Source organism: Acidovorax sp. Leaf160 (assembly GCF_001424265.1).
Taxonomy (GTDB): Bacteria; Pseudomonadota; Gammaproteobacteria; order Burkholderiales; family Burkholderiaceae_C; genus Paracidovorax.
The window spans coordinates 567672-671218 of record NZ_LMOV01000023.1 but is presented as its reverse complement, the minus strand read 5'-3'; the positions used below and the strand labels follow the sequence as shown (position 1 = coordinate 671218).

The window sequence follows — 103547 nt, the reverse complement described above, 5'->3', positions numbered from 1 at the left end:
GCCGCAGGACACGCATGCTTCAAGCTCTGACTTGCCGCAGTTGTCTGAACGGAGCGCTGAAAGCGCGCAGTGAGTTCTGCGGCAGCCCTTCACGCGCGAGCATCGCAGGTTGCCCCGTAGCGCAGCGGAGGGGACGCGCACAGCAGGGTCGCCCTTTCTTTGGTGACTTTCTTTCGGCGAGTCGAAAGAAAGTTACTCGCCCGCCGGGGCGAAGTCCCGGCCCCGGAAAGCAAAGGCCCAGCACTCGCCAGCACCGCCCCGGCAGCGCGCCATCACCGCGCCATCACCGCGCCAAGGCTTCGGCAAGCCCAGCCCGAACGACGGAGGACGAACCCAAAAGCCACGACACCTGGCCCGCCGACCTCATCCCACCACCACCCACCCAGCGCACACCACCGCCAGCACAACCCCCCCCTGCAACACCCGCGTCACCCGCCCAGGCGCATAGCTCAGCACCAGCACCACGCTCAGCGCCGACAAGGTCATCACCCCGAACCAGAACACCCAACCCTGCGCGGTGCCCGCCGCCGCCAGGCAAGCCCAGAGCGACAGCAGCAGGCCGCCCGTGCCCACCAGCCGCAGCGCCCGGCGCAGGCCTGAACTCGGGGCCTTGCCCCGGCCGTAGCTGTCTTCGTAGTGCCGGTCCATCGCCAGGCCCAGCGCGGAAAAGGCGGCGACGCAGGACGACAGCGCCAGCGTGAGATGGACGGCGCTCATGGCGAAGAGCCCTCCGCTGCGGCGGCCGCCAGGGTGTGGCGGACGGGCGACAGGCCCGGCTCGCCGGCGGGATGCGGGTGGGGCGCGGGGGCAGCGGGCTGCGCCGGCCGGGCGGCCTGTGCGGAGCGCGGCGCCGTGCCGGCGCGGGCGGCGGGTTTGCGGCGGCCCAGCCACCAGGCGCTGGCCAGCAGGGCCGCGCCCAGCAGCAGGCAGGTGGCGTCGAAGCCCACCAGGCTCCAGTGCCCGGCCGCGCCGGCGGTGATCAGCCCGGCGCCGCCGGTCAGTGGGTTCAGCACCGGAACCGCAGCGAACAGCAGGCCGCCCAGCGCCAGTTGCACCTGCCACATCCGGCGCGCCGGCCAGGCGATGCCGGCGACGGTCGCCACGCCCCAGACAGTGAAGAACGCGGCGATCTCGGCGGCCGGCCGGTCCGGGGTGGCCACCGGAATCAGGCGGTTGGCCCAGAAGAACGAAGCCATCGCCAGCGGCAGCCCGGCGATGGCTCCCAGGTTGAGCCCGTCCACCAGCCGCAGGCCGAAGCCGATGCGCCCTCCCTTGGCCAGCGCCTTGGCGTATTTCTGCCGCTCCTTCACGGCCCACATCAACAGGCCGGTAGCCACCATCACGCAGCCGGCCAGGCCGGAGAGAAAGAACAGCCAGCGCAGCACCGGCCCGGCGAAGTGCCCCATGTGCAGGCCCACGAAGACGCCGCGCGTTTCCGACGCGGCCGGCACGGCCTCGCCCCGGGTTTCCAGCAGCTGGCCGGTCGTGCCGTTGAACACCACCGACGCATGGTTGGACGACAGGCTCGACTGCCCGTCGCGGTAGACGGTGACGGCGGCGTTCGCGTCGCCGGGGAAGGTCACCACCACGCGGGAGGCGGCCGCGCCCTGCCAGCGGGCCTGCGCCTGCTCGACCAGCGGGCCCAGCGGCACCAGCGCCGCCGGCCGGCCGGCGGCCTTCTGCGGCGCGCTGCCGGCGGCGTTGGGGAATGCCTCGGCGAAGAAGGTCTTCTGGTCGCCTTGGTAGACGGTCTGCGCGCCCCAGGGCATGTACATGAACATCAGCGTGACCAGGCCGGTGTAGGTGATCATCAGGTGATAGGGCAGCGCCAGCACGGCGGTGGCGTTGTGCGCGTCCAGCCACGAACGCTGGCCCTTGCGGGGGCGGAAGGTGAAGAAGTCGCTGAAGATGCGCCGGTGCGTGACGATGCCGCTCACGATCGCCACCAGCATGAACATGGCGCAGAAGCCCACGATCCACCGCGCCCAGAGCGCGGGCATGTAATGCAGATCGAAGTGCATGCGGTAGAAGAAGTCACCCCCCCGGGTGGCGCGGGGCGCGGCGAGCCGCTCGCCGGTGGCCGGGTCCAGCTGCACGGCCAGCGGGCGCTGGCGGGGCGTGCCCGGGGGCTGGGGGCGCGTCCAGGTCACGCGCACGTCGGGCTCGCGGTCGCTCGGCAGGCCGATGTTCCAGCGCGTGCTGCCCGTGGCCTCGCGCTCCAGGAAGCGCACGGCCTGGCCGGCGGCCTGCGCAGGGGTGGCCTGCGACGCGGCGTGCGCGGTGTGCAGCTCGGGCTTCATCCAGTGGCTGATCTCGTCGCGGAAATAGGCCGAGGTGCCGGTGGCGAACACCATGAACAGCACCCAGCCCACCAGCAGCCCCGACCAGGTGTGCAGCCATGCCATCGACTGGCGGAAACCTTCCTTCATGATGCCGCTCCCTGCGCGGCGCCGCGCACGACCAGCCAGAGCGCCGCGCCCAGCACCGCCGCCGGCACCGCGATCCCGGCCCAGGCGCGCCCGGCGCTGCGGGCGGCAAAAACCCACATCACCGCGCCGGCATAGATGGCGAAGGACGCCAGCGTGCCCGTGATCACCGCTTCGGCCCGCGCCAGCGGCAGCCACATCGCCAGCGCCGTGGAGCACAGCGCGGACAGCACGTAGCCCCCCACGATGGCGGCCAGCGCGCGCGAGGCGACGGCCCAGCGGCACCGGGCGGCGTCGCTCCAGAGCAGGGGCAGGCGGATGCGCGAGCGGGTCGCGCCGTCAGCGGGGTGGCTGGGTGATCGAGCGGTCATGGCAGATGGGGAGGGCGACGAACAAGGCCGGCGTCGGCAAGGGCGGCCGGCTCTGGTCTCCACTGCCGCGTTGGCTGGCAGGTTGCGCGGCTTGGCGCATGGCGGGGCGCAGTGCGACCAGAGAGAAGGCCGCATTCTAAATGCAACTGGTTATCAATACGAGGTTTTTTGGCCGATTCCGGCGAATGCTATGCTTTTCATAGCTGAACGCGCAGATGTGTTGGGCGGTGCCGCCCGAAAACGTCCTGAATCGGCGGCTAGAGCACCCGCCCGAACCACCACATCGACAGCGCCGCCGCCAGCACCATCAATGCCGCGCCCGCCAGCGCCAGCAGTGCGGAGATCTCCGTTTCCTTCTTTTCCACCGCCAGGCGCGAACTCAGCGTGGCGTAGACCTTCTTCAGGTCTTCGGCGGTGGCGGCGTGGAAGTACTCGCCCTGGGTGCGCTGGGCGATGGCCTTGAGCGTGGCCTCGTCCAGCCGCACCCGCATCGACCAGCCCTCGAAGCCGATGGTTTCGCCGGCCACCGTGCCCACCCCCACGGTGTAGACGCGCACGCCCCGGTCGGCGGCCCACTGGGCGGCCTCCAGCGGGTCGACGCCCGTGGTGCGCTGGCCGTCGGTCAGCATGATGATGGCAGCCGAGGGGAAGGAGCCCGGTGCCACCGGCTTGAACGGCGGGGCGGCCGCGGCAGGCGCGCGCCCGGCTTCGTCGATGGGCCGGGCCGGGGTGGCCGGCATGGCCTGCCGTCCGCCCAGCGCGGAGATGTCGATGCCTGCGCCCGGGAACAGCGTGGCCAGCGACAGCAGGATGCCGTTGCCCGTGGCGGTGCCGCGCTGCAGCTGGAAGCTGTCGATGGCCTGGGTCAGGTCTGCATGGCTCTGCGTAGGCAGTTGCGCCAGCTGGGCGCTGCCCGCGAAGGCGACGATGCCCACCCGCACGTGGCGCGGCAGGTCGGCGATGAAGGCCTTGGCGGCGCTCTGTGCGGCGGTCAGCCGGTCGGGCTGCACGTCGGTCGCGCGCATGCTGCCCGACACGTCGATGGCCAGCATGACGGTCTGCTGCTGCGACGGCAGGCTGATGACCGCCAGCGGCCGCGCGCCGGCCACCAGCAGCGCCGCCAGACCTGCCAGGAAGAGCGCGGGCGGCACATGCCTGCGCCAGCGGGGGCCGGCGCCCAGGGCCGCCCGCACCAGCCCGAGCGCGGGATAGTGAATGGCGGCCGTGCGGCGCCGACGCAGCACGGCCAGGTAGGCCAGCACCAGCACGGGCAGCACCAGCAGCAGCCAGAGGAAGGTGGGCCAGAGGAAAACCATGGTGGCGGCTCCTGCGGGTGGCGGCGCGTCAGCCGGCCGGCATGGCGGTGGCGGCCGCCAGTGCGCAGGCGGCCTGCCGGGACCCGGCGCGGCGGCCGGGCAGAACGCGCAGCGCGCGGGGACGCTGGCCGCGCAGCTCCAGGAACCGCACCAGCGCATCCACCAGATCGTCGCCCGTCGACAGCTCCAGCGTGTCGGCGCCGGCGCGCGCCAGGGCGCTGCGCAGGCCGGCTTCCTGTTCGGCGGCCAGGCGGGCGAAGCGCTGGCGAAAGCCCCGGTCGCGCGTGTCCACCTGCAGCGCCTCGCCGGTCTCGGGGTCGCGCAGCAGCACCAGGCCGACGTCGGGCAGTTCGCGCTCCAGCGGGTCCAGCAGGCGCACGGCGACCACGTCGTGGCGCTGCGCCAGCTGGCCGAGCGGCTTCTCCCAGCCGGGCAGGCTGAGGAAATCGGAGACGACGAACACCGTGCTGCGCCGGCGCAGCAGGCTCTGGGCGGTGTGCAGCAGCCGGTGCAGCTCGGTGGCGCCCGGCGGCGGGGCGCTGCGCCCGGTGGAAGGCGGCGGCGCGATCAGCTGGTGCAGCAGCTGCAGCACATGCGCCCGGCTGGCGCGCGCCGGCAGTACCGCGTCGGCCGCAGCGGCGCCCCGGCCGTGGTGCAGCACGGCGCCCACGCGGTTGCCGTGCCGCGTCAGCAGCCGGGCCAGCACGGCGACAAAGCCGGCCGCCAGTTCGCGCTTGGTGCCGCCCGGCGGGCCGAAGTCCACCGAAGGGCTCAGGTCGACGAGGAACCATGCCGCCATCTCGCGGTCTTCGGCGAAGACGCGCACATGCGGCTCACCCAGCCGGGCCGTGACGTTCCAGTCGATGTGGCGCACATCGTCGTGCGGCTGGTAGGCGCGCAGGTCGGCCAGGTCGATGCCGGCGCCGCGCAGCAGCGTGCGGTGGTCGCCCTGCAGCAGGCCGTCCAGCCGGCGCAGCACCGTCCATTCCAGGTGCTGCAGCAGCCTATCGGCCGCGCCGGGCCGGGGCAGGGCGGGCGCTGCGGTGTCAGGCATGCTCAGCCTGCCCGGCGTCGGGTGCGGATTGCGCGGCCCACTGGTGCGGTGGCCGGGCCGGCGGGGCGACGCGGGCCAGGATGCGGCCGATGACGGCGTCGGCATCCTGCCCGTCCGACAGCGCCTCGTACGACAGGGCCACGCGGTGGCGCAGCACGTCGGCCGCCAGCTCGGTCATGTCCTGCGGCAGGGCATAGCTCCGGCCGCGCAGCAGGGCCAGCGCCTGCGCCCCCTCGGCAAGGGCGATCGTGGCGCGCGGGCTGGCGCCGGTGGCGATGCGGCCCGCCAGCTCCGGCAGGCCGTGGCGCGCCGGATCGCGCGTGGCCGCCACCAGCCGTACGGCGTACTGCAGCAGGGCCGGGTCCACATAGACGCGCCGGCAGTCCGCCTGCAGCGCGGCCAGCTGCTGCGTGCTGGCCACCGCGGCCACGGCCACGGCGGGCTGCAGCGCGCGCTGGGCGATGACGAATTCCTCTTCCTCGCTCGGGTAGTCCACCAGCACCTTCATCATGAAACGGTCCACCTGCGCCTCCGGGAGCTGGTAGGTGCCCTCGGTTTCGATGGGGTTCTGCGTGGCCATCACCAGGAACGGGGCGGGCAGCGGATGCGTCTCGCCGGCGATGGTGACCTGCCGCTCCTGCATCACCTCCAAGAGCGCGCTCTGCACCTTGGCGGGCGCGCGGTTGATCTCGTCGGCCAGCAGCAGATGGGTGAAGACAGGGCCCAGCACGGTGGCGAATTCGCCGGTGCGCTGGTGGTACATGCGCGTGCCGACCAGGTCCGCCGGCACCAGGTCGGGCGTGAACTGGATGCGCTTGAAGCCGCCCTGCACGGCGCCGGCCAGCGTCTTCGCCGTCAGCGTCTTGGCCAGGCCCGGCACGCCCTCCACCAGCAGGTGGCCGCCGGCCAGCATGGCGACCATCACGCGTTCCAGGAAGCGGTCCTGCCCGACCACGACGCGCTTGACCTCGTACAGGATCTGCTCCATCAGCGTGGCGGTGTCCGCCGCCGGGCGCGGGTGCGTGGGCATGGGCGTGGGCGTGGCGAGGTCGGCGGCGTGGGGCTGGGTCATGGGCGGGCTCCTGGGGGGCGGCGGTCAGAAGGGCGGCATGCCGACAGCGGACGCCGCGTTCTCGATGGGCACCGCGAAGCCGATGCCGATGAAGGTGCGCGCGGAGGTGGGGTTCAGGATGGCGGTGACGATGCCCACCACCTCGCCGTCCATGGTGACCAGCGGCCCGCCCGAATTGCCCGGGTTGGCGGCCGCGTCGAACTGGATCAGATTGCGCATCTCCTGGCCGCTCTCGGGCGAGTCGAACTCCCGCTCCAGCCCCGAGACGACGCCCGCCGACACCGATGGGCCGATGCCGAACGGAAACCCCAGCGCCACCACCTGGTCGCCCGGGCGCAGGTTCTGCAGCGACCGCAGCGGCGCGGCCTGCAGGTCGTCGGGCACCTGCTGGGCCTGCAGCACGGCCAAGTCGTTCTGCGGCTGCATGCCGGTGACGCGCGCGGGCGACTCGGTGCCGTCGGCGAAGGTGACCTGCACCCGGTGCATGCCCTGCACCACATGCAGGTTGGTCAGGATCACGCCGCGGTCGACGATCACCACGCCGCTGCCCACGCCGCGCTCCACCTCCTTGCCCTTCTTGGTGCGCCCATAGCCCACCACGCGCACCACCGACGGCGCCACGGCCGCTGCCGCACGTGCCGCGGGCGAGGGCAGGGTGCGGGTTTCCATCGTGCGCAGCACGGCGGCGTCGATGTCGTCCTGCGTGAGCCGCTGGGGCGCGGGCTGCCGGCCGGCCCAGAGTGCGGCGGCCAGCAGCGCCGCCAGCACGAGCACGGCGGACCAGAGCACGGTTTCGGTGCGGCTGCGGCGGGTGATGGGGGCGGTGCTCGGGGCGGTGGCCGGGGCGGCCCCGGAGGGCGGCGCGGAATCGGGTGGAGCCATCGGGGCGGACGCCGGCAGGCCATCCGGCGGCAGGGCGCCGCCAGCGGCAGGGCGGCGTGACGGGCTGTAGCGGGCGGGCCGGGGCATGCGGGCACCTCTCTGGCAGGCGAAACAGGGCGTGGCAGGGCGTGGCGATTGCGCCCGAACCACGGTAGCACGGAACCGGAGCCCGCGCGTGCCAGGCGGTATCTCCTACGCTGGCCGCGTGGCGCTGCGGCATCATCGGCCGCATGACGCTCTGGATCGACACCCATTGCCACCTGGACGAATTCGAGGCCCATGCCGGCATCGACCACCTGGATGCCGTGCGCGCCCAAGCGGCGCGTGCCGGCGTGGCCCACTGCGTGCTGCCGGCGGTGGAACGCGCCAACCTGGATGCCGTGCGCATGCTGGCCCACCGCCACGGCGACAGCTACGCGCTCGGCATCCACCCGCTCTTCACCGGGCGTGCCGAAGACGGCGACCTGGCGGTGCTGCAAGCGCAGGTCCAGGTCCATCTGGCCGACCCGCGCCTCGTCGCCATCGGCGAGATCGGGCTCGACTACTTCGTGCCCGGCCTGGAACCGGAGCGGCAGGAACGGTTCTTCCGGGCGCAGCTGCGCCTGGCGCGGCAGACCGGGCTGCCGGTGATCCTGCACACGCGCCGTTCGGTGGACAAGGTGCTCAAGGGCCTGCGCGAGGTGCCCGTCACCGGCGGCATCGCCCATGCTTTCAACGGCAGCCTGCAGCAGGCGCAGGCTTTCATTGCCCTGGGCTTCAAGCTCGGGTTCGGCGGTGCGGTGACCTACGACCGGGCGCTGCAGTTGCGGCGGCTGGCCGCACAGCTGCCGCTCGAATCGCTGGTGCTGGAGACCGATGCGCCCGACATTCCGCCGCACTGGCTCTACGTCACCGCCGCCGTCCGCGCCGCCGGCCAGCCTGCCGCGCGCAACACTCCGGGCGAGCTGCCCCGGATCGCCGAGGTGGTCGCCGGGCTGCGCGGCATGCCGGTGCCAGCCCTGGCCGAAGCCGCCCGCGCCAACGCCTGCGCCGCCCTGCCGCGCCTGGCGGCGCTGCTGCCTGCGGCGCCGGCGAGCGAATGACCGGGGCCATATTGCTGAAAATCGGAGTGTTTTTGGCCTTTGGCGCTTGATATATAAGGATCCATAGCTATAAACATGATAGCAATAGAGGCCCGCTTGCCCCCAGCCATGCCCACCGATCAGCCTCCGCCTTCCTTGTCTTCCTTGCCTGCCTTGCCTTCCCTGCCTGCCTCGCCTCTGCTGCGCGGCCTGCCGCCGGTGGTCTGTGCCGGCACCCGGGTGCTCATCCTGGGCAGCTTCCCAGGTGTGGCCTCGCTGCGCGCAGGCCAGTACTACGGCCATCCGCAGAACCAGTTCTGGCGCATCCTGCAGGCGCTGTGGCCGCAGCATGCGCAGCCCGCGTCCCATGACTACGCCGGCCGCTGCGCGTGGCTGCTGGCGCGCGGGCTGGGGCTGTGGGACGTCTATGCGGCCTGCGAGCGCGAAGGCAGCCTGGACGCCGACATCCGCCATGCCCGGGTGAACGACTTCGCCGGCCTGCGCGCTGCGCTGCCGGCGCTGGCCGCCATCGCCCACAATGGCGGGGAAAGCTTTCGCCACGCGCGCGCCGTGCGTGCCAGCCTGGAGCGCGGCCCTGGGGCCGGCGGGCCGATGGATGCAGCGGCTGCGGCAGGCATCGCATCGCTGCGGCTGCCGTCCACCAGCCCGGCCCATGCGGCGTGGAGCTTCGAGCGCAAATGCCAGGCCTGGGCCGATGCCCTGGCCCCCTATCGATAGGTAAGACGATTTTGACGACAACGACGACCCCCACCACCACCCCTGCCGCGGCAGCCGCGCCCACCCCCCGCAAACGCGCGGCCAGGCTGCCCGCTCTGCCCGAGGTGAGCGTCTCCGACGACGGAGAGGTGCGCCACCTGCACCTGGGCACGCCCTGGATCCAGGGCTCCATGCGCGTGGCCGAGCCGTTCGAGATCGAGCTGGAATACGTCCAGCGCATGATGGCCTGGCTGCTGTTCATGGAGCCGGCCAGCGTGGGCAAGCGCCACGCCATGCAGCTCGGCCTGGGTGCTGGCGCCATCACCAAGTTCTGCCACAAGAAGCTGCGCATGTGCAGCACCGCCATCGAGTTGAACCCGCAGGTGGTGGCCGTGTGCCGCAGCTGGTTCAAGCTGCCTGTCGACGGCCCCAAGCTGCGCGTGGTGCTGGCCGATGCAGCCCAGGAGATCCGCAAGACCGAGTGGCTCGGCACGGTCGATGCCCTGGCGGTGGACCTGTACGACCATGACGCCGCCGCGCCGGTGCTCGACAGCGCCGAGTTCTATGCCGACTGCCGCGCGCTGCTGACCGACGACGGCGTGATGACGGTCAACCTGTTCGGCCGCGCCTCCAGCTACGACCGCAGCCTCGCCAAGATGGCCGAGGCTTTCGGCCCCGACGCGCTCTGGGCCTTCAAGCCCACCCGCGAGGGCAACACCATCGTGCTGGCCCAGCGCACGCCGCGCGCGTTCAAGCGGGCCGAGCTGATGGACCGCGCCGAAGCCGTGCAGGCCCGCTGGGAGCTGCCTGCCACCAAGTGGCTGCGCGTGTTCAAGCCGGTCGCATGACCGGGCGCCGCCACCGACACCGCGCACAGGCCCGCTGACCCATGAACCCCACTCCTGCGCCTTCTGGGCTGCCGCCTTCCGGCTCCGCGCCCGCAGCGTCCCCGTCCGCCCCGTCCGCCGGTCCGCTCGACTGGCGCCGCGTCGTGCAATGGCTGCGCGCCGACGGCGTCATCAGCGACGAAGAGGCCGACCGCACCATCGCGCGCTGCGCCCAGGCCGAGAGCCAGCAGCACCCGCTGGTGCGCCTGGCCAACGTGGCGATGGCCCGCCAGTCCGACGGCAAGCCGCTCGACGTGGAGATGCTGACGCAGTACGTGGCGGGCCGCAGCGGCCTGGCCTACCTGCGCATCGACCCGCTGAAGGTGGACGTGGGCCGCGTGGCCGACGCCATGGGCGCGAGCTATGCCGAGCGCCACAAGGTGCTGCCCGTGCAGGTGACGGCGCAGGAGGTGGTGGTGGCCACCGCCGAGCCCTTCATCGACGACTGGGTGGCCGAGGTGGAGCGGCAGTCGCGCCGCGCCGTGCGCCGGGTGGTGGCGAACCCGCTGGACATCCACCGCTACACGGCCGAGTTCTATGCGCTGGCCAAGTCGGTGCGGGCCGCGCAGAAGGCCGGTGGCAGCGCGGGCTCCAGCAGCTTCGAGCAGCTGGTGGAGCTGAACAAGAGCAACAAGCAGCTGGACGCCAACGACCAGGGCGTCGTCAAGGTGGTGGACTGGCTCTGGCAGTACGCGTTCGACCAGCGCGCCAGCGACATCCACCTGGAGCCGCGCCGCGAGCAGGGCGTGATCCGCTTTCGCATCGACGGCGTGCTGCACCCCGTCTACCAGATGCCGATGGGCGTGCTCAACGCCATGGTCGCCCGCGTGAAGCTGCTCGGCCGCATGGACGTGGTGGAGCGCCGCCGCCCGCAGGACGGCCGCATCAAGACCCGCAACCCACGCGGCGACGAGGTCGAGATGCGCCTTTCCACACTGCCCACCGCCTTCGGCGAGAAGATGGTGATGCGCATCTTCGACCCGGACAACGCCGTCAAGGACCTGGACGCGCTGGGCTTTTCGCAGCATGACGCGCAGCGCTGGGAGCAGCTCGTCAAGCGCCCGCACGGCATCATCCTGGTGACGGGGCCGACCGGCTCGGGCAAGACCACCACGCTGTATTCCACGCTCAAGCGGGTGGCAACGGAGGAAGTCAACGTCAGCACGGTGGAAGACCCGATCGAGATGATCGAGCCCAGCTTCAACCAGACGCAGGTGCAGCCGCAGCTGGACTTCAACTTCGCCGAAGGGCTGCGCGCGCTCATGCGGCAGGACCCGGACGTGCTGATGGTGGGCGAGATCCGCGACCTGGCCACCGCCGACATGGCGGTGCAGGCGGCGCTCACCGGCCACCTGGTCTTCAGCACGCTGCACACCAACGACGCGCCCAGCGCCGTCACCCGGCTCATGGAGCTGGGCGTGCCGCCCTATCTCATCAACGCCACGCTGCTGGGCGTGCTGGCGCAGCGCCTGGTGCGCACGCTGTGCAAGCACTGCCGTGCGCCCGACGCCGACGCCCGGCCCGAGGCCCTGGCCGAAGTCATCAAGCCCTGGAAGATCAACGGCAGCTACCAGCCCTTCAAGCCGGTCGGCTGCGTCGAATGCCGGATGACCGGGTTCCGTGGCCGCATGGGCCTGTACGAGCTGCTCACCGTGAGCGAATCGCTGAAGGAGCGCATCCACCAGACGCCTTCCATCGACCAGCTGCGCCGCCAGGCCGTGCAGGACGGCATGCGCCCGCTGCGGCTGGCCGGCGCGCTGCGCGTGGCCGAAGGGCTGACCACGCTGGAGGAAGTCATCGCCTCCACGCCGCCGCTGGAGCACGAGCGGCACTGAGCGGCACTGCGCCGCATTGAGTTGCCTTGACTTGCATTGAGTCGCCTTGAGTCGCATGGAGCGGACCGGCCGGCGTTGCCGCGCCGCCCCCGCTCGCTCTTCCCGAGCGCCTGGGCCCGCGCCTGCCGACCACCGCCGCCATCGCTGCACGCGGCAACGGCGCAGGCCCCGCCGCCCCGCCTGCGGTGGGGCCCTGCGGTTTTCCCTAGGTCCCCGGTAGGTGGTATCCACAACGCACGCGGAAGGGGCCAACTGCACAATCGCCCGTCAAGTTCGCGTAAGGAGGCTTTTTCGTGAAAATCAAGAGTCAGAAAGACTTTTTCTCGGGGCTGATGTTCATGGGCATCGGCGTCGCCTTTGCCGTGGGTGCCAGCAACTACACCGTCGGCAGTGGCGCCCGCATGGGGCCCGGTTACTTCCCGCTCATCCTGGGCATTCTGCTGGCCGTGCTGGGCAGCGCCATCGTGTTCTATTCCACCGTGGTGGAAAGCGCCGGCGGCGACAAGATCGGCAAATGGGCCTGGAAGCAGATCTTCTTCATCCTGGCTTCCAACTTTGCCTTCGGCGTGCTGCTGGCGGGCCTGCCGAGCTTCGGCGTGCCGGCCATGGGCCTGATCGTGGCGATCTACGGGCTGGTGTTCATCGCCAGTCTGGCGGGAGACACCTTCAATGCCAAGGAGGTGTTCATCCTCGCCACGGTGCTGGCGGTGGGCAGCTACGTGGCTTTCGTGTGGGCGCTGAAGCTGCAGTTCCCTGTGTGGCCCAGTTTCATTTCGGGTTAAGCAGGAGCATCGATAACCATGGAATTGTTTGACAACCTGGCGACCGGCTTCGGCGTCGCCTTCACCTTCCAGAACCTGATTTACTGCCTGATCGGCTGTATCTTGGGCACGCTGATCGGCGTGCTGCCGGGCATCGGCCCCGTGGCCACCATCGCCATGCTGCTGCCCGCCACCTACGCGCTGCCTCCCGTGGCCGCGCTGATCATGCTGGCCGGCATCTACTACGGCGCCCAGTACGGGGGCTCCACCACCGCCATTCTGGTGAACCTGCCGGGCGAGTCATCCTCGGTGGTGACCGTGATCGACGGCTACCAGATGGCGCGCAAGGGCCGGGCGGGCCCGGCGCTCGCCGCGGCCGGCCTGGGTTCCTTCTTCGCTGGTTGCGTGGGCACGCTGATCCTGGCCGCCTTCGCACCGCCGCTGACCGAAGTCGCCTTCAAGTTCGGCCCCGCCGAATACTTCTCGCTGATGGTGCTGGGCCTGATCGGTGCCGTGGTGCTGGCTTCCGGCTCGCTGCTCAAGGCAGTGTCGATGATCGTGCTGGGCCTGCTGCTGGGCCTGGTGGGTACCGACGTGAACTCGGGCGTCGCCCGCTACAGCTTCGACATTCCCGAACTGACCGACGGCATCAACTTCGTCGTGATCGCCATGGGCGTGTTCGGCTACGGTGAAATCATCGCCAACCTGTCCAAGCCGGAAGAAGACCGCGAGGTGTTCACCGCCAAGGTGCAGGGCCTGTTCCCCACCAAGGAGGACTTCAAGCGCATGATTCCCGCGGTGCTGCGCGGCACGGCGCTGGGTTCGGCACTGGGCATCCTGCCCGGCGGCGGTGCGCTGCTGGCGGCCTTCGCGGCCTACACCATCGAGAAGAAGACCAAGCTGCAACCGGGCGAAGTGCCCTTCGGCAAGGGCAACATCCGCGGCGTGGCGGCTCCCGAGTCGGCCAACAACGCCGGTGCGCAGACCTCCTTCATCCCGCTGCTGACGCTGGGCATTCCCCCCAACGCCGTGATGGCGCTGATGGTGGGTGCCATGACGATCCACAACATCCAGCCTGGTCCCCAGGTGATGACCAGCAACCCCGAACTGTTCTGGGGCCTGATCGCCTCGATGTGGCTCGGCAACGCGATGCTGATCATCCTGAACCTGCCGCTGATCGGCATGTGGATCAAGCTGCTGACGGTGCCCTACCGCTGGCTGTTCCCCTCCATCGTGCTGTTCTGCGCGGTGGGTGTGTACGGCACCAACAACAACACGTTCGACGTGTGGCTGGTCGGCATCTTCGGCTTCATCGGCTACGTGTTCCACAAGCTGGGCACCGAACCCGCGCCGCTGCTGCTGGGCTTCATCCTGGGGCCGATGATGGAAGAGAACCTGCGCCGGGCCCTGCTGCTGTCGCGCGGCGACTGGAGCGTGTTCGTCACGCGTCCGATCTCCGCCGGCCTGCTGGTCGCCGCCGTGCTGCTGCTCATCATCGTGCTGCTGCCGGCCGTGAAGAACAAGCGGGAAGAGGCCTTCGTCGAAGACTGACGATCCGCGGCCAACCGGCCGCCCGCCGCCGCCGTCCTGAACCGCGACGGCTGGGCTGGCCCATCGAGACGGCACCTTCGGGTGCCGTTTTGCTTTGGGCGGGCAGGCAGGCGCGGACAATGCGGCAGGCCCCGCCCGCCGATGCGCCGCCGCCTAACGGAACCCACCACCTTGCCTGCCTCGCCCCCACCCACGCCGGCTCCGCCGCCGGTTCCGTCGCCACCGTCGCCATCGCCTGTGCCGCCTTCGCAGGCCACCGGGCTGCTGCTCGCCTTCCTGGGCGCCATCGCCTTCAGCGGCAAGGCGATCATCGTCAAGCTGGCCTACCGGCACGGGGTGGATGCGGTCACGCTCATCATGTATCGCATGCTGTTTGCGCTGCCCATCTTCGCGGCCATGGCGTGGTGGGCCAGCCGGGGGCGCGCGCCGCTCACCCGGCGCGACTGGGCGGGCGTGGCCTGGCTGGGCTTCACCGGCTACTACCTCGCCAGCTTCCTGGACTTCGCCGGCCTGGCCTACATCAGCGCCAGCCTGGAGCGGCTGATCCTCTACCTCAATCCCACCCTGGTCGTGCTGCTCGGCTGGCTGCTGTACGGGCGCCGGGTGCGCTGGCCGCAGATGGTGGGCATGGGCATCAGCTACTGCGGCGTGCTGCTGGTGTTCGGCTCCGAAGCCAGCCTGCAGGGCACCCATGTCGCCTGGGGCGTGCTGCTGGTGTTCCTCTCGGCGGTGAGCTATGCCGTCTACCTGGTCTACAGCGGCGAGATGGTGCGCCGCCTGGGCGCTTTGCGGCTGGTGGGGCTGGCGACCACCGTGGCGTGCCTGTGCTGCCTGCTGCAGTTCGCCGTGCTGCGGCCGCTTTCCGCCGCGCTGGTGGCACCCGAAGTGGTGTGGCTGTCGGTGCTGAACGCCATCCTCTGCACGGCGGTGCCGGTGCTGCTGATCATGCTGGCCATCGAACGCATCGGCGCCGACCTCACGGCGCAGACCGGCATGGTCGGGCCGCTCTCCACCATTCTCATGGGCGTGTGGCTGCTGGGCGAACCGTTCACGCCCACCGTCGCAGCCGGCACCGGCCTGGTGCTCGCCGGCATCTACGTCTTCACCCGGCTGGCGCGTCGGCCCGCGGCCTGAGCCTGCGGCCCGGCCCGGCCGCGACTGGCGGAAAGACGCCGCAGCCCGCTTGTCGGGCCTGCGGCGCGCACTATCATCTTTGTTAACCAGAGGCGCCCGGCACGGGACGCCACCTGCCACCACTAATCAACGGAGCACACGGAATATGGATTTTGGTATTGCCGGAAAATGGGCGCTGGTCTGCGGCGCGAGCAAGGGGCTGGGCCTGGGCTGCGCCGAGGCGCTGGTGCGCGAAGGCGTCAACGTCGTCATCAATGCGCGCAATGGGGACGCGCTGAATGAAGCTGCTACTTATTTGATAGCGGCAGGTGCTGACGCCACCAGGGCTGGCGGGCTGAAAGGCCCTCAGCCTGAAGTGCTGGCGGTGGCGGCCGACATCACCACGCCGCAAGGCCGATCGGCCGCGTTCGGCGTGGCAGGCGGCCCGGGCACGGCATTCGACATCGTGGTGACCAACGCCGGCGGGCCGCCCACGGGCGACTTCCGCGACTGGGACCGGGACGCCTGGATCCGGGCCGTGGACGCCAACATGCTGACTCCCATCGAACTCATCAAGGCCACCGTGGACGGCATGGCCGAGCGCGGTTTCGGGCGCATTGTCAACATTACGTCCAGCGCGGTGAAGGCGCCCATCGACATCCTGGGCCTGTCCAACGGGGCGCGCAGCGGGCTGACGGGCTTCGTCGCGGGGGCCTCCCGCAGCGGCATCGCGGCCCGGGGGGTCACCATCAACAACCTGCTGCCGGGCAAGTTCGACACCGACCGCCTGGCCGCCACCGTGCAGGCCGCTTCGTCGAAGTCGGGCAAGAGCGTGGACGACGTGCGCCGCAGCCAGCAGGCCGCCATCCCGGCGGGGCGCTACGGTACCCCGCAGGAATTCGGCGCCATCTGCGCGTTTCTCTGCAGCGTGCATGCCGGCTACATGACGGGTCAGAACGTGCTGGCGGACGGCGGCGCCTATCCCGGCACGTTCTGAACTTGCCGTTTTGTGCCGTTTTTTGCGGCGTTGACGGCGCCGAATCGGACCACAATGGCCGCGGTTGATTCGTTCTTCGACCCAATCCTGAGGATGTGTGATGCGGCTGCCGTTCTTCCTGTCGATTCCCCCCGCAGTGCGCCTGTTCGCACTGTGCGGCTGCCTTGCCCTGTGGCCCTGGGTGGCGTCGGGCCAGGACGGGGTCGGCTCCACCGGCGCGCCGGGGGCGGTGGCGCCGGCGACGGCCGCCAAGCCGGGCGCGCCCCGGCCGCGCGCCCAGCGCAATCCTGACGCGCCCATCCGGCTGCGGGTGGTGGGCGGGCTGGGCCTGGTCACGCAGTACACGCAGTTCGAGGAACCCTTCTGGACCCGCGACCTTTCCCGGCTCAGCGGCGGGCGGCTGGTCGCGGACATCGTCCCCTTCGACCGCGCCGGCGTGCCCGGCGTGGAAATGCTGCGCCTGCTGCAGTTGGGCGTGGTTCCGTTTGGAACCGCGCTGATGAGTTCTTTTTCCGCCCAATATCCGCAATACACCGCCGTGGATCTGCCCGGCCTGAGCGCCGACATCGCCAGCCTGCGGCGGGCGTCCGCGGCTTTCCGCCCCTACCTGGAGGAAGCGCTCCGCGAGGAGCACGGCGTGGAGGTGCTGGCGGTGTACGTCTATCCGGCGCAGGTCGTCTTCTGCAAGAAAACGCTGACCCGGCTGGACGACCTGGCCGGCCGGCGGGTGCGCGTGTCGTCGCCGGCGCAGGCCGACTTCGTCGCCGCGCTGGGCGCCGAACCGGTGGTGACGGCCTTCGCGCAGCAACGCTCCAGCCTGGAGTCCGGCGACGTGGACTGCGCGGTCACCGGCGCCATGTCGGGCAACACGCTGGGGCTGGACACGGTGGCCTCGTTCCTCTACCCGCTGCCGCTCAACTGGGGCATGGCCGTCTTCGGGGCCAACCGCGCGGCGTGGAACGCCTTGCCGGCCGACGCGCGAACGCTGCTGCGCACCGAACTGGGCCGCCTGCAGGAGGCCGTCTGGGCCCAGGCCGAGCGCGAGACGGCGCAAGGCATCGCCTGCAACACGGGCCAGGCCAGCTGCCGGGACGGCCGCAAGGGCGCCATGGTGCTGGTGCCCGTCTCCGAGCGCGACGATCGCCGCCGCCTGGAGGTGTTCCGCACCTCGGTGCTGCCCAAGTGGCGCCGCCGCTGTGCCGTGAACTGCGACGAGATCTGGGAACGCACCATTGGAGCCCACAGCCCGTCCGGCAGCCAGGCCGGCCCCCGGGCTGCCGCCCGATGATGGTGCCCACCGCCTCGCGCACACGCTTCGCGGTCTGGACCGGCGTGGGCCTGCTGCTGGCCGCGCTGGTGCTTTCCGCCACCTCGCTGATCCTGAATGCGCGCAACACCGCGCTCGCCGAAAGCGAAGACCAGGTCAGACGCTTCGCCTCCGGCGCAGAGTCGGCGATGAACCGCGCCCTGCTGTCGTTCGACGTGCTGCTGGCCAGCACCGGCGACCTGCTCGATCTTTCCACCAGCCAGCGGTCCGAGCTGGGCGGGCGGGGCGCGCGGCAGTTGCTGCGCAGCGCCGCCCGGCAGAACCTGATGGTGCGCTACGTGGCGCTGATGGACGAAGGCGGTGCGGTGGTGGCCGCGTCCGACCAGGCCGGGCTGCATGCGGCGCGCGACCTGCCGGCCGGCTTTTTCGACGAAGCGATGGGCCAGGCCGCCCCCGTGCTGGTCGCCAGCGCCCCCACGGTCAGCTTCACCAGCTCCGAGCGGGTGATCTTCTTCGCGCGGCATGTGCAGATGCCGAACGGCCGGCGGCTGCTGGCGTTGGCGCAGGTGCCATCGAGCATGCTGGTGTCGGTGCTCATGCAGGGCACCGACATTCCGGCGCTCGAAGTCACCATGGAACACGGGGCTGGCGACGTGCTGCTGGGCATCTCCAGCCGCGGCGAGATGCGCCGCGCTGCCACGGTGCATCCGCTGGGCGAGCAGCCCCAGCCGCCCGATGGCGTGAGCGGCCCGCAGGTGCAGCGCTGGCACCAGCCGACGCGCCTGTCGGGCACGCCCGGCATGGTGGTGGCGCGGCCGATTCTCTACCCGGACCTCTGGATCTCCGCCAGCCTGCCGCTGCGCGAGGCGCTGGACAACTGGCGCTCTGAGCGCAACACCATCGTCCTGGTGGCGCTGCTGTTCGGCGCCACGCTGCTGGGCATCGCCGGCTTCTCGGTGGCCTATCTCAACCGCATGCACCGCGCCCGGCGCGCGATGGCGCAGTCGCAGGCCACGCTGGAGCAGGCGCTGTCTTCGCTGGTGACGGGCTTTCTGTTGCTCGACGCCGAACAGCGCGTGCGGCAGTGGAACCTGCGCTTCGAGGAAATCTACCCGTGGACGACGCCCTCGCTGCGGGTGGGCATGCCGTTCACGGAACTGCTCAGTCTCTGCGCGCCGTACCAGGTGCCCGAAGGAAGCGATGCCGAGCGGCGCCACTGGGTGGAGCAGCGCCTGATGCTGCAGCGCACGCCCCGCGGCACGCACGAGCAGGAGATGCGCAACGGCCACTGCATCCAGATCACCGAGCGCCCCACGCCCGATGGCGGCATGGTCATCTCGTACCACGACGTCACCGACATGCGGCGCGCATCCGCCGAGATCGAGAACCTGGCGTTCTACGACCCGCTCACCGGTCTGCCGAACCGCCGCCTGCTGCTGGACCGCCTGCACCAGGCCGAGTCGGCTGCAGAGCGGTCGGGCGAGCGCGGCGCGCTGCTGTTCCTCGACCTGGACCAGTTCAAGACGCTCAACGACACGCTGGGCCACGAGGTGGGCGACCAGCTGCTGCAGCAGGTGGCCCGCCGCCTCTCCGACAGCGTCGGCATCACCGACACGGTGGCACGCCTGGGCGGCGATGAGTTCGTGGTCATGCTGCGCGATCTGTCTTCCCACGACGGCGAAGCCGCGGCGGCGGCCCGCCGCACGGGCGAGAAGATCCTGCACCAGCTCAACCGCCCGTACCAGCTGGGCGCCTACAGCCACCAGAGCAGCTGCAGCATCGGCGCGACCCTGTTCGGCCACAAGCCGCAGGCCGCCGCCGAGCTGCTCAAGCAGGCGGACATCGCCATGTACCAGGTGAAGGCGCAGCGCGGCAACGGCCTGTGCTTCTTCGACCCCGGCATGCAGGAGGCGATCAGCGCGCGCGCCCGGCTGGAGCACGACCTGCAGGAGGGCCTGGCCGCCGGGCAGTTCGTGCTGCACTACCAGCCGCAGTTCACCCTGACCGGCGCGCTGGTGGGCGCCGAGGCGCTGCTGCGCTGGCAGCACCCGCAGCGCGGCATGGTGCTGCCCGGGCAGTTCATCGGCGTGGCCGAAGACAGCGAATTCATCATTCCACTGGGCCTGTGGGTGCTGCGCACTGCCTGCGAACAGCTGGCGCTCTGGCAGCAGGAGCCCACGCTGCGCGATCTGCACCTGTCGGTCAACGTGAGCGCGCGGCAGTTCCACCAGCCCGACTTCGTGCCGCGCGTCATCCAGGTCCTGCAGGAAACGGGCATCCGCCCGCACTTGCTCGACCTGGAACTGACCGAGTCGATGGTGCTCGACAACGTGGAGGAAACGGTCGCCAAGATGCACCTGCTGCGCACCAAGGGCGTGCGCTTCTCGGTGGACGATTTCGGCACCGGCAACTCTTCGCTCGCCTACCTCACGCAGCTGCCGCTGCACCAGCTCAAGATCGATCAGTCGTTCGTGCGCAACCTGGGCGTGCGGCACACCGACGACGTGATCGTGCAGACCATCATCGGCATGGCCCGCAACCTGGAGCTGGAGGTGATTGCCGAGGGCGTGGAAACCGCCGAGCAGCGCGACTTCCTGGCACGCCACGGCTGCGACCTGTACCAGGGCTATCTGCTGGGCCGGCCCATGCCGGCGCAGGAGCTGCGGCAGCTGGCGCAAGCGCTGGTGCCTTCGTCGTCAGCGTGAGGGTGCTATTGATTCAATAGCTGCAGGTGCTGGGTTGACGGGCGCTGGCGCGTGATTTTGTCCTGATGGGCTGCGGCCGAGGACTCAGCGGCGCGACGAGGCGACGATCCCGCCCACGATCAGCGCGAACGCCACCGCGTGGTAGAGATGCGGCACCTCGCCCAGGAAGGCGGCCGACAGCACCGCCGCGAAGAGGGGCGTGAGGTTGATGAAGAACCCCGCCACCGCCGGCCCCGCCCGCTGCACGCCCACGCCCCAGCAGCGGTAGGCCAGCACGGCAGGCCCGACGGCGATGAAGAGCAGCGCGGCCGCCAGCGGCCAGCCCCATTCCACGTGGCGCGGCGCCACCGCCCATTCCGCCCCGGCGAAGGCGCCCGACCACGCCAGGCCGAAGACCATCTGCGCCATCAGGAAGGCGGCCCAGTCGCCGCGCACGGTGGCCGGCTCGCTGGTGCGCGACAGCAGCCAGCTGTAGAACGCCCAGCACATGGTGGCCATCACCATGTAGAGGTCGCCCGGCACCAGCCGGAGCGCCATCAGCTGGCCCCATTCGCCGCGGCTCAGCACCACCACCACACCGGCGATGGACAGCACCGCGCCCAGCACGTGCCGCCGCGTGACGGGCGCGCCGAAGAAGAGCGCGCCGATGGCCAGCATCCACACCGGCAGGCCGGCGCCCACCAGGGTGACGTTGAGCGGCGTCGAGGTCTGCAGCGCCATGTACTGCAGCGCGTTGTAGCAGCCGACCCCCAGCAGTCCCAGCAGCGCGAAGCGCCGCCAGTGCGGCCACACGGGGCTGTCCCGGCGCAGCACGCCATGGGCCAGCGGCAGCAGGATGGCGAAGGCCAGCGCCCAGCGGATGAAGTTCAGCGTGAGGGGCGGCACCAGCGTGTGCACCAGCCGCCCGACCACGGCATTGCCGGCCCACAGCAGCGGCGCTGCGGCCAGCATGCCCACGGTGGCAGGCGAGAGTCGTTGCGTCATGGGCTGCAACTGTAGCCGCAGGCATGGGGCAGCACGGCGCCCCGAAACATGGCAGGATGCCCCGCGTGCCCGCATTCCACGCGCGGGCCTGTCCGCTCCATCCACGTTGTTCCCACCGCATCAGGAGACCGATCCCCATGAGCCTCGCCGTCCAGATCCGCCAGCATGGCGGCCCCGAAGAACTGCATGTCACCGACGTCGAGGTGGGCCAGCCCGGCCCGGGCCAGGTGCGCATCCGCCACCATGCGGTCGGGCTGAACTTCATCGACGTCTATCACCGCACCGGCCTCTACCCGCTGCAGATGCCGGCGGGCATCGGAATGGAAGGCGCGGGCGTGATCGAGGCGGTGGGCGAGGGCGTCACCCACCTGCAGCCCGGCGACCGCGCCGCCTATGCCGCCAACCCGCCTGGCAGCTACTGCGAGGTGCGCGTGATGCCCGCGCAGAACGTCTGCCGCCTGCCGGACGGCATCGACTTCGAGACCGGCGCCGCCATGATGCTCAAGGGCCTCACGGCGCAGTACCTGCTCAAGAAGACGCGCCCCGTGGAAGGCCTGGAGCCTGGCGACCACGTGCTGTTCCATGCCGCCGCCGGCGGCGTGGGGCTGATCGCCTGCCAGTGGGCGAAGGCGCTGGGCCTGCAGCTGATCGGCACGGCCGGGTCCGACGCCAAATGCCAGCTGGCGCTGGACAACGGCGCGGCCCACGCCATCAACTACGCCACGGAAGACTTCGCCGCACGGGTCAAGGAGATCACCGGCGGCAAGGGCGTGAAGGTGGTGTACGACTCGGTGGGCAAGGACACTTGGGAGAAATCGCTCGAATGCCTGCGCCCCTTCGGCCTGATGGCCAGCTTCGGCAACGCCTCGGGCCCGGTGCCGCCGTTCGCGCCGGGCAGCCTGGGCGCCAAGGGCTCGCTCTACGTCACGCGCCAGACGCTGTTCACCCACATCTCCAGCCGCGAGGCCACGCAGGCCATGGCGGACGATCTGTTCAAGGTGGTGGAAAGCGGCGAGGTCAAGATCCACATCGACCAGCGCTACCGGCTGGCCGACGTGCAGCAGGCGCACCGCGACCTGGAAGCGCGCAAGACCACCGGCTGCACCATCCTCACGCTGTCGTGACCGCGCCCGTGGTGGCCCGGCCCGGCTGGGTCGATGCGGCCCGCGCCCGCGCACAGCGCCCGGCGGCGCGCCCCCGGCTGCCTTTCGTGGTCGGCGGGCACACCGTCGGCTCCGTCGATGCCCTTGTTTTTGGTGAAATCGCCTCCCAGCGCTTGCTGGATGAGCATTGGGTGCTATCGAAAAAAGAGCATGTCGACGGGTCGATCTGGCACCTGGGCGCGGCGGATGCAGCCCAGGTCGATGCCACCGCCGCCCTGAACGCACTGGCGCGGGTGCTGCGCGCCACCGGCCACTGCGGCCCCTGGCGCGACGAGCAGCTGGCGGTGTGCGACGCCGCTGGCCAGCGCATCGGCACCGTGGAGCGCGGGGCCGTGCGGCCTCTGGGCATCACCACCCGGGCGGTGCACCTGGTGGCCTCGACGCCGGAGGGCGCGCTCTGGGTGCAGCAGCGCGCTTTCGACAAGCCATCCAACCCCGGCATGTGGGATACGACCATGGGCGGCATGGTGTCTGCCGCCGACACGCTGGAGCAGGCCCTGGCCCGTGAAACCTGGGAAGAGGCGGGCCTGGAGACCGCTGCCTTGCAGGGCGTGGCGCACGGCGGCCATGTGGACTTCGCCCGGCCGTGCGAGGCCGGCGGCGATGGTGGCAGGGAAGCGGAAACCGGGTACATGGTCGAGCGCATCGACTGGTTCCGCGCCACCGTGCCGCACGGCATGCAGCCCGTGAATCAGGACGGCGAGGTCGAACGCTTCGAGGCGCTGTCCCTGGCCGAGCTGCAGGCGCGGCTCGCCGCCGGCGCCTTCACGCCCGAGGCGGCGCTGGTGCTGGCGGCGTTCTTCGGCTGGTAGCCCCGGCAACGGGGTGGAACGCGGTGCAGCTGGGTGCAGCTGGGTGCAGCTGGGTGCAGCTGGGTGCAGCTGGGGCTCTGGGGCCACGCGCCCTGCGGCCCGTGCGGGCTAGCCCGCCAGCGCTGCGTACACGGCTTTCTCGTAGTCGTGCAGCAGGTCCATCACCCGCGCATCGGCGAACGGAAAGGTCTGCGTCGCCAGCAGGCCGGCGATGTGGGTGTGCGGGTCGATCCAGAAGAAGCTGTTGGCCAGCCCCGCCCAGGAGAGGCTGCCCGCCGCCCGGCCCGTGGGCGCCACTTCCTCGTTGATCTGGAAGGCCAGGCTCCAGCTCTTGCGCAGGCCGGGGAAGAACTCCGCGTCCGCCGTGAGCGGGATGGCGGCGCACAGGGGGCGCACGCGTGCGTTGCCCAGCTGGTTGAGCATCAGATGGGTGGCGACGGTTTCGGGCTTGAGCACGCGCTCGCCGTCGAGCTGCCCCAGGTTGAGCACCATGCGCATGAAGCGCGCGTAGTCGCCGATGGTGCTGTAGAGCGCGCCGCCGCCCATGTGGAATTCGGGCTCCTGCGTGATCTCGAAGGGCAAGGGCGTGAAGGCGCCGTCCTCGCCGCGCAGGTGCACGCCCGCCAGGCGCCGGCGCATTTCGGGCGTGATGTGAAAACCCGTGTGGTCCATGCCCAGCGGCTGCCACAGGTGCAGGCGCATGTAGGCCTCCAGCGAGAGCCCGCTCACGGCCTCGACCATGTGGCCGGCCCAGTCGATGCCCATGCCGTACTCCCAGCGCTCGCCCGGGTCCGATGCCAGGGGCAGCTCCAGCGCCTTGAGCTGGCAGCCGATGATGCCGGGAATGCCCAGGGCCGCCTGCACCTGCTGCATCTCCGGGTTCCAGATCTCGTAGCTGCAGCCCGAGGTGTGCGAGAGCAGGTGCCGCAGCGTGATGGGCCGCCGGGGCGCCCGGGTCAGCGGGCGGCCGTCCGCGTCGAAGCCGGTCAGCACGCCGAGGCGGCCGATCTCCGGCAGTACCTGGGCCGCGGGCGCGTCCAGGTCCAGCAGGCCGCGCTCCACGCACTGGACCGCCGCCACCGAGGTCAGGGCCTTGGTCATGGAGGCGATCCAGATCACCGTGTCGGTCGTCATGGCGACGCCGCTGCCCATCAGGCGCTCGCCTGCGCTGCCTTCGTACAGAAGGCCGTCGCCGTCGGCGACCAGGGCCATCACGCCGGGGGCGGCGCCGCGCGCGACGCCGTCGGCCAGGATCGCGTCGAGTGTGCTTTGCATGTTCATAGGTGTCTCCTTGGATGGGCTCGAGCCTGTGGACTGTCTGCTGGCGAATGCGCCCGCTTGTGCGTGTGCGTGTGCGTGTGCGTGTGCGGCGGGGGCGGGGGCGGGGGCGTGGGGGGCCGCCATCGCGCGCGAGGACAGTCTAGGAACGCAGATGCCTGCCGGCTGGCCGTATCGGGCCCGCCGGCTGGTCTCTGCGTGCCAGCGCGCAGGAGGCTCAGAACGTGAACACGTTCTTAGCGCAGCGCCTGGGCGCGGAAGGCCGAGGGCGTCATGTGCCGGAGCCGGGAGAACTGGCGGGCGAAGTGTGCGGCATCCGAAAAGCCGCAGCGCCGGCCGATCTCGGCCACCGAGAGGCTCCGCCAGCGCTGCTGCGCCAGCAGGCCGGCAGCGGCTTGCACGCGCAGCGCCATGAGCGTGGCCAGATATCCCGTGCCGCCGGCCGCCATCGCGCGGTGCAGGGTGCGCAGCGAAACGCCGGCATCGGCGGCAACCTCGGACGCGGTCAGCCCGGGCTGCATGAAGCGGGCGCGCATCGACGCCATGGCGCGCTCGTGCACAGGCTGCAGGGAGTGCGTGCGTTCCAAGGGCGCACCATCGCCCGGGCCATCGGCCAGGAGGGACAGCAGCCCGCCGATCTGCGCCTCGATCAGCTCGTCCTGCGCATGGCTTGCGCGCTCGGCCAGCGCGCGGGGCACCAGCATTTCCTTGATGCCGCGCAGCGCCAAGCCGTATCCGGCGCTGCACGGCAAGGCGCGGCCGATCAGCCGGGACGCATCCGGCACCCAGTGCTCCACCCAATCGATGGGCAGCTCGATCGACAGGTCGTCCAGCCCCGCGCCGAAGTCGAAGACATAGGGCTGCCGGGAATCGATGAGGATGGAGTCGCCCGGCTGCAGCCGGCTGGCGATGCCGGCCTGGGTCGCGCGCCACGGCTGGCGGGGCTGGGAGAGCAGGTAGTAGGCGTTGTGCCGCCCCTGGGCGATGTCGCGCTCCGATCGCACCACGGTCTGCGGCGCGCCCCGGGCCTGGTGCGGCAGGATGCGCTGCAGGGTGCAGCGCTCGAGGCGCGCGTGGAAGCCCTCGCGCTGCAGCGGCACCGCGTCCATCTCCAGCACGGCGTCATGCAGGGCATCGCGCCAGCCGGGCAGCCGCAGGGGTTCGTGCAGGCTGTCGGTGGACCAACTGAGCAGGTTTCCCATGGCGGATCTCCGGTCGTCATTCTCATCGTGCAGTTCCGCAGGTCAGCAGGCGCTTGCGGCTGCACAGCGGTGCCGGCAAGGATAGCGCGCCCGGGTCATGCCTTGGAACGTGTTCGCGATCTCTCAGGGGTCGCGCAGCGGTGTGGGCGGGATGGGATGCATGGCGCGGTGCGCAGTGAATAGCACGGCTATGCACAAGCGCCGCAACGCCGCAGAGCGCCCGCCCACACCGCTGCCCTTCGGGTGGGAGCGACATCGGGCGCTTGGAGACTCCGGCTGCTTGCATGGGCATGAGCCCATGCGGCGCATCCAGAGCCTCCACTCATCCCGATTGCGCTCCAACGCGATCCCCTGCGAGATCGTGAACACGTTCTGAGAGGATGGGTCCGGCCTGGGGTGCAGGGCGGAGCTGCATGCCGGCCTCCTGGCCGGCGGGGACGGTGACGCCGGGCTCTATCCCCATGTGGCTGGCATGAACGCTGGCTGGAGCGCAGCGAAGCGGTCCGTCGCGTCCAGCAGGCGGCCCAGGATGCCGGGTTCGGTCCAGGCATGGCCGGCGCCCTCGACCAGATGGAACTCCGAACCTGGCCAGGCCTGGTGCAGGGCGTGCGCATAACGCACCGGGCAGGGCATGTCGTAGCGGCCATGCACGATGACGCCCGGAATGCCGGCCAGGCGATGGGCCTCGCGCAGCAGCTGGCCGTCTTCCAGCCAGGCGCCATGCATGAAGTAATGGTTCTCCAGCCGCGCGAAGGCCAGGGCGAAGTGGGCATCGGCATGCTGGTCGTGGTTGGCGGCGCTGGGCAGCAGCGTGATGGTCTCGCCCTCCCACAGGCTCCAGGCCAGGGCCGCTTCCTGTCGGCGGGCCAGGTCGGGGCCGGTGAGAAGCCGGTGGTAGGCCGCCATCATGTGGCCGCGCTCGGCCTCCGGCACAGGCGCCTGGAATCGCGCCCACTTTTCGGGAAACATCTCCGACACCCCGTACTGGTAGTACCAGTCTAGCTCGGCTTTGGTCACGGTATAGACCCCGCGCAGCACCAGTTCGCTCACGCGTTGCGGGTGCTTCTGCGCGTAGGCCAGTGCCAGGGTCGAACCCCAGGAGCCCCCGAACACCAGCCAGCGCTCGGTGCCGGGGCGCAGCTGGCGCAGGGCTTCGATGTCATCCACCAGATGCCAGGTGGTGTTGGCCTCCAGCCCCGCGTGCGGAGTCGAGCGGCCGCAGCCGCGCTGGTCGAACAGCAGCAGGTCGTAGCGGGCCGGGTCGAACAGGCGCCGGTGCGCTGGCGAGATGCCGCCGCCTGGGCCGCCGTGCAGAAACACGGCCGGCTTGGCGCCGGGCGTTCCCACGCGCTCGTAGTACACGCGGTGGCCGTCGCCTACGTCGAGCAGGCCGCTCTCGTAGGGTTCGATGGCGGGGTAGAGGGCGCGGGTTTCGGACATGTCGGGTGTCGGGGTGGGCAGGAGCCGAAAGTATCGCCGGGGCGAGGGGCTCAGCCGGTCGATATGCCCTTGCGCTGCCCCGCCACCTCGCCCACCAGCTCCCACACGGCCTGGGCCATCGGCGCCAGCTCGCGGTGCCGGCGCCGTGCCAGCACGATTTCGCGGTCCACACGCGGCACGAGCGGGCGCACGGCCAGGCGCTGCAGGCCTTCGGGCGGCACGGCCAGGGTGGGGATCACGGAGATGCCCAGTCCCGCATCGAGCATGCGGAAGATGGTGGTGGCATGGCCCACCTCCTGCGCCACGGTGTGCGGCACGGCGTGCGCCGCCAGGGCCTGGTCGATCAGGCGGCGGCTGCCGGAGGCATGGTCCAGCAGCACAAGCGATTCGCCGGCGAGTTCTGCCCAGCGTACGCGGGCCTTGGCGGCCAGCCGGTGGCCGGGCGGGCAGGCCAGGCAGAACGGGTCGGTCAGGATGGCCTCGCAGTGCAGGGCATCCCGCTCGCTGGGGTCGATGACCACGCCGAAATCCACCTCGCCCGAGAGCACGCTCGCCAGCACGTCGTTCTGGATGCGGTCGAGCAGCAGCAGCTCCACCCCCGGCAGCGCCTCGCGGCAGCGGGCGATGCAGTCGGGCAGCAGGTGGGCCGACAGCGTGGGGCTGCTGGCCACGCGCACGCGGCTGCGGCGCGCGCTGCCCATGCCGCGAATGTCCAGCAGCACGCCTTCGAGCTCGTCGAGCAGGCGCGGCAGGCGCGCGGCGAGGCTGCGCCCGGCCTCGGTCAGCTCGACCTCGCGCGTGGTGCGGTGCAGCAGCTTCAGGCCCAGCTGGGCTTCCAGCTCGGTGATGGAGCGGCTCACCGCAGGCTGCGTCAGCCCCACCGCATCGCCCGCGCGGCTGAAGTTGCGGGTGGCGGCCACGGCCTGGAAGACGTGCAGCTGGCGCAGGGTGACATTCATGCGCTGCGATCATAGAACCATCAGAAGAATCCATTTCCTTTCTAGATGGCGGTGGGTTCCAATCGGCGCATTCATTCCCGTTCTTCCTGATGTGAGATCCGCCATGGCCCGCCCCCGCTTCCTGCCCGACAACTATGTGCTGGCGCTGCTGGCCACCGTGGCCCTGGCCAGCGTGCTGCCGGCCTCCGGCATGGCGGCGCGGGTGTTCGAGGGGCTGACCATCGCCGCCATCGCGCTGCTCTTCTTCCTGCACGGCGCCAAGCTCTCGCGCGAAGCCATCGTGGCGGGTATCTCGCACTGGCGGCTGCACCTTTTGGTGGTGGCCTGCACCTTCGTGCTGTTCCCACTGCTGGGCTGGGCGCTGCGGCCGGTCTTGGAGCCGCTGGTGACGCCCGAGCTGTATCTTGGCGTCATCTACCTCTGCGTGCTGCCCGCCACCGTGCAGTCGGCCATCGCCTTCACGGCCATGGCGCGCGGCAACATGCCGGCGGCGATCTGCAGCGCGTCGGGCTCCACGCTGCTGGGCATCGTGATCACGCCCTTGCTGGTCAGCCTGCTGATGCCGCAGATGATGACGGGCAGCGGTTCCGCGCAGCACGGCGATACGCTCGCCAGCATCGGCCGCATCATGCTGCAGCTGCTGGTGCCGTTCATCGCGGGGCACCTGCTGCGCCCCTGGATCGGCGGCTTCACCAAGCGCCACGGCGGCGTGCTCAAGTACGTGGACCAGGGCTCGATCCTGCTGGTGGTCTACACCGCCTTCAGCGCGGCCGTGATCGAAGGGCTGTGGCGCGAGATTCCGCTGGCCGCACTGCTGGGGCTGCTGCTGGTCTGCGCGGTGATCCTGGCGCTGGCCATCGTGTCCACCACGCTGCTGGCGCGGCGGCTGGGCTTCTCGAAGGAGGACGAGATCACCATCGTTTTCTGCGGCTCCAAGAAGAGCCTGGCCAGCGGCGTACCCATGGCCAAGGTGCTGTTCGCGTCGGGCGCCGTGGGTGCCATGGTGCTGCCCCTGATGCTGTTCCACCAGATGCAGCTCATGCTGTGCGCCGTGCTGGCCCAGCGCTACGCGCGCCGGCCCGAGGCCTCCGATCCGCTGGCCGTGCCCGCCTCCGCAGCGCCAGCCTCTGCGGCCGCCGAACTGCCGCGCCGTTGATGCGGCAGCGGGGCGGGCCAGCCCTGCCCGGCGCGCTACACACCGGCTTGCTGGTGGCGCCACTCCTGCGTGCGCCCGCCGTAGCCGTAGGCCGCCGCGCGGGCATCGATCAGGTGCACGTAGCTCACCTCGTGCATGCGCGGCAGCAGGCTGGCGAACGCTGAGTGCACCTCGCGCAGGAAGCGGGCTTTCTCGGCCTTGGTGTTGGTCTCGTCGGTGATGCTGATGTCCAGGTGAAAAGCGCTCTGGTCCAGTTCGGCGAGTGACACGCCGCCAATGAACCATTGGTCGGCCGCGATGAACTGCACGCTGGTGGCGATGACGGGCAACTGCTTGCCCAGCACGCGCCGGGTGGGTTCGGCAACGGCTTCGATCGCACGGCGGGCCAGGGCCGCATCTGGCGTGCCGCTGAGGTGGATGACGATGTGGGGCATGGTGAACCTGGAGAAGAGGTGTGGAGGAAGCCCATTGTTGGACTTCCTTGGTCTCCGGAAAAGCGGGATGATCCAATGTGATCCATCGGCAAAGCCGTTGGATAAACTGCAGGGCCATGCAGCACTTCCCCCTCGATCAACTCCAGTCCTTCGTCGCGGTGGCGGATGCCGGCAGCGTGACGGCCGGCGCACCGCGGGTGTTTCTCTCGCAATCGGCCGTCAGCGAGCAGTTGCGCAAGCTGGAAGAGCGCGCCCGCCAACCGCTGCTGGTGCGCTCCAAGTCCGGGGTGGTGCCGACGGAGGCGGGAAGGCGGCTGCTGGCCCATGCCCGTCAACTGCTGGCGATGAGCGAGTCCGCATGGCGTGACCTGCGTGGCGTGCCGCTGCAAGGCACATTGCGCCTCGGCGTGACCGACTATTTCCGTCCGGCTGAACTGGCCGGGATGCTGGCGCGCCTGCAGAGCCGCCATCCGGGAGTGCACCTGCAGGTCAGCGTACAAAAAAGTGGAGACATCGAAGCCGCCCATGCCCAGGGTGCGCTCGATGTCGGGCTGACGATGCAGCTGCCCGCAGCGCCCGGCGCGGGGGTCGCATCACGCACCCGTGGAGCCGAATGGCTGAGGCGTGAGCCGCTGCGCTGGATGGGGGCTGCCTCGCTGCCGGGCAAGCCACCCGCAGCCGATGCCCCGCTGCGGCTGCTGGCGCTGCCCGACACCTGTTCGCTGCACCGCTTCACCGTCGCCCTGCTGCAGCGCCGCCGCGTGCCGTTCGCGGTCACGCTGACGGCATCGGGCGTGGCGGGGCTGCAGTCGGCACTGGCGGCAGGGCTGGGCGTTGCCTGCCTGAACGCATCGGCGTTGTGCGACGGGGTGCAGGTGCTGCCTGCAGGCTGGAAGCTGCCCAGCTTGCCGGAAGCGCGGTTCGCCTGGCTCCCGCCGCACAAGGGCGAAAGCGCTTTCGTCCAGCGGGCTCGGCAGCTGTTGATGGCGGACTTCGCCTGAAGTTGAATGCGGCGGGCGTGTGGGCCCGGTCCCGAGCCGTCAGCGCTTGGCGCGTTCCGCCTGCTCTTCCTCGCCTGGCGGCACTTCCAGCCGCTCGTTGCGCACTTCCTTCATCATGTCCTCAGCGACCGGGTCGGTGCCGTCGAGCGGCACGTCGCGCTCCTGGGTGACCTCGGGTTCGTCGCTGGCGGGCTTGCGGGGGCTTTGGGACATGAGCGGACTCCAAGAAGGGGGTGAAACGGCCTGCGGTCGAGCGGCGGCGGGCTTCACGCCCGTCGAGGCCGCCAATGGCAGGTTAAGCCGCTGCCGCAGGGGCCACCGTAGGACGGCGGGCCAAGCCCGCTTCGGCCCCGTCCTGACGCGGCCACCGAACGCTGCCGCCCCCCAGGGCGGACGCTTCAAGAGGGCAGCGACGCTTCCGACGCAGGGGTGTTCGCCACCCGAAGCCGGTTGGGCGCCAGCGCCCCGGCCGAATCCAGGATGGGATAGGCGATGGAGCAGATGTGCGAATTGATGCGCTTGAGCTCGCTGATCAGGTCGATGTGCAGCGAGCTGGTCTCCATGCTGGGCACCGTCTTGTCGGACAGGCGCACCAGGTGGGTGGCGGCGTAGGCCCGCTCCAGATCGCGGAAGCGCGCCTTCTCCTCCAGCAGCTTCTGGGCGTCACGCACGTTGCCGTTGAGGAACACGCTCATGCCCAGGCGCAGGTTGTCGATCAGGCGGCGATGCAGTTCGGTGATCTCGGCCGTCCCGGCTTCGGAGAACTGGCGGCCCTTCTTGATCTTCTTGTCCTCGATGTCCAGCAGCACGCGTTCGATGATGTCGCCCACCTGCTCCATGTTGATGGTGAAGCTGATGATGTCCGTCCAGCGTCGGCTTTCCTCCTCGCCCAGTGCCTCGCGCGAGATCTTGGTCATGTAGTACTTGATGGAGGAGTAGAGCTCATCCACCTCGTCATCCATCTTGCGCAGGCGTTCGGCCAGTTGCACGTCGTTCTTCTGGATCACGTCGAGCACGCCGACCAGCATGGTTTCCACCACGTCGGCCTGGTAGAGCGCCTCGCGCGCCGCGCACGAGATGGCGAGCGAGGGCGTGGAGAGGGCGGATGGATCCAGGTGGTGCGGCCGGCGGCTCTGCACGCCCTGCGGCTTGGGCAGCAGGCGCGTCACCCAGTGCGCCACCCACTGCGTGAAGGCGATGAAGCCCAGGCTGATCACCACGTTGAAGCCCAGGTGGAACAGCACCACCCCTTGCGCCGCGCCCGGCAGGTGCGGGTGCACGTGCCGCAGCCAGAGGCCGATGAAGGGCGCCACCAGCACCACGCCCATCAGCTTGAACACCAGGTTGCCCACGGTCACCTGGCGCACCTCCACGGTGGACTTCGCGGTGGTCAGCACGGCCAGCAGGCCGCTGCCCAGGTTGGCGCCGAGCACCAGGCCCAGCGCCACGTCGAGCGGCACCACGCTGGAGGCGGCCATCGCCGCGATCAGCAGCACGATGGCCAGGCTGGAGTAGGCCAGGATGGCAAGCAGCGAGCCCATGAGCACTTCCATCACGATGTCGCTGTTGAGCGAGCCGAGCATCGCCTTGATGATGGGCGAGGACAGCATGGGGCCACTGGCCTGCACCACCATCTCGAGTGCCAGCAGCATCAGCCCCAGGCCGATCAGCACACGGCCCACGCGCCCTGCGGTGCTGGCCTGGCGGGAGATGAACAGCACCACGCCCACGAAGATGAACAGCGGGGACAGCCAGGACAGGTCGAACGAGAACAGCACCGACATCATGGCCGTGCCCACGTCGGCGCCGCGCATCACCGCCAGGGCCGCCGGCAGGGTGATGAGGCCCTGCCCCACGAAGGAGGAGGTCATCAGCGACGTGGCCGTGCTGGACTGCACCAGCGCCGTGACGCCCATGCCGGAGAGCGCGGCGGTGAAGCGGTTGCCCATGCTGCGGGCCAGCATGGTGCGCAGGTTGGCGCCGAACACGCGCAGCACGCCGGTGCGCACCAGGTGGGTGCCCCAGACGAGCAGCGCCACGGCTGCCAGGAGATTCAACAGATGCTTCATGAAAAAGGAAGAACGGGTCCTGTGCCGGGAAAGTGCGAAAGGCACGGGGGCGTGCGGGAGGCCGTCGCCGGGCTTGCGGACAAGCGGTACAGCATACTCCTGCTTCGATAGCAGAAGCCGCGCCCGGACGGTGGGTCCGGGGAGGGCGCAGGCGCTGCCGCTGTGCGGGGGCCGAGAGTATGCGCCGCCCCTCGCTCCCTGCGCGTAGGAGCCGGACTACGCTGCCGGTTCGCAGCGGGGCTTCCGAGAGGCGGAAAGCACAAGGCCCGCACGGGGCGGGCCTTGGAAATGCCAACCGCACGAACCGGGCGAAGCCGCCCGGCGGCCCGTCAGCGGCCGCGCCGCACGCGCAGCAGCTCGTCCACGATCAGGCAGGCCGCTCCAATGGTGATGCCTGCGTCGGCGATGTTGAACGCCGGAAAGTGCCAGCCGCGCAGGTGGAAGTCGAAGAAGTCCACGACATAGCCGTGCATCATGCGGTCCACCACGTTGCCGACCGCGCCGCCCAGGATGCTGGACAGCGAGAAGCAGAACAGCTTCTGTCCCGGGTGGCTGCGCAGCTGCCACACGATGAAGAGCGCCGCCGCCACGCCGATGGCGGTGAACAGCCACCGCTGCCAGCCGCCTGCGTCCGCCAGGAAGGAGAACGCCGCCCCCGTGTTGTGCGCGCGGACGATGTTGAAGAAGCTGGTGATGTAGGTCGCGTCGCCCAGGCGGTAATAGCCGAGGATCAGCGTCTTGGTGAACTGGTCGGCCACCAGGATGAGCACGGCCCAGGCCAGCCAGGGCCAGACCGAGCCGGCCCCGGCGGTGGGCTTGAGCGAGAGGGAGGAGCCGGATGCGCCGCGGGCCATTTATGCGTGCTCCCGCGATTCGCCTGCGCCGTACAGGTTGCTCACGCAACGCCCGCAAAGGGTGGGGTGGGCGGCGTCCGCACCCACATCGGCCCGGTAGTGCCAGCAGCGCTCGCACTTCGCGTCGGAACTGGCCTTGACGCTGATCGATAGGGCGTCTCCTGCTACCAATTCAATAGCGGACGTGATGAACACGAACTTCAGGTCGTCACCCAGGCTGGCCAGCAGCGCATGGTCTTCCGGCGCGGCCGTCAGCGTCAGGTTGGTCTGCAGCGAGGAGCCCACCTGGCCGGTGGCGCGCAGCGCTTCGATTTCCTTGTTCACCACGTCGCGGATGGCGCGCAGGCGCATCCACTTGGCGGCCAGGCCTTCGTCGGCACTGGCGATGGGCTGGTACGTCTCCAGGAAGATCGAATCCGATCGGCCGAAGGTCTTCCAGGCCTCTTCGGCGGTGAAGGACAGGAAGGGCGCCATCCAGCGCAGCATGGCGTGCGTGATCTGGTGGAGCGCGGTCTGGGCGCTGCGGCGCGCCAGGCTCTTGGGGGCCGTGGTGTAGAGCCGGTCCTTCAGCACGTCGAGGTAGAAGCCGCCCAGGTCTTCCGAGCAGTAGAGCTGCAGCTTGGCCACCACCGGGTGGAATTCATAGGCCTGGTAGTGCGCCAGCAGGTCGGCCTGGAACTCGGCGGCTCGCGTGAGCGCATAGCGGTCGATCTCCAGCATCTGCGGGAAGGGCACGGCGTCGGTGGCGGGATCGAAGTCGCTCACGTTGGCCAGCAGGAAGCGCAGCGTGTTGCGGATGCGGCGGTAGGCGTCCACCACGCGGGCCAGGATCTTGTCGTCGATGCCCAGGTCGCCCGAATAGTCGGTGGAGGCCACCCACAGGCGGATGATCTCGGCGCCCAGCTTGTTGCTCACCTGCTGGGGCGACACCGTGTTGCCCAGCGACTTGCTCATCTTCTTGCCCTGGCCGTCCACTGTGAAGCCGTGCGTCAGCAGGCCGCGGTAGGGCGCGCGGCCGAAGATGGCGCTGGCCAGCAGCAGCGAGGAATGGAACCAGCCGCGGTGCTGGTCGTGGCCTTCGAGGTACAGGTCGGCCTCGGGGCCGCTGTCGTGGTGCATGCCGGCGTGCGTGCCGCGCAGCACGTGCCAGAAGGTGGAGCCGGAGTCGAACCACACCTCCAGGATGTCGGTGCTCTTGGTGTAGTGCGCAGCGTCTTCTGCGCCCAGGATTTCCTCGGCCGTCACGCGGCTCCAGGCCTCGATGCCGCCGGCTTCGACGATGGCGGCCGCCTGGTCCATGATCTCCATGGTGCGGGGGTGCAGCTCGCCCGAGTCCTTGTGCAGGAAGAACGGGATGGGCACGCCCCAGCTGCGCTGGCGGGAGATGCACCAGTCGGGCCGGCCGGCGATCATGTCGCGCAGGCGGGACTTGCCGTTCTCGGGGTAGAACTTCGTTTGCTCGATGGCGGCCAGGGCGATCTGGCGCAGGGTCTGCGCAGGCTTCTGGGCCGGGTCGGTGAACACGCCCTCGCCCTCGTCCATGCGGATGAACCACTGCGCGGCGGCGCGGTAGATCACCGGCGTCTTGTGGCGCCAGCAGTGCGGGTAGCTGTGCGTGATGTCCTTGGTGGCCATCAGGCGGCCGGCGTTGCGCAGCGCCTCGATCACCACCGGCACGGCCTTCCAGATGTGTTGGCCGCCGAAGAGCGGGAAGTCCGGTGCGTAGGCGCCGTTGCCCTGCACGGGGTTCAGGATGTCGTCCAGCGCCATGCCGTGGGCCACGCAGGAGTTGAAGTCTTCCAGGCCGTAGGCGGGCGACGAGTGCACGATGCCGGTGCCGTCGTCGGCCGTGGCGTAGTCCGCCAGATAGACCGGGGCCAGGCGCCGGTAGCCGTAGCTGCCGTCCTCGCTCGCCACGTCGTAGAGCGGGTGCTCGAACTCCAGCCCCGCGAGCTGCTGGCCGGCGGTGGTGGCGATCACGCTGCCGGTGAGGCCGTAGCGTTCCAGGCAGGCGGCCACCAGCGGTTCGGCCACCAGCAGCACGCGCTCGCCGGTGTCCACCAGGGCGTAGCGGATCTCGGGGTTCAGGTTCAGCGCCTGGTTGGCGGGGATGGTCCAGGCGGTGGTGGTCCAGATGACGACGAAGGCGTCCTTGTCCAGCGCGGGCAGGCCGAAGGCCGCGGCCAGCTTCGCGTTGTCGTGCGCCTTGAAGGCCACGTCCAGGGTGGTGCTCTTCTTGTCCTGGTACTCGATCTCGAATTCGGCGAGCGACGAGCCGCAGTCGAAGCACCAATAGACGGGCTTGAGGCCCCGGTAGACGAAGCCGCGTTCCATGACTTTTTTGAGCGCGCGCAGCTCGCCCGCCTCGCTCGCGAAGTTCATGGTCTTGTAGGGATGGTCCCATTCGCCCAGCACGCCCAGGCGTTGGAAGTCCACCATCTGCTGGGCGATCTGCTCGGTGGCGAAGGCGCGGCCCTTGGCCTGCATCTCGTCGCGCGGCAGGTTGCGGCCGTGCGTCTTCTCGATGGCGTTCTCGATCGGCAGGCCGTGGCAGTCCCAGCCCGGAGCGTAGAGCGCGTCGAAGCCCTCCAGCTGGCGCGCCTTGGTGATCATGTCCTTGAGGATCTTGTTCACCGCGTGGCCGATGTGGATCTGGCCGTTGGCGTAGGGCGGGCCGTCGTGCAGGATGAACTTCGGCGCGCCCCGGCGGGCATCGCGCAGGCGCTTGTAGATGCCTTTCTCGTCCCATTCCTGCACCCAGCCCGGCTCGCGCTTGGGCAGGTCGCCGCGCATGGGGAAGGGCGTGTCGGGCAGGTTCAGCGTGGCGCGGTAATCCGTGCCGGCGGCGGGGGTGGATGCGGTGGGTTGGTTTTCGGACATGGCAGGACCTGGGAGCTTTCCGGGCGGCGGCCCGGAAGGCGAGGGAAGAGGAGGGGGGTGAGCGTTCGGCGGCGGCGCCGCGGCGTGGAGGGCTGCGGCGTCGGGCGGATCGTCAAATTCGGTCGCGCGTGGTCTGGCGGTGGGTTTCGGCGTGCGCGCTGCCGGCGAAGAACGCCCGCGCGTCGTCGCAATCCTTGGCGATGCCGGCGGTCAGGGCGTCGAAGCTATCGTATTTCAGCTCGTCGTGCAGTTTGAGCAGGAGTTCCACGCGGATGATTTTACCGTAGGCCCCTTCCGGCCCCAGGCTGGCAGGCCATTGCAGGCAGTGCGTTTCCAGCAGCACCCGGCCGCCGTTGACGTCGGTCGGATGAAGCGATGGGCGCACGCCCAGGTTGGCGACGCCCGGCAGGGGCGCATCGCCCAGGCCGTGAACGCGCACGGCGAAGATGCCGCTGGCGGCCGGCTTCCAGTGGGAAAAGCGCAGGTTCAGCGTGCGGAAGCCGTCGGCCGCGCCCGCCGCGCTGGCGCCCAGCTCTCGGCCCAGCTTGCGGCCATGCACCACGTGGCCGCTGATGGCGTAGGGCCGGCCCAGCAGGGCGGCGGCGGCCTGCATGTCGCCGCGCTCCAGCGCTTCGCGCACGGCCGAGCTGGAGACGCGGATCCCATGCACCTCGTAGCTGTTCATGCGCGCCACGTCGAAGCCGCTTGCGCGGCCGGCCGCATCGAGCAGGGCGTAGTCGCCCGCGCGCTGCGCGCCGAAGCGGAAGTCGTCGCCCACCAGCACGTAGCGCGCACCTAGGCCGGCGAGCAGCACGTCGTCGATGAAGCCCTGCGGAGGCTGGCTGGCCAGCCGTTCGTTGAAGGGCAGCACCACGGTCTGCTGCACGCCGCAGGCAGCGAGCTCGGCCAGCTTGTCGCGCAGCGTGCCGATCCGGGCGGGGGCGAGTTCGGGCCGCTGGCGGGCGGCGGCGAAATAGTCGCGCGGGTGGGGCTCGAAGGTCAGCACGCAGCTGGGCACGCCCCGGTGCGCGGCTTCATTGTTGAGCAGCGCCAGCATGGCCTGGTGGCCGCGGTGCACGCCGTCGAAGTTGCCGATGGTGAGCGCGCATTCCCGGGCGATGCCCGGGTGTTGGAAGCCGCGGAAGATCTTCATCCGTTTGCTCTGCTTTTGATAGCGTCACGCGCAGGTAAATCAAGCGCTGGACGCGAATTTGTCATGAAAAGAGTATATTGTGCGCCAGGGATGCTCTTTCACGAATCGGGCGGCCAGTGCGCACTGCGGATCAGGTCGGGCTGCCAGGTGCCAACTGCATCGATGGCGATAGCTGGCACGAGGATTTGCAGCGCCGCAGACCGCCTGGGGCCGCAGATGCACACGACGCGGTGGTTCTAGAAGAACGTCCTTGGGGGGCTGCCGGCTTCCGTGACATGCACAGCGAGCACCGGGTGCGTGAGCGGCAAGGCCGGGCGAGCTTCCCGGGCGGCCCGGCGCGGCCGCCGCGAGACATCAGCGTTCCGATCCTTGTTCTTTCGGCAGGAGGCGTGTTTTGAAGGTCTTGAAGTTGTCGGCCCAGGGGCTGCCCCAGTCCTGGATCACCCTGGAGCAGGCGGTGATCCATTACGCCGCGGGCGAGGTGCGCTGGGAATCGGGCGGCCATGTGGCGCGCTTTCGTGGCGGGCACAACGCCATCACGGGCGAGCAATCGGTGATCGACGTCAACAGCATCATCGGCACCCGGGGCGTGCCGGCGATCAATCCGTTCGAGCTCAAGCCCGGCCTCACCAATCAAAAGCTCTTCGCGCGCGACCGCAACGTGTGCGCCTACTGCGGCGGCCACTTTCACGAAGACGTGCTGACGCGCGAACACATCGTGCCCTATGCCCGCAACGGGGTGGACCACTGGATGAACGTGGTGACCGCCTGCCGCCCCTGCAACCACCGCAAGGGCCCACGCACGCCCGAGCAGGCGCACATGCCGCTGCTCTACGCACCCTACGTGCCCAGCCTCTGGGAAGACTTCATCCTGCGCAACCGGCGCATCCTGACGGACCAGATGGAGTTTCTGCTGGCCCATGTGCCCAAATCTTCCCGGCTGCTGGAATAGGCGGGCCCGGGACGGGGTGCCGTCGGCAATGCGCGCTGCCGGGCAGGCCGTGGTTTCCCGTACATGAGCTGCGCAGGGACGGGGCCATAATTTCGCCTCGCTCTGCTTCCTGCTTCCCCGTCACCCGGCCCTTCGCGGCCCCACAGATCGGACCGTTCCCATGCGCATCGTTTCCCGCCGCCTGGCCCTGGCTGCAGCCTCGGCCGCCGCCGTTGCCGGCTTCGCCACCCCCTCCGCCTTCGCCCAGCAGGCCAAGGAAGTCAAGCTCGGCTACGCCCTCGCCGTCAACTCGCACTACGGCGCCGCAGCCCAGGCCTGGTCGGAATCGGTGGAAAAGGCCACGAACGGCAGCATCAAGTTCAAGCACTTCCCGTCCAGCGCGCTGGGTGGCGAGCGCGAGCTCATCGAAGGCCTGCAGCTGGGCACGGTGGAAGCCGTCATCGTCTCCACCGGCGCCTTGAGCAACTTCGTGCCCGACGTGGGCGTGGTGGACATTCCCTTCCTGTTCCGCGACACGGCCCATGCCCGCGCCGTGCTGGACGGCGCCTTCGGCCAGGAGCTGCTGGGCAAGTTCCAGAAACGCGGCCTGATCGCCCTGGCCTGGGGCGAGCAGGGCTTCCGCCACCTCACCAACAACAAGCACCCGGTGAACACCCCCGCGGACCTGAAGGGCCTGAAGATCCGCGTGACCGAGAACCCCGTGCACATCACCGCCTTCCGCACGCTGGGCGCGTCGCCCACGCCCATGTCCTGGCCCGAGGTGATCGGCGCGCTGCAGCAGGGCACCATCGACGGGCAGGAGAACCCCATGTCGGTGATCGTGTCGGCCAAGCTGCCGCAGGTGCAGAAGTACCTGTCGCTCACCGGCCACGTGTATGCGCCGATGGCGCTCATCGTCTCGCCCGGCTTCTGGGGCGGTCTCTCCGACGCGCAGAAGGCCGCTTTCACGCAGGGCGCCAAGGCCGGCGCGCAGGCGTCGCGCAAGTTCGTCGACGACGTCGAGCAAAAGGGTTTGGCCGAGGTCAAGGCTGCCGGCATGCAGGTGGTGGAGTCGGTGGACAAGAGCGCCTTCCAGAAGGCGCTCGAGCCCGCCTACAAGCAGTACGCCACCAAGTTCGGCCAGAAGACGCTGGACCAGATCACCAGCGTGAAGTGAAGGCTGCTGCGGCCCGTCCGGCTTGAGCCGGGCAGCGCCGCACCGTGCCAGCCCGCCCGGCCTCGCGTCCGGGCTTTGTTTTTTCCAGAACACCCACCATGCTCCAACGCCTAGAGCGCGCCCTGGTCGCCGGCAACCGCTGGCTGCTCATCATCCTGCTGCTGGCCATGGCCTGCATCGTCTTTGCCAACGTGGTGCTGCGCTACACCACGGGCGATTCCATCGTCTGGGCGGAAGAGGTCGCCCGGCACCTGATGATCTGGGGCACCTTCCTGGGCGCGGGCCTGGTGCTGCGCTTCGGCGGACATGTCGCCATCGACAACCTGCACCACGTGCTGGGCGAGCGTGCCGCGCGTGCACTGCGCGGCTTCGTGGTGGTGGCGCTGGGCGCGTTCTTCCTGGTGATGGTCTGGTTCTCGGTGCAGTACGTGTGGGCGACGCGCTTCCAGACCACGCCGGCCACCGACATCGCCTTCGCGTGGATCTATTCCGCCATGCCGGTGGGCTTCTTGCTGCTGTTCGTACACCTGCTGTTCATCGCGCGTGGCTACATCCTGGGCGGGCGGTTCGCCGAGTCCGACGAGATGGACGCCGAATCGGCGGCCTCGCTCTGATGCCCCGGCAACGCACCCGTGCAAGGACCTGACACCATGGCCATCACCCTCTTCGTTTCCGCCATCGTTCTGATGGCGCTGGGCTTTCCCGTCGCGTTCGCGCTGGCCATGTCGGCGGCCATCGCGGTCTTCGTCGGCGGACGCTATCCGCAGCTGATCGTGTTCAAGGAGATGTTCACCGGCATCGACAGCTTTCCGTTGATGGCGGTGCCGTTCTTCATCCTGGCCGCCGAGATCATGTCCGGCGGCGCGCTCACCGTGGTGCTGCTGCGCTTCGCGGCGCAGTTCGTGGGCCACCTGCGCGGCGGCCTGGGACATGCCAACATCCTGTCGCTCACGCTGTTCTCGGGCATTTCCGGCTCCGCCCTGGCCGACGCGGCGGGCCCGGGTTCGATGATGGTCAAGATGATGGACAAGGCCGGCTATTCGCGCGCCTACGCCGCTGCGCTCACGGCCAGCACCGCCATCGTGGGGCCGATCATTCCGCCTTCGATCATCATGATCATCTACGCGCTGCAGGACGAGCAGGTCTCGGTCGGCGCACTGTTCATCGCGGGTTTCGCGCCCGGCATCCTCATCGCGCTGGCGATGGCCTTCGTCAACTGGCGCGTCTGCGTCAAGCGCGACTACCGCTCGCGCGAGCCCCGGCCCACAGGCCGCGAAATGCTCTCCAACAGCATCCGCGCCATTCCGGCGCTGATGCTGGTGGTGCTGATTCTGGTGGGCATCCGCTTCGGCATCTTCACACCCACGGAGGCTTCTGTCGTGGCCGTGTTCTACGCGCTCGTCTGCGGCAAGTGGATCTACCGCACGCTCGAATGGAAGGCGCTGCCGCACATCGCCGCGCGTTCGGCGCTGCTCACCGCCTCGGTGCTGCTGGTGGTGGCGGCTTCGGCCGCCTTCGCCTGGGTGCTGACGGTGGAGGGCGTGCCGCAGCAGCTGGCCGAGACCATCGTGGGCTGGAACCTCTCGCCCGTCACCTTCCTGATCGCGGTCAACATCCTGCTGCTGCTGTTCGGCATCTTCATGGAGCCGCTGCCGGGCGTGATGATCCTGGTGCCCATCCTCGCGCCGATCTCGGCGGCGCTGGGCATCGACCCGATCCACTTCGCCATGGTGGTGATCGTCAACCTCACGCTGGGCATGATCACGCCGCCCGTGGGCGGGCTGCTGTTCGTCACCTCGGTGGCCACCAAGGTGCCGCTGGCGGCGCTCACGCGCGAACTGCCGCCGTTTCTGCTGGCGCATCTCGTCGTGCTGATCCTGCTGACCTTCGTGCCGGCGATCTCCACCTGGCTGCCGCACGCGCTGGGCTTCTGACGCGCGGTTCTTCGCAGCGGCCAAAGAAAAAGCGCCCGTGAAGGGCGCTTTCATCAGGGCAGGGGCGGCAGGGGATGGCCCTGCCGGCCGCGCCGGTCAAACCGGCTTGCGCGCCGTCACCAGGAAGCCTTGCACCGGCTGGCCGCCCTCCTGGCGCAGCACCATGTCTTCCACATCCACCGGCTGGAAGCCCGCGTCGCGGCAGAGCTGCTGGACATGGCTGCGCTTGTGGGCGTAGCGGCCCGTGGCTTGCAGGACCAGGTCGGGGCCGTCTTCCGGTGCGGCTTCGCACGAGAAGTACAGGTCGCCGGCCGGCTTCAGGATGCGAAACGCATCGGGAATGGCCTCGCGCAGGTCGCCGGTGTAGATGAACACGTCGAGCGCTGCCATCACTTCGTAGATGTCGCCGGGCGTCTCGCGCAGGGCGTCGAGCAGGTTCACCGTGTGGAAGCGGTCGTAGATCCCGTGGCGGATGGCCTGGTCGATCATCTTCTTGGAAATGTCCACGCCGATCAGGTAGCCGTCCAGCCGGCCCAGGCACACGCCCAGCAGGCCCGTGCCGCAGCCCAGGTCCAGCACGTTCAGGTTCTTTTCCGGAAAGCGCGCCAGGATGCGTTCGGCCACGATCTTGGGCAACTGGTAGCGCAAGCCGCGCACGGTGTGCTGGTCGTAGATCTCCGCCAGGTTGTCGAACAGGCTGCGGTTGAGCTCGGTGGGCTGGTGGGCCGGCGTCACGCCGTGCGCCAGCGCGTTGTAGTAGGCGTAGACCGAATCGCCGGGCGCCAGCTCCAGCAGGCGCGTGGTGTCCGCCACCGCATGGGAGGGCCGGCCCGCGGCCAGCAGGGCCTGCACGCGGCCCAGCAGCGCCTCGGTGTCGCCCGCGTCCTGCAGGATCAGGCTGTCCCACACCTGCAGCGACTCCGTGTGCTGGCCCAGCGCCGAGAGGTCACGCGCCAGCAGCCGGCGCAGCTGCACGTCGCCCGGCACCATCCCGAGACCGCGCCGCAGATGGCGCACGGCCATCTCGGTGTGGCCCGCGCGGTGGGCGATATCCACCACGCCTGCCAGCACCACCAGGTTCTGCGGCTCCAGCGCCGCGACCTGCTCCGCCAGTTGCAGCGCTTCGTCGTTCTGGTGGTGGCGCGCCAGCATCAGCGCCAGTTCGAGCAGACCCGGACCCCAGTCGGGAGAGATGGCCACGCTGTGGCGCAGCGAGTCGATGGCCTTGGGCACGTTGCCCCCCTGTTCGGCCATCAACCCCGCCAGCATGAACACGCGCGGATCGTTCGGAATGTTCTGCTGGGCCTTGTTGAGCGTGCGCGCGGCCTCTTGCAGTTGGCCGTCGGCGATCTGCGTGCGCGCGGTTTCAAGGAGCTTGCGGTTGGGGTCGGCTTGGGGGGCGATGGCGCTCATGGACTCAGAAAAGTAAGAGCCGGGCACTGGGCCCGGCTGCAATGGAAGGTTGGGGGAGATTATCCCGGAATCCGCAGGGTGGCCTCAACCGACCGGGAGCTGCGAGGCAATGCTCATAGTGAAACGTGTCCCTTGCCCAATCTGCGAGGTGACAAGGATGTCTCCGCCATGGAGTCTGGCAACCCTGCGTGCAACCCACAGGCCGAGGCCGAAGCCCCGCGTCTGGTCTGCACGATGGCCGCGCTCGAACTGGTCGAAGATCTTCTGGATGGATTGTGGCGATATGCCATGCCCCTCATCGGCAACAGAAATTTCCAGCTGGCCAGCAGGGTTCTGTGCAGCAGTGACCACGATCTCCCCATCCTTGGCGTGCTTGACCGCGTTGTCCACTAGATTGGACAAGGCGATACGAACCAGCGTGGCGTCGCACACCCAGCTTTCGGGCGCAGCGCGAGTCGACAGGCGCAGTTGGTGGCGTGGCGACCACCGTACCAATTGGGCTGCATGTTCCAACAGTTCGGTGATCGAGACCGACGAGGGCAGGATGTGAAAGCCGGACGCGTCCATTCGATCGGTAATGAGGCAGCTGTCGACCAGCGAGGTGAGTCGCCTGCAGGCTCGCCGGATCTGCGCAGCCCGCTCCGTCTGGTTTTCCAGCGCATGTGTTGGAAAGCGCAGTTGCTCCGATGCGGCGCTGTCGATCACGGTCAGAGGCGTGCGGAATTCGTGGCTGATCATTTGAAAGAAGTGGTGCTGCTCCTGCCGCAGCACGCGTTCGCTATCCAACGCCTGTGCCAGCGCGAACTGCGCCTGTAACAAGTCCGCTGTGCGTTGTTTCACCCGCTGCTCCAGGATTTGCTCCGATTGCGCGAGATGCCGAAGTGCGACGGCGCGGGCCTCGGTCGCATCCCGATACCGCACCACCATTTCGGCGAAGACGGCGCAAGTGGCCAACAACATGAAGACGAAGATCTCGGTTTGCCAGATCAAGGTGGCGTCCACCTCCATCCGAACCCATCCGAGCAAGCCCAAGGCAGGAAGAATGCCGGACAGGGCGTGCACTACATAGGCGGCTAGCAAGACGCCATTGACGGCGCTGCGGGGATTGCGGCGCAGGTTGGCCCAACACAAGGCGATTGCGATCAAGTCGCACAAGCCTATCAACACCAAATTTGTCCAGGCGACGGACCCGTACAAGCCAAGCAAAGGGCTGGCCATGCCTAAGGCCGCGGCCGACGCCACCGCTGAGAGCAGCTTGCGCACAGCCCGATGCTGGAGCTCAGAGGTCAGCTGTAGACGGATCTGCCAAGCTAGGGCGGTGGTGAGGCCGAATGCACCCATTCCCACTGCATCGCTCGCCCGCCGGGTCAAACCGGAGGGCACCCACAGGCTGAGATATCCGTGGAGATTGAATATGTGCAGGGTGCCCACGGCGCACAGCACAGCCAGCGCGCAAAGCTGCGGCGTGCGAAAAATGGCTGTGGCGCCGACGATGGACGCCAGTAAGGCGAACAGCATCCCGAAGAAAAGTCCCTGCTGACGTTCGTCCTCGACCAACGTCTGACGCAGCTGCGCTTGCGTCAGCAGTTGCGCGTCAAATTGCATCGCGCTGGTGGTCCGGATGCGGACCAGCGTCAACGCATGCGGCTGCAATTCGAACAAGGGCTGGCGCACACCCGCCTTCTCATGGCCGGGCACCAGATCACCGGAAGCCTGTACCTGCCACGAACCATGCGCGCCGGCCGCTCGCTGGTACAGCGTGACGGAGTCCACGTAAGTCGGGCGTGCCAGGAGCCAGAGAGAGGGCTGCACCGAACTTTCTCCGCCAGGACTATGGAAGCGCAGCCAAACCGTCCGGTCCAGATAACCCGCGCTTAGCGGCAACTGCATGTTGGGGACGACATGGCCATCGTGTAGCGCTGCGACTTCGTCGGGGGTGAGTGCATGGCCCGGGTCGTCGACGCGCTCGACTGACAAACGAGCTCCCACAACGCCGATTCCTTCGGCGTGTGAGCCGCTTGCCGCCACACACCCGCCTTGAGCAAGAAGCATCAGTGCAAACAACAGCCAGACGTGGGGCGGACGCCACAGCGTTCCAGCGATCCAGCGGAATGTGAGTTTTCGTGAGTGTTTGTGCATGGAAGCTCAGGGTCGTCTCAATCGACAATGCAAACCGATTGTTAACGTTTGGTTGTTGAATGCTGCCGGAATTCGATATAGCCGTGGTGGAGGACGACGAGGACATTCGCGGCAACGTGTGTCGATTTTTGGCGAAATCGGGATTCCGCAGCTGGGGTGCCGAGTCGGCCGAGGACTTCTACGTCCAGCTTTTGCGAACGCGCGCTGACTTGGTGGTGGTGGATATCGGCCTGCCTGGCGAGGATGGCTTGAGCCTTGTGCGCCGCCTATCGGAGATGGGCGTGGCGACCGTGCTGATGACTGCACGTGCCGAGCTCGAAAGCCGCATTAAGGGCTTGAATTCGGGGGCGTTGCAGTATTTCGTCAAGCCCGTGGACATGGAGGAGCTGGTGGCGGGAATCCGGTCGCAGCTGCGCCGCTTGATGCTGCAGATCACTCGGCCAGAGTTGGAGCCGTCGTGGCGTCTGGATCGTGCCTGCGCCCGGTTGATCGCGCCCAATCAACTCGCCGTGGAGTTGACCAGTCGCGAGCTGGAATTGCTCGACTGCCTGATGGCTAAGCAGGGCGCTCTGGTCACGAAGCAGGCTTTGACCGAGGCGGTGGGTGCGAAAGACGCCGACGACGGTTTCCACCGAGTTGAGTCCCAGCTGACTCGTCTGCGTCGAAAGACCTTGGAGGCTACCCAGTTGGCATTGCCGGTTCGCTCTGTGTTTGGGCGAGGTCTCGTTTTCGTCGCTTGAGTTCTCAGTTTTTTTCAGTCGGTCCGTCGAGGGCTGAAACAGTCGCGTGTGTGCGGTGCGCTGGTTTTTGGTGGGTGTTGCCTTTGCGGAGCGCGCGGGTTGGTTGGTGCATTTATTTCAAGGGGATCGAGTTGGAAGCTGTCAATGTTTGGAAAGCGGCGGGCGCATGGGCTCGCTCGTTTGCTCGGGGCTTACTAGCTGCCGGATTGGGGATGGTGCTGGTTGCCGCGCCTGCTGCTCACGGTGGCGTGGTCAACGGCGATTTCGAAGCTGGGAATTTCTCCGGCTGGAATGTTTCTAACTATCGAAATACAGGTATTGGAACGTTTCCGCCCACACGGAAGAGCGATCTGAATTTGCAGACCGCGGGAACTCCGACTCCCGTGACAGAGGTCGTCAGCGGCCCGAATTCAGCAACTGGGACGGCGCCGGACGATGCTGGCGGGCCTGTGCAGGTCCCGTTTCAGGGTACCTACAGCGCTCGGGTCAATGCTCGCGGCAAGGACTACCGGGCCAGTGGCATTGAGCAGTCTGCGCAGATGACGCTGGCTGACGTCGATCCGTCGGACGGCAAGGTTCACTTGCGTATGGCCGTTGCACCGGTCATCCAGGATGGGGGCCATTCACCCCAGAGCCAGGCATATTTCTATGTGGAAGTACGTAACGTCACGAAGGGCAGCAAGCTCTTCTACACATTCAATTTTGCGGCCCAGCCCGGCGTGCCATGGCAAACCTTGGGTGGCTATCAATACACGGGCTGGCAGGCGATCGATGTGGCGCCAGGCAACGGCCTGCTGGATGTAGGCGACACCGTAGAGGTGGAAGTGATTGCTGCAGGGTGTAGTGCAGGTGGACACTCCGGCGAGGTCTATGTCGACTCCATCGGTCCCTTCTTCGCAGGCCTGCTGGTGTCGGCCACTGGCCCGACCACCACCAAGCCCGACGACACAGTGACCTATGACTACGCTTACTCCAACAACAGTGGCGTGGTGGTGTCTAACAGTATCGTGGAGGCGATCAGCCCTCAGGTAAAGAGTGCATCTTCTTCTGGGAATGTTGACGCGGTATTTCAGTCCGTCAGCGTGCCCGCAGGCGTCAGCTGCACCACGCCTGCCGTGGGCTCTGCTGGCCCCGTATCGTGTGATTTCGGCCAGTTGGTTGATCGCTCCAGCGGCACCTTCCAAATCACCTGGAAAGTGCCCTCGACCGCAAGCGTCAGCAGTCCTAACAACAGCCTCAATCACGGCAACTACCGCATTTCTGGCACGGGTGCCAGCACGGTTCTGGGCCCGCTGGTGCAGACGCAAGTGGCAAGCGCCAACTCGAACCCACTGACCGATTTGACAGTGGCTGTGACCGACGGCACCTCCGCCGTCACGCCGAACAGCGCGCAGACGTACACCGTGACGGTGCGCAACAACGGCCCCACGGCTGTGGCTGGTGCCACCCTTGACCAAGTTGCCACCGGCATGACGGTGGGCGCTTGGACGTGTTCCAGTGCGGGCGGCGCCTCCTGCGGTGCCGGTAGCGGTACCGGTGTACTCACCACACAATCCATGGACATTCCGGTGGGCGGCAGCGTGGTTTACACGATCAACGCGACTTCTGGCGCTGGCCCGGCTCCCGCTTCCACGCGCTTCACTGTCACGCCGCCGTCGCAAGTCACCGACAGCAATACCAACAACAACACGGCTGGCGATGCCAACTCCGTGGGCGCCCTGCGTACGCTGTCGTTGACCAAGGCTGGTGCAGGCTCCGGTACGGTGGTCAGCGTTCCAAGCGGCCTGAATTGCGGGGTCAACTGCTCCATGCCGGTAGCAGATGGCAACTCCGTCATCCTGACCGCCACGGCAGCGCCGGGCAATGTGTTCGTGGGCTGGTCCGGCGCCTGTACCGGCACCGCCAATCCCTGCAACATCGCTTCCGTGACTGCCGACTCCACGGTGATCGCCAACTTCGCGCCCATCGCGACGATCACGGCCACCGGAACAGCTGGCCCGAACGGCACGGTGTCGCCCACCGGCTTGCAAACGGTGCCCGCAGGCTCGTCCGTCACATACACCCTGGTCCCCGACGCTGGCTACTTCCCACAAGCGGATGGCTCGTGCCAGGGTAGCTTGAGCGGCAACAGCTATGTCATCAATCCGGTGACCACCGACTGCACCGTTGCATTCAGCTTCGTTCCACTGCAGGTGACTGCTTCCGCGGGTCCTAATGGCGCCATCTCGCCGCTGGGCGTGACGCCCGTGACGACGCCAGGCTCGACCCTGACCTATACCATCACGCCTGCGGCCGGCTACCGCGCTGTCGTGGCTACGGGGGGGTCCGCTTGCGGCGGCACGCTGGTTGGCGATACCTTCACTACGGCAGCTGTTTCGGTGCCGTGTACGGTGGCTGTCAGCTTTGCTGCAATCCCTGCCGAAACCTACGCCGTTCCGACGTTGTCGCAATGGGGCTTGATCATGCTGTCGGTGCTGATGGGCCTGTTCTTCGTAGGCACGCGTCGCAATTTCCTGCGCTGATCTTCCTGGGCATGACCCAAACACATGACCGGCGGCTACAGGCCGCCGGTTTCTTTTTTGGCGACTCCACTTAAAGGAGACGATCGATGCTGACGACAAGATGGACGGCCTGGGGTTGGGGAGCGATAGCCTGTCTGGCAGGTCCTGCGCTGGCCGCCGCTGAACCGATGCCCACGCGGAAGGAAGGGCTGTGGGAGGTCACCGTCCGGGGCGAGACTGAGTCGGTGCTGCGCAAGCAGACGGTCCAACAATGCACCAGCAAGGAGGCCGAGCCGGTGATGCTGCTTTCGGTCGTGCCGGGCCAGGAGCACTGCCATGACGTGAAGGTACGGCGGGCGCAGGGGGGTTCCTACAAGATCCAGACGGTTTGCTACGTACACGACAACCGCGTGGATGCCACGGTGGAGCTGTCCGGGGACCTCAAGGCCCATTACAGCGGAGCATTCGAAGTCAAGTATGCGAAGAGAGTGCGGTTCGAACCGGGACGCACTCTCTTTGAAGGGCGCTGGCTGGGCGCATGCAGGCCCGGTCAGCGGCCGGGCGACATGTTGCTGCCCAATGGCGCCACGGTGAACGTGGTGGACGACCGCAAGCGGGCCGAGAGTCACAGCCACGACGGCCATTCACATCCCTGATCCCGCTTCAGGATTCCCGGTAGCCGGACGGTTCCGACCACCGCACTGCAATTCCTATAGAAAAAGGCCGTCTAGAGTGAGTCTCGACGGCCTTTCTCACGCGGAAAATGTTGCGGCGCCTAGCTGAACACCCCCGCCGTCTCCTCCATCTCCGCCGACACCACGCCCAGGTGGTGCAGGGTGTCGCCCCAGGTCATTTCCAGCTGGGTGAGCTTCTTGAAGTAGTGGCTGCCGATGTATTCGTCGGTCACGCCGATGCCGCCATGCAGCTGCACCGATTGCTGGCCCACGAAGCGCATCGACTGGCCGAGCTGCACCTTGGCGCGGGCGAGGGCGCGGCGGCGCTCCTGCGGCGCTTCGCCCAGCTTGAGCGTGGCGTAATAGCTCATCGAGCGGGCCAGTTCAAGCTGCATCTTCACATCGGCCACGCGGTGGCGCAGTGCCTGGAAGCTCGCGATCGGCACGCCGAACTGCTTGCGCTGGTTCATGTAGTCCACCGTCAGCGCGAGGGTCTGGTCCATCAACCCCACCGCTTCGGCGCAGGCGGTGGCAATGCCCACGTCCACGGCTAGTTCCAGTGCGGCCAGGCCGTCGGAGGTGATGAGCGTGGCCGGTGCGCCGTCCAGCTGCACCTCGGCGGCACGGCTTTCGTCCTGCGTGCGGTAGCCGCGCGTGGCGACGCCTGCGGCACTGCGTTCGACAAGGAAGAGGGCGATGCGGCCATCCAGTTGCGCAGGCACGATGAAGGCGTCGGCCTGGTCACCCGCCGGTACTATGCTTTTGATAGCTGTGAGCGTATATCTGTCCCCGGCCTGCGCGGCTTTTGCCTCGCAAACGTCGAGGCGGTAGCGGGCCTTGCGTTCCTGGTGTGCCAGCACCACCAGGGCCTCGCCGCTCGCGATGCGCGGCAGCCACTCGGCCTGCACGGCTTCGGGGGCGTAGCCGGCCAGCACCCGGCTGACGATGAAAGCCTGCGCCAGCGGCTCCAGCACGATGCCTCGGCCCAGCTCTTCCATGGCCATCATGGCATCCACGGCGCCCTGGCCCAGCCCGCCGTGGGCCTCGGGCACGGTGAGCGCGGTCAGCCCGAGTTCGGCCAGTTCGCCATAGGCCGCGCGGTCGAAGCCGCCTGCCGCCACGATGCGCTTGCGGCGCTCGAAGTCGTAACCCTTGTCCACCCAGCGGCGCACCGCATCGCGCAGGGATTGCTGGTCATCAGAAAAATCAAAGTCCATCTCATGTCTCCAAAAGCCGATCAGGGCAGGGCGCTTGTGCAACCCCGACAAAGACCAGCGAAGCTCTAGCGGGAACCCCCTCGCGGAGGGGGCCAGGGGGAGCAGTCCGGTCGCGCACCGCGCGGACCGTTCCAGGGCGTCAGCCCAGAACGGTCTGCGCGACGATGTTTCGCTGGACCTCGTTCGAGCCGCCGTAGATCGTGGTCTTGCGCAGGTTGAAGTAGGTCGATGCGAGCGGCGCATTGGCCACCTCGCCGCCGGGGAAGCCACCCAGCGCACCTGCGCCAGCGTCGCCCTGCCACCCCGCCTCCATCGCTTCTTCGATGAAGGGCAGGCTGAATGGGCCGGCGGCCAGCATCATCAGTTCGGCGTAGCGCTGCTGGATCTCGCTGCCTTTGATCTTGAGCAGGCCGGCGATGTCCAGCGAGTTCTTGCCCGACTTCTCGTTGGACAGCACGCGCAGCACCAGCATCTCCAGCGCCACGATGTCCACCTCCAGCAGCGCGATCTGGTCGCGCAAGCGCTGGTCGTCCCAGACGCCTTCCGCCCGGGCGATGCGCTTCAAGCGCTCCAGCTCGCGCTTGCTGCGGTTCACGTCCGCGATGTTGGTGCGCTCGTGGGAGAGCAGGTGCTTGGCGTAGGTCCAGCCCTTGTTCTCTTCGCCGATCAGGTTCTCGGCGGGGACTTCGACGTTGTCGAAGAACACCTCGTTGACCTCGCATTCGCCGTCCAGCAGCTTGATGGGCCGCACGGTGACGCCGGGCGATTTCATGTCCACCAGCAGGAAGGAGATGCCGGTCTGCGGCTTGCCTTCGGTGCTGGTGCGCACCAGGTTGAACATCCAGTCGCCATGCTGGCCCAGCGTGGTCCAGGTCTTCTGGCCGTTGACGATGTACTTGTCGCCCACGCGCTCGGCACGGGTCTTGACGGAGGCCAGGTCGGAGCCGGAGCCCGGCTCGCTGTAACCCTGGCTCCACCACACCTCGCCGCTGGCGATGCCCGGCAGGAAGCGCTTTTGCTGCTCGGCATTTCCGAAGGCCATGATGACGGGCGCCACCATCACCGGGCCGAAGGGAATGATGCGCGGCGCGCCGGCCAGCGCGCATTCCTCTTCGAAGAGGTGCTTTTGCACGGCCGTCCAGCCCGGGCCGCCGAACTCCTTGGGCCAGCCATAGCCCAGCCAGCCCTTCTTGCCCAGGATCTTGGCCCAGCCCTGCAAATCATCGCGCGTCAGGCGCAGCGCGTTGTGCACCTTGTGCGCGATCTCCTGGGGCAGATGGGCGTGAACCCAGCTGCGCACTTCCTCGCGGAAGGCCTGTTCTTCGGGGGTGAATGCGAGATCCATGCAGCCTGTCTCCTGTCCTGAAAAGCCGTTGTACCGATCTCGCCGTTGTAGCACGGTCGTGCTTTTCAGTCCTGTCCGGGCGGTGACACGGGCGGCTGCGGAGCGGCGATGCCCAGCTCCTGGCACAGCTGGCGCACCACGCCACGCAATGCGTCCACTTCCGCCTCCAGCGCGGCCACGCGCCCGGCCAGCCCGCCCGGGCCGCCGCTGCCGCCTTCGCCGCCGCCCGGTGCCGCAGTCAGGCTGGCGATGTCCACCGGCCCGCACAGCAGATGCGCCCAGCGCGGCTCGCGGGCCCCTGGCGCGCGCGGCAGCAGCACGACCAGCGGGCCGCCTTTCTCGTCGCTGCGCTCGGCCAGCTCGTTCAAGAAGCCTTCCACCGACGAGATGTCGGCGAAGCGGTGCCAGCGCTCGGCGTTGATGCGCAGTTCACCGGCGGTCTGCGGGCCGCGCAGCATCAGCAGCGACAGCAGCACCGCCGACTGGTCGGGCACGCCCGCACCGCGCGGGAAGTTGTGCTCGAAGCGGGTCGCCCGGTTGCCGCCGATCTCCACCGACAGCGTGCGCTGGCGCAGCCCGTCAAGCGCGTCCTGCGCCTCGGCATCGGTCAGCTGCATCACCGGGTCGCGGCTGGACTTCTGGTTGCAGCCGGCCACCACGCCGTTCAGCGTGAGCGGGTAGCTGTCGGGCACGGTGCGCGACTTTTCCATCAGCGTGGCGAGCACGCGCGCCTGGATCGGGGTCAGGGGTTGGGTGCGGGGATCGAAGGGCATGGCGGACGGGATAATTGGGGGCAAATGAAGAACATCGTGATTTTGATCTCAGGCGCCGGCTCCAACATGGCCGCCATCGTGCAGAAGGCCCGCGAGCAGGACTGGGCCGGCCGCCATGGCGTGCGCGTGGCTGCCGTGCTGAGCAACAAGGAGGGCGCCGGGGGCCTGGCGCTGGCGCGCGCCCAGGGCATCGCCACCCAGGTGGTGGACCACCGCCAGCACGCCACGCGGGAGGATTTCGACGCCGCGCTGGCCGCCGCCATCGACGTGCACCAGCCCGCCCTGGTGGTGCTGGCGGGCTTCATGCGCATCCTGACCGAGGGCTTCGTGCAGCACTACGCGGGGCGGCTGGTCAACATCCATCCGTCGCTGCTGCCCGCCTTCACCGGCCTGCACACGCACCAGCGCGCCATCGATGCGGGCTGCACGGTGGCCGGCTGCACGGTGCACCAGGTGACGGCCGAGCTGGATGCCGGGCCCATCCTGGCGCAGGGCGTGGTGCCGGTGTTGCCGGGCGACACGGCCGGCAGCCTGGCGGCCCGCGTACAGGCGCAGGAGCATGCGATCTACCCGTCCGCCGTGCTCAGGTTGTTGCAGCAGGGAAGCTGAGCGCGCCCAGCCACCATGGGGAGCCCCGCGGTGCGTGGCGCACGGTGGGCTTCAGGACCAGCCGCTGAACACGCGCACCTGATTGCGCCCGCCGGCTTTCGCTTCGTACAGCGCGCGGTCGGCCCGCGCCAGCAGCGCCCTGACATCGCACCGTTCATCGACCCCTGCGGTGGCCACGCCCAGGCTGGCCGTGACCGGCCGGTGGGGCCAGTGGGTGCCGATCAGCGCGGCGTGCAGCGCGTCGGCCGTCTGCCGGGCATCCGCCGTACCGGTCGCAGGGAGCAGCACGCAGAATTCCTCGCCCCCGAAGCGCGCGGCGAAATGGCCCGGCGCGATGGCGCCGCGAACCACTTCGGCGGCATGCCGCAGCACGTCGTCGCCTGCCGGGTGGCCCAGCTCGTCATTGACGCGCTTGAAGTGGTCGAGGTCGATCATCACCAGGCTCAGCGGCTGGCTGCTCTTGTGACTTTCCTCCGCGCTGGTGATGAGGTTGCGGTCCAGGCAGCGCCGGTTCCAGAGTCCGGCGAGCCCTTCGGTCATGCTGTCGAGTTCGAGGCCGGCCATCGCCTGGCGCAGTTCCAGCTGCGTCACCACCTGCCGGGCCAGCGATGCGAGGGCGAGGCGCTCGGTGTCCGACAAGGTCCGTGGCTCGCGGTCCAGCACGCAGATGGTGCCGATGGGCAGGCCGTTCGACGTGATCAGCGGCGCGCCGGCGTAGAAGCGGATTTGCGGCTCGCCGGTCACCATCGGATTGCCTGCGAAACGCGGGTCGAGGTGCGCGTCCGGCACCTCGAGCACGGAGTCGGGCGCCAGGATGGCATGCGCGCAGAACGAGGTTTCCCGCGGCGTCTCGGAGGTGTCGACGCCCCTGCGTGACTTGAACCACTGGCGATCCGCGTCGACGAGCGAGATCAGCGCGATGGGCGCCTGGCACACGGCGGAAGCCAGCATGGTGAGGTCGTCGAAGGCCTGCTCTGGCCGGGAGTCGAGCACGCGCAGCCTGTGCTGGGCGTCCAGGCGGTGCACCTCGTTGAAGTGGGGTCCGGCGCCCGGCGGCCGCAAGGGGGCTTCGGAGACCGGCGCAGCGGAGGGAGCAGGAGGCTGAATGGAGGGCATCGAGAGCTTGCCGGGAGGGTCGGGCCGAGGTTGCATGCAGCATCGGGCCGTCCAGCGGGGGAGGGCAACGGCCGGCCGATGCACGAGAGGATAAGCGCGTTCGATGGCGCATGGCGGGCGGAGGTTTCGCGGCCGGGCCGCGGCGGCAATCCGCCGTCCCGCGCTCGGGTCATTCTCGTCACGCCAGCCATGAATCGCTATGAAATTAATAGCTAGAAACCCAGTGATGGAGAGCGCGATTTGCGATTCTCAGCTGCCTCGGTGCTCCGGCGCCGCATCGGGCTCCACACGGCGAAAACGCGGCTGCTCCTGGCCTTCGATCACCACGGTCTCTTCAAACATCGCTGCGGGGCGCACCCACAACCCCCGCTCTCCGTAGAGCGCGCGGTAGAGCGTCATCGGCTCCAGTGTCTCGCTGTGCCGCACGGTGTCGATCACCTCGTACAGCAGTCCTTTGTAGTGGCGGTAGCGGCCGGGCGGGGTGCGGTGCAGCGGGGGCAGTTCATCGTTCATGGCTGAGGCAGAGTGCGTAGGAGGAGTGCGGCGCGATGGAGCGCGGCGGCGGCTGCCAGTGTCGCTGCGTTTTCCGGTGCCGCTGTGCCGCGCGGCGCCAGTGGGACAATCGCACCATGCACCCAAAAGCCCTTCTGGACGCCTGCGCTGAACTAGTCAGGCTGACTTTGACCTTCGAACACCCGGCGGACTCCGTCGTTTCCCGATTCTTCCGCGACAACCGGTCGCTGGGCCCGCGCGAACGTGCGACCCTGGCCGAGACCACCTACGCCGTGCTGCGCAAGAAGCTGCTGTTCGAGCAGCTCGCCCGCTCCGGCAGCGGCCCCAAGGAGCGGCGCCTGGCCATCCTGGGCTTTCACGGCCCGCGCGACTTTCTGAAAAGCGCGCTGAACGACCAGGAAAAGAACTGGCTGGAGCAGTGCGACACGCTGCAGCCGGACGACCTGATGGAGCGCCACCGCCACAACCTGCCCGAATGGCTGGTCGCGCCGCTCAAGGAGCAATTGGGTGACGGCTTCTGGCCGCTGGCCGAAAGCATGCAGCAGGGCGCGCCGCTCGACTTGCGCGTCAATGCCCTGTCGGACAAGCGGGCCGAGGTGCAGAAAGAGCTGTCGCAAGCCGGCATCAAGGCCGTTGCCACGCCCTATTCGCCCTGGGGCCTGCGCGTGGACGGCAAGCCGGCGCTCACCAAGCTGCCCGCCTTCGTGCGCGGCGCCATCGAGGTGCAGGACGAAGGCTCGCAGCTGCTGGCCCTGCTGCTGGACGCCAAGCGCGGCGAGATGGTGGTCGATTTCTGCGCCGGCGCCGGCGGCAAGACGCTGGCCATCGGCGCCAGCATGCGCAACACCGGCCGGCTGTATGCCTTCGACGTGTCGGCCCATCGGCTGGACGCGCTCAAGCCGCGCCTGGCCCGCAGCGGCCTGTCGAACGTGCATCCGGCCGCCATCGCGCATGAGCGCGACGACCGCGTCAAGCGCCTGGCCGGCAAGATCGACCGGGTGCTGGTGGATGCGCCGTGCTCGGGCCTGGGCACGCTGCGCCGCAACCCCGACCTGAAGTGGCGGCAGTCGCCCGAGGCGCTGCAGGAGTTGGCGGCCAAGCAGACGGCCATCCTGGCCAGCGCCGCGCGGCTGCTCAAGCCCGGCGGCCGGCTGGTCTACGCCACCTGCAGCGTGCTGCCGCAGGAAAACGAAGCCATCGCCGATGCCTTCACCGCCGCGCATCCCGACTTCGAGCCGGCCGATGCGGGCGAGCTGCTGACCCAGCTGAAGGTGGAGCATGCCGCCCGCCTGTGCCGCGGCGGCGCCACCGGCACACAGAACCTGCGCCTCTGGCCGCATACCCACCAGACCGACGGCTTCTTCGCCGCGGTGTGGACGCGCAAGGGCTGAATCCACGCAGGCCCGGGCGGGGCTGGCCCAGGCGCGGCGCACATCCGGCGGGGCGCCCGCTCAGGCCTGCGAGATGGCGCCTCCGGCGGCTGTCGCTCGCGCCCGCTGCCGCCAGCCTGCCAAGCGCGCCGGCAAGCCCGCCAGGGCGCGGGTCCATGCGGCAAAGCGGGCGGGCGCCGGAGGGGGTTCCGCCAGCGCGACGCACGCCTTGTCCGGGCCTGCGTTCGTCAGCTGCACCCAGGCCGCGCTGCCGCCCGATGGCACGCACCAGGCCTGGCCGGCCTCCAGCACATGGGGCATGCCGCGCGCCAGCAGCATCTGTCCACACATCGCCGGCCCGCTGGCCAGCCGGACCCGGCCGCTTTCCACCTGCAGCATGGCGCCCGGCGGCAGGCACACCCAGGTGCTGCAACGGGCGGGCAGGTCGGTGCGCGCAGCGGCGCTCGGTGGGGCGCTGGCGTTTCGGGGTGCGGTGGCGATGGGTGCGGTGCTGGAAGGCATGGGGGGCTCCTGGGGCGAGTGGCCTGAAAACGGTGGGCGAAAGCGTTTCAGGAATGGCCTTGAGCGTAGGGGACCCGGCCCGATCGGGGCAGGCACAGGCGCCGATCCGCCGGTCCATAACAGCGGCGGATTTTTCTGCGCTGTTATGGTGTCCTGCGGGCCTGCCTGTATCTGCCCGGCCGGGGCCGGCTTTGGCATGATCGATGTCGCCGCCTCCACGCCCGCGACGTGCTCCCATGACCCTCCACTCCGTCCCTCTCCCCGTGCCCCCTGCTTCCGGGGCCGCAGCGGCGCCCCGGCCGGCGAGCGGCAATGCACCGCGCTACCGCCAGTTGGCGGCCTTGTACGAGCAGGCGATTGCTGCCGGCACCCTGGCGCCCGCCATGCGGCTGCCCTCGGTGCGCGAGCTGTGCCAGCGCCACGGTGTCAGCCTGACCACGGCCTTGCAGGTGCTGCGGCAGCTCGAATCCGACGGCCGCGTCGAGGCGCGCGAGCGGGTGGGGTATTTCGTGCGCAGCCCGCAGCGGGCCGATGCGCTGCCCGCCGTGCGCGAGCCCGACATCCACGAGCCGCTGCAGCCCGACCCGCAGGTGTTCGCCGGCATCAACGAGCGCATCTCGCTGTTTCTGGAAAAGGCACGCCTGGCCGGCCCGGGCGTGCTGGACCTGGGCAGCGCCATGCCGGCGCCCAGCCTCTTCGATGCCGCGGCCCTCAACCGGCTGGCCGCGCAGTTGCTGCGCGAGCAGCCCGACGTGCTGGTCTATGGGCCCTCCGCGCCCACCACGCACCCGGAATTCCAGCAGGCCATGGCGCGCCATGCGCTGACCTTCGGCGTCAGCCTGGCGCCGGACGAGATCGGCGCGACGCACGGCAATTCGGAGGCCGTGAACCTGGCGCTCGACGCCATCGCCGGCCCGGGCGACGTCATCGCGGTGGAGTCGCCCACCTTCTTCGGCATCCTGCAGGCGATCGAGGTGCGGGGCCTGCGGGCGCTGGAAATTCCCAGCAGCCCGCGCACCGGGATCTCGCTGGAGGCGCTGGAGCTGGCGGCCCGCAACGAGCCGCGCCTGAAGGGCGTGGTGGTCGTGCCGCATCTGCAGATGCCGCTGGGCAGCGTCATGCCCGATGCGCACAAGGAGCGGCTGGTGGCCCTGTGCGTCGAATACGGACTGGCGTTGATCGAGGACGACATCTACCGCGAGTTCGTCGAATCGCCCGTGCCGCTGCGGCCGGCCAAGGCCTGGGACCGGCCGGGCGATGCGGGCCAGGTGATCTATTGCGCCTCGCTCAGCAAAAGCTTCGCGCCCGGGCTGCGGCAGGGCTGGATGAGCGCGGGCCGCTGGCATGCCCGGGTGCAGATGCTGAAGTTCGCCCGCACGCGCAACATGCAGTCGTGGTCTCAGCTGCTGGCGGCGCGCAGCGTCGATTCCCCGGCGTATGAGCGCCACATGCGCCGCATGCGCATGCAGTTGCGAGCGCAGCGCGAAGCGGGTGCCCAGGCCATCGCCCGCTACTTTCCGCCAGGCACGCGCCTCAGTCTGCCGCCCGGGGGCATCAGCCTGTGGATGGAACTGCCGGCGGGCATCTCCACCAGCCGCCTCTATGACGAAGCCCTGTCGCGCGGCATTCGCGTGGCGCCGGGTTCGATGTTCTCCAATACCGGACGGTACGAGCACTTCCTGCGCATGAGCTGCGGCAGGCCCTTCACTCCGCAGGTGGAGGCGGGCTACCGCGTGCTCGGCGAACTGATGGCGGCGCAGCAGCAGCGCGCACCCGCCGAGGCCATCGCCAAGACCTTGCGGGCATAAAAAAACCGCCCGGAGGCGGTTTCTTGAAGGCGATGCCGCTGAAGGATTACTTCAGCTTCATTTCCTTGTACTCGACGTGCTTGCGAGCCTTGGGATCAAATTTCATGATCAGCATCTTCTCGGGCATCGTCTTCTTGTTCTTGGTCGTGGTGTAGAAGTGGCCGGTACCCGCAGTGGATTCCAGCTTGATCTTGTCGCGTCCGCCTTTGGTTGCCATGGTCGGTCTCCTGTTTAAGCCTGGCCGCGTGCACGCAGGTCTGCGAGCACGGCGTCGATACCGTTCTTGTCGATCAGGCGCAGACCGGCGTTGGAAATGCGCAGACGCACCCAGCGGTTTTCGCTCTCGACCCAGAAACGGCGGTATTGCAGGTTCGGCAGGAACCGGCGCTTGGTCTTGTTGTTGGCGTGGGAAACATTGTTCCCGACCATGGGGCCTTTGCCCGTGACTTCACATACGCGTGCCATGAGGACACTCCGATAGTTTTCAACGGCCGTTTCGCGAAGGGCCCTGCGGCGGCTGCCGCGGGGCCTGCTCTTGCGGCCTCACCTCGCCAGAAAGGGTGGCGGTAACCCGTTGCTTTGATTCTGCTGCCCCGCAGCACCCGTGAGATGAGTGCGCAGAAATCAGCAAAGCCGCAGATTATAGCCCGCGCTGTCAGATCACGCCATCTTGTTCCAGAAAGCGCTGCGCATCCAGGGCCGCCATGCAGCCCGTGCCGGCGCTGGTGATGGCCTGGCGATAGACGTGGTCCTGCACGTCGCCGGCCGCGAACACGCCCGGCACGCTGGTCTGCGTGGCGAAGCCCTTGAGGCCGCCCTGCGTGACGATGTAGCCGTTGTCCATGGTCAGCTGGCCGTTGAAGATGTCGGTGTTGGGCGCGTGGCCGATGGCGATGAAGCAGCCTTGCAGCGCGATGTCGTGCGTGCTGCCGTCCAGCGTGCTCTTCACGCGGATGCCGGTCACGCCGGTGGCGTCGCCCAGGACCTCGTCGAGCGTGTGGAAGGTCTTGAGCTCGATCTTGCCGGCCGCGACCTTCTCGTTGAGCTTGTCCACCAGGATGGGTTCGGCCTTGAACTTGTCGCGGCGGTGCACCAGCGTCACCTTGCGGGCGATGTTCGAAAGGTAGAGCGCTTCTTCGACGGCGGTGTTGCCGCCGCCGACCACGCAAACGTCCTGCTCGCGGTAGAAGAAGCCGTCACACGTGGCGCAGCCCGACACGCCCTTGCCCATGAAGGCCTCTTCCGAAGGCAGGCCCAGGTACTTGGCCGATGCGCCGGTGGCGATGATGAGCGAATCGCAGGTGTAGGTGCCGCTGTCGCCGGTCAGGGTGAAGGGGCGCTTGCTGAAGTCCACCGTGTGGATGTGGTCGAACACGATCTTCGTCTTGAAACGCTCGGCGTGTTCCAGGAAGCGCTGCATCAGCTCGGGGCCCTGCACGCCATTCACGTCGGCGGGCCAGTTGTCCACCTCGGTCGTGGTCATCAGCTGCCCGCCCTGGGCGATGCCGGTGATCAGCACCGGGTTCAGGTTGGCGCGCGCGGCATACACCGCAGCGGTGTATCCGGCAGGGCCGGAGCCGAGGATCATGACTTTGGCGTGTTGGGAATTGGGCATGTCAGAGTGAGATGTAAACGGTGCAGGCCGGAGGGTTCCGGCCGCATCCGCAGATGTCAGATGAGGCGGTGGTGGCAGAGTATCAACCCGGCCGATAGCCGGCGAGCCGGCGGTTTTCAATCGCAGCGATTGTAAGAACGTGTTGACAACCCCGCAGGGCATGGCGTTGGAGCGCCACCGGGAGGAGGGGGTGCGTGGCAGCCCGCCCTGCGCGCGCCCCGCCGTGCGGCCCCTGGCAGATCGTGGATACGTCCCAGGAAACCATCGGCGGCCCCGGACGTGCCGGGTCCAGCCGGCGGCGTCGGGCCCGTCGCGGCCATCGGGTAAGCTCGGCCGCGCACCGTTATGACCTATTCCCTCAATACCCTGAATGCTTCGTCTGGAAAGTCCGCTCCTCCCACCAGGGCGGCGCGCTTCGGCCATGAAATCGGCCTGGTGCTGGGCCTGTTGGCCCTGGTGTTCTGGCTGCTCGCGCTGGCCAGCTACTCGGGCCACGACGCGGCCTGGTCCACCTCGGGTGCCAATGACGGGCGCGTGCTGACCAACTGGGCCGGGCGCCTGGGTGCGTGGCTGGCCGACTGCAGCTATTTTGCCTTCGGCTTCTCCGTGTGGTGGTGCCTGGCAGCGGGCGTGCGCGCCTGGCTCGCGTCGCTGGCGCGGTGGATGGGCGGCGGCGAATCGATGCTGGACAGCAATCCGCGCAGTCCCTGGGCACGGCGCCTGCTCTTCTGGGGCGGCCTGGTCATCTTGCTGTGCGCCAGCGCCGGGCTGGAATGGTCGCGCCTTTATCGATTCGAGGGCGCGCTGCCGGGGCAGGCCGGTGGCGTGCTCGGCCACGCCATGGGCTCGATGGGTGTAAAGTGGCTGGGCTTCACCGGCTCGGGCCTGGTGGGGGTGATGCTGGTGGTGCTGGGTGCAGCCCTGGTGTTCCGGTTCTCCTGGGGCCACGTGGCCGAGCGGCTGGGTGGCCGCATCGACGGCATGGTGCAGTTCGGCCGCGCCAAGCGCGAGAAGGCGCGCGACGTCGCGGTGGGCAAGCGGGCGGCGCGCGAGCGTGAGGAGGTGCTGCAGGAAGAGCGCCACGACACCGAGGAGCACTCGCCGCAGCCGGTGCAGATCATCGAGCCCGTCTTCACCGACGTGCCGCAGAGCGCGCGCGTGGTGAAGGAGCGGCAGAAGCCGCTCTTCACCGAAATGCCCGACAGCCGCCTGCCGCAGGTCGATCTGCTGGACGCGGCGCCTTCCCAGCGCCAGGAAACCGTCTCCCCCGAGACGCTGGAGATGACCAGCCGGCTGATCGAGAAGAAGCTAAAGGACTTCGGCGTGGAGGTGCGGGTGGTCGCGGCCATGCCCGGCCCGGTCATCACCCGCTACGAGATCGAGCCGGCCACGGGCGTGAAGGGCTCGCAGATCGTGGGCCTGGCGAAAGACCTGGCGCGGTCGCTGTCGCTGGTCTCCATCCGCGTGATCGAGACCATCCCGGGCAAGAACTACATGGCGCTGGAGCTGCCCAACGCCAAGCGGCAGTCGATCCGGCTGTCGGAAATCCTTGGCTCGCACGTCTATCACGAAGCCAAGAGCATGCTGACCATGGGCCTGGGCAAGGACATCGTCGGCAACCCGGTGGTGGCCGACCTGGCCAAGATGCCGCACGTGCTGGTGGCCGGTACCACCGGCTCGGGCAAGTCGGTGGGGATCAACGCGATGATCCTCTCGCTGCTCTACAAGGCCGAGGCACGCGACGTGCGCCTCTTGATGATCGACCCGAAGATGCTGGAAATGTCGGTCTACGAAGGCATTCCGCACCTGCTGGCTCCGGTGGTCACCGACATGAAGCAGGCCGCGCACGGCCTGAACTGGTGCGTGGCCGAGATGGAGCGCCGCTACAAGCTCATGTCCAAGCTCGGCGTGCGCAACCTGGCGGGCTACAACACCAAGATCGACGAAGCCAAGGCGCGGGAAGAATTCATCTACAACCCCTTCAGCCTGACGCCCGAGGAGCCCGAGCCGCTCCAGCGCCTGCCGCACATCGTGGTCATCATCGACGAGCTGGCCGACCTGATGATGGTGGTGGGCAAGAAGATCGAAGAGCTGATCGCCCGCCTGGCGCAGAAGGCGCGCGCGGCCGGCATCCACCTGATCCTGGCCACGCAGCGCCCCAGCGTCGATGTGATCACCGGCCTGATCAAGGCCAACATCCCGACCCGGATCGCGTTCTCGGTGGGCTCCAAGATCGACAGCCGCACCATCCTCGACCAGATGGGCGCCGAGGCGCTGCTGGGCATGGGCGACATGCTCTACATGGCCAGCGGCACCGGGCTGCCCATCCGGGTCCACGGCGCCTTCGTCTCCGACGAAGAGGTGCACCGGGTCGTGAACTACCTCAAGAGCCAGGGCGAACCCGATTACATCGACGGCGTGCTGGAAGGCGGCACGGTGGACGGCGACGACGGCCCGATGGGCGACGGCGAGGCCAGTGGCGAGAAGGACCCGATGTACGACCAGGCCGTGGAAGTGGTGCTGAAGGACCGCAAGGCCAGCATCTCGTACGTGCAGCGCAAGCTGCGCATCGGCTACAACCGCTCCGCGCGGCTGCTGGAAGACATGGAGAAGGCGGGGCTGGTCAGCGCGCTCACCTCCAGTGGGCAACGCGAGGTCCTGGTGCCGAACCGCAGCAGCGAGTGAGGCCCTTGGCAGCCTGCGGTGCCGGGCCCGCTGCGGGCGGCGCACCGCCCGCCGACTTGAACGGCGGCGCGGTTGCCCCATCTGAAGCCTTTAGCCATTCGTCCGAGGAGACCCCGTGAAGCAGTGGATTGCTATGTTTTTGATAGCTGCAGGCGCCCAATCTGCCAGCGCCGACGGCCTGAAAAGCCTGGAGTCCTTCATGCGGGGCGCGCAGTCCGGCCGAGCCGACTTCACGCAGACCGTCACCTCGCCCGCCAAGGACGGCCAGGCGCCCCGGGTCAAGACCTCCTCGGGCACGTTCGAATTCCAGCGTCCGGGCCGGTTCAAGTTCGCCTACAAGAAGCCTTTCGAGCAGACCATCGTCGCCGACGGCAAGACGCTGTGGCTCTACGACGCCGACCTGAACCAGGTCACGCAGCGGTCGCAGGACCAGGCGCTGGGCTCCACGCCTGCGGCGCTGCTCGCCTCTGCCCCCGACCTGAAGGCGCTGCAGAAGGACTTCACCCTGCAGCCCGCGCCCGACCAGGACAACCTGCAGTGGGTGGTCGCCACGCCCAAGGCAGCCGATGGGCAGTTGAAGAGCGTGCGCGTGGGCTTCGAAGGCGACAACCTGGCGGCGCTGGACATACTCGACAGCTTCGGCCAGCGCTCGCAGATCCGGTTCGCCTCGATGCAGGCCAACGCGGCCTTGCCTGCGGCCACCTTCCAGTTCAAGGCACCTGCAGGCGCCGACGTGGTGACGCAATAAGCATCAGCGCGGCGGGCTGGTGGCTGGTGGGGGGGCAGGCCTCCCCGCGCCCGCAGGTCCGCTCAGCGCGCGGCCGCCATCACCAGCAGCAGCCCGATGGTGGCCGGCACGGCCTGGATGAACAGGATCTTGCGGCTGGCCGTCAACGCCCCGAAGACGCCCGCCACCAGCACGCACAGCAGGAAAAACACTTGCACCTGCCGACCGAAATCGCCACCCAGCCACAGGCCCCACAGCAGGCCGGCGGCCAGGAACCCGTTGTAGAGGCCCTGGTTCGCGCCCAGCACCTTGGTGGCGCTTGCCTTGTCCTGGCTCATGCCGAACGCCCGCAGGCCCGCGGGCTTGTCCCACAGAAACATCTCCAGCACCAGGATGTAGATATGCAGCAGGGCGATCAGCCCGACAACGATGGCGGCGGCGGTATGCATGGGCAGTCCTCGGCAGGATGGGGCTGGCAGCATAGCGGCTTCGCGACGGGTCGCGCTGTCGCAGGCGCGGCCGATCGTTGCCCCGCCGTGCTTCGTCCTCCCATCGAAACCCCGCCACCGCCACCATGACCGCCCGTCCTTCCCCCGCTGCCGCACCTGCCCACCAGCCCCTGGCGGAACGCCTGCGCCCTCGCACGCTGGGCGAGGTGATCGGCCAGCAGCACGTGCTGGGGCCCGGCATGCCGCTCCGGCTGGCTTTCGAGTCGGGCCGGCCGCACAGCTGCATCCTGTGGGGCCCGCCGGGTGTCGGCAAGACCACCATCGCACGGCTGATGGCCGACGCGTTCGATGCGCAGTTCATCAGCATCAGCGCGGTGCTAGGGGGCGTGAAGGACATCCGCGAGGCGGTGGAACGCGCCCAGTCGGCGCGCGACGGGCTGATGCAGCAACGCACCATCGTCTTCGTCGACGAGGTGCACCGCTTCAACAAGAGCCAGCAGGACGCCTTCCTGCCGCACGTCGAATCGGGCCTCTTCACCTTCATCGGGGCCACCACCGAGAACCCGTCGTTCGAGGTGAATTCGGCACTGCTCTCGCGGGCGGCCGTCTACGTGCTGCAGCCGCTTTCCGTCGACGATCTGAAGCAGATCGTGGCCCTGGCGCAGGCTCACAAAGCGCTTCCTGCTATCGAGAGCGTAGCGGAAGACCGGCTGGTGGCCTATGCCGACGGCGATGCCCGGCGGCTGCTCAACACGCTCGAAACGCTGGCCATGGCGGCCACGCAGGAAAAGCGGGACACCATCACGGATGCGTGGCTGCTGAAGGTGCTGGGCGAGCGCATGCGCCGCTACGACAAGGGTGGCGAGCAGTTCTACGACACCATCAGCGCCCTGCACAAGTCGGTGCGCGGCTCCGACCCGGACGCGGCGCTCTACTGGTTCGTGCGCATGCTCGACGGCGGGGCCGACCCGCGCTACATGGCGCGTCGCCTGGTGCGCATGGCCAGCGAAGACATCGGCCTGGCCGACCCCCGCGCGCTGCGGCTGGCCCTCGACGCGGCCGAGGTATATGAGCGGCTGGGCACGCCCGAGGGCGAACTGGCTCTCGCCGAATGCGTGATCTACCTGGCCGTGGCGCCGAAGTCCAACGCGGTCTACAAGGCCTACAACGCCGCGCGGGCCCACATCAAGCAGGACGGCACCCGGCCCGTGCCCATGCACCTGCGCAATGCGCCGACGAAGCTGATGAAGCAGCTCGACTACGGGCGCGGCTACCGCTACGCCCACGACGAGGAGGGCGGCTTCGCTGCGGGCGAAACCTATCTGCCTGAAGGCATGGAGCCCCCCGGCTTCTACCGACCGGTTGCGCGGGGGCTGGAACTCAAGATCGCCCAGAAGCTGGACGAGCTGCGCGCGCGCAACGAAGCCCGTGCTCCGGCGCCGGGCGAGGGCGCCGGCGACTGAGCCTGGAGCGGCGGGCTGCCGTCCACCTGCCCGTCCACCTGCCCGTCCGCCCGGCAAGCCCGGCACGCCCACGGCGCGACATGCCGCGCCGCAGGGGCTATTTGGCATCAGAATTTCTAATCACCGCCGTGCGCCGCTGATAAGCGTCGTTTTCAAGGGAAAACCCCGGCTGGGGCGGCGAAGCGGGATAGAAGCAACTGGCTACAATCCCGCCACCTAAACCCGCTCAGTACTCACCCTGGCGGGTTTTTTGCTAGATGGCAGGCGGCTCACAAGGCTGCACCGACCCCCGGTGCCTGCGTGGTGGGTGCGTCACAAACGAAGGATTTTTTCTTATGGATATCTTGCTGCAGCAGATCATCAATGGTCTGGTACTCGGCAGCATGTACGCCTTGATAGCCCTGGGCTATACGATGGTGTACGGCATCATTCAGCTGATCAATTTTGCCCACGGCGAAGTGCTCATGATCGGCGCTCTCACCAGTTGGAGCTGCATCGGCATGATGCAGGAGGCCATGCCCGGTGCCCCCGGCTGGCTGATCCTGCTGATCGCGACCGTCATCGCGTGCGTGGTGGCGGCAACACTCAACTTCGTGATCGAAAAGGTGGCCTACAAGCCGCTGCGCAGCAGCCCCCGGCTGGCCCCGCTGATCACCGCCATCGGCATGTCGATCCTGCTGCAGACGCTGGCGATGATCATCTGGAAGCCGAACTACAAGCCCTATCCGACGCTGCTGCCCACGGCACCGTTCAACGTCGGCGGCGCGGTGATCACCTCGACCCAGATCCTGATCCTGGGCGTGACGGTGGTGGCGCTGGCCTCGCTGATGTACCTGGTGAACTACACCAAGCTCGGCCGCGCCATGCGGGCCACCGCGGAGAACCCGCGCGTCGCCTCGCTGATGGGCGTCAAGCCCGACATGGTCATCTCGGCCACCTTCATCATCGGCGCGGTGCTGGCCGCCATCGCCGGCATCATGTATGCGTCCAACTACGGCACGGCGCAGCACACCATGGGCTTCCTGCCGGGCCTGAAGGCCTTCACGGCGGCCGTGTTCGGCGGCATCGGCAACTTGGCCGGCGCAGTGGTCGGCGGCATTCTGCTGGGCCTGATCGAGGCCATCGGCTCCGGCTACATCGGCACGCTCACCGGCGGCCTGCTGGGCAGCCACTACACCGACATCTTCGCGTTCATCGTGCTCATCATCATCCTCACCCTGCGCCCCTCGGGCCTGCTCGGCGAGCGTGTGGCAGACCGTGCGTAACGAAGGAGCCACGCCATGAAAAACACCAAAGTCCAATGGATCTTCGGCGCCATCGCGCTGCTGGTCCTCCCGCTCATCCTGCAGTCGTTCGGCAATGCCTGGGTCCGCATCGCCGATCTGGCGCTGCTCTATGTGCTGCTGGCCCTGGGCCTGAACATCGTCGTCGGCTACGCCGGCCTGCTCGACCTGGGCTACGTGGCGTTCTACGCCGTGGGCGCCTACCTGTTCGCGCTGATGGCCTCGCCGCACCTGTCGGACACCTTCGCCGGCTTTGCGGCCATGTTCCCGAACGGGCTGCACACCTCGCTCTGGCTGGTGATACCGCTCGCGGCCTTGATAGCGGCGATCTTCGGCGCGCTGCTGGGCGCTCCCACGCTCAAGCTGCGCGGTGACTACCTGGCCATCGTGACGCTGGGCTTCGGCGAGATCATCCGCATCTTCCTGAACAACCTGGACCATCCCGTCAACCTGACCAACGGCCCCAAGGGCATCGGCCAGATCGATTCGGTCAAGGTCTTCGGCCTCGACCTCGGCCGCCGGCTCGAGCTGTTCGGCTTCGACATCAATTCGGTCACCCTCTACTACTACCTGTTCCTGGTGCTGGTCGTGCTGAGCGTGGTGATCTGCTATCGCCTGCAGGATTCCCGCATCGGTCGTGCCTGGATGGCCATCCGCGAAGACGAGATCGCCGCCAAGGCCATGGGCATCAACACCCGCAACATGAAGCTGCTGGCCTTCGGCATGGGCGCTTCGTTCGGCGGCGTGGCGGGCAGCATGTTCGGCGCCTTCCAGGGCTTCGTGTCGCCCGAATCGTTCAGCCTGATGGAGTCGGTCATGATCGTCGCCATGGTGGTGCTGGGCGGCATCGGCCACATTCCGGGCGTGATCCTGGGTGCGGTGCTGCTGTCCGCGCTGCCCGAGGTGCTGCGCTACGTGGCGGGCCCGCTGCAGTCCATGACGGACGGCCGCCTGGACGCCTCCATCCTGCGCCAGCTGCTGATCGCGCTGGCCATGATCATCATCATGCTGCTGCGTCCCCGCGGCCTCTGGCCCGCACCTGAGCACGGCAAGAGCCTGGCCCAGAAGGTCTGAGCAACACCACGGAAAGAACAGCAATGGCAGAAAATTCCAACGATGTGGTGCTGAAGGTCGCCGGCATTTCCAAGCGGTTCGGCGGCCTGCAGGCCCTGTCCGACGTCGGCATCACCATCCAGCGCGGCCAGGTCTACGGCCTGATCGGCCCGAACGGCGCCGGCAAGACGACCTTCTTCAACGTCATCACCGGGCTCTATACGCCCGACAGCGGCAGCTTCGCGCTGGCCGGCAAGCCCTACGAACCCACGGCGGTGCACGAAGTGGCGAAGGCGGGTATCGCCCGCACGTTCCAGAACATCCGCCTCTTCGCCGACATGACGGCGCTGGAGAACGTGATGGTGGGCCGGCACATCCGCACCCAGTCCGGGCTGCTGGGTGCCGTGTTCCGCACCAAGAAGTTCAAGCAGGAAGAACAGGAGATCCGTGTCCGCGCGCAGGAGCTGCTCGACTATGTGGGCATCGGCAAGTTCGCCGACTACAAGGCGCGCACGCTGAGCTACGGCGACCAGCGCCGGCTGGAGATCGCCCGCGCCCTGGCCACCGATCCGCAGCTGATCGCTTTGGACGAACCCGCAGCCGGCATGAACGCCACCGAGAAGGTGCAGCTGCGTGAACTGATCGACCGCATTCGCCGCGACAACCGCACCATCTTGCTGATCGAGCACGATGTGAAGCTGGTGATGGGGCTGTGCGACCGCGTGACGGTGCTCGACTACGGCAAGCAGATCGCCGAAGGCCATCCGGTCGACGTGCAGAAGAACGAAAAAGTGATCGAGGCCTATCTGGGCACCGGAGGACATTGAGCATGGTGGCGAAATCGAACAACGTATTGCTGTCCATCAAGGGGCTCAAGGTCGCCTACGGCGGCATCCAGGCCGTCAAGGGAGTGGACTTCGAGGTGCGGGAAGGTGAGCTGGTCTCGCTGATCGGCTCCAACGGCGCTGGCAAGACCACCACCATGAAGGCGATCACCGGCACGCTGCCTTTCGCCGACGGCGACATCGAATACCTGGGCAAGAGCATCAAGGGCCAGGGCGCCTGGGACCTGGTCAAGAAGGGCCTGGTGATGGTGCCGGAAGGCCGCGGCGTGTTCGCGCGCATGACCATCACCGAGAACCTGCTGATGGGCGCCTACATCCGCAACGACAAGGCCGGCATCCAGGCGGACGTGGAAAAGATGTTCACCATCTTCCCGCGCCTGCGCGAGCGTAAGGACCAGCTGGCCGGCACCATGTCGGGCGGCGAGCAGCAGATGCTGGCCATGGGCCGCGCGCTGATGAGCCAGCCCAAGGTGCTGCTGCTGGACGAGCCTTCCATGGGCCTGTCGCCCATCATGGTGGACAAGATCTTCGAGGTGGTGCGTGACGTGTACGCCCTGGGCGTGACCATCGTGCTGGTCGAGCAGAACGCGAGCCGCGCGCTGGCCATCGCCGACCGGGGCTACGTGATGGAGTCCGGCCTGATCGGCATGACCGGTGCGGGGCAGGACCTGCTGAGCGATCCGCGCGTGCGCGCCGCCTACCTGGGCGAGTGACGCCGGCAGGCGGTCCGGCCGGGGCTGGCCCGGGCTCCCACGATGAAGGCACTCCACGGAGTGCCTTTTTTTTGGCTAGGCCGGGAAGGCGGTAGTGCGTGCCCCCCCCGGTCGGGGTCAGTTGTCCTGCGCTTGCTGTCCTGTGCGCTTGGAGCCGGGTGTCTAGGGCCCTCAGGGCAGCCACCCGCCGGTCCGGTGGCTTGGAGAAGCTCTTTGTAGGCCCGCTCCGACAGGGGACGGCCGCGGTTAAACTCCCGCCTTTCGCCGTTCTCGTCACACCAAAGTCACGGCGACGTCATGTTCTTGTCGTAGTTCGCAGGCCGCGGCCTGCCCAGGAGTTCGCATGTTGTTTGGAAAGCTGTTGCCCCGCGAGGGCAATTTTTTCGAGATGTTCAACCAGCATGCGGACCGCATCGTCGAAGCGGCCCGGGCGTTCTCGCAACTGGTGGCCAACTACAACGACCCCCATCTGCGCGACCGCTACAACCAGGACGTGGACAACGCCGAGCGTGCGGCCGACCGGGTGACCCATGAAGTCAACCGCACGCTGCACAAGACCTTCATCACCCCCATCGACCGTGAGCAGATCCACTCGCTCATCAACACGATGGACGACGTCGCCGACCTCATCCAGGACTCGGCCGAAACCATGGCGCTGTACGACGTACGGCACATGACGGAGGAGATCACGCGCCTGACGGACATCAGCGTGCGCTGCTGCGAGCGGCTGCGCGACGCCGTGAAGCTGCTGGACAAGATCGCCGAGCCGGCCGTGGCCGAGGCCGCCCTGAAGACCTGTGAGGAGATCGACCGGCTGGAGTCCGACGCCGACCGCGTGATGCGCGCTGCCATGAGCAAGCTCTTCCGCGAGGAGCCCGACGTGCGCGAGGTCATCAAGCTCAAGGCCATCTATGAGCTGCTGGAGACGATCACCGACAAGTGCGAAGACGTCGCCAACCACATCGAGGGCATCATCCTCGAGAACTCCTGAGGTCGCGGCGGCTCCCGTCTGATTCGGATCTTTCACCATGGAAACCGTACAAACCGCCCTCTGGGTCGTGATGCTGCTCGTCGCACTGGCCATTCTGTTCGACTTCATGAACGGCTTTCACGATGCGGCCAACTCCATCGCCACCGTCGTATCGACCGGCGTGCTCAAGCCGGGGCAGGCCGTGGTGTTCGCGGCGTTCTTCAACTTCGTCGCCATCTTCGTCTTTCACCTGAGCGTGGCGGCCACCATCGGCAAGGGCATCGTGCAGCCGGGCGTGGTGGACACGCATGTGATCTTCGGCGCCCTGGTGGGCGCCATCAGCTGGAACCTGATCACCTGGTACTACGGCATTCCCAGCAGCTCCTCGCATGCGCTGATCGGCGGCATCGTGGGCGCGGTGATCGCCAAGGCCGGCGCGGGTGCATTGATCTCGGCCGGCATCTTGAAGACCGTGGCGTTCATCTTCGTGTCGCCGCTGCTGGGCTTTTTGCTCGGCTCGCTGATGATGGTGGCGGTGGCCTGGATCTGCCGCCGCGCCCGACCGGGCAAGGTGGACAAGTGGTTCCGCCGTCTGCAGCTGGTGTCGGCGGGTGCCTATAGCCTGGGCCACGGCGGCAACGACGCGCAAAAGACCATCGGCATCATCTGGCTGCTGCTGATCGCGACCGGGTATGCGTCGGCGAGCGATGCCTCGCCGCCGACCTGGGCCATCGTCGCCTGCTATGCAGCCATCGGCCTGGGCACCATGTTCGGCGGCTGGCGCATCGTCAAGACCATGGGCCAGAAGATCACCAAGCTCAAACCCGTGGGCGGCTTCTGCGCGGAAACCGGCGGCGCGATGACGCTCTTCGTCGCCACGGCGCTCGGCATCCCGGTGTCCACCACCCACACCATCACCGGCGCCATCGTCGGGGTGGGGTCCACGCAGCGCGCCAGCGCGGTGCGCTGGGGCGTGGCGGGCAACATCGTCTGGGCTTGGATCCTGACGATTCCAGCCAGCGCCTTCGTGGCGGCCATCGCCTACTGGGTCAGCCTGCAGCTTTACTGACCGGGTGCGGTGTTCTGTGGTTTGCTATTAATTTAATAGCAATCAGTGCTTATTCCATAAGCGCTGGAAGCACAAAACACCTGAAATGTGCGGGAGCCGCAGCGCGTAGCGGCTCCTGAGCGGCTGCTCAGCGGCTACTGCGAGATCTTGCGCGCTTCCTCGATCTGGTATTCGAAGTACCGCTGAAAGCTGAACGCCAGGCTGGCCATCAGCACGGTCGTGCCCACCAGCAGCGACAGCGCGATCGCGAAGATGGTGAACCACTGCGTGCGGCCGGACGGGGCGTCCGGCGCGGCGGACGGGTTGAAGCGCGCGTTCCAGCGCTCCGGCGTCATCAGGCCATACAGAATGGCCCGCAAGGCGCAGCCGGCGATGGTGAAGCCCAGGAGCGGAATCAGCAGCCAACTGAGGTGGTCGTCCTGCCCCATGGCCTGCACCCGCTGGATGCCGTAGACGCCCAGCGCGGTGGGAATCGGCAGCAGCCAGCCCAGCCAGTCGCCCAGCCCGTGCAGGTAGAAGCGGTGCAGCCCGAGGGGGCCGCCGACGAAGGCCAGCCAGGCGGCGACCGTCTTGTTCTTCATAGGGGAATGCCGTGCGCTGCGGGGCTGGCCGCATCGGGCAACTGGCTGTCGCCGGCGCCCAGGGCTTTTTCCATCAGAACCACGTCGCGCCAGGCGCCGAACTTCCAGCCCACCGATCGCATGACGCCGATTTGCGTGAAGCCGGCCGAGCGGTGCACGCCGACCGAGCCCTGGTTGGCGGAGTCGCCGATCACCGCCAGCAGCTTGCGCACGCCGGCCGATTCGGCTGCCTCGCAGAGCGCTGCGAGCAAGGTGCGGCCCAGGCCCAGCCCGCGCGCGGCGTCGGCCACGTAGATGGAGTCTTCGGCCGAGAAACGGTAGGCCGGCCGGGGCTTGAACCAGTTGCAGTAGGCAAAACCCAACACCTCGCCGTCCTGCTCCGCCACCAGGTAGGGCAGGCCCCGGCTCAGCACGTCGGCGCGGCGCGTGGTCATGTCGGCCGCAGTGGGCGGGGTGGTTTCGAAGGTGCCCGTGCCGTGCAAGACGTGGTGGGCGTAGATGGCGGTGATGGCGGCGATGTCTTCGTCGCGGCTGGGTCGAATGAGTGGCATGGACAAGATGAGGATATAATCGCGGACTTTGCAGCGTGTCGCTGGCCGGGTGGCCATGTCGCGTGTCTCAAACGCAGCAAAAACTTCTGCAGCCAGTGTGCTGCGCCACCCGAAGGATTCATTATGGTCGTGATTCGGCTCTCCCGCGGAGGCTCCAAAGGCCGTCCGTTCTTCAACATCGTCGTTGCCGACAAGCGCGTTCGCCGCGACGGCCGCTTCATCGAACGCCTGGGTTTCTACAACCCCACGGCCAAGGAAAGCGAAGAAGGCCTGCGCATCGCTCAGGACCGCCTGACGTACTGGAAGAGCGTGGGTGCCCAGGCATCCCCCACCGTGGATCGCCTGATCAAGCAAGCTGCTGCCAAGCAAGCTGCCTGATCGATCTGCACTCCTGAAAAGGGGCGGGCTCCGTTGGTTCTGCTGACGGGCTCCGCCCCTTTTCCTTTGCCTCTTTCGTTGTTCACCGATCGCTGATCCGCCATGCCCCAGTTGCCCGTCCTCGAAGCCGCAGAACTGCCCTCCGACGCCGTCGAGATCGGACGCGTCGCCGATGCGTGGGGCGTGAAGGGCTGGTTCAAGGTGCTGCCGTACAGCGCCTCGCCCGAAGCGTTGCTGTCCGCCAAGCGCTGGTACCTGCAGCCGGCCGAGAAGGGCGCCAAGAGCTTCTTCACCGGCACCGTGGCCCTGGCAGTGCGCCAGGCGCGCGCGCATTCCGATTCCATCGTGGCCATGGCGGACGGGGTGGCCGACCGCGACGCGGCCGAGGCACTGCGCGGTGCCCGCATCTTCGTGCCACGCTCGGGCTTCCCGGCGGCGGAGGAGGGCGAGTTCTACTGGGTCGACCTGATCGGCCTGGACGTGGTGAACCGCGAAGGCGTGGCGCTGGGCACCGTGCGCGAACTGATGGCGACCGGTCCACAAACCACCCTGGTGCTGGGCTATGAGCACGAAGGCAAGACGCTGGAGCGCATGATTCCCTTCGTATCCGCCTTCATCGACCAGGTTCAGCTGCCCGAGCGCCGCATCCTCGTCGACTGGCAACCCGACTACTGACACCTGGCCTGCCGCAGCCGCCGCGCCCCCTGCGGCGGGCCGGCCTTCAAGCCCATGCGCTTCGACATCATCACCCTGTTCCCCGAGCTGTTCGCGCCCTTTCTGGTGAGCGGCGTGACGCGGCGCGCCTATGCCAGCGGGCAGGTCGACGTGCGCCTGTGGAACCCGCGTGATCATGCCGAAGGCAACTACCGCCGCATCGATGACCGCCCGTTCGGCGGCGGCCCGGGCATGGTGATGATGGCCGAGCCGCTGGCCCGGTGCCTGGCCGCCATCCGTGCCGACCATGCTGCCGCCGCAGCGCCGGGCTCCGCGGTGCCGCTGGTGCTGTTCTCCCCCATCGGGCAGGCGCTCGACCATGCCGGCGTGTCGGACTGGGCGGCCGGGCCGGGCGCCATCCTGCTGTGCGGGCGCTATGAAGGCATCGACCAGCGCTTCATCGACGCGCATGTCGACGTGCAGCTGAGCCTGGGCGACTTCGTGCTGTCGGGGGGCGAGATCCCGGCGATGGCGCTGATCGACGCCGTGGCCCGGCTGCAGCCGGGCGTGCTGGGCGACGAGGGCAGCCACCAGCTGGACAGCTTCAACCCCGCTCTGGACGGCCTGCTCGACTGCCCGCATTACACCCGCCCGGAAGCGTGGGCCGGCCGTGCCGTGCCCGCGCCGCTGTTGTCCGGCCACCACGCCCAGATCGAACGCTGGCGGCGCGATCAGCGCCTGACGCTGACCGCGCGCCACCGCCCCGACCTGCTGGCCGCCGCCCGCGCGCAGGGGCTGCTCAGCCGCGCCGATGAAGCGGTTGTCGCGCAGCAGGCCGGGTTGCTATAATCGCGGGCTCTTTCGATCCTCTGGCCGGCCGCTGCGCAACCGCAACGTTCCTGCAGCCTTTAAGGCGCCAATCCTGGCGCCCCTGCCAATCCTGGCGCGGACATGATCGCAGGTGAATCAACATGAATCTGATCCAGACCCTCGAGCAGGAAGAAATCGCCCGCTTGAACAAGACCATTCCCGAATTCGCTCCTGGTGACACCGTCATCGTGAGCGTGAACGTGGTTGAAGGTACGCGCAAGCGCGTGCAGGCTTACGAAGGCGTGGTGATCGCCAAGCGCAACCGTGGCCTCAACAGTGGCTTCACGGTGCGCAAGATCTCCAGCGGCGAAGGCGTGGAACGTACGTTCCAGACCTACAGCCCGCTGATCGCCGGCATCGAAGTCAAGCGCCGCGGCGACGTGCGCCGTGCCAAGCTGTACTACCTGCGCGACCGCAGCGGCAAGTCGGCCCGTATCAAGGAAAAGCTGCCAGCGCGCGTCAACAAGACGCAAGCGGCTGCAGCAGCGCCCGCAACGGCCGCCTGATCGGCCCCGGGGCTGCGAAGCCCCCCGCCCGCCAACGGGTTCCAGCCGCTACCGCGCAAGCCGTAGCGGCTTTTTCGTTTCCTGGCGACGTATCTTCTGGAGTGTTCTGTCGTGACCCTGCCGCCTTCCGCTTCGCTGCCGCCCGTCACTCCCGTCTCGTCGGTCATCCCACCGGTCGCGCGCATGCCCTCCTTCGACCCGCGCAGCGTGCCGATCGCCGGGGTCGACGCGCACCTGCCCGCCGTGCCGCTGGACGCGCAGACACCGGCCGCGCTGCGCGAGCGCTTTGCGCGCACCTTGGATTGGATGCCCGAGGTGGTGCTGGAGCGGTCCTTCACCGACAGGGCCCCGTCGCATGCGGCGGTGCTCGTGCCCATCGTGCTGCGGGAGCGGCCGACCGTCCTGCTCACCGAGCGCACCGCGCACCTGTCCCAGCACTCCGGCCAGGTGGCCTTCCCGGGCGGTCGCTCGGACCCGGAAGACGCCGACGCCGCCGCGACCGCGCTGCGCGAAGCCTGGGAGGAGGTCGGGCTGGAAGCCCGCTTCGTCGAGGTGCTGGGCGCCTTGCCCACCTACGTGACGGGCAGCGCGTTCATCATCACGCCTGTGGTGGCACTGGTGCAGCCCGATTGCGTGCTGCGGCCCAACCCCTACGAGGTGGCGGACGTGTTCGAGGTGCCGCTCGACTTCCTGCTCGACCCGGCGCACCACCAGCGTCACCGGCTGCAGTGGGAGGGCGCGGAGCGCGAGTGGTTCGCCATGCCCTATGCCGACGGCGACAAGGAGCGCTACATCTGGGGCGCCACCGCCGGCATGCTGCGCAACTTCTACCGGTTCATGATCGCCCCGTAGGCCGTCCAGTCAGCGGTGCTTCCATCGCCATGCCGCAGCTCCCTCGCGGCATGGTGGGCGCTCAGCCGAGCCCTTAACCTGGGCAGGCGGCGGGCGCCCGTGCCGGTTCCCTCCTGCGACGCCAGTGCGGCAGTGCGCTGGAGTGCATCGCTATCATTGCGCCCCATGAGTTTCTTCGCCATCTTGTTCGCGCTCCTCATCGAGCAGGCACGCCCGCTGGCCCGAACCAACACCATCCACGCCGGCGTACGCGCCTGGGGCCTGTCGGTGCGGCGCAATTTCGACACGGGCGGCATGCGCCACGGCTGGGTCGCGTGGAGTCTGGCGGTGGTCGTGCCGACGCTGGTCGCGCTGGCCGTGCACTGGGCGTTGATGCACTGGATCGGCTGGCCGGTCGCGATGCTCTGGAACGTGGCGGTGCTCTATGTCACGCTGGGTTTCCGGCAATTCAGCCACCACTTCACCGGCATCCGCGATGCGCTGGAAGAAGGCAACGAAAGCCTGGCCCGCGCACAGCTGGCGGCCTGGCAGCAGGTGGATGCGCGCGACCTGCCGCGCAGCGAGATCGTGCGGCATGTGATCGAGTACTCGGTGATCGCGGCCCATCGCCATGTGTTCGGCGTGCTGGCCTGGTTCTCGATCCTGGCCGCGCTGGGGCTGGGACCGGCTGGCGCGGTGTTCTACCGGCTGGCCGAATTCGTCGCCCGGCACTGGGGCGAGCGCACGGTGCTGGTGAGTGCCCACCCGCCCAGCCCGGCCCTGCAGGAGGCCGCGGCCCGGGCCTGGACGGCCATCGACTGGTTGCCCGCCCGCCTGACGGCGCTGAGCTTCGCGGCGGTGGGCAGCTTCGAGGAGGCCATCGATGGCTGGCGCTTCCACGCGCAGCGCTTTCCGAATGACAACGACGGGGTGGTGCTGGCCGCCACCGCCGGCGCCATCAACGTGCGCCTGGGCGGCGAGGCGCTGCGCGCACGGGCTGACGTGGACCCGCAGGTGCCGCTGATCGATCTGGCCGCGGCCGATGCCGCAGCGGCGCAAGCCGACAGCGACAGCACTCCAGGCCGCGCACCCGAGGTGGGCCACCTGCGCAGCGTGGTCGGGCTGGTGTGGCGCTCGGTCGTGGTCTGGATGCTGCTGCTGGCGCTGCTGACGCTGGCGCGCCTGCTGGGCTGAGTCGTCACCGCCGCTGTGGATTTTGTGCTATAAAAAATATAGCAATATCCCGTTGTTCTGTGAGCGCTGGAGGCTGTTTTTATGCTTGATCCAGCGCTTCCTCCGGCCTACCAGCGCCGCGTTTCGCTCAACTCCGCGAACAGGTTCGCGTAGATCTGGTAGCGGTTCAGACTGATGGCTCCTGGCCCGGTGCGGGCCTCGCCTTCCAGCCCGTCGACATGCGCCATCACCCTGCAGCCCGGCTCGTGCAGGTGGGTGCAGTTGTAGAACTTGCAGTGCTGCGCATGCTGGCCGATGTCGGGCATGTAGCGCGGCAGGTCCGCCGGGCCGATGTGGTGCAGGCCGAATTCCTGGAAGCCCGGTGAATCGATGAGGGCGGTGGTGCGCTCTTGCGGGTCCACCCAGTAGAGGCTGGTGCTGGTGGTGGTGTGCTTGCCGGAATTGAGCGCCTGCGAGATCTCGCCGGTCAGCACCGTGGCGCCCGGCACCAGCAGGTTGATCAGCGTGCTCTTGCCCGAGCCCGACGGCCCCAGCACCAGCGTCGTCTTGCCGCGCAGGTGCTCCAGCAGCGCCTGGCGATCGACCTCCGCAGACATCGAGAGCGAAAGCGACAGCACGCCGTAGCGATTGAAGGCGGGGGCATCGGTTTCGGGCTCTGCGCGGGTACTCGCGCCGGCACCTGCGGCGGTCTCGCCCCGCGGCGAGCCGGGCATGTGCCGGTAGGGCAGCAGCCGCTCCCAGGCGCGGGCGAAGGGCTCGACCAGGTCGCTCTTGTTGAGCGCGATGATCGGCCGGATCTGCTCGGCCTCGGCGGCGATCAGGGCGCGCGCCAGCTGGCTCTCCGAGAACACCGGCTCGGCCGCGATCAGGATCAGCACCTGGTCGAGATTGGCCGCAAACGACTTGGTGCGGATCTCGTCCTGGCGATAGAAGAGGTTGCGCCGCTCCTGCACCCGCTCGATCGTGCCCTCGTCGCCCTGGCCCGGCGCGGGCAACTGCCAGAGCACGCGGTCGCCCACCACGGCCTGGCTCTTCTTGCCGCGAGGGTGGCAGATGCGGCGGGCGCCGTCGGGCGATTCGACCAGGCAGTGGCGGCCGTGGCTGGCAACGACCAGGCCGTCGAAGAGGGCGCTGCGTTCAGCCATGGCATGCCGGCAGGGCGAAGTCCATCATGCGGCGGCGAGCAGGGCGTCGAAACGCGCTGCGCAGTCGATGTCGGTGGCGGAGATGCCGTGCACGTCGTGCGTGTTCAGGCGCACGACGCAGCGGTTGTAGTGCACCGACAGGTCGGGGTGGTGGTCCTGCGCGTTGGCGATGAACGCCACCGCGTTCACGAACGAGATGGTCTCGTAGTAGTTGGCGAAGTGGTAGGTCTTCTCGATCGCCACGGCGTCACCGTCGCCGCTCAAGGTCCAGCCCTGCAGGTCGGCCAGGCGGGCGACGACCTCGGTGGCGGTGAGCGCGCGGCGCGCCTGCTGGGACCAGTCTTTCTTGGGGAGCATGGAAGTCGTCATGTGGAGTATCCGGGGGTGGCCGCGGTGTTCGCCGTGGCGATGGGCATGCGCGCCAGCCGTTCGACGGCCGGCGGGTGCGAGTAGTAGAACTTCACGTACACCGGGTCGGGTGTCAGCGTGGAGGCGTTGTCTTCGTAGAGCTTGAGCAGGGCCGTCGCCAGGTCGCGGCCATCCGCCTGGGCCATGGCGTAGGCATCGGCTTCGAATTCATGGCGGCGCGACAGTTGCGCGAAGAGCGGCGAGATGAAGACCGTGAACACCGGCGCCGCCAGCAGGAAGAGCAGCAGGGCCAGTGCGTCGTTGGGCGCGGATCCGGCCACGCCTTCCAGCATCAAGTTGGGCACGACACCCAGGCCGGTATAGAACCAGACCTGCGTGCTCAGCCAGCCCAGCAGCGCGAAACCCGCCAGGCTGAGTGCGAACAGGCCGGCGATGCGCTTGACGATGTGGCGGTGCTTGAAGTGCCCGAGCTCATGGGCCAGCACGGCCTCGACCTCGCCCACGTTCAACTGGCGCAGCAGCGTGTCGTAGAACACCACCCGCTTGGCGGCGCCGAACCCGGTGAAGTAGGCGTTGGCATGGGCGCTGCGCCGGCTGCCGTCCATCACGAACAGGCCCTTGGCGGCAAAGCCGCAGCGTTGCATCAGCGCGGTGACGCGTTCCTTCAGCGAAGCGTCTTCCAGGGGCTTGAACTGGTTGAAGAACGGCGCGATGAACAGCGGGTAGATCACCATCAGCAGCAGGTTGAACGCCATCCAGGCGCCCCATGCCCACAGCCACCAGAAAGCGCCGGCCGCGCCCATCAGCCAGAGGATGAGGGAGGCGATGGGCAGCCCGATGGCGGCCCCCATCAGCGTGGACTTGGCCAGGTCGGCCAGCCAGAGGCGGGGCGTCATCTTGTTGAAGCCGAAGCGTTGCTCGATCACGAAGGTCTGGTAGAGCGTGGCCGGCAGATCGATCAGGCCGCTGATGGCCGCGAAGGCCGCCAGCAGCGCGAGCTGCTGCACCATGCCGCCGCCCAGCCAGGTCAGCAGGGCGCGGTTCAGCGCATCGAGCCCGCCCAGCAGTGTCCAGCCCAGCAGCACGGCGGCGGACAGCGCCATCTCCAGCAGGCTGAAACGCGCCTTGGCGACGGTGTAGTCGGCCGCTTTCTGGTGCGCCGCCAGTGGAATGCGGCCCGCGAACGCGGCCGGCACGGTGGAGCGGTGTTGCGCGACGTGGCGGATCTGGCGCGAAGCAAGCCACAGGCGCAGCGCCAGTCCGGCGAGCAGCGCCGCAGCGAAGACCAGCGTCAGCAGCACCGATGGCGACAGCAGGGAGGGGGCGGGGGTGGAGGGCGGCATGTGCGCTGGAGTGTAGAGCCTCGGGATAGCACCGGCGCTCAGCGCAGGAATGGCGGCAGGCGTCCCGGCCCGCCCTCGGCTCCCTATCAGCGACAATCCCCGCCATGTCCGAGACCGCTGCTTCTTCCCCGCCCGAAACGCCCCCGCTGCCCACCCTGTCCAAGTCCGACCAGAACCTGGTCTGGCTGGATTGCGAGATGACCGGGCTCAACCCCGATACCGACCGCCTGCTCGAGATCGCCGTGGTCGTGACCGGCCCGCAACTGGAGCCGCGCATCGAAGGCCCGGTGTTCGCGATCCACCAGTCCGACGAATTGCTGAACGGCATGGACGCCTGGAACAAGGGTACCCACGGCCGCAGCGGCCTGATCGAGAAAGTGCGCGCTTCCACCGTCACCGAAGCGGACGCGGAGCGCCAGATCATCGAGTTCCTGGCGCGTTACGTACCCAAGGGCACGGCGCCCATGTGCGGCAACAGCATCGGCCAGGACCGGCGCTTTCTGGTGCGCTACATGCCCAAGCTGGAGACGTTCTTCCACTACCGGAACATCGACGTCAGCACCCTCAAGGAGCTGGCCAAGCGCTGGAAGCCCGAGGCGTATTCGTCCTTCAAGAAGGCCCAGCGCCACACGGCGCTGGCCGACGTGCACGAGTCGATCGACGAAATGGCGCATTACCGCACCCATCTGCTGTCGGTGTAGGGACGGGCGCGCGCTCCCCGAATCACCGCGCCGCCATCCCGATTGCCAGCGCCCACTGGCCGCTCGGTTCGTGAAGAGGGTTGCTAGCCGATGGATGTGCGGCAGCCATTGCGGGAAAACCCCAGGCGTGCCATAATCGACGACTTGCGTGATTGGGCCATGGCCCAGAGCCATGTGGCATCACGCAGTTTGTGCATCTCCCTTCACACACCGGGCCCGCGGGCAGTTGATCTTCTCAGCTGCATCTTTCCGCGCAAATGCCCACCTGCTCTGCACCTTGCAGCGCTGGTTTCGTTTGATGGTTGATGTTTTTTAACCATTGACGAGACCTCCCTCAGGCCACGCCTGCGGTTGTTTTCGTGTGAGAAAAAATATGACTGACACTTTCCAAGTGCAGGGCGAATTCGCGCCTGCTGATACTTCCGTGGCCGCTGCTGACACCGCCGTGTCGCAACAGGCTGAAACTGCTGTGTTTGCCGCAGAGCAAGCCAGCCCCGCTGCGCAGACCGAAGGCGCGTCCATGGACGCCGTGCAGGCCGAGCCCAACGGCTTCGTCGAACTGGGCCTGGCGCCCGAACTGGTGCAGGCCGTGGCCGATCTGGGCTACACCCAGCCGACCCAGGTGCAGGCCCGAGCCATTCCCCTGGCCATGGGCTCGGGCGACGCTGCTGCCCGCTTCATCGACCTGATGGTGTCCAGCCAGACCGGCAGCGGCAAGACGGCAGCGTTCCTGCTGCCCGTGCTGCACACCCTGATCCAGGAACAGGCTGCTGCCGATGCCGCCGCCCGTGCCGAGTTCGACAAGGCCGCCGCCGAGGCCCTGGCACGCGGTGAAGCGCCTCCGAAACGCGCCAAGCGCAAGGATCCGACCAACGCCCGCAATTTCAAGGCCGCCACGCCCGGCGCACTGATCCTGTGCCCGACGCGCGAACTCGCCCAGCAGGTGGCGCATGACGCCATCGAGCTGGTCAAGCACTGCCGCGGCCTGCGCGTGGCCAACGTGGTCGGTGGCATTCCCTACCAACTGCAGATCGCCAAGCTGCAGAACGCCAACCTGGTGGTGGCCACGCCCGGCCGCCTGCTCGACCTGCAGCGCTCGATGCAGATCAAGCTCGACCAGGTCAAATTCCTGGTGGTGGACGAAGCCGACCGCATGCTCGACCTGGGCTTCTCCGATGACCTGGCCGACATCAACCAGCTGACCAGCCAACGCCAGCAGACCATGATGTTCAGCGCCACGTTCGCGCCGCGCATCCAGCAACTCGCCATGCGCGTGATGCACGACGGCGGCTCGCAAGTGCAGAAGGTGCAGATCGACAGCCCGCAGGAAAAGCACGCCAACATCAAACAGATGCTGTTCTGGGCCGACAACGCCCAGCACAAGCGCAAGCTGCTGGACCACTGGCTGCGCGATACGTCGATCAACCAGGCCATCGTGTTCGCCAGCACCCAAGTGGAGTGCGACGGCCTGGCCAACGACCTGCAGCAGGAAGGCTTCTCGGCCGTGGCACTGCATGGTGCCCTGAGCCAGGGCCTGCGCAACCGCCGCCTGATGGCGCTGCGCGGCGGCCAGGTGCAGATCCTGGTGGCGACCGACGTGGCAGCCCGCGGCATCGACGTGCCCACGATCACCCACGTGTTCAACTACGGCCTGCCGATGAAGGCCGAGGACTACACCCACCGCATCGGCCGCACGGGCCGCGCGGGCCGCGACGGCCTGGCCGTCACGTTCGCCGAGTTCCGCGACCGCCGGAAGATCTTCGATATCGAAGGCTACAGCCGTCAGCAGTTCAAGTCGGAAGTGGTGCCGGGCCTGGAGCCCCAGCAACGTGCACCCCAGGCACGCCCCGAGTTCGGCGGCCGTGGCGGTTCGCGCGACGGTGGCGGCTTCCGCGGTGGCGATCGTCGCCCCTCCGGCGGCGGTGCCGGCCGTGGCGGCTTCGGCGGTGGCTTCGGCGACCGCGGTGGTGACCGTTTCAACAACAACAACGGCGGCGACCGTTTCGGCCGCGGCGCTCCTGCCGGCCGTGACGGTGGTGGCTACCAGGGCGGTGGTCAGTTCGCTTCCCGTGGCGACGACCAGCGCGGTGGCGGCGGCTTCGGCGGCGGCGCACGCCGTGACGGCGAAGGCTATGGCCGCAAGCCCGGCTTCGGCGACCAGCCCCGTGGCGGGTTCGGCGACCAGCCACGCGGCGGCTTCGGCGGTGCCCGTTCGGAAGGCGGCGGCCGGGGTGGCGATTTCGCTCCCCGCAAGCCTGCCTTTGCCAAGCCCGGCGTGGGTGGCCCGAAGCCCTTCGCCCCGCACGACGCCCGCAAGCGCCCTGCGCGGCCCGCACGCTGAGCGCCTGAGTCGCTCCGCTCCCTGAAAAGCCAGCCCTTGAGGCTGGCTTTTTCATGGGCGCCCGCCAGCCAGGGCGGGGGAGCCGATGGGCCGGGCAATAATTCGCCCCTGCGGTTCCAGGGCGTGTGGCCCCTGCCGAGCGCGCCTGACTGGAGTCTTCAGATGTCTTCTCTTCCCTCGCCGGGCGATGATTTCGAGCACATGTTCGACATCGCGCCAGTGTCCCTCTGGCTGGAAGATTTCAGTGCGCTGAAGGTTCTGCTCGACGGCTGGCGCGCCGAAGGGGTCGAAGACATCGAGGCGTTCGTGCGGGCGGACCCCCGCCGCATGGCGCAGTACGGCGCATCGCTCAAGGTGCTGCGGGTCAACCAGCGCACGCTGGAGCTGTTCGCGGCGCCCGACGAGGCCACGCTGTTGGCGTCGCTCGGGCAGGTGTTCCGGGGCGACATGCTCGATCAGGCGGTGCATGAGCTGCGCCAGCTGTGGTCCGGCGCGCTGGAATTCTCCAATCAGACCGTCAACTACACGCTCGATGGGCGGCGCCTGGACGTCCATATCCGGGCCCGCATCCTTCCCGGCCATGAGGGCTTGTGGGACCGGGTGCTGGTGTCCCTGGAAGACAACACGCCGCAGATCACCAACCACGAGCGGCTGCGGCGCAGCGAACAGTACGCGCGCGGGCTCTTCGAGCATTCGCCCGTGTCGCTGTGGGTGGAAGACTTCAGCACCGTGAAGCGGCTGCTGGACGACGTGCGCGCGCAGGGCATCCGTGATTTCAAGACGTTCCTGAAGGTGCACCCGGAGTTCGTGACCCGGTGCATGCAAGAGATCCGGGTGATTGATGTGAACCAGCTGACGCTGCAGATGTTCGGCGCAGCTAGCAAAGCCGAATTGCTGAACCAGATCGGCAAGGTGTTCCGCGGCGAGATGCACGAATCGTTCACCGAACAGTTGCTCGATCTGTGGGACGGCAAGCTGTTCCAGCAGCGCGAGGTGGTGAACTACAGCCTGAGCGGCGAGGCCGTGAACATCCACATGCAGTTCTCGATCCTGGAAGAGCATCGTCACGACTGGTCGATGGTGCTGCTGTCGCTGGTGGACATCACGGCGCGCAAGAAGGCGGAGGCCTATCTCGAATACCTCGGCAAGCACGACGTGCTGACCCAGCTGCGCAACCGGGCCTTCTACGTCGAAGAGCTCAATCGACTCAGCCGCAAAGGGCCCTGGCCGGTGGCGGTCATCGTCATCGATATGAACGGCCTGAAGGCCATCAACGACGAATCGGGCCATGCCGCTGGCGATGCCATGTTGCGCCGCGTGGGCGAAGTGTTGGCCAAGGCGGTGGATGCGCCGGCCTGCGCCGCGCGGATCGGCGGCGACGAGTTCTCGGTGCTGATGCCCGTCACCGACGAGCGCGGCGCGCAGGCTGCGATCGACCGCATCGTGTCATTGCTCGATCTGAACAACCAGTTCTACCCCGGCAAGCCGCTGAGCCTGTCCATCGGCATGGCCATCGCCGTCTCAGGCGAGCAGATCGAAGCGGCGGTCAATCGGGCCGACCAGGCCATGTATGCCGAGAAAGCCCGCTATTACGACCAGTTGGGTGTGGAGCGTCGCCGGGGCTGACCGGGGGCGGGGCTGGCGGTAGCTGGCGGGCCGCCCGCCGCCCTTCAGGCGACGGTGGCCGTGCGGCCCACGTCGGGCCAGCGGTGGTGCAGGTAGATCCATGCCAGCAGCCCGACGCAGAGCATCAAGAGCGATGCGCTCGCCAGCAGCGGGGTGGAATGCATCACCAGCGGCGCGACCACGCCTGCCACGACACCGTTGGCGGTGGAGCCGACGAAGGCCTGCAGGGACGACGCCATACCGCGCCGCTCGGGGTGCAGGTCGAGCACCAGCAAGGTCACCACCGGCACCATCAGCGCCCAGCCGAAAGCGAACACGGCGATGGGCAGCAGTGCCCAGGACACATGTGGCGTGAAGAGCGCATTGGCCGCCAGATTGATCAGTGCCATCGAAAACATGATGACGAAGCCGTGCCGGATCTGCCGCTTGGGTGCGATGCGCCCGGCAAGGCGCCCGCTGAGCCAGGCGCCGCCCATGATCCCGGAGATGGTGAGAATGAAGAACCAGAAAAAGTGGGTGGGCGCGAGCTGCAGGTGTTCCCCGAGGAACGCGGGGGCCGCCAGCACATACAGGAACATGCCGTTGAATGGCACCCCGCTGGCCAGTGCCAGCAGCAGAAAGCGCGGGCTGGAGCCCAGCTGCCAGTAGCCCTGCATCAGATGCCGGGCGTTGAAGGGCTGGCGGTGGCTCACGTGCAGGGTTTCCGGCAGCAGCCGGAAATTGGCGACCCAGAGCAGCAGGCCCACACCCGTCAGAAACCAGAAGATGCTGTGCCAGCCGAGATGCACGAACAGCCAGCCGCCGACGATGGGGGCGATGGCGGGCGCCACGCCGAAGTAGATCGTCACCTGGCTCATGACCTGCTGGGCCTGCGCCGGGGGGAACATGTCGCGGATGACCGCGCGCGACACCACGATGCCCGCGCCGGCGGAAAGCCCCTGCAGCGCCCGGAAGAACACCAGCTGGCCGATGTTCTGCGACAGCGCGCAGCCAGCCGAGGCGATGGTGAACACCGCGATGCCCCACAGCACCACCGGGCGCCGCCCCACGCTGTCCGACAGCGCGCCGTGGAACAGCGTCATGAACGCGAAGCCGAACAGATAGGCCGACAGTGTCTGCTGCATCTCCACCGGCGTGGCGCCCAGCGCAGCCCCGATGCCGGAGAAGGCAGGAATGTAGGTGTCGATGGAGAACGGCCCCAGCATTCCCAGCAAGGCGAGGAGGACGGCGAGGGCCCAGCGCGGGCCGCGCCAGAGTTCAGTAGCTTGCGGATTCATGAGACAGCGGTGGGTTGGCCGCGGCTAGTGTCTGCCGGCCAGCCCCGCCGCGCGACCATCGAGGGTGGAATGCGAGGGAAAAGGCAGGTCGGCGCCGCCGGCCCAAAGCAGATGCCCGAGGCCGGTCCATCGAAGGCAAGGAGGTGGTCCATTCGCAGGAGCCGGCTGTGCATGCGGTTTCAGTGCTTGTGCGCGCCGCCGTGGTTCCCGTGGCTGGACGCCGCCGGGGCGGAGGCGCCCACGCTGCGTGCCTGCGCCTGGACCTGCACGGTTTCGCGCTGGCCGTCCTTGCCTTCGAAGACGAGCGTGAGTGGAACGGCATCACCCTGTTTCACCTGCGCCGGCAGGTCCATGAGCATGACGTGGAATCCGCCGGGCGACAGCTCGACCGTCTGGCCCGCCGGCAGCGGCAGGCTGGGCACGGCGCGCATCTTCATGACGTTGTCCACCATCTTCATTTCGTGGACTTCGGCCACCGGAGCGGCAGGGGTGCTGACGGAAACGAGCCGCACGTCCTTGCTGGACTGCAGGCGCATGAAGGCGCCGGTGGCTTTTTGCTGCGGCACGGTGGCGCGGACCCAGGCATCCTGCACGGTGACCTGCGCCTGTGCTGCACCGCAGGCAGTGCCCAGCACGGCAGCAACGAGAACGAAAGCGGAACGGGTGGGGAAGAGGTGCTTCATGATTCAATGATTCCGATACGGGTGAGGTTGCGCGGACGGGGTGCGATGGACGCATCCCTTCTGCCTACGCTGCGAATGAACGAGACCACGGCAATTCAAGCCGGCCATGGGGCGCGTGCGCCGATTCGATGTGTGACGCAGCTAGGCAGGCGGTCCCCGCGGCGGCAAGGCCGCGCCGGATCGGAAACCAAAGCGATCAACAGCGGCGCGCGCGACGGGCCATACCGGGGGCGCCAGCGCCAGTGCGCAGGCGGATGGGGCGGCCAACGCCAGCCCGGTCGCAAGGCAAAGCGGGCAATCCAGCGTGTGGGCACCCGGTGCCGGCACGCCGCTGTCTGGCGGCGCAGGGTGCACGACTGCCCCGCCACTGGAGCACATAACGGCGAGCGCCAGTGGAAACGCAGTGGCTGAGCGCTGGAAAAAGGGGGTCAGTGCTGCGGCCAAGAGCACCATGCCGAAACACGCCAATACCACCCGTGCCTGGCGAGCGGGGTGGGAGTAGAGGCGCAAGGCACGCAGCATGGTGCCCCGATTATGGCGGGGGCCGCCTTCTCACCTCGCGGCGCTCATGCGGATCGAGCCGCCCGCGCGGCGCGTTCTTGATACGCGCCAGGTACCGACTCAGTCGGTGCCTGCGCCCGCTTGTTCGATGCGGTCGTCGTTGGTGGTGCTGCGGGTGCCCTTCAGATGCATTTCCACGTCGGAAGCCTTGTTGCCCACGGCGCCCACCGCATCGTGGATCTGCTGTTCGGTCACATCGAGCTTGCGTACCCATTTCGCAACGGATGCTCCGTCTTGCAGGGAGATGCTGTCGGGAGTGGCGGCGTTGCTGGCGGTGCTGTCGTTCATGTTCTGCTCCAAAAGGTGGTGGCCCAACGGCTGACTGGCCGGAATGAAAAGCAATGCTCGGCGACCCGCCCGCCAGCGGCTGGCGGTGGAGGGCGGCCCCTCCTGTAGGTGAAATGCGGCAACCTGTATCCCCACACATGGGGCTAACCGCTCCGCCCGCTGGTGGGCGCAAGCCGCCGGCCCCTGTCATACTCATCGGGTTGGGGATCACGGTGCGAGGCACAAACCGGACGAGCCCACAATGTCAAAAGACGCAACGAACTGCGGTTAAACACAGGTATAACCGTCGGCTGTACACACAGAGGTTGGAGGCCTCATGCTTGCTTCTCTGAGCACCAACCCTCGCGACATTCGGCTGCTGACCGATCTGCTCGATCAGCGCCCCTCCCGCCACGACCAGGACCAGGTCCAGATTGCGGCGCTGATGCGGCTGGCCTCCGTCCTGGCCACCTTGCCCGACGAATTGCTGGGTCGCGTCACCCAAGTCGCCCAGGAGCTGACCGGCGCCCAATCCGCCGGCGTCAGCCTGCTGGAACGCGACGAGCGCCTGGGGCCCGTTTTCCGCTGGAAGGCAGTCAGGGGTGTGCTGCAGTCGCAGGACTCCAGAGCGCTGCCGCGCGAGTCCAGTGCCTGTGCGATCTGCCTGGATGCCGGCACGGCCGTGCTCATCGGCTTCCCTGCGCCCGACATGCCCGGTCACGAAGACATTCCGCCGATGACCGAGCGCCTGCTGGTGCCCGTCTTCACGCTGGAAGGCGTCGCGGTGGGTGCGTTGTGGGTGGCCATGCACGACAGCCGCCAGGGCTTCACGCGGCAGGACGCACGCATTTGCGAGAACCTGGCCGTCTTCGTCGGGGCGGCCGTGAAGTCCTTGATGGACGCGCGGGAGGCGCGCCAGGCGGCTGCGGAGCAGGCTCTGCAGGAAGAACGGGTCGAAAACTTCATCCTGTCGCTGGCCCATGAGCTGCGCAACCCGCTGGGTTCGATCGCGCTCGCGGAGTCCGTGCTGCGCAACCGTGCCAAGCCGGGCGACGAACTGAAGCCGCTCGACGTGATTCGGGCGCAGTTGCGGCGCATGTCGGTCATGGTGGAGGACCTGGTGGAGCTGGGCAAGATCCGCCTGGGCCTGATGGAGTTGAAACTGGACGACTGCCGGGTCTCCGACCTGCTGCTGGCCTCGGCGCAGGCCGTGCAGGCGCAGGCCGAAGCTGCGGGGCACCAGCTAGTCCTGCGCCCGAGCGAACCGGGGCTGTTGATCCATGCAGATTCGGCCAAGATGATCCAGGTGCTGGTCAACCTGCTGACCAATGCCATCAAGTACACCCCGGAAGGCGGAACCATCACGCTTTCTGCCACCCAGGAAGACTGCGACATCGAGTTGCACGTGGCCGATACCGGCATCGGTCTGTCGGCCGACCAGCTGAGCCGGATCTTCGAGCTGTACGCGCAGGTCGACCGCAAATCCGTGCTGGCGGCCGACGGGATGGGCATCGGACTTGCGCTCGTCCAGCGCGTCGTGGAACTGCACCGCGGCACGGTGCGGGCTGCAAGCGCCGGCTTGGGACAGGGGGCGACCTTCACGGTGCGCATTCCCCGTGAGCCCACTGGCGCGGTCGGGGTTTGAGGATCGTTGTCGCTGTCACAGGGCGCAGGGGCTAGGCACTGCGTGATCGGGGCCCGGCCGATCTGCCCGGTGCTTGTGCCGGAGGCAGCACGGCAGCGGCCTGGGGTGAGTGGGCGCGAAGGTGGGCTGGAAGGGTTGGGTCGCCCGCTTTGAAAGCCCATGTAACAGCGTTCCCTGCACGACCGGACGACAATCGCTGGCAAGGCGCGACGACTGCGCCATTGCGCAGATGCCGCCGATGACACTCCCTCACCATACCAATCCATCCGATCCCCTTTCCTGGCAGAACAAGGAAGAGCAACTGCGTCTCGCTGTCGAAGCGGCGGAGATCGGCTTGTGGGACGTGGACACGGCAACCGGCAAGGTCTACTGGCCGGAACGCGTCAAGGCCATGTTCGGAATGTCGCCGGAGTGCGACGTGACGCTGGATGACTTCACCCAGGCGCTGCACCCCGACGACGCCCCCAGGGTGCTGGATGCTTTCGCTGCGGCCCAGGATCCGCAGTTGCGGACCGTGTACGACGTGGAGTACCGGACCATCGGCCGCGAGGATGGCATCGTGCGCTGGGTCGCAGCCAAAGGGCGTGGCTTGTTCGACGATGAAGGCCGCTGCGTGCGTGCCATCGGCACGGTGATCGACATCACGGCGCGCAAGCGGGCCGAAGCCCTGCAGTTGCAGGTGCAGCAGCGCGTGCGACTGCTGGGCCGCATCGAACGGGCCACGCGGCCCCTGGTCCAGGCTGCCGACGTCATGCAGGTCACGGCGAAGCTGCTGGGTGAACACCTTGGCGCCACCCGCTGCGCCTATACCGACGTGGAGCCTTCGGGCGACCAGTTCACCATCCTCGGCGAGTGGTCGGAACCCGGCGTTTCCTCCTGCGTCGGCGTGTACCCGCTCTCGCTGTTCGGCGCCCAGGCGATCGCCAACCTGCGCCGTGGCCACCCGGTGGTGGTGCGGGATGTCGATCAGGAAATCAGCGAAGGCAGCTCCGCACAGCTTTGCAGCACCATGGGGATCAAGGCGTTCGTCTGCGCCAGCCTGGTCAAGGGCGGCCGGCTGGTGGCCATGATGGCGGTGCACCAGGCGGTCCCCCGTGATTGGTCCGAAGAGGAGCTGCGCATCATCGGCGATGTGGTGGAGCGTTGCTGGACGCACATCGAGCGGGTTCGCGATGCTGCGATGCTGCGCGACCAGGACCGGCGCAAGGACGAATTCCTGGTGACTCTGGCGCACGAATTGCGCAACCCCATCGCACCGATGCTGTATGCCGTCGCCCTGATGAAGCGCGACCTCGACCCCACTCGGCAGGCGCGGCGGGTCGAGGTGATCGAGCGGCAGGCCAAGCACATGGTGCGGCTGGTGGACGATCTGCTGGACGTCTCCCGCATCAGCCGGGGGCTGATCGAACTGAAGCGCGAGGTCGTGGATGTCGCGCCCTTGCTGACGCAGGCCCTGGAGGCCGCAGCGCCCATGCTCGAAGCGGCAGGCCATCACCTCAGCGTGCAGCTGCCGGCGGGGCCGGCGCCGGTGCATGCCGACCCGACGCGGCTGGTGCAGGTGGTGACCAACCTGCTCAACAACGCCTCCAAATACACGCCCGATGGCGGCGACATCCGGCTCGGCGCCTGGGTGAATGGCGATCAGGTGGTGATCGAGCTGACGGACAACGGAATGGGCATTCCCCCGGAAGACCAGGCGCGCTTGTTCCAGCTTTTCACGCAACTGGGCCACACCGGACAGAAGGCGCATGGCGGTCTGGGCATCGGCCTGTCGCTGGTGCGAAGCCTGGTGGAAATGCACGGCGGCACCGTAGGCGTCAGCAGCGAAGGGCTGGGGCGGGGCAGCACGTTCCGTGTCGAGCTGCCGCTGGCCGCCGCAGCGACGTCGGCGGAGACCGCCCCTGGGGGCCTGGCCCAGGCACAGCGCGGCCGGGTGCTGGTGGTGGAAGACAACCCGGACGGGCTGGCCACCTTGGTCGAACTCATCGCCGCGCGGGGCCACGCCGTACAAGGGGCCGCAGACGGACCGCAGGCGCTGCGCCTGGTCGAGCGATGGAAGCCGCAGCTGGTACTGCTCGACATCGGCATGCCCCTCATGGACGGCTACGCCGTGGCGCGACGACTGCGCGCAGACCCGAGCTGCTCTGAGGTGCGCATCGTGGCCCTCACCGGCTGGGGAACGCAGCAGGACCGCGAAAAGACCGCTGCGGCGGGTTTCGATGACCACATCACCAAGCCGGTGGATCCGGATCGGCTGTTGTCGTTGATCGACGGGTGGATGGAGGCTGCAGCGACGGCCCGCTGAGCAGCAGTGCAACCTTAAAGGGGTCGGCGGAAGGGCAGACCGGCGTGCAGGGCGCTTTGCGCAACGTGTGCGGGCACGGGGCCGGGATCGAGGCTGCGACAGCGCTTCCGCCGTGCCGGCCCGACCCATCCCGAATACTGACTTGATCGATCACAGCGATAGCTAGGGCAACGGAAATCGAATTCAGGCCAGGCGCGATGTTCCACCTCATGGAGCCGGACATCAATCAGGAGATTTATGCGTTTGCGTCGCCATCGTCGGCTTCATTCGCCACCTCGATCAGATTCTCATCAGGATCGTAGAAGTAGACAGATCGCAACCGGGCGCATGCCCCCGTGGCGTTCACCGGGCCTTGCACAATGTTCACCCCCACCTGGCTCAGATGTGCGATGACGTCACCCAGGGGCGTGGCGGTTAAAAAGCACACGTCGGCGGAGCCTGGGGTGGCGTGCCGCACATTGGGGTCAACCACCGTTCCCACCTCATGGAGGTTGATTTTTTGCCGGCCGAAGTGCAGCGCATATCTGCCGGGCTTGAACTCGACAGACTTGAAGCCGAGAGCCTGTTCATAGAAAGCGATGGTGCGAGGGATGCTCGCGACTGTCAGCACAAGATGGTCAAGGCCGGCGATGCGTGGTGGTGTGGACATGGCAGCACTGTATATGTGATGCGTCACATAAAACCTCACATATCCGACGCGCCCCACCTTCCGTTTTTTGCGCAAAAAGCGGTGGTGGGAGGGCTGGACAACGTAGGTGATGCGGCCCCAGTCCGCAATGGTATGGAGCCATTTCGCGCCATAGCAATCAAGGCGGGCTCGTGACATCACTACCCATTTGGTAGCGTAACCCCGTGCAGAGCTGCGGGGTTGGGCAGGGCGCGGCGGGAGATGCCGGCCTGTGATTGGGTGGGACTCTGGGAAAAGTCCAAATGAAAAGGCGCTACAGCCGTGCAGCTGTAGCGCCTTGAGATAAGTGGTGGGTCCTGAGTGACTCGAACACTCGACCTACGGATTAAGAGTCCGCTGCTCTACCAACTGAGCTAAGAACCCACTTTTAAAACTGTGTCTGCGTTGCGGCAGAGACTCGAATTATGCACTAGTTTTTCAGCTTGGCGCAAGAGCTTCGAAAAGTTTCGTGTTTCGAGCCTCCCGCAACTCACATCAGCAGATGCTCGCCCGCGTTGTCGCCGCCCAGGATCACGTAGTTGACCTTGCGCACGTCCATCAGCTTGGTGCCGCCGGCGTAGCTGATCGAGCTTTGCACGTCCTGCTCCATCTCGACCAGGGTGGCGGCCAGAGTGCCCTTGATGGGTTCGAGGATGCGCTTGCCTTCGACGTGCTTGTACTCGCCCTTGTTGAAATCGCTGGCTGAGCCGTAGTACTCCTTGAAGAGTTCGCCGTCGACTTCCACCGTCTGGCCGGGCGATTCCTCGTGGCCGGCGAAGAGCGAGCCGATCATCACCATGGTGGCGCCGAAGCGGATGCTCTTGGCGATGTCGCCGTGGCTGCGGATGCCGCCGTCGGCAATGATGGGCTTGGTGGCCACGCGGGCGCACCACTTGAGCGCCGACAGCTGCCAGCCGCCGGTACCGAAGCCCGTCTTGAGCTTGGTGATGCAGACCTTGCCCGGGCCGACGCCCACCTTGGTCGCGTCGGCGCCCCAGGTTTCCAGGTCGATCACCGCTTCGGGCGTGGCCACGTTGCCGGCGATGACGAAGGAGCCCGGCAGCTTCTCCTTCAGGTAGCCGATCATGTTCTTCACGCTGTCGGCATGGCCGTGCGCGATGTCGATGGTGATGTATTCGGGCACCAGGCCCTCCGCGGCCAGCGTGTCCACCGTGGCGTAGTCGGGCGCCTTCACGCCCAGCGAGATCGAGGCGAAGGTGCCGGCCGCGTGCATGTCGCGCACGAACTGCACGTTGTCCAGGTCGAACCGGTGCATGACGTAGAAGTAGCCATTGGCAGCCAGCCAGCGGCAGATTTTTTCGTCCACCACGGTCTTCATGTTGGCGGGCACCACGGGCAGGCGGAAGGTGCGCGAACCCAGCGTCACGCTGGCGTCGCACTCGGACCGGCTTTCCACGCGACACTTGCGCGGCAGCAGAAGAACGTTGTCGTAGTCGAAGATTTCCATGAGATCCCAAGCTCCTGTGAAAGGTCGCAGGGGAGAGATTTCCCCCGCGATGGGGCGCTTGGCTTGGAGACCGGTTCGGTGGGCGCGCCGTAGGGCGCTGCCGGGCCCTGCTGTGCGCAGGCACCAAAAAAAACCGGACGCCAAAATACTTGGGCCCGGTGATTGATTCTACCCCTGCGGCGAAGGCCGTGCGGTGCCTGGGAATACACCGCTGCACGGCGGGCTGTTGCCCGGCCCGGCCCTATCTGGGGGCAGGGCAGTGCGACTGCGCGGCGGCCACCACTTGGCCCTCCGCGTCTTCCAGCCAGCCGACCATATGGGTGCGACTGGCGTCAGCGCCATCCGGCACGCGCATGGAGCGGCTCTCCTTCCAGAGCCACTGCTCGCCCTTGTGTAGCCGGGTGCCCTGGTTCCACGCACCCTGCAACACGTTGCGCACCAGATTGCGCGGCGCGGTGCTGCCCTCGGTGCCGACGGGAATCGCTTCGACCAGCAGCAGCGTGTAGCGGTAATCGGCCGCTGCAGTCCCGCGCCGGGGAGCGGCCGCGGCCTTGCGCCCCAGGCTGATGGAGGTGCCGCGGTACTCGTTGACGGTCGGGCCCGCCATGACCCGGAGCGGGCTCCATGCGGGTGTGGACGCCGGCCTGGCGACATCGCTCACGTACGTGTCCGTCGTGGCCGGCACGGGGCGCCGGAGCTGCTCCAGCCGCTCCAGCGCCTCGCGCGTGGCGGCGGCGGCCAGCGGCGCGTCGTCGCCTGCAGCTGCGCTGGGCACGATCCAGTCCACCACCAGCGCAGTCGGGCCAGGCGTGTGCGCGGTCGATTCCGCCCAGCAGCGCTCGCAGTCGGCGCTGAGGAAGCGCTCCACCAGCGCGACCGGTTGCGGCTGTCCATCGCTGGAACAGGTGGATTGGGCATGTGCCAGCAGCGGAGCGCTGGCGAACAGTGCGACGGCGGTGGCGGAGGCGATCAGGTAGCGCATGGCGAAGGCGGATGGCGGTGGTCAGCCATGTTCCCACAATGTGCCTGCACGCGCCGCAGCGCCGCCCCACGCAGGGTCAGGCCCGTTTTTGGTCACTCCGGCTTGATGTTGGCGCGGCGCACGACGTCGCCATAGCTCACCAGCCGCTCGGACATCATCTTCTCGAAGGCCGCCGGGCTCATATCCTCGGGCGGAATCACGCCGCGCGTCTTCAGGTTCTCCACCATGGCCGGCTCCGTGGCCACGGTGCGGATGGCCTTGTGCAGCGCCTGCACCACGGCTTCGGGCGTACCGGCGGGCGCGGCGATGCCGGTCCACGATGTCTGATTCAGGCTGGGCTGGCCGAGCTCGGCGAAGGTGGGCACGTCGGGCAGTTGCGCAATCCGCGTGGGCGAAGCCACCGCCAGTGCGCGCAGCTTGCCGGCCTGGATGTGCGGCAGGAAGGTGACCAGGTTGTCGAAGATGAACTGCACTTCGTTGGCCAGCACCGCCGTCACGTGCGGGGAGCCGCCGCGGTAGGGAATGTGCACCGCCCGCGTGCCGGTGGCGAGCAGGAACGCCTCGGCGTTCAGCTGGCCCATGCTGCCGGCGCCCGCGCTGGCGAAGTTCACCTGGCCGCCCTGGGCCTTGAGGTAGGCGACGAATTCCGCAAACGTCTTGGCCGGCACGCTCGGGTGCACCAGCAGCACGTTGGGCTGGCGGCCCATCATGGCGATGTTCTCGAAGTCCTTGATCGGGTCGTAGCCCAGGTTGGGCTGCACCAGCGGGTTGGCCAGGTGGCTGCTTTGCGACGAGGCGATCAGCGTGTAGCCGTCGGCCTTGGAACGCGCCACGAACTGCGTGCCGATGGAGCCGCCCGCGCCCGGCTTGTTGTCGATGACGATCGGCACGCCCAGCAGGCGGCCCAGCGGCTCCGTGTACTGGCGGGCCATCACGTCCACCGAGCCACCGGGCGGGAACGGCACCACCAGCGTGATGGGGCGGGTGGGGTACTTGCCGTCTGCGGCGTGGGCGGGCAGGGCGCTGAGGCTGGCAGCGCCGGTCAGTGCCAGGCCCAGCCCGGCGCCCAGCACCTGGCGGCGGGACGGTGGGGTGGAGGTCGCAAAGCGGTCGGAGGGAATGTCGAGACGTGGCATGGTGAACAAGGCGAAGGCCGAAGTGAAAAAAAGCAGGATGGGTCGGTGCGCCAGCAACGCGCCAGCGAGGCGCCAGCAACGCGGCAGCCAGCGCAAGGCGTCAACGCAGCGCCAGCAGGGTCAGCGCAGCGCCAGCAGGGTCAGCGCCAGCGCCTGCGCGCGCGGCACGAAGGTGGCCAGGTCGCAGAACTCGCGCTCGCTGTGCGCATAGCCGCCCACCGGGCCCAGCGCGCAGAGCGTGGGAATCCCCATCGACGAGGTGATGCCGCTGTCGGCTGCGCCGCCGGTGAATTCGCCTTCCACCTGGAAGCCGATCCGTTCGGCCGACCGCTGGTAGGCCTGCAGCAGATCGTCGGGCGTGCGCGCCATGGGCAGCGTGCCGGTCTGCTGCACGATGCGGCCGCTGGTGCGCGGCAGCGACTCCTCTTCGATCACCGCACGGATGCGCGCGAGGATGTTCTCCAGGTCGTTCTCGGCCGTGTAGCGCAGGTCGACGTGCGCGCTGGCCAGCGGGGCCACGACGTTCGACGCCATGCCGCCCTGCACCCAGCCCACATTCACCGTGATGCCCGGCTCGAGCTGGTTGAGCGCGTGCAGCGCCAGGATCTTGCGGGCCAGCGCGTCGATGGCGCTGGCGCCCTGCGCCGGGTTGATGCCGGCATGCGCCGCCACACCCTGCACCTCGAAATCGATCCGGTAGGAGCCCTTGCGCTGGTTCACCACGTTGCCCGTGATGCGGCCCGGTTCGGCATTCAGCACGGCGCGCGCGCCTTGCGAGATCTCGCGGATCACCGTGCGGCAGGCGGGCGAGCCCACTTCCTCGTCGCAAGAGAAAAACAGCTGCACCGGCGACGCGTTGCCGCCGAAGCGCGCCAGGGCTTCCAGCACGAAGACGTTCATCACCAGCCCGGACTTCATGTCGGCCACGCCGGGGCCGAAGGCCTTGCCGCCTTCGATGCGCCAGGGCCGCTGGGCCACGGTGCCTGCGGGGAACACCGTGTCCATGTGCCCCATCAGCTGCAGATGGCCCGGCTGCGTGGCGGCGGCGGCGGCGCTGCTCGCGGCGGGGAGGCGCGCCAGCAGGCATTCGCCCCAGCCTGGCTCGGGCAGCGTCTGCACCGCGATGCCCGCGGCTTCCAGATGGCCGCGCAGCAATGCGGCCACCTTGCGCACGCCGGCTTCCTGGCCACTGCCGCTGTCCACGTTCACCACCTGGGCGAGTAGCTCGAACATGGCGGATTCCTGGGAGGCCAGCCAGTCGAGCAAGGGCTGGGCGTGGGCGGCGTCGAGGGATGGAGTCGAAGTGGCGATGTGCATGGGCGGGCGGGCTGGTGCGTGAATGGACAGGGAAGGCATCGAGGACATCGGCGGCCGGAGCATTGCGCGGCCAGGCACAACCGGGCATCCAGCGCGGCTGCAACGAATATTTCAGAGATCATAGATGCTTTGGAATATCTGTTGCAATGACGGTGGGGCGGGGCGGGGCAGGGCGGGGCAGGGCGAGGGGAGCGCCGCCCCCACACTGGGCCCCGGCCTGTGGCTATGCTGCGGGCTTACCTCGGTACGCGCCGTCTGGGCTCTCCGCCTTCCCCTTGCATTCACCTCGTCTCCACCCCATGCTGCTCACCGACCGATTGATGCTCCAGGCTGCGGCCCTCACGGCCAGCGAGCGGGCGCTGGCCGACCACCTGCTGCGCCACTACCCCGACGGCCTGCTCGATTCGGCCAGCGCCATGGCCGCGCGCGCCGGCACCAGCGCATCCACCGTGGTGCGCCTGTTCGCCAAGCTGGGCTATGCCAGCCTGGCGGAAGTGCGGCGCGAGGCGCGCACCGAGGTCACCGCGCTGCTGCAGACGCCCGCGCAGCGCACCACGGCCACCATCGGCAGCGCGCGCAGCCTGGCCGAGTGCGTGGACGACGCCGCGCTGCACGACCAGCACAACATCGCCGCCACCCGCCAGGGGCTGGACATGGCGGTCTTCGAGGCATTCGCCCGCACGGTGAGCGACTGCACCGGCCGGGTGCTCGTCATGGCGGAAAAGAACAGCGCGCCGGTGGCGTCGTATCTCACCACGCACCTGAACATGTGCCGGCCGGGCGTGCAGGAGCTCGGCCTGGGCGCGCCGTTCGCCGTGGACCGCCTCCTCTGGGTGGAGCCGCAGGACGTGCTGCTGGTGTTCACCATCCGCCGCTACTCCAACGGCGCGCTGCTGGCCGCGCGGCATTTCCGCAGCCAGGGCTGCCCGGTGCTGGCCATCACCGACAGCGTGGCCGCACCCATCGTGGCCTGTGCCGACCACACCCTGCTGGTGGGCACGGCCAACGCCTCGCCCTTCGACTCCTACACCGCCGCGTTCTTCCTGGCGAATGCGCTGGTGTCCGCCGTCGCCCAACTGCGACCGACGGAAGTGGCCCATGCGCTGGAGCGGCGCGACGCGCTGTGGAAAGGATTCGAGGCCGATGCGGTCGACGGGCTGCGGCGCGCGCCCACGCCGCGCAGGCTCAAATAGCCCGGACCCCGGCCCGGATTCGCCGAAGGGTGGGTGCGGCGAGGGGCCGCGCCGGGATCACGCCGTGGCTGGCCTCGGCTGCGAAACGCCCCTGCCAGCACCCGCCCACGGGCGGCTTCCTACAATGGCGGCATGCTCCCACACGACCTGTTTTCCGGCGCACCCGATGCGCCTTTCGGTGCTGGCGAAGCCGGCCCGGCGCCGCGCATCGACCCCGGCAGCTCGCCCCTGCTGCAGAACCTGAACGACGAGCAGCTGGCCGCCGTCACGCTGCCGGCCGGGCATGCCCTCATCCTGGCGGGCGCCGGATCGGGCAAGACCCGCGTGCTGACCACCCGCATCGCCTGGCTGCTGCAGAACGGCTACGCCACGCCCGGCGGCATCCTGGCCGTCACCTTCACCAACAAGGCCGCCAAGGAAATGACGGCGCGGCTGGCGGCCATGCTGCCGGTGAGCGTGCGCGGCATGTGGATCGGCACCTTCCACGGCCTCTGCAACCGCTTCCTGCGCGCCCACTACAAGCTGGCCGGGTTGCCGCAATCGTTCCAGATCCTGGACACGCAGGACATGCTGTCCGCCGTCAAGCGGCTGTGCAAGCAGTTCAACGTCGACGAAGAGCGCTTTCCCCCGAAGCAGGTCGCTTATTTCATCAGCGGCTGCAAGGAAGAGGGGCTGCGCCCCGGCGACGTGGAAACGCGCGACGCGGAGAGCCGCAAGAAGGTCGAGCTCTATCAGCTGTATGAAGAGCAGTGCCAGCGCGAAGGCGTGGTCGATTTCGGCGAGCTGATGCTGCGCAGCTTCGAGCTGCTGCGCGACAACGATCCGATCCGCGAGCACTACCAGCGCCGGTTCCAGCACATCCTGGTGGACGAGTTCCAGGACACCAACAAGCTGCAGTACGCCTGGCTCAAGCAACTGGCGGGCGACACGGTCGATGGCCGCTTCCAGTCGCGCAGCAGCGTGATCGCGGTGGGCGACGACGATCAGAGCATCTATGCGTTTCGCGGTGCGCGCGTGGGCAACATGGCCGACTTCGTGCGCGAATTCGCTGTGGAGCGCCAGATCAAGCTGGAGCAGAACTACCGCAGCTACAGCAACATCCTCGACTCCGCCAACGCGCTCATCAGCAACAACAGCCGCCGCCTGGGCAAGAACCTGCGCACGACGCAGGGCCCGGGCGAGCCGGTGCGGGTGTACGAATCGAGCACCGACCTGGCCGAGGCGCAGTGGATGGTCGACGAGATCAAGCAGCTGGTCAAAAGCGACGGCTTCGAGCGCAAGGAGATCGCCGTGCTTTACCGCAGCAATGCGCAGAGCCGGGTGATCGAATCGGCGCTCTTCAATGCGTCCGTGCCCTACCGGGTGTACGGCGGCCTGCGCTTTTTCGAGCGCGCCGAAATCAAGCACGCGCTGGCCTATCTGCGCCTGCTGGAGAACCCGCACGACGACACGAGCTTCCTGCGCGTGGTCAATTTCCCGCCGCGCGGCATCGGCGCGCGCAGCATCGAAGTGCTGCAGGACGCCGCCCGCAGCGCCGGCTGCTCGCTGCACGACGCCGTGAGTGCGGTGCCGGGCAAGGCCGGCACCAACCTGGGCGCCTTCGTCGCGCTGGTCGATGTGATGCGCGAGCAGACACAGGGGCAGAACCTGCGCGGCATCCTGGCGCAGATGCTGGAAGCCAGCGGGCTGATCGAGCACTACCGCAACGAAAAGGAGGGCGCCGACCGGCTGGAGAACCTGGACGAACTCATCAACGCGGCCGAGAGCTTCGTCACGCAGGAAGGCTTCGGCCGCGATGCCGTGGCGCTGCCGGTGGACGAGCACGGCGCCAACCTGTCGCAGAGCCCTGCCAGCCAGGGGCTGGACCCTGCCCAGCCGGTGATCGACGAGCCGCTGCCACCCGTGGCCGGCATCGTGGATGCCGACACGGGCGAAACCCTGTCGCCGCTGGCCGCCTTCCTGACGCACGCGGCGCTGGAGGCCGGCGACAACCAGGCCCAGGCCGGGCAGGACGCGGTGCAGCTGATGACGGTGCATGCCAGCAAGGGGCTGGAATTCGATGCGGTCTTCATCGGCGGCATGGAAGAGGGCCTGTTCCCGCACGAGAACTCCATGAACGACCGGGAGGGACTGGAGGAAGAGCGCCGGCTGATGTATGTGGCCATCACCCGTGCCCGCAAACGTCTCTACCTCAGCCATTCGCAAACGCGCATGCTGCACGGCCAGACCCGCTACCACATCAAGAGCCGGTTCTTCGACGAGCTGCCGGAGTCCGCGCTCAAGTGGATCACGCCGCGCCAGACCGGTTTTGGCAGCTATGCTCCTAAATCAGGAGCATCAAGCTCTTATGAATCGGGCGCTAGAGGTGGATTCGGCTTCAAATCGGAAACCTTCGCCAGCCCCCCGGTGCCGGCGCAGAAAGCGGCACCGTCGCATGGGCTGCGCGCAGGGCTGGCCGTGTTCCACACCAAGTTCGGCGAAGGCAAGGTGCTGGCGCTGGAAGGCACGGGCGACGACGCCCGCGCGCAGGTGAACTTCCCGCGCCACGGCACCAAGTGGCTGGCCCTCAGCATCGCCAAGCTGACGATCGTCGATTGACGACCGGAGCGAGGGCGAGGGCGAGCGCGAGGGCGGAGCAGGCAGACGGGGAGCAGAAGCAGTGGGGCGTCTGGCGGCGACGGTCTGCCCAGGCAGGCCCCGGCGCGCGGACCGGAAGGCGCGCCCGCCCTCCTGCGCCGAATCTCAGGCCGGCAGGCAGAGGATGGTCGCGCGGTCGGAGGGCAGTTTCTCCGCGTAGAGACCCTTGCGCTCCGGTGACACCAGCGCCGACAGTCCCTGCATGACCACCACGTCCGCACCGGCCGGGGCTTCGCGGTAGCACTTGCCCAGCACCTCGACGGTGCGGCTGAGCGCCCGGGCCTGATCGGGCGCGCTCTTCTCCACGCTGGCGGCCTGCTGGGTCAGCCAGGCTTCGTACGCTTCCAGCGTCTGTGCCTTCAGCTTCTGCCGTTCAGCCTCGGGAATCATGCTGGCGTAGAGGGCTGTGAGGCTCTGCGCGCCGGGCTGGCCCAGGTGCAGCACCGCATCGTATTGCGCCTCAAACGCGCCCTGCCGGTACACCACCCGCTGGATGCGATAGCGCAGCTCGCCCTTGTCGCCACCCAATGTCTTGACCAGCTCGCGCGCCGAAGCACTGTTCGGATCGCTGGCGAACTGCTGCTGCAGGGCGCCGGTGATTTGCGCGTCCGAAGGGTAGGCGATCTGCCCGGGTTTGAATTCGTTGTCGCCCGGCGAACAGGCGGTGAGCAATGCCATTAATGCCGGGACGATTAACAAGCGGGCGGTGGACATAACGGGTTGCATTTCTTTCATGACGGTTTGGTGAATGGAGTGCGGGAAATTGTCGATTTCCGTGCTGCGGATGCCGGCTTTTTTATGTTTACTGTGGTTTCATAATGATGGTGACGGTAACTGGTTGATATTTTCAGGGGGTTGACACCTTGCTTCTTCCCCCTCCAGCGTCGGAGGAATGTAACTTTGTTCACAGAATTTTGTATCAGCGCCGGCGTCTCCATCATTTCTCCATCTTCCAAGAGAAAAGAGGGTGGTTCGATGGTCGTCGTGTGTAGGACAAAACGCTTTATGACAGGCCGCAGTAGAAACTTTTGATTACAGGCGCAAGCACGGGCGACGAAAAGAATCTGCTGCCGGCCCATTTCGGGTCGCCGTTTTTGATTCATCCCGACCTGAAAGGATTTCTCCATGCGCAAGCTTGCAATCACCGCAGTCGCCACCCTGTCCATGACCTGCGGCATCGCTTTTGCCCAGAGCGGCAACATCAGCGTTCCCGGCCTCGTCTCCGGCAAGGGCTCGGCGGGTTCCGAGATCACCAACAGCCGCATCACCGTGGCCGGCAACAAGGCCACCAACGTCACCTCCGGCGGCGGCAAGGTCGGCATGAAGATCGCCGAGGTCTCGATGGACGGCATTGCCAACGTCAACAGCATCAACATCACCGGCTCCAAGATCCGCAACAGCGAGATCACGGTGAGCAACAACGAAGCCACCGACATCAAGGCCTTCGGTGGCACGGCCAACGTCAACAGCATCAACATCAACTGATGTGCGGGTTCGCTGGCGGTCCACCCCGCCAGCGTTCTGCCGTGGGCCTGGCCTGGCGGGGTTGACCTCCGACCTGGCAAGGCCCACCGCAGAGCGGCCGAACCCCTCCATCGCGCCCCAGGCAGCGCCCGCCACACGGCCGGCAGCCGCCACCGGAAACCACCGAACGCCCCCCCGATCGCCGAGCCCCCGGCCGACGCAGCGAAGGAGTCCCGTGCAACGTCCTCCCACCACCACCACCACTACCACCTCCTCCCCGCGCCATTTCCCGTGCAAACGGACCAGCTGGCCCGTGGTCTGCCTGATCGGCGCGTCCGTCGCCGTGCCGCTCGGGGCCACGGCCCAGGAATCCATCCTCGGTGGCCTGGGCTGGCACAAGAACAGCCCGGGCACGCAGGTCGAAGGGCAGAGCGAGGTGCGGGTGCAGAACAACCGCGCCAACGCCCGCGTGCTGGGCAGCGGCGGCAAGGGATCGGGCCTGGCCAACGTGGGGGCGCAGATCGATCTGGTGGGCACCGCGCAGGCCAACGTGGCGGGCCTCGCCGGCATGCAGTTGCGGCAGACGGCCGTGCAGGTGCTGGACAACCAGGTGACCGGCTTCGTGAACGCCATGGGCGGCGCCGCCACGGCCAACGTGGCGCTGATCGCCAGCGGAAGCGGCTCCCGGCCGCTCACGTCGTCGCAGGTCAGCGTGCTGGGCAACCGCGCGTCGAACATTTCCGCGTTCGGTGCCAACGCCAAGGTGCTGCTGGGCACCGGCTCCCTGCAGCTGCCTGGCCGGGCTTCGGGCAACAGCGTGCTGCTCGACGGCACGGATGCGAGCCAGGCCCGGCTGACCGTCGCGGACAACGAAGCGGGCGACATCACCTCGATCGGTGGCTCGGCGCTGGCCAACACGCTGACGGCGAACGGCGGCAAGCTGACCGACGTCGACATCGCGCAGGTCGGCAACCGGGCCCGTGAAGTCCGCGCGGGTGGCGGCACGGCCGGCGTGGGGCGCGGCACCATCGGGCAGGTCAACCTGACCGGCGTGGCCGCGGCCAACACGGTGGCGATCGCATCGAGCGAGCTGGCCCGCGCACGCATCACCCAGACCCGGAACCAGGCCAGCAACGTGGTCACGACCGGCGGCAGCGCGCTGGCCAACTCCGTCAGCTTTTCCGACCACCGCTCCGGCGCAGGGCGCTACACGGCCACCCTGACCGGCAACCGGGCCGACCAGGTGCAGGCCTGGGGCGGGGAGATGTCGATCCTGCAGGGAGCGCTGGCCGATGTGCGGCTGTCCGCCACCGCCCTGGCCAACACCGTGTCGGTGAACCGGGGGCGGCTGGAATCCGACCCCGCGCACCTCATCGCATCGAACACGGCACGCAGCGTTGCGGCCACCGGCGGCGGCGCTGCGGCCAACAGCATCTGGCTGGACGACGCCACGGTTCGCGGCGGCACCGTCACATTGAGCGGCAACACCGCCGAGCAGATCCAGACGGCAGGCATGGCCGGCCAGGTGGGTGCCGGCGTGGTCGGCAGCTTCGAGCGCAACGGCCGCGCCGTGGCCAACAGCCTGGTGGCCGATCGCCAGTCCACGCTGGAACAGGTGCCGCTGACACTGGCGGCCAACCAGGCGCGCCAGGTGTCCGGCAGCGGCGGCCTGGCGGCTGCCAACGCGGTGCTGCTGAGCGAGGGCCGGGCAGAGCGCACCTCCGTCAGCCTGGCGGGCAACACGGCGCAGGGCGTGCGCTCCACCGGGTTCGCCGCATCGGCCGGCGGCGGCCTGCTCTTT

At 68.1% G+C, this 103547-nt stretch carries 93 protein-coding genes, 1 tRNA gene and 1 pseudogene (1 of these 95 only partly in view); 48 read left to right on the top strand and 47 right to left on the bottom strand.

The genetic code is table 11. The features are described 5' to 3' along the window. Positions 1-363: 363 nt before the first annotated feature. The 7 genes from ASF94_RS13585 to ASF94_RS13555 form a co-directional block, all read right to left on the bottom strand. Positions 364-717: a DUF3325 domain-containing protein gene (locus ASF94_RS13585; RefSeq protein ID WP_056667127.1), complete on the bottom strand. Its 354-nt coding sequence runs from the start codon at positions 715-717 to the stop codon at positions 364-366. Further along, on the bottom strand, positions 714-2429 hold the full coding sequence (locus ASF94_RS13580; RefSeq protein ID WP_082493257.1) for a PepSY domain-containing protein: 1716 nt from the start codon (positions 2427-2429) through the stop codon (positions 714-716). Before ASF94_RS13580 ends, ASF94_RS13585 begins: the two co-directional genes overlap by 4 nt. Continuing rightward, the gene (locus ASF94_RS13575; protein ID WP_056667123.1) at positions 2426-2797 is read right to left on the bottom strand and encodes a DUF3649 domain-containing protein; all 372 of its coding nucleotides are present in this window, start codon (positions 2795-2797) and stop codon (positions 2426-2428) included. The genes ASF94_RS13580 and ASF94_RS13575 overlap by 4 nt, the downstream gene beginning before the upstream one ends. A 257-nt stretch (positions 2798-3054) precedes the next feature. After that, positions 3055-4113 (bottom strand): VWA domain-containing protein, encoded by a 1059-nt coding sequence (locus ASF94_RS13570; RefSeq protein ID WP_056667121.1) that lies wholly within the window; start codon positions 4111-4113, stop codon positions 3055-3057. A gap of 28 nt (positions 4114-4141) precedes the next feature. Beyond that, positions 4142-5167 carry a DUF58 domain-containing protein gene (locus tag ASF94_RS13565; protein ID WP_082493255.1) on the bottom strand — a complete coding sequence of 342 codons (1026 nt, stop codon included), beginning with the start codon at positions 5165-5167 and terminating at the stop codon, positions 4142-4144. Next, positions 5160-6197, bottom strand: a complete 1038-nt coding sequence (locus tag ASF94_RS13560) for a MoxR family ATPase (protein ID WP_056667302.1) — start codon at positions 6195-6197, stop codon at positions 5160-5162. The genes ASF94_RS13565 and ASF94_RS13560 overlap by 8 nt, the downstream gene beginning before the upstream one ends. 66 nt (positions 6198-6263) lie before the next feature. Further along, a complete protein-coding gene (locus tag ASF94_RS13555; RefSeq protein WP_056667117.1) occupies positions 6264-7208 on the bottom strand; it encodes a S1C family serine protease in 945 nt (314 codons plus the stop codon). A gap of 143 nt (positions 7209-7351) precedes the next feature. Here ASF94_RS13555 and ASF94_RS13550 point away from each other — a divergent pair, with 143 nt between their 5' ends. The 10 genes from ASF94_RS13550 to ASF94_RS13505 all read left to right on the top strand — a co-directional run bounded on the left by ASF94_RS13550 (position 7352) and on the right by ASF94_RS13505 (position 20015). After that, positions 7352-8203: a TatD family hydrolase gene (locus ASF94_RS13550; RefSeq protein WP_200933070.1), complete on the top strand. Its 852-nt coding sequence runs from the start codon at positions 7352-7354 to the stop codon at positions 8201-8203. Between the two features lie 108 nt (positions 8204-8311). Then, the gene (locus ASF94_RS13545; RefSeq protein WP_200933069.1) at positions 8312-8920 is read left to right on the top strand and encodes a DNA-deoxyinosine glycosylase; all 609 of its coding nucleotides are present in this window, start codon (positions 8312-8314) and stop codon (positions 8918-8920) included. 86 nt (positions 8921-9006) lie between these two features. Then, on the top strand, positions 9007-9747 hold the full coding sequence (locus ASF94_RS13540; RefSeq protein WP_156382544.1) for a spermidine synthase: 741 nt from the start codon (positions 9007-9009) through the stop codon (positions 9745-9747). A 41-nt stretch (positions 9748-9788) separates the two neighbouring features. Then, positions 9789-11621: a GspE/PulE family protein gene (locus ASF94_RS13535; RefSeq protein WP_056667106.1), complete on the top strand. Its 1833-nt coding sequence runs from the start codon at positions 9789-9791 to the stop codon at positions 11619-11621. A gap of 293 nt (positions 11622-11914) precedes the next feature. After that, positions 11915-12403, top strand: coding sequence for a tripartite tricarboxylate transporter TctB family protein (locus ASF94_RS13530; protein ID WP_056667103.1), 489 nt, complete (start codon positions 11915-11917; stop codon positions 12401-12403). 18 nt (positions 12404-12421) lie between these two features. Then, positions 12422-13933: a tripartite tricarboxylate transporter permease gene (locus ASF94_RS13525; RefSeq protein WP_056667100.1), complete on the top strand. Its 1512-nt coding sequence runs from the start codon at positions 12422-12424 to the stop codon at positions 13931-13933. 141 nt (positions 13934-14074) lie between these two features. Further along, positions 14075-15067, top strand: coding sequence for a DMT family transporter (locus tag ASF94_RS13520; RefSeq protein ID WP_082493253.1), 993 nt, complete (start codon positions 14075-14077; stop codon positions 15065-15067). Positions 15068-15212: 145 nt separating this feature from the next. Further along, positions 15213-16043, top strand: a complete 831-nt coding sequence (locus ASF94_RS13515) for an SDR family oxidoreductase (protein ID WP_056667097.1) — start codon at positions 15213-15215, stop codon at positions 16041-16043. A 100-nt stretch (positions 16044-16143) separates the two neighbouring features. Next, positions 16144-17331 carry a TRAP transporter substrate-binding protein gene (locus tag ASF94_RS13510; RefSeq protein ID WP_082493252.1) on the top strand — a complete coding sequence of 396 codons (1188 nt, stop codon included), beginning with the start codon at positions 16144-16146 and terminating at the stop codon, positions 17329-17331. Continuing rightward, positions 17331-20015 (top strand): EAL domain-containing protein, encoded by a 2685-nt coding sequence (locus ASF94_RS13505; protein WP_056667295.1) that lies wholly within the window; start codon positions 17331-17333, stop codon positions 20013-20015. The genes ASF94_RS13510 and ASF94_RS13505 overlap by 1 nt, the downstream gene beginning before the upstream one ends. Positions 20016-20099: 84 nt before the next feature. On the opposite strand, the gene ASF94_RS13500 is transcribed toward ASF94_RS13505, so the two are convergent. Next, a complete protein-coding gene (locus ASF94_RS13500; protein WP_056667293.1) occupies positions 20100-20999 on the bottom strand; it encodes a DMT family transporter in 900 nt (299 codons plus the stop codon). 137 nt (positions 21000-21136) lie between these two features. Between ASF94_RS13500 and ASF94_RS13495 the strand changes: the two genes are divergently transcribed. Together ASF94_RS13495 and ASF94_RS13490 are read left to right on the top strand one after the other, a co-directional pair. After that, entirely contained in the window at positions 21137-22123 is a 987-nt protein-coding gene (locus ASF94_RS13495; protein WP_056667096.1) for a quinone oxidoreductase, read from the top strand. Further along, positions 22120-22974 (top strand): NUDIX hydrolase family protein, encoded by an 855-nt coding sequence (locus ASF94_RS13490; protein ID WP_056667093.1) that lies wholly within the window; start codon positions 22120-22122, stop codon positions 22972-22974. Before ASF94_RS13495 ends, ASF94_RS13490 begins: the two co-directional genes overlap by 4 nt. A gap of 108 nt (positions 22975-23082) precedes the next feature. Here ASF94_RS13490 and ASF94_RS13485 read toward each other — a convergent pair whose 3' ends face one another. The 4 genes from ASF94_RS13485 to ASF94_RS13470 form a co-directional block, all read right to left on the bottom strand. Next, positions 23083-24255: a serine hydrolase gene (locus ASF94_RS13485; RefSeq protein WP_056667090.1), complete on the bottom strand. Its 1173-nt coding sequence runs from the start codon at positions 24253-24255 to the stop codon at positions 23083-23085. Between the two features lie 233 nt (positions 24256-24488). Next, positions 24489-25454: an AraC family transcriptional regulator gene (locus ASF94_RS13480; protein WP_056667089.1), complete on the bottom strand. Its 966-nt coding sequence runs from the start codon at positions 25452-25454 to the stop codon at positions 24489-24491. Between the two features lie 453 nt (positions 25455-25907). Beyond that, on the bottom strand, positions 25908-26894 hold the full coding sequence (gene pip, locus ASF94_RS13475) for a prolyl aminopeptidase (RefSeq protein WP_056667086.1): 987 nt from the start codon (positions 26892-26894) through the stop codon (positions 25908-25910). A 50-nt stretch (positions 26895-26944) separates the two neighbouring features. After that, entirely contained in the window at positions 26945-27853 is a 909-nt protein-coding gene (locus ASF94_RS13470; RefSeq protein ID WP_056667084.1) for a LysR family transcriptional regulator, read from the bottom strand. Between the two features lie 103 nt (positions 27854-27956). Here ASF94_RS13470 and ASF94_RS13465 point away from each other — a divergent pair, with 103 nt between their 5' ends. Beyond that, on the top strand, positions 27957-29009 hold the full coding sequence (locus ASF94_RS13465; RefSeq protein WP_056667080.1) for a bile acid:sodium symporter family protein: 1053 nt from the start codon (positions 27957-27959) through the stop codon (positions 29007-29009). Between the two features lie 35 nt (positions 29010-29044). Here the strand turns inward: ASF94_RS13465 and ASF94_RS13460 are convergent, their stop codons facing one another. Next, the gene (locus tag ASF94_RS13460; RefSeq protein WP_056667077.1) at positions 29045-29443 is read right to left on the bottom strand and encodes a hypothetical protein; all 399 of its coding nucleotides are present in this window, start codon (positions 29441-29443) and stop codon (positions 29045-29047) included. A gap of 116 nt (positions 29444-29559) precedes the next feature. On the opposite strand from ASF94_RS13460, the gene ASF94_RS13455 reads away from it, so the two are divergent. Beyond that, entirely contained in the window at positions 29560-30444 is an 885-nt protein-coding gene (locus ASF94_RS13455; protein ID WP_056667074.1) for a LysR family transcriptional regulator, read from the top strand. Between the two features lie 39 nt (positions 30445-30483). Here ASF94_RS13455 and ASF94_RS21350 read toward each other — a convergent pair whose 3' ends face one another. The 5 genes from ASF94_RS21350 to ASF94_RS13435 all read right to left on the bottom strand — a co-directional run bounded on the left by ASF94_RS21350 (position 30484) and on the right by ASF94_RS13435 (position 37400). Continuing rightward, positions 30484-30657, bottom strand: a complete 174-nt coding sequence (locus ASF94_RS21350) for a hypothetical protein (protein WP_156382536.1) — start codon at positions 30655-30657, stop codon at positions 30484-30486. Positions 30658-30842: 185 nt separating this feature from the next. Then, positions 30843-32513, bottom strand: a complete 1671-nt coding sequence (locus ASF94_RS13450) for a Na/Pi cotransporter family protein (protein ID WP_056667072.1) — start codon at positions 32511-32513, stop codon at positions 30843-30845. A gap of 329 nt (positions 32514-32842) precedes the next feature. Then, positions 32843-33367, bottom strand: a complete 525-nt coding sequence (lspA, locus tag ASF94_RS13445) for a signal peptidase II (protein ID WP_056667069.1) — start codon at positions 33365-33367, stop codon at positions 32843-32845. Continuing rightward, positions 33368-36247, bottom strand: a complete 2880-nt coding sequence (ileS, locus tag ASF94_RS13440; RefSeq protein WP_056667067.1) for an isoleucine--tRNA ligase — start codon at positions 36245-36247, stop codon at positions 33368-33370. It abuts the gene before it with no gap. A gap of 112 nt (positions 36248-36359) precedes the next feature. Then, entirely contained in the window at positions 36360-37400 is a 1041-nt protein-coding gene (locus ASF94_RS13435) for a bifunctional riboflavin kinase/FAD synthetase (protein WP_056667064.1), read from the bottom strand. Between the two features lie 394 nt (positions 37401-37794). Here ASF94_RS13435 and ASF94_RS13430 point away from each other — a divergent pair, with 394 nt between their 5' ends. The 4 genes from ASF94_RS13430 (at position 37795) to ASF94_RS13415 (ending at position 41442) form a co-directional block, all read left to right on the top strand. After that, positions 37795-38352, top strand: coding sequence for an HNH endonuclease (locus tag ASF94_RS13430; RefSeq protein WP_056667062.1), 558 nt, complete (start codon positions 37795-37797; stop codon positions 38350-38352). Positions 38353-38512: 160 nt separating this feature from the next. Further along, positions 38513-39508: a TRAP transporter substrate-binding protein gene (locus tag ASF94_RS13425; RefSeq protein ID WP_056667059.1), complete on the top strand. Its 996-nt coding sequence runs from the start codon at positions 38513-38515 to the stop codon at positions 39506-39508. A gap of 98 nt (positions 39509-39606) precedes the next feature. After that, the gene (locus ASF94_RS13420; protein WP_056667058.1) at positions 39607-40122 is read left to right on the top strand and encodes a TRAP transporter small permease; all 516 of its coding nucleotides are present in this window, start codon (positions 39607-39609) and stop codon (positions 40120-40122) included. Between the two features lie 36 nt (positions 40123-40158). Continuing rightward, complete coding sequence (locus tag ASF94_RS13415) at positions 40159-41442, top strand: TRAP transporter large permease (protein WP_056667055.1); 1284 nt, start codon at positions 40159-40161, stop codon at positions 41440-41442. Between the two features lie 96 nt (positions 41443-41538). Here the strand turns inward: ASF94_RS13415 and ASF94_RS13410 are convergent, their stop codons facing one another. Both ASF94_RS13410 and ASF94_RS13405 read right to left on the bottom strand, forming a co-directional pair. Beyond that, positions 41539-42855, bottom strand: a complete 1317-nt coding sequence (locus ASF94_RS13410) for a tetratricopeptide repeat protein (protein ID WP_056667053.1) — start codon at positions 42853-42855, stop codon at positions 41539-41541. 84 nt (positions 42856-42939) lie between these two features. Further along, positions 42940-44994, bottom strand: coding sequence for an ATP-binding protein (locus ASF94_RS13405; protein ID WP_056667050.1), 2055 nt, complete (start codon positions 44992-44994; stop codon positions 42940-42942). A 59-nt stretch (positions 44995-45053) separates the two neighbouring features. Here ASF94_RS13405 and ASF94_RS13400 point away from each other — a divergent pair. From ASF94_RS13400 to ASF94_RS13390, 3 genes and pseudogenes are all read left to right on the top strand, one after another. Further along, a pseudogene (locus ASF94_RS13400) lies at positions 45054-45656 on the top strand (response regulator transcription factor); the annotation flags it as partial. A gap of 290 nt (positions 45657-45946) precedes the next feature. Beyond that, entirely contained in the window at positions 45947-48256 is a 2310-nt protein-coding gene (locus tag ASF94_RS20895; protein WP_082493283.1) for an IPTL-CTERM sorting domain-containing protein, read from the top strand. A gap of 86 nt (positions 48257-48342) precedes the next feature. Then, positions 48343-48891, top strand: coding sequence for a DUF3617 family protein (locus tag ASF94_RS13390; protein ID WP_082493248.1), 549 nt, complete (start codon positions 48343-48345; stop codon positions 48889-48891). A 119-nt stretch (positions 48892-49010) separates the two neighbouring features. On the opposite strand, the gene ASF94_RS13385 is transcribed toward ASF94_RS13390, so the two are convergent. The 3 genes from ASF94_RS13385 to ASF94_RS13375 form a co-directional block, all read right to left on the bottom strand. Next, positions 49011-50126, bottom strand: a complete 1116-nt coding sequence (locus ASF94_RS13385; protein ID WP_056667039.1) for an acyl-CoA dehydrogenase family protein — start codon at positions 50124-50126, stop codon at positions 49011-49013. 139 nt (positions 50127-50265) lie between these two features. Further along, positions 50266-51471, bottom strand: coding sequence for an acyl-CoA dehydrogenase family protein (locus tag ASF94_RS13380; RefSeq protein WP_056667036.1), 1206 nt, complete (start codon positions 51469-51471; stop codon positions 50266-50268). 65 nt (positions 51472-51536) lie between these two features. Continuing rightward, a complete protein-coding gene (locus ASF94_RS13375; RefSeq protein WP_056667032.1) occupies positions 51537-52244 on the bottom strand; it encodes a YceH family protein in 708 nt (235 codons plus the stop codon). A gap of 24 nt (positions 52245-52268) precedes the next feature. Between ASF94_RS13375 and purN the strand changes: the two genes are divergently transcribed. Further along, positions 52269-52853, top strand: coding sequence for a phosphoribosylglycinamide formyltransferase (gene purN / locus ASF94_RS13370; RefSeq protein WP_056667030.1), 585 nt, complete (start codon positions 52269-52271; stop codon positions 52851-52853). 51 nt (positions 52854-52904) lie between these two features. On the opposite strand, the gene ASF94_RS13365 is transcribed toward purN, so the two are convergent. Next, positions 52905-53969 carry a sensor domain-containing diguanylate cyclase gene (locus ASF94_RS13365; protein ID WP_082493246.1) on the bottom strand — a complete coding sequence of 355 codons (1065 nt, stop codon included), beginning with the start codon at positions 53967-53969 and terminating at the stop codon, positions 52905-52907. Between the two features lie 249 nt (positions 53970-54218). Then, complete coding sequence (locus tag ASF94_RS13360; RefSeq protein WP_056667025.1) at positions 54219-54482, bottom strand: DUF1653 domain-containing protein; 264 nt, start codon at positions 54480-54482, stop codon at positions 54219-54221. A 116-nt stretch (positions 54483-54598) separates the two neighbouring features. On the opposite strand from ASF94_RS13360, the gene ASF94_RS13355 reads away from it, so the two are divergent. Beyond that, positions 54599-55873 (top strand): RsmB/NOP family class I SAM-dependent RNA methyltransferase, encoded by a 1275-nt coding sequence (locus ASF94_RS13355; protein ID WP_056667022.1) that lies wholly within the window; start codon positions 54599-54601, stop codon positions 55871-55873. Between the two features lie 60 nt (positions 55874-55933). Here the strand turns inward: ASF94_RS13355 and ASF94_RS13350 are convergent, their stop codons facing one another. Next, the gene (locus tag ASF94_RS13350) at positions 55934-56374 is read right to left on the bottom strand and encodes a hypothetical protein (RefSeq protein ID WP_056667019.1); all 441 of its coding nucleotides are present in this window, start codon (positions 56372-56374) and stop codon (positions 55934-55936) included. 236 nt (positions 56375-56610) lie between these two features. Between ASF94_RS13350 and ASF94_RS13345 the strand changes: the two genes are divergently transcribed. Next, positions 56611-58182, top strand: coding sequence for a PLP-dependent aminotransferase family protein (locus tag ASF94_RS13345; RefSeq protein WP_082493244.1), 1572 nt, complete (start codon positions 56611-56613; stop codon positions 58180-58182). Positions 58183-58228: 46 nt separating this feature from the next. Here the strand turns inward: ASF94_RS13345 and rpmG are convergent, their stop codons facing one another. The 3 genes from rpmG to trxB form a co-directional block, all read right to left on the bottom strand. After that, the gene (rpmG, locus tag ASF94_RS13340; protein ID WP_027995663.1) at positions 58229-58399 is read right to left on the bottom strand and encodes a 50S ribosomal protein L33; all 171 of its coding nucleotides are present in this window, start codon (positions 58397-58399) and stop codon (positions 58229-58231) included. A 14-nt stretch (positions 58400-58413) separates the two neighbouring features. Continuing rightward, positions 58414-58647: a 50S ribosomal protein L28 gene (gene rpmB, locus ASF94_RS13335; RefSeq protein WP_056667014.1), complete on the bottom strand. Its 234-nt coding sequence runs from the start codon at positions 58645-58647 to the stop codon at positions 58414-58416. A 190-nt stretch (positions 58648-58837) separates the two neighbouring features. Then, positions 58838-59797, bottom strand: coding sequence for a thioredoxin-disulfide reductase (gene trxB, locus ASF94_RS13330; protein ID WP_056667012.1), 960 nt, complete (start codon positions 59795-59797; stop codon positions 58838-58840). A 345-nt stretch (positions 59798-60142) separates the two neighbouring features. Here trxB and ASF94_RS13325 point away from each other — a divergent pair, with 345 nt between their 5' ends. Then, positions 60143-62482, top strand: coding sequence for a DNA translocase FtsK (locus ASF94_RS13325; protein ID WP_056667009.1), 2340 nt, complete (start codon positions 60143-60145; stop codon positions 62480-62482). A gap of 133 nt (positions 62483-62615) precedes the next feature. Beyond that, entirely contained in the window at positions 62616-63230 is a 615-nt protein-coding gene (gene lolA, locus ASF94_RS13320; protein ID WP_056667006.1) for an outer membrane lipoprotein chaperone LolA, read from the top strand. Positions 63231-63292: 62 nt separating this feature from the next. Here the strand turns inward: lolA and ASF94_RS13315 are convergent, their stop codons facing one another. Beyond that, positions 63293-63658 (bottom strand): DUF1304 domain-containing protein, encoded by a 366-nt coding sequence (locus ASF94_RS13315; RefSeq protein WP_056667004.1) that lies wholly within the window; start codon positions 63656-63658, stop codon positions 63293-63295. A gap of 125 nt (positions 63659-63783) precedes the next feature. Here ASF94_RS13315 and ASF94_RS13310 point away from each other — a divergent pair, with 125 nt between their 5' ends. From ASF94_RS13310 to ASF94_RS13280, 7 genes are all read left to right on the top strand, one after another. Continuing rightward, entirely contained in the window at positions 63784-65121 is a 1338-nt protein-coding gene (locus ASF94_RS13310; RefSeq protein ID WP_056667001.1) for a replication-associated recombination protein A, read from the top strand. Positions 65122-65456: 335 nt separating this feature from the next. Then, positions 65457-66386 (top strand): branched-chain amino acid ABC transporter permease, encoded by a 930-nt coding sequence (locus tag ASF94_RS13305; protein WP_056666998.1) that lies wholly within the window; start codon positions 65457-65459, stop codon positions 66384-66386. A 15-nt stretch (positions 66387-66401) separates the two neighbouring features. Further along, positions 66402-67478 carry an ABC transporter ATP-binding protein gene (locus ASF94_RS13300; protein WP_056666996.1) on the top strand — a complete coding sequence of 359 codons (1077 nt, stop codon included), beginning with the start codon at positions 66402-66404 and terminating at the stop codon, positions 67476-67478. A gap of 23 nt (positions 67479-67501) precedes the next feature. After that, on the top strand, positions 67502-68284 hold the full coding sequence (locus tag ASF94_RS13295; protein WP_056666993.1) for an ABC transporter ATP-binding protein: 783 nt from the start codon (positions 67502-67504) through the stop codon (positions 68282-68284). Positions 68285-68286: 2 nt separating this feature from the next. Further along, complete coding sequence (locus tag ASF94_RS13290; protein ID WP_056666990.1) at positions 68287-69015, top strand: ABC transporter ATP-binding protein; 729 nt, start codon at positions 68287-68289, stop codon at positions 69013-69015. A gap of 343 nt (positions 69016-69358) precedes the next feature. Continuing rightward, positions 69359-70006 (top strand): DUF47 domain-containing protein, encoded by a 648-nt coding sequence (locus ASF94_RS13285; protein WP_056666988.1) that lies wholly within the window; start codon positions 69359-69361, stop codon positions 70004-70006. A gap of 37 nt (positions 70007-70043) precedes the next feature. Beyond that, positions 70044-71054, top strand: coding sequence for an inorganic phosphate transporter (locus ASF94_RS13280; protein WP_056666985.1), 1011 nt, complete (start codon positions 70044-70046; stop codon positions 71052-71054). A gap of 134 nt (positions 71055-71188) precedes the next feature. Here ASF94_RS13280 and ASF94_RS13275 read toward each other — a convergent pair whose 3' ends face one another. Both ASF94_RS13275 and ASF94_RS13270 read right to left on the bottom strand, forming a co-directional pair. Then, entirely contained in the window at positions 71189-71635 is a 447-nt protein-coding gene (locus tag ASF94_RS13275) for an NINE protein (RefSeq protein ID WP_056666982.1), read from the bottom strand. Continuing rightward, complete coding sequence (locus ASF94_RS13270; RefSeq protein WP_056666979.1) at positions 71632-72186, bottom strand: GNAT family N-acetyltransferase; 555 nt, start codon at positions 72184-72186, stop codon at positions 71632-71634. Before ASF94_RS13270 ends, ASF94_RS13275 begins: the two co-directional genes overlap by 4 nt. 123 nt (positions 72187-72309) lie before the next feature. Here ASF94_RS13270 and rpsP point away from each other — a divergent pair, with 123 nt between their 5' ends. The 6 genes from rpsP to ASF94_RS13240 all read left to right on the top strand — a co-directional run bounded on the left by rpsP (position 72310) and on the right by ASF94_RS13240 (position 76619). Next, complete coding sequence (gene rpsP, locus ASF94_RS13265) at positions 72310-72564, top strand: 30S ribosomal protein S16 (protein ID WP_056666976.1); 255 nt, start codon at positions 72310-72312, stop codon at positions 72562-72564. Positions 72565-72666: 102 nt separating this feature from the next. Next, a complete protein-coding gene (rimM, locus tag ASF94_RS13260; protein WP_056666973.1) occupies positions 72667-73239 on the top strand; it encodes a ribosome maturation factor RimM in 573 nt (190 codons plus the stop codon). Positions 73240-73293: 54 nt separating this feature from the next. Then, a complete protein-coding gene (trmD, locus tag ASF94_RS13255) occupies positions 73294-74067 on the top strand; it encodes a tRNA (guanosine(37)-N1)-methyltransferase TrmD (protein ID WP_056666970.1) in 774 nt (257 codons plus the stop codon). 122 nt (positions 74068-74189) lie between these two features. Beyond that, positions 74190-74594 carry a 50S ribosomal protein L19 gene (gene rplS / locus ASF94_RS13250; protein ID WP_056666967.1) on the top strand — a complete coding sequence of 135 codons (405 nt, stop codon included), beginning with the start codon at positions 74190-74192 and terminating at the stop codon, positions 74592-74594. Positions 74595-74777: 183 nt separating this feature from the next. Further along, positions 74778-75446 carry a CoA pyrophosphatase gene (locus tag ASF94_RS13245; RefSeq protein WP_056666964.1) on the top strand — a complete coding sequence of 223 codons (669 nt, stop codon included), beginning with the start codon at positions 74778-74780 and terminating at the stop codon, positions 75444-75446. Positions 75447-75611: 165 nt separating this feature from the next. Continuing rightward, the gene (locus ASF94_RS13240) at positions 75612-76619 is read left to right on the top strand and encodes a CobD/CbiB family protein (RefSeq protein ID WP_056666962.1); all 1008 of its coding nucleotides are present in this window, start codon (positions 75612-75614) and stop codon (positions 76617-76619) included. A gap of 107 nt (positions 76620-76726) precedes the next feature. Here ASF94_RS13240 and rsgA read toward each other — a convergent pair whose 3' ends face one another. Genes rsgA through ASF94_RS13225 form a run of 3 tightly spaced genes read right to left on the bottom strand, consistent with a single transcriptional unit; the run spans position 76727 to position 79476 of the window. Further along, positions 76727-77764 (bottom strand): ribosome small subunit-dependent GTPase A, encoded by a 1038-nt coding sequence (gene rsgA / locus ASF94_RS13235; protein WP_056666961.1) that lies wholly within the window; start codon positions 77762-77764, stop codon positions 76727-76729. 24 nt (positions 77765-77788) lie between these two features. Beyond that, positions 77789-78133, bottom strand: a complete 345-nt coding sequence (locus ASF94_RS13230) for a 4a-hydroxytetrahydrobiopterin dehydratase (RefSeq protein ID WP_056666958.1) — start codon at positions 78131-78133, stop codon at positions 77789-77791. Next, on the bottom strand, positions 78130-79476 hold the full coding sequence (locus ASF94_RS13225) for a M48 family metallopeptidase (protein WP_056666955.1): 1347 nt from the start codon (positions 79474-79476) through the stop codon (positions 78130-78132). Before ASF94_RS13225 ends, ASF94_RS13230 begins: the two co-directional genes overlap by 4 nt. A gap of 104 nt (positions 79477-79580) precedes the next feature. Here ASF94_RS13225 and orn point away from each other — a divergent pair, with 104 nt between their 5' ends. The 3 genes from orn (at position 79581) to ASF94_RS13210 (ending at position 84144) form a co-directional block, all read left to right on the top strand. After that, positions 79581-80177, top strand: coding sequence for an oligoribonuclease (gene orn, locus ASF94_RS13220; protein WP_056666952.1), 597 nt, complete (start codon positions 79581-79583; stop codon positions 80175-80177). Between the two features lie 373 nt (positions 80178-80550). Further along, on the top strand, positions 80551-82518 hold the full coding sequence (locus tag ASF94_RS13215; RefSeq protein ID WP_056666948.1) for a DEAD/DEAH box helicase: 1968 nt from the start codon (positions 80551-80553) through the stop codon (positions 82516-82518). Between the two features lie 162 nt (positions 82519-82680). After that, positions 82681-84144 (top strand): sensor domain-containing diguanylate cyclase, encoded by a 1464-nt coding sequence (locus tag ASF94_RS13210; RefSeq protein ID WP_082493243.1) that lies wholly within the window; start codon positions 82681-82683, stop codon positions 84142-84144. Between the two features lie 44 nt (positions 84145-84188). Here the strand turns inward: ASF94_RS13210 and ASF94_RS13205 are convergent, their stop codons facing one another. From ASF94_RS13205 to ASF94_RS13195, 4 genes are all read right to left on the bottom strand, one after another. Continuing rightward, on the bottom strand, positions 84189-85421 hold the full coding sequence (locus tag ASF94_RS13205; protein ID WP_056666940.1) for a multidrug effflux MFS transporter: 1233 nt from the start codon (positions 85419-85421) through the stop codon (positions 84189-84191). Between the two features lie 179 nt (positions 85422-85600). Next, positions 85601-86104, bottom strand: a complete 504-nt coding sequence (locus ASF94_RS13200; RefSeq protein ID WP_056666936.1) for a copper chaperone PCu(A)C — start codon at positions 86102-86104, stop codon at positions 85601-85603. 141 nt (positions 86105-86245) lie between these two features. After that, entirely contained in the window at positions 86246-86626 is a 381-nt protein-coding gene (locus ASF94_RS22015; RefSeq protein WP_369818671.1) for a DUF2946 family protein, read from the bottom strand. Positions 86627-86725: 99 nt separating this feature from the next. After that, the gene (locus ASF94_RS13195) at positions 86726-86953 is read right to left on the bottom strand and encodes a DUF3606 domain-containing protein (RefSeq protein ID WP_056667290.1); all 228 of its coding nucleotides are present in this window, start codon (positions 86951-86953) and stop codon (positions 86726-86728) included. A 316-nt stretch (positions 86954-87269) separates the two neighbouring features. Between ASF94_RS13195 and ASF94_RS13190 the strand changes: the two genes are divergently transcribed. Together ASF94_RS13190 and ASF94_RS13185 are read left to right on the top strand one after the other, a co-directional pair. After that, on the top strand, positions 87270-88577 hold the full coding sequence (locus tag ASF94_RS13190; protein WP_056666933.1) for a GAF domain-containing sensor histidine kinase: 1308 nt from the start codon (positions 87270-87272) through the stop codon (positions 88575-88577). Positions 88578-88815: 238 nt separating this feature from the next. Continuing rightward, on the top strand, positions 88816-90882 hold the full coding sequence (locus ASF94_RS13185; RefSeq protein ID WP_056666930.1) for an ATP-binding protein: 2067 nt from the start codon (positions 88816-88818) through the stop codon (positions 90880-90882). A 235-nt stretch (positions 90883-91117) separates the two neighbouring features. On the opposite strand, the gene ASF94_RS13180 is transcribed toward ASF94_RS13185, so the two are convergent. The 6 genes from ASF94_RS13180 to ASF94_RS13155 all read right to left on the bottom strand — a co-directional run bounded on the left by ASF94_RS13180 (position 91118) and on the right by ASF94_RS13155 (position 96452). Then, positions 91118-91531, bottom strand: coding sequence for a VOC family protein (locus ASF94_RS13180; protein ID WP_056666927.1), 414 nt, complete (start codon positions 91529-91531; stop codon positions 91118-91120). 326 nt (positions 91532-91857) lie between these two features. Next, positions 91858-91933 (bottom strand) — tRNA-Lys (locus ASF94_RS13175). A 106-nt stretch (positions 91934-92039) separates the two neighbouring features. Next, a complete protein-coding gene (locus ASF94_RS13170) occupies positions 92040-93017 on the bottom strand; it encodes a GMP reductase (protein WP_056666924.1) in 978 nt (325 codons plus the stop codon). A gap of 241 nt (positions 93018-93258) precedes the next feature. Next, positions 93259-93999 (bottom strand): hypothetical protein, encoded by a 741-nt coding sequence (locus tag ASF94_RS13165; protein ID WP_056666921.1) that lies wholly within the window; start codon positions 93997-93999, stop codon positions 93259-93261. Positions 94000-94091: 92 nt separating this feature from the next. Beyond that, complete coding sequence (locus ASF94_RS13160; protein ID WP_056667287.1) at positions 94092-95135, bottom strand: tripartite tricarboxylate transporter substrate binding protein BugE; 1044 nt, start codon at positions 95133-95135, stop codon at positions 94092-94094. A gap of 120 nt (positions 95136-95255) precedes the next feature. Further along, the gene (locus tag ASF94_RS13155; RefSeq protein ID WP_056666918.1) at positions 95256-96452 is read right to left on the bottom strand and encodes a M20 family metallopeptidase; all 1197 of its coding nucleotides are present in this window, start codon (positions 96450-96452) and stop codon (positions 95256-95258) included. A 299-nt stretch (positions 96453-96751) separates the two neighbouring features. Here ASF94_RS13155 and ASF94_RS13150 point away from each other — a divergent pair, with 299 nt between their 5' ends. Continuing rightward, the gene (locus tag ASF94_RS13150) at positions 96752-97645 is read left to right on the top strand and encodes a MurR/RpiR family transcriptional regulator (protein WP_056666915.1); all 894 of its coding nucleotides are present in this window, start codon (positions 96752-96754) and stop codon (positions 97643-97645) included. 132 nt (positions 97646-97777) lie between these two features. Beyond that, positions 97778-100243, top strand: a complete 2466-nt coding sequence (locus ASF94_RS13145) for a UvrD-helicase domain-containing protein (protein WP_056666913.1) — start codon at positions 97778-97780, stop codon at positions 100241-100243. 144 nt (positions 100244-100387) lie between these two features. On the opposite strand, the gene ASF94_RS13140 is transcribed toward ASF94_RS13145, so the two are convergent. Together ASF94_RS13140 and ASF94_RS21345 are read right to left on the bottom strand one after the other, a co-directional pair. Next, entirely contained in the window at positions 100388-100996 is a 609-nt protein-coding gene (locus ASF94_RS13140; RefSeq protein ID WP_162244643.1) for a hypothetical protein, read from the bottom strand. 17 nt (positions 100997-101013) lie between these two features. After that, positions 101014-101409, bottom strand: coding sequence for a hypothetical protein (locus tag ASF94_RS21345; protein WP_156382534.1), 396 nt, complete (start codon positions 101407-101409; stop codon positions 101014-101016). Between ASF94_RS21345 and ASF94_RS13135 the strand changes: the two genes are divergently transcribed. Together ASF94_RS13135 and ASF94_RS13130 are read left to right on the top strand one after the other, a co-directional pair. After that, entirely contained in the window at positions 101408-101767 is a 360-nt protein-coding gene (locus ASF94_RS13135) for a hypothetical protein (RefSeq protein WP_056666910.1), read from the top strand. The genes ASF94_RS21345 and ASF94_RS13135 overlap by 2 nt on opposite strands. Positions 101768-101981: 214 nt before the next feature. Further along, positions 101982-103547, top strand: partial view of a hypothetical protein gene (locus ASF94_RS13130; protein WP_235505357.1) — the 5' portion only. It continues 2040 nt past the right edge of the window; only the first 1566 of its 3606 coding nucleotides appear in the window; it begins with the start codon at positions 101982-101984; the stop codon falls past the right edge of the window.

Coding starts and splice junctions, on each gene's coding strand:
- ASF94_RS13585 (WP_056667127.1), bottom strand. CDS start 717: ATGAGCGCCGTCCATCTCACGCTGGCGCTGTCGTCCTGCGTCGCCGCC.
- ASF94_RS13275 (WP_056666982.1), bottom strand. CDS start 71,635: ATGAAGAACAAGACGGTCGCCGCCTGGCTGGCCTTCGTCGGCGGCCCC.
- lspA (WP_056667069.1), bottom strand. CDS start 33,367: ATGGCCCGCGGCGCATCCGGCTCCTCCCTCTCGCTCAAGCCCACCGCC.
- ASF94_RS13425 (WP_056667059.1), top strand. CDS start 38,513: ATGCGCATCGTTTCCCGCCGCCTGGCCCTGGCTGCAGCCTCGGCCGCC.
- ASF94_RS13435 (WP_056667064.1), bottom strand. CDS start 37,400: ATGAAGATCTTCCGCGGCTTCCAACACCCGGGCATCGCCCGGGAATGC.
- ASF94_RS13405 (WP_056667050.1), bottom strand. CDS start 44,994: ATGCACAAACACTCACGAAAACTCACATTCCGCTGGATCGCTGGAACG.
- ASF94_RS13455 (WP_056667074.1), top strand. CDS start 29,560: ATGCAGCACTTCCCCCTCGATCAACTCCAGTCCTTCGTCGCGGTGGCG.
- ASF94_RS13215 (WP_056666948.1), top strand. CDS start 80,551: ATGACTGACACTTTCCAAGTGCAGGGCGAATTCGCGCCTGCTGATACT.
- ASF94_RS13225 (WP_056666955.1), bottom strand. CDS start 79,476: ATGCCGCCCTCCACCCCCGCCCCCTCCCTGCTGTCGCCATCGGTGCTG.
- ASF94_RS13180 (WP_056666927.1), bottom strand. CDS start 91,531: ATGTCCACACCACCACGCATCGCCGGCCTTGACCATCTTGTGCTGACA.
- ASF94_RS13365 (WP_082493246.1), bottom strand. CDS start 53,969: ATGCCCTCCATTCAGCCTCCTGCTCCCTCCGCTGCGCCGGTCTCCGAA.
- ASF94_RS13500 (WP_056667293.1), bottom strand. CDS start 20,999: ATGACGCAACGACTCTCGCCTGCCACCGTGGGCATGCTGGCCGCAGCG.
- ASF94_RS13155 (WP_056666918.1), bottom strand. CDS start 96,452: ATGCACATCGCCACTTCGACTCCATCCCTCGACGCCGCCCACGCCCAG.
- ASF94_RS13515 (WP_056667097.1), top strand. CDS start 15,213: ATGGATTTTGGTATTGCCGGAAAATGGGCGCTGGTCTGCGGCGCGAGC.
- ASF94_RS22015 (WP_369818671.1), bottom strand. CDS start 86,626: ATGCTGCGTGCCTTGCGCCTCTACTCCCACCCCGCTCGCCAGGCACGG.
- ASF94_RS13415 (WP_056667055.1), top strand. CDS start 40,159: ATGGCCATCACCCTCTTCGTTTCCGCCATCGTTCTGATGGCGCTGGGC.
- ASF94_RS13380 (WP_056667036.1), bottom strand. CDS start 51,471: ATGGATCTCGCATTCACCCCCGAAGAACAGGCCTTCCGCGAGGAAGTG.
- ASF94_RS13295 (WP_056666993.1), top strand. CDS start 67,502: ATGGCAGAAAATTCCAACGATGTGGTGCTGAAGGTCGCCGGCATTTCC.
- ASF94_RS13290 (WP_056666990.1), top strand. CDS start 68,287: ATGGTGGCGAAATCGAACAACGTATTGCTGTCCATCAAGGGGCTCAAG.
- ASF94_RS13195 (WP_056667290.1), bottom strand. CDS start 86,953: ATGAACGACAGCACCGCCAGCAACGCCGCCACTCCCGACAGCATCTCC.
- ASF94_RS13280 (WP_056666985.1), top strand. CDS start 70,044: ATGGAAACCGTACAAACCGCCCTCTGGGTCGTGATGCTGCTCGTCGCA.
- ASF94_RS13465 (WP_056667080.1), top strand. CDS start 27,957: ATGGCCCGCCCCCGCTTCCTGCCCGACAACTATGTGCTGGCGCTGCTG.
- ASF94_RS13570 (WP_056667121.1), bottom strand. CDS start 4,113: ATGGTTTTCCTCTGGCCCACCTTCCTCTGGCTGCTGCTGGTGCTGCCC.
- ASF94_RS13350 (WP_056667019.1), bottom strand. CDS start 56,374: ATGCCTTCCAGCACCGCACCCATCGCCACCGCACCCCGAAACGCCAGC.
- ASF94_RS13210 (WP_082493243.1), top strand. CDS start 82,681: ATGTCTTCTCTTCCCTCGCCGGGCGATGATTTCGAGCACATGTTCGAC.
- ASF94_RS13495 (WP_056667096.1), top strand. CDS start 21,137: ATGAGCCTCGCCGTCCAGATCCGCCAGCATGGCGGCCCCGAAGAACTG.
- ASF94_RS13270 (WP_056666979.1), bottom strand. CDS start 72,186: ATGCCACTCATTCGACCCAGCCGCGACGAAGACATCGCCGCCATCACC.
- ASF94_RS21350 (WP_156382536.1), bottom strand. CDS start 30,657: ATGTCCCAAAGCCCCCGCAAGCCCGCCAGCGACGAACCCGAGGTCACC.
- ASF94_RS13145 (WP_056666913.1), top strand. CDS start 97,778: ATGCTCCCACACGACCTGTTTTCCGGCGCACCCGATGCGCCTTTCGGT.
- pip (WP_056667086.1), bottom strand. CDS start 26,894: ATGTCCGAAACCCGCGCCCTCTACCCCGCCATCGAACCCTACGAGAGC.
- ASF94_RS13245 (WP_056666964.1), top strand. CDS start 74,778: ATGCCCTCCTTCGACCCGCGCAGCGTGCCGATCGCCGGGGTCGACGCG.
- ASF94_RS13315 (WP_056667004.1), bottom strand. CDS start 63,658: ATGCATACCGCCGCCGCCATCGTTGTCGGGCTGATCGCCCTGCTGCAT.
- rsgA (WP_056666961.1), bottom strand. CDS start 77,764: ATGGCTGAACGCAGCGCCCTCTTCGACGGCCTGGTCGTTGCCAGCCAC.
- ASF94_RS13135 (WP_056666910.1), top strand. CDS start 101,408: ATGCGCAAGCTTGCAATCACCGCAGTCGCCACCCTGTCCATGACCTGC.
- ASF94_RS13170 (WP_056666924.1), bottom strand. CDS start 93,017: ATGGAAATCTTCGACTACGACAACGTTCTTCTGCTGCCGCGCAAGTGT.
- ASF94_RS13545 (WP_200933069.1), top strand. CDS start 8,312: ATGCCCACCGATCAGCCTCCGCCTTCCTTGTCTTCCTTGCCTGCCTTG.
- ileS (WP_056667067.1), bottom strand. CDS start 36,247: ATGTCCGAAAACCAACCCACCGCATCCACCCCCGCCGCCGGCACGGAT.
- ASF94_RS13305 (WP_056666998.1), top strand. CDS start 65,457: ATGGATATCTTGCTGCAGCAGATCATCAATGGTCTGGTACTCGGCAGC.
- ASF94_RS13525 (WP_056667100.1), top strand. CDS start 12,422: ATGGAATTGTTTGACAACCTGGCGACCGGCTTCGGCGTCGCCTTCACC.
- trxB (WP_056667012.1), bottom strand. CDS start 59,797: ATGCCCAATTCCCAACACGCCAAAGTCATGATCCTCGGCTCCGGCCCT.
- ASF94_RS13450 (WP_056667072.1), bottom strand. CDS start 32,513: ATGAAGCATCTGTTGAATCTCCTGGCAGCCGTGGCGCTGCTCGTCTGG.
- ASF94_RS13485 (WP_056667090.1), bottom strand. CDS start 24,255: ATGAACATGCAAAGCACACTCGACGCGATCCTGGCCGACGGCGTCGCG.
- ASF94_RS13420 (WP_056667058.1), top strand. CDS start 39,607: ATGCTCCAACGCCTAGAGCGCGCCCTGGTCGCCGGCAACCGCTGGCTG.
- ASF94_RS13385 (WP_056667039.1), bottom strand. CDS start 50,126: ATGGACTTTGATTTTTCTGATGACCAGCAATCCCTGCGCGATGCGGTG.
- ASF94_RS13470 (WP_056667084.1), bottom strand. CDS start 27,853: ATGAATGTCACCCTGCGCCAGCTGCACGTCTTCCAGGCCGTGGCCGCC.
- ASF94_RS13200 (WP_056666936.1), bottom strand. CDS start 86,104: ATGAAGCACCTCTTCCCCACCCGTTCCGCTTTCGTTCTCGTTGCTGCC.
- ASF94_RS13160 (WP_056667287.1), bottom strand. CDS start 95,135: ATGCCACGTCTCGACATTCCCTCCGACCGCTTTGCGACCTCCACCCCA.
- ASF94_RS13580 (WP_082493257.1), bottom strand. CDS start 2,429: ATGAAGGAAGGTTTCCGCCAGTCGATGGCATGGCTGCACACCTGGTCG.
- ASF94_RS13230 (WP_056666958.1), bottom strand. CDS start 78,133: ATGACGACTTCCATGCTCCCCAAGAAAGACTGGTCCCAGCAGGCGCGC.
- ASF94_RS13520 (WP_082493253.1), top strand. CDS start 14,075: ATGCGCCGCCGCCTAACGGAACCCACCACCTTGCCTGCCTCGCCCCCA.
- ASF94_RS13575 (WP_056667123.1), bottom strand. CDS start 2,797: ATGACCGCTCGATCACCCAGCCACCCCGCTGACGGCGCGACCCGCTCG.
- ASF94_RS13165 (WP_056666921.1), bottom strand. CDS start 93,999: ATGCGCTACCTGATCGCCTCCGCCACCGCCGTCGCACTGTTCGCCAGC.
- orn (WP_056666952.1), top strand. CDS start 79,581: ATGTCCGAGACCGCTGCTTCTTCCCCGCCCGAAACGCCCCCGCTGCCC.
- ASF94_RS13390 (WP_082493248.1), top strand. CDS start 48,343: ATGCTGACGACAAGATGGACGGCCTGGGGTTGGGGAGCGATAGCCTGT.
- ASF94_RS13510 (WP_082493252.1), top strand. CDS start 16,144: ATGCGGCTGCCGTTCTTCCTGTCGATTCCCCCCGCAGTGCGCCTGTTC.
- ASF94_RS13300 (WP_056666996.1), top strand. CDS start 66,402: ATGAAAAACACCAAAGTCCAATGGATCTTCGGCGCCATCGCGCTGCTG.
- ASF94_RS13345 (WP_082493244.1), top strand. CDS start 56,611: ATGACCCTCCACTCCGTCCCTCTCCCCGTGCCCCCTGCTTCCGGGGCC.
- ASF94_RS13150 (WP_056666915.1), top strand. CDS start 96,752: ATGCTGCTCACCGACCGATTGATGCTCCAGGCTGCGGCCCTCACGGCC.
- ASF94_RS20895 (WP_082493283.1), top strand. CDS start 45,947: ATGGTGCTGGTTGCCGCGCCTGCTGCTCACGGTGGCGTGGTCAACGGC.
- ASF94_RS13550 (WP_200933070.1), top strand. CDS start 7,352: ATGACGCTCTGGATCGACACCCATTGCCACCTGGACGAATTCGAGGCC.
- ASF94_RS13310 (WP_056667001.1), top strand. CDS start 63,784: ATGACCGCCCGTCCTTCCCCCGCTGCCGCACCTGCCCACCAGCCCCTG.
- rpmB (WP_056667014.1), bottom strand. CDS start 58,647: ATGGCACGCGTATGTGAAGTCACGGGCAAAGGCCCCATGGTCGGGAAC.
- ASF94_RS13140 (WP_162244643.1), bottom strand. CDS start 100,996: ATGTCCACCGCCCGCTTGTTAATCGTCCCGGCATTAATGGCATTGCTC.
- rimM (WP_056666973.1), top strand. CDS start 72,667: ATGCCCCAGTTGCCCGTCCTCGAAGCCGCAGAACTGCCCTCCGACGCC.
- ASF94_RS13535 (WP_056667106.1), top strand. CDS start 9,789: ATGAACCCCACTCCTGCGCCTTCTGGGCTGCCGCCTTCCGGCTCCGCG.
- rplS (WP_056666967.1), top strand. CDS start 74,190: ATGAATCTGATCCAGACCCTCGAGCAGGAAGAAATCGCCCGCTTGAAC.
- ASF94_RS13565 (WP_082493255.1), bottom strand. CDS start 5,167: ATGCCTGACACCGCAGCGCCCGCCCTGCCCCGGCCCGGCGCGGCCGAT.
- ASF94_RS13360 (WP_056667025.1), bottom strand. CDS start 54,482: ATGAACGATGAACTGCCCCCGCTGCACCGCACCCCGCCCGGCCGCTAC.
- lolA (WP_056667006.1), top strand. CDS start 62,616: ATGTTTTTGATAGCTGCAGGCGCCCAATCTGCCAGCGCCGACGGCCTG.
- rpsP (WP_056666976.1), top strand. CDS start 72,310: ATGGTCGTGATTCGGCTCTCCCGCGGAGGCTCCAAAGGCCGTCCGTTC.
- ASF94_RS21345 (WP_156382534.1), bottom strand. CDS start 101,409: ATGGAGAAATCCTTTCAGGTCGGGATGAATCAAAAACGGCGACCCGAA.
- ASF94_RS13325 (WP_056667009.1), top strand. CDS start 60,143: ATGACCTATTCCCTCAATACCCTGAATGCTTCGTCTGGAAAGTCCGCT.
- ASF94_RS13555 (WP_056667117.1), bottom strand. CDS start 7,208: ATGCCCCGGCCCGCCCGCTACAGCCCGTCACGCCGCCCTGCCGCTGGC.
- ASF94_RS13285 (WP_056666988.1), top strand. CDS start 69,359: ATGTTGTTTGGAAAGCTGTTGCCCCGCGAGGGCAATTTTTTCGAGATG.
- ASF94_RS13560 (WP_056667302.1), bottom strand. CDS start 6,197: ATGCCCACGCACCCGCGCCCGGCGGCGGACACCGCCACGCTGATGGAG.
- ASF94_RS13375 (WP_056667032.1), bottom strand. CDS start 52,244: ATGCCCTTCGATCCCCGCACCCAACCCCTGACCCCGATCCAGGCGCGC.
- purN (WP_056667030.1), top strand. CDS start 52,269: ATGAAGAACATCGTGATTTTGATCTCAGGCGCCGGCTCCAACATGGCC.
- ASF94_RS13410 (WP_056667053.1), bottom strand. CDS start 42,855: ATGAGCGCCATCGCCCCCCAAGCCGACCCCAACCGCAAGCTCCTTGAA.
- trmD (WP_056666970.1), top strand. CDS start 73,294: ATGCGCTTCGACATCATCACCCTGTTCCCCGAGCTGTTCGCGCCCTTT.
- ASF94_RS13185 (WP_056666930.1), top strand. CDS start 88,816: ATGACACTCCCTCACCATACCAATCCATCCGATCCCCTTTCCTGGCAG.
- ASF94_RS13480 (WP_056667089.1), bottom strand. CDS start 25,454: ATGGGAAACCTGCTCAGTTGGTCCACCGACAGCCTGCACGAACCCCTG.
- rpmG (WP_027995663.1), bottom strand. CDS start 58,399: ATGGCAACCAAAGGCGGACGCGACAAGATCAAGCTGGAATCCACTGCG.
- ASF94_RS13355 (WP_056667022.1), top strand. CDS start 54,599: ATGCACCCAAAAGCCCTTCTGGACGCCTGCGCTGAACTAGTCAGGCTG.
- ASF94_RS13205 (WP_056666940.1), bottom strand. CDS start 85,421: ATGAATCCGCAAGCTACTGAACTCTGGCGCGGCCCGCGCTGGGCCCTC.
- ASF94_RS13240 (WP_056666962.1), top strand. CDS start 75,612: ATGAGTTTCTTCGCCATCTTGTTCGCGCTCCTCATCGAGCAGGCACGC.
- ASF94_RS13460 (WP_056667077.1), bottom strand. CDS start 29,443: ATGCCCCACATCGTCATCCACCTCAGCGGCACGCCAGATGCGGCCCTG.
- ASF94_RS13505 (WP_056667295.1), top strand. CDS start 17,331: ATGGTGCCCACCGCCTCGCGCACACGCTTCGCGGTCTGGACCGGCGTG.
- ASF94_RS13190 (WP_056666933.1), top strand. CDS start 87,270: ATGCTTGCTTCTCTGAGCACCAACCCTCGCGACATTCGGCTGCTGACC.